General features: G+C 69.8%; 98 protein-coding genes and 6 pseudogenes (3 of these 104 cut by a window edge). 64 read left to right on the forward strand and 40 right to left on the reverse strand.

The features are described from left to right. The 5 genes from KK483_RS29840 to KK483_RS29860 form a co-directional block, all read right to left on the reverse strand. Nucleotides 1-440 carry the 5' end (the start) of an RNA polymerase subunit sigma-70 gene (locus KK483_RS29840; protein WP_262008320.1) on the reverse strand. It extends 559 nt beyond the left edge of the window, so only the first 440 of its 999 coding nucleotides appear in the window; the start codon lies at nucleotides 438-440; the stop codon falls past the left edge of the window. 781 nt (nucleotides 441-1,221) lie between these two features. Beyond that, nucleotides 1,222-4,512, reverse strand: a complete 3,291-nt coding sequence (locus tag KK483_RS29845; RefSeq protein ID WP_262008321.1) for an AAA domain-containing protein — start codon at nucleotides 4,510-4,512, stop codon at nucleotides 1,222-1,224. Nucleotides 4,513-5,214: 702 nt separating this feature from the next. Continuing rightward, nucleotides 5,215-6,189: a cytochrome P450 gene (locus KK483_RS29850; RefSeq protein WP_262008322.1), complete on the reverse strand. Its 975-nt coding sequence runs from the start codon at nucleotides 6,187-6,189 to the stop codon at nucleotides 5,215-5,217. A gap of 185 nt (nucleotides 6,190-6,374) precedes the next feature. Next, a complete protein-coding gene (locus KK483_RS29855) occupies nucleotides 6,375-7,334 on the reverse strand; it encodes a ketoacyl-ACP synthase III family protein (protein WP_262008323.1) in 960 nt (319 codons plus the stop codon). A 232-nt stretch (nucleotides 7,335-7,566) separates the two neighbouring features. Further along, on the reverse strand, nucleotides 7,567-7,815 hold the full coding sequence (locus KK483_RS29860; protein WP_262008324.1) for a hypothetical protein: 249 nt from the start codon (nucleotides 7,813-7,815) through the stop codon (nucleotides 7,567-7,569). A gap of 230 nt (nucleotides 7,816-8,045) precedes the next feature. Between KK483_RS29860 and KK483_RS29865 the strand changes: the two genes are divergently transcribed. Continuing rightward, entirely contained in the window at nucleotides 8,046-9,161 is a 1,116-nt protein-coding gene (locus KK483_RS29865; protein WP_262008325.1) for a terpene synthase family protein, read from the forward strand. A 399-nt stretch (nucleotides 9,162-9,560) separates the two neighbouring features. On the opposite strand, the gene KK483_RS29870 is transcribed toward KK483_RS29865, so the two are convergent. The 4 genes and pseudogenes from KK483_RS29870 to KK483_RS29885 form a co-directional block, all read right to left on the reverse strand. Beyond that, entirely contained in the window at nucleotides 9,561-10,046 is a 486-nt protein-coding gene (locus KK483_RS29870; RefSeq protein WP_262008326.1) for a phage major capsid protein, read from the reverse strand. Between the two features lie 660 nt (nucleotides 10,047-10,706). Next, a pseudogene (locus KK483_RS29875) lies at nucleotides 10,707-11,291 on the reverse strand (sensor histidine kinase); the annotation flags it as partial. A gap of 78 nt (nucleotides 11,292-11,369) precedes the next feature. Then, complete coding sequence (locus KK483_RS29880) at nucleotides 11,370-13,949, reverse strand: Pls/PosA family non-ribosomal peptide synthetase (RefSeq protein WP_262008327.1); 2,580 nt, start codon at nucleotides 13,947-13,949, stop codon at nucleotides 11,370-11,372. 567 nt (nucleotides 13,950-14,516) lie between these two features. After that, the gene (locus KK483_RS29885; RefSeq protein WP_262008328.1) at nucleotides 14,517-15,620 is read right to left on the reverse strand and encodes a sensor histidine kinase; all 1,104 of its coding nucleotides are present in this window, start codon (nucleotides 15,618-15,620) and stop codon (nucleotides 14,517-14,519) included. Between the two features lie 804 nt (nucleotides 15,621-16,424). Here KK483_RS29885 and KK483_RS29890 point away from each other — a divergent pair. The 3 genes from KK483_RS29890 to KK483_RS29900 all read left to right on the forward strand — a co-directional run bounded on the left by KK483_RS29890 (nucleotide 16,425) and on the right by KK483_RS29900 (nucleotide 18,046). Beyond that, on the forward strand, nucleotides 16,425-16,952 hold the full coding sequence (locus KK483_RS29890; protein ID WP_262008329.1) for an SgcJ/EcaC family oxidoreductase: 528 nt from the start codon (nucleotides 16,425-16,427) through the stop codon (nucleotides 16,950-16,952). A gap of 104 nt (nucleotides 16,953-17,056) precedes the next feature. Then, on the forward strand, nucleotides 17,057-17,713 hold the full coding sequence (locus KK483_RS29895; RefSeq protein WP_262008330.1) for a PadR family transcriptional regulator: 657 nt from the start codon (nucleotides 17,057-17,059) through the stop codon (nucleotides 17,711-17,713). Nucleotides 17,714-17,725: 12 nt separating this feature from the next. Then, nucleotides 17,726-18,046: a tyrosine-type recombinase/integrase gene (locus KK483_RS29900; protein WP_262009738.1), complete on the forward strand. Its 321-nt coding sequence runs from the start codon at nucleotides 17,726-17,728 to the stop codon at nucleotides 18,044-18,046. Nucleotides 18,047-18,138: 92 nt separating this feature from the next. On the opposite strand, the gene KK483_RS29905 is transcribed toward KK483_RS29900, so the two are convergent. The 4 genes from KK483_RS29905 to KK483_RS29920 are packed head-to-tail and all read right to left on the reverse strand — an operon-like array spanning nucleotide 18,139 to nucleotide 22,532. Then, entirely contained in the window at nucleotides 18,139-18,738 is a 600-nt protein-coding gene (locus tag KK483_RS29905; RefSeq protein ID WP_262008331.1) for an NADPH-dependent FMN reductase, read from the reverse strand. Then, nucleotides 18,735-20,237 carry a 4-hydroxyphenylacetate 3-hydroxylase family protein gene (locus KK483_RS29910; RefSeq protein WP_262008332.1) on the reverse strand — a complete coding sequence of 501 codons (1,503 nt, stop codon included), beginning with the start codon at nucleotides 20,235-20,237 and terminating at the stop codon, nucleotides 18,735-18,737. Before KK483_RS29910 ends, KK483_RS29905 begins: the two co-directional genes overlap by 4 nt. Further along, a complete protein-coding gene (locus KK483_RS29915) occupies nucleotides 20,234-21,310 on the reverse strand; it encodes a PLP-dependent cysteine synthase family protein (RefSeq protein ID WP_262008333.1) in 1,077 nt (358 codons plus the stop codon). Before KK483_RS29915 ends, KK483_RS29910 begins: the two co-directional genes overlap by 4 nt. A gap of 28 nt (nucleotides 21,311-21,338) precedes the next feature. After that, nucleotides 21,339-22,532, reverse strand: coding sequence for a Xaa-Pro peptidase family protein (locus tag KK483_RS29920; RefSeq protein WP_262008334.1), 1,194 nt, complete (start codon nucleotides 22,530-22,532; stop codon nucleotides 21,339-21,341). A 455-nt stretch (nucleotides 22,533-22,987) separates the two neighbouring features. Between KK483_RS29920 and KK483_RS29925 the strand changes: the two genes are divergently transcribed. The 3 genes from KK483_RS29925 to KK483_RS29935 all read left to right on the forward strand — a co-directional run bounded on the left by KK483_RS29925 (nucleotide 22,988) and on the right by KK483_RS29935 (nucleotide 27,154). Then, a complete protein-coding gene (locus tag KK483_RS29925; protein WP_262008335.1) occupies nucleotides 22,988-23,926 on the forward strand; it encodes an AraC family transcriptional regulator in 939 nt (312 codons plus the stop codon). Then, on the forward strand, nucleotides 23,902-25,782 hold the full coding sequence (gene asnB, locus KK483_RS29930; protein WP_262008336.1) for an asparagine synthase (glutamine-hydrolyzing): 1,881 nt from the start codon (nucleotides 23,902-23,904) through the stop codon (nucleotides 25,780-25,782). Before KK483_RS29925 ends, asnB begins: the two co-directional genes overlap by 25 nt. Nucleotides 25,783-26,017: 235 nt before the next feature. Continuing rightward, the gene (locus KK483_RS29935) at nucleotides 26,018-27,154 is read left to right on the forward strand and encodes an MFS transporter (protein ID WP_262008337.1); all 1,137 of its coding nucleotides are present in this window, start codon (nucleotides 26,018-26,020) and stop codon (nucleotides 27,152-27,154) included. A 172-nt stretch (nucleotides 27,155-27,326) separates the two neighbouring features. Here KK483_RS29935 and KK483_RS29940 read toward each other — a convergent pair whose 3' ends face one another. Then, nucleotides 27,327-28,457, reverse strand: a complete 1,131-nt coding sequence (locus KK483_RS29940) for a DUF1152 domain-containing protein (RefSeq protein WP_262008338.1) — start codon at nucleotides 28,455-28,457, stop codon at nucleotides 27,327-27,329. Nucleotides 28,458-28,630: 173 nt separating this feature from the next. Between KK483_RS29940 and KK483_RS29945 the strand changes: the two genes are divergently transcribed. The 7 genes from KK483_RS29945 (at nucleotide 28,631) to KK483_RS29975 (ending at nucleotide 35,030) form a co-directional block, all read left to right on the forward strand. Next, nucleotides 28,631-30,019, forward strand: coding sequence for an STM4012 family radical SAM protein (locus KK483_RS29945; RefSeq protein WP_262008339.1), 1,389 nt, complete (start codon nucleotides 28,631-28,633; stop codon nucleotides 30,017-30,019). A 238-nt stretch (nucleotides 30,020-30,257) separates the two neighbouring features. Further along, nucleotides 30,258-30,878 carry a GTP cyclohydrolase I gene (locus KK483_RS29950; protein ID WP_262008340.1) on the forward strand — a complete coding sequence of 207 codons (621 nt, stop codon included), beginning with the start codon at nucleotides 30,258-30,260 and terminating at the stop codon, nucleotides 30,876-30,878. Between the two features lie 36 nt (nucleotides 30,879-30,914). Beyond that, complete coding sequence (locus tag KK483_RS29955; protein ID WP_262008341.1) at nucleotides 30,915-31,223, forward strand: hypothetical protein; 309 nt, start codon at nucleotides 30,915-30,917, stop codon at nucleotides 31,221-31,223. A gap of 36 nt (nucleotides 31,224-31,259) precedes the next feature. Further along, nucleotides 31,260-31,733 (forward strand): hypothetical protein, encoded by a 474-nt coding sequence (locus tag KK483_RS29960; RefSeq protein WP_262008342.1) that lies wholly within the window; start codon nucleotides 31,260-31,262, stop codon nucleotides 31,731-31,733. 31 nt (nucleotides 31,734-31,764) lie between these two features. Continuing rightward, complete coding sequence (locus KK483_RS29965) at nucleotides 31,765-32,520, forward strand: NUDIX hydrolase (protein ID WP_313879490.1); 756 nt, start codon at nucleotides 31,765-31,767, stop codon at nucleotides 32,518-32,520. A 21-nt stretch (nucleotides 32,521-32,541) separates the two neighbouring features. Next, the gene (locus KK483_RS29970; protein ID WP_262008343.1) at nucleotides 32,542-33,759 is read left to right on the forward strand and encodes an MFS transporter; all 1,218 of its coding nucleotides are present in this window, start codon (nucleotides 32,542-32,544) and stop codon (nucleotides 33,757-33,759) included. A gap of 71 nt (nucleotides 33,760-33,830) precedes the next feature. Next, complete coding sequence (locus tag KK483_RS29975; protein WP_262009740.1) at nucleotides 33,831-35,030, forward strand: nitric oxide synthase oxygenase; 1,200 nt, start codon at nucleotides 33,831-33,833, stop codon at nucleotides 35,028-35,030. A gap of 138 nt (nucleotides 35,031-35,168) precedes the next feature. Here the strand turns inward: KK483_RS29975 and KK483_RS29980 are convergent, their stop codons facing one another. After that, nucleotides 35,169-36,158, reverse strand: a complete 990-nt coding sequence (locus KK483_RS29980; RefSeq protein WP_262008344.1) for a DMT family transporter — start codon at nucleotides 36,156-36,158, stop codon at nucleotides 35,169-35,171. Nucleotides 36,159-36,437: 279 nt separating this feature from the next. On the opposite strand from KK483_RS29980, the pseudogene KK483_RS29985 reads away from it, so the two are divergent. The 3 genes and pseudogenes from KK483_RS29985 to KK483_RS29995 all read left to right on the forward strand — a co-directional run. Then, nucleotides 36,438-36,551 (forward strand): annotated as a pseudogene (locus tag KK483_RS29985) (IS5/IS1182 family transposase); the annotation flags it as partial. Nucleotides 36,552-36,740: 189 nt separating this feature from the next. Next, nucleotides 36,741-36,984: pseudogene (locus KK483_RS29990) on the forward strand (transposase); the annotation flags it as partial. A gap of 75 nt (nucleotides 36,985-37,059) precedes the next feature. After that, a complete protein-coding gene (locus KK483_RS29995) occupies nucleotides 37,060-37,323 on the forward strand; it encodes a hypothetical protein (RefSeq protein ID WP_262009828.1) in 264 nt (87 codons plus the stop codon). A gap of 202 nt (nucleotides 37,324-37,525) precedes the next feature. On the opposite strand, the gene KK483_RS30000 is transcribed toward KK483_RS29995, so the two are convergent. Beyond that, nucleotides 37,526-37,723 carry a hypothetical protein gene (locus tag KK483_RS30000; RefSeq protein ID WP_262008345.1) on the reverse strand — a complete coding sequence of 66 codons (198 nt, stop codon included), beginning with the start codon at nucleotides 37,721-37,723 and terminating at the stop codon, nucleotides 37,526-37,528. A 371-nt stretch (nucleotides 37,724-38,094) separates the two neighbouring features. On the opposite strand from KK483_RS30000, the gene KK483_RS30005 reads away from it, so the two are divergent. Then, complete coding sequence (locus tag KK483_RS30005; protein WP_262008346.1) at nucleotides 38,095-38,667, forward strand: hypothetical protein; 573 nt, start codon at nucleotides 38,095-38,097, stop codon at nucleotides 38,665-38,667. Nucleotides 38,668-40,109: 1,442 nt separating this feature from the next. On the opposite strand, the gene KK483_RS30010 is transcribed toward KK483_RS30005, so the two are convergent. Continuing rightward, complete coding sequence (locus KK483_RS30010) at nucleotides 40,110-41,261, reverse strand: magnesium and cobalt transport protein CorA (protein WP_262008347.1); 1,152 nt, start codon at nucleotides 41,259-41,261, stop codon at nucleotides 40,110-40,112. A gap of 146 nt (nucleotides 41,262-41,407) precedes the next feature. Here KK483_RS30010 and KK483_RS30015 point away from each other — a divergent pair, with 146 nt between their 5' ends. Further along, nucleotides 41,408-42,541: a winged helix DNA-binding domain-containing protein gene (locus KK483_RS30015; protein ID WP_262008348.1), complete on the forward strand. Its 1,134-nt coding sequence runs from the start codon at nucleotides 41,408-41,410 to the stop codon at nucleotides 42,539-42,541. Here the strand turns inward: KK483_RS30015 and KK483_RS30020 are convergent, their stop codons facing one another. Both KK483_RS30020 and KK483_RS30025 read right to left on the reverse strand, forming a co-directional pair. Beyond that, entirely contained in the window at nucleotides 42,542-43,030 is a 489-nt protein-coding gene (locus KK483_RS30020; RefSeq protein WP_262008349.1) for an SAV_915 family protein, read from the reverse strand. 198 nt (nucleotides 43,031-43,228) lie between these two features. After that, the gene (locus KK483_RS30025; protein WP_262008350.1) at nucleotides 43,229-44,053 is read right to left on the reverse strand and encodes a helix-turn-helix transcriptional regulator; all 825 of its coding nucleotides are present in this window, start codon (nucleotides 44,051-44,053) and stop codon (nucleotides 43,229-43,231) included. A 105-nt stretch (nucleotides 44,054-44,158) separates the two neighbouring features. On the opposite strand from KK483_RS30025, the gene KK483_RS30030 reads away from it, so the two are divergent. The 3 genes and pseudogenes from KK483_RS30030 to KK483_RS30040 all read left to right on the forward strand — a co-directional run bounded on the left by KK483_RS30030 (nucleotide 44,159) and on the right by KK483_RS30040 (nucleotide 47,953). Continuing rightward, nucleotides 44,159-45,844, forward strand: a complete 1,686-nt coding sequence (locus KK483_RS30030; protein ID WP_262008352.1) for an AMP-binding protein — start codon at nucleotides 44,159-44,161, stop codon at nucleotides 45,842-45,844. After that, nucleotides 45,841-47,483, forward strand: a pseudogene (locus tag KK483_RS30035) (AMP-binding protein). Before KK483_RS30030 ends, KK483_RS30035 begins: the two are co-directional and overlap by 4 nt. 113 nt (nucleotides 47,484-47,596) lie before the next feature. After that, nucleotides 47,597-47,953, forward strand: a complete 357-nt coding sequence (locus KK483_RS30040; RefSeq protein ID WP_262008353.1) for a DUF805 domain-containing protein — start codon at nucleotides 47,597-47,599, stop codon at nucleotides 47,951-47,953. Between the two features lie 58 nt (nucleotides 47,954-48,011). Here the strand turns inward: KK483_RS30040 and KK483_RS30045 are convergent, their stop codons facing one another. Together KK483_RS30045 and KK483_RS30050 are read right to left on the reverse strand one after the other, a co-directional pair. Continuing rightward, nucleotides 48,012-49,013: a hypothetical protein gene (locus KK483_RS30045; protein ID WP_262008354.1), complete on the reverse strand. Its 1,002-nt coding sequence runs from the start codon at nucleotides 49,011-49,013 to the stop codon at nucleotides 48,012-48,014. Between the two features lie 8 nt (nucleotides 49,014-49,021). Beyond that, the gene (locus KK483_RS30050; RefSeq protein ID WP_262008355.1) at nucleotides 49,022-49,876 is read right to left on the reverse strand and encodes a hypothetical protein; all 855 of its coding nucleotides are present in this window, start codon (nucleotides 49,874-49,876) and stop codon (nucleotides 49,022-49,024) included. Between the two features lie 252 nt (nucleotides 49,877-50,128). Here KK483_RS30050 and gcl point away from each other — a divergent pair, with 252 nt between their 5' ends. After that, complete coding sequence (gene gcl, locus KK483_RS30055; RefSeq protein ID WP_262008356.1) at nucleotides 50,129-51,916, forward strand: glyoxylate carboligase; 1,788 nt, start codon at nucleotides 50,129-50,131, stop codon at nucleotides 51,914-51,916. Nucleotides 51,917-52,011: 95 nt separating this feature from the next. Next, entirely contained in the window at nucleotides 52,012-52,518 is a 507-nt protein-coding gene (locus KK483_RS30060) for a GNAT family N-acetyltransferase (protein WP_262008357.1), read from the forward strand. A 309-nt stretch (nucleotides 52,519-52,827) separates the two neighbouring features. On the opposite strand, the gene KK483_RS30065 is transcribed toward KK483_RS30060, so the two are convergent. From KK483_RS30065 to KK483_RS30075, 3 genes are all read right to left on the reverse strand, one after another. Beyond that, the gene (locus KK483_RS30065; protein WP_262008358.1) at nucleotides 52,828-53,280 is read right to left on the reverse strand and encodes a lamin tail domain-containing protein; all 453 of its coding nucleotides are present in this window, start codon (nucleotides 53,278-53,280) and stop codon (nucleotides 52,828-52,830) included. A gap of 112 nt (nucleotides 53,281-53,392) precedes the next feature. Beyond that, on the reverse strand, nucleotides 53,393-53,638 hold the full coding sequence (locus KK483_RS30070; RefSeq protein ID WP_262008359.1) for a hypothetical protein: 246 nt from the start codon (nucleotides 53,636-53,638) through the stop codon (nucleotides 53,393-53,395). Nucleotides 53,639-53,751: 113 nt separating this feature from the next. Then, nucleotides 53,752-54,153: a hypothetical protein gene (locus KK483_RS30075; RefSeq protein WP_262008360.1), complete on the reverse strand. Its 402-nt coding sequence runs from the start codon at nucleotides 54,151-54,153 to the stop codon at nucleotides 53,752-53,754. A gap of 108 nt (nucleotides 54,154-54,261) precedes the next feature. Here KK483_RS30075 and KK483_RS30080 point away from each other — a divergent pair, with 108 nt between their 5' ends. The 6 genes from KK483_RS30080 (at nucleotide 54,262) to KK483_RS30105 (ending at nucleotide 60,669) form a co-directional block, all read left to right on the forward strand. After that, on the forward strand, nucleotides 54,262-54,672 hold the full coding sequence (locus KK483_RS30080) for a hypothetical protein (protein WP_262008361.1): 411 nt from the start codon (nucleotides 54,262-54,264) through the stop codon (nucleotides 54,670-54,672). Between the two features lie 216 nt (nucleotides 54,673-54,888). Next, nucleotides 54,889-55,650 carry a DeoR/GlpR family DNA-binding transcription regulator gene (locus KK483_RS30085; protein WP_262008362.1) on the forward strand — a complete coding sequence of 254 codons (762 nt, stop codon included), beginning with the start codon at nucleotides 54,889-54,891 and terminating at the stop codon, nucleotides 55,648-55,650. Nucleotides 55,651-55,846: 196 nt separating this feature from the next. Further along, nucleotides 55,847-56,854: a sugar ABC transporter permease gene (locus tag KK483_RS30090; RefSeq protein ID WP_262008363.1), complete on the forward strand. Its 1,008-nt coding sequence runs from the start codon at nucleotides 55,847-55,849 to the stop codon at nucleotides 56,852-56,854. Continuing rightward, nucleotides 56,851-57,795, forward strand: coding sequence for a carbohydrate ABC transporter permease (locus KK483_RS30095; RefSeq protein WP_262008364.1), 945 nt, complete (start codon nucleotides 56,851-56,853; stop codon nucleotides 57,793-57,795). The genes KK483_RS30090 and KK483_RS30095 overlap by 4 nt, the downstream gene beginning before the upstream one ends. A 37-nt stretch (nucleotides 57,796-57,832) precedes the next feature. After that, nucleotides 57,833-59,491, forward strand: coding sequence for a hypothetical protein (locus KK483_RS30100; protein ID WP_262008365.1), 1,659 nt, complete (start codon nucleotides 57,833-57,835; stop codon nucleotides 59,489-59,491). Next, nucleotides 59,488-60,669, forward strand: coding sequence for a Gfo/Idh/MocA family protein (locus KK483_RS30105; protein WP_262008366.1), 1,182 nt, complete (start codon nucleotides 59,488-59,490; stop codon nucleotides 60,667-60,669). The genes KK483_RS30100 and KK483_RS30105 overlap by 4 nt, the downstream gene beginning before the upstream one ends. A gap of 66 nt (nucleotides 60,670-60,735) precedes the next feature. Here the strand turns inward: KK483_RS30105 and KK483_RS30110 are convergent, their stop codons facing one another. Beyond that, nucleotides 60,736-62,301 carry a multicopper oxidase family protein gene (locus KK483_RS30110; RefSeq protein WP_262008367.1) on the reverse strand — a complete coding sequence of 522 codons (1,566 nt, stop codon included), beginning with the start codon at nucleotides 62,299-62,301 and terminating at the stop codon, nucleotides 60,736-60,738. A gap of 129 nt (nucleotides 62,302-62,430) precedes the next feature. Here KK483_RS30110 and KK483_RS30115 point away from each other — a divergent pair, with 129 nt between their 5' ends. The 3 genes from KK483_RS30115 to KK483_RS30125 all read left to right on the forward strand — a co-directional run bounded on the left by KK483_RS30115 (nucleotide 62,431) and on the right by KK483_RS30125 (nucleotide 66,151). Continuing rightward, nucleotides 62,431-63,228 carry a nitrilase-related carbon-nitrogen hydrolase gene (locus tag KK483_RS30115; RefSeq protein WP_262008368.1) on the forward strand — a complete coding sequence of 266 codons (798 nt, stop codon included), beginning with the start codon at nucleotides 62,431-62,433 and terminating at the stop codon, nucleotides 63,226-63,228. A 19-nt stretch (nucleotides 63,229-63,247) separates the two neighbouring features. Beyond that, complete coding sequence (locus KK483_RS30120; RefSeq protein WP_399016216.1) at nucleotides 63,248-64,252, forward strand: glutathione S-transferase family protein; 1,005 nt, start codon at nucleotides 63,248-63,250, stop codon at nucleotides 64,250-64,252. A 129-nt stretch (nucleotides 64,253-64,381) separates the two neighbouring features. Further along, nucleotides 64,382-66,151 (forward strand): ABC transporter ATP-binding protein, encoded by a 1,770-nt coding sequence (locus KK483_RS30125; RefSeq protein WP_262008370.1) that lies wholly within the window; start codon nucleotides 64,382-64,384, stop codon nucleotides 66,149-66,151. A 159-nt stretch (nucleotides 66,152-66,310) separates the two neighbouring features. Here KK483_RS30125 and KK483_RS30130 read toward each other — a convergent pair whose 3' ends face one another. From KK483_RS30130 to KK483_RS30140, 3 genes are all read right to left on the reverse strand, one after another. Then, nucleotides 66,311-67,498: a hypothetical protein gene (locus tag KK483_RS30130; RefSeq protein ID WP_262008371.1), complete on the reverse strand. Its 1,188-nt coding sequence runs from the start codon at nucleotides 67,496-67,498 to the stop codon at nucleotides 66,311-66,313. A 150-nt stretch (nucleotides 67,499-67,648) separates the two neighbouring features. Further along, on the reverse strand, nucleotides 67,649-71,182 hold the full coding sequence (locus tag KK483_RS30135) for a discoidin domain-containing protein (RefSeq protein ID WP_262008372.1): 3,534 nt from the start codon (nucleotides 71,180-71,182) through the stop codon (nucleotides 67,649-67,651). Nucleotides 71,183-71,369: 187 nt separating this feature from the next. Then, nucleotides 71,370-72,461: a LacI family DNA-binding transcriptional regulator gene (locus KK483_RS30140; protein ID WP_262008373.1), complete on the reverse strand. Its 1,092-nt coding sequence runs from the start codon at nucleotides 72,459-72,461 to the stop codon at nucleotides 71,370-71,372. Nucleotides 72,462-72,997: 536 nt separating this feature from the next. On the opposite strand from KK483_RS30140, the gene KK483_RS30145 reads away from it, so the two are divergent. From KK483_RS30145 to KK483_RS30170, 6 genes are all read left to right on the forward strand, one after another. Then, nucleotides 72,998-73,855 carry an ABC transporter permease subunit gene (locus KK483_RS30145; protein ID WP_262009741.1) on the forward strand — a complete coding sequence of 286 codons (858 nt, stop codon included), beginning with the start codon at nucleotides 72,998-73,000 and terminating at the stop codon, nucleotides 73,853-73,855. Further along, nucleotides 73,855-74,784, forward strand: a complete 930-nt coding sequence (locus KK483_RS30150) for a carbohydrate ABC transporter permease (RefSeq protein ID WP_262008374.1) — start codon at nucleotides 73,855-73,857, stop codon at nucleotides 74,782-74,784. Before KK483_RS30145 ends, KK483_RS30150 begins: the two co-directional genes overlap by 1 nt. A gap of 66 nt (nucleotides 74,785-74,850) precedes the next feature. Then, nucleotides 74,851-76,518, forward strand: coding sequence for an extracellular solute-binding protein (locus KK483_RS30155; protein WP_262008375.1), 1,668 nt, complete (start codon nucleotides 74,851-74,853; stop codon nucleotides 76,516-76,518). Nucleotides 76,519-76,589: 71 nt separating this feature from the next. After that, nucleotides 76,590-77,936 carry an alpha-L-fucosidase gene (locus KK483_RS30160; protein ID WP_262009742.1) on the forward strand — a complete coding sequence of 449 codons (1,347 nt, stop codon included), beginning with the start codon at nucleotides 76,590-76,592 and terminating at the stop codon, nucleotides 77,934-77,936. Between the two features lie 89 nt (nucleotides 77,937-78,025). Next, nucleotides 78,026-79,000 carry a hydroxyacid dehydrogenase gene (locus tag KK483_RS30165; protein WP_399016219.1) on the forward strand — a complete coding sequence of 325 codons (975 nt, stop codon included), beginning with the start codon at nucleotides 78,026-78,028 and terminating at the stop codon, nucleotides 78,998-79,000. 91 nt (nucleotides 79,001-79,091) lie between these two features. Beyond that, complete coding sequence (locus KK483_RS30170) at nucleotides 79,092-80,153, forward strand: substrate-binding domain-containing protein (RefSeq protein WP_262008377.1); 1,062 nt, start codon at nucleotides 79,092-79,094, stop codon at nucleotides 80,151-80,153. A gap of 439 nt (nucleotides 80,154-80,592) precedes the next feature. Here the strand turns inward: KK483_RS30170 and KK483_RS30175 are convergent, their stop codons facing one another. From KK483_RS30175 to KK483_RS30185, 3 genes are all read right to left on the reverse strand, one after another. After that, on the reverse strand, nucleotides 80,593-82,059 hold the full coding sequence (locus KK483_RS30175; protein WP_262008378.1) for a catalase: 1,467 nt from the start codon (nucleotides 82,057-82,059) through the stop codon (nucleotides 80,593-80,595). A 216-nt stretch (nucleotides 82,060-82,275) separates the two neighbouring features. Further along, nucleotides 82,276-83,193 carry a 2-hydroxy-3-oxopropionate reductase gene (locus KK483_RS30180; RefSeq protein ID WP_262008379.1) on the reverse strand — a complete coding sequence of 306 codons (918 nt, stop codon included), beginning with the start codon at nucleotides 83,191-83,193 and terminating at the stop codon, nucleotides 82,276-82,278. A 42-nt stretch (nucleotides 83,194-83,235) separates the two neighbouring features. Beyond that, a complete protein-coding gene (locus tag KK483_RS30185; RefSeq protein WP_262008380.1) occupies nucleotides 83,236-84,096 on the reverse strand; it encodes a TIM barrel protein in 861 nt (286 codons plus the stop codon). 123 nt (nucleotides 84,097-84,219) lie between these two features. On the opposite strand from KK483_RS30185, the gene KK483_RS30190 reads away from it, so the two are divergent. The 7 genes from KK483_RS30190 (at nucleotide 84,220) to KK483_RS30220 (ending at nucleotide 90,303) form a co-directional block, all read left to right on the forward strand. Then, complete coding sequence (locus KK483_RS30190; protein WP_262008381.1) at nucleotides 84,220-84,489, forward strand: thiamine-binding protein; 270 nt, start codon at nucleotides 84,220-84,222, stop codon at nucleotides 84,487-84,489. After that, nucleotides 84,486-84,863: a helix-turn-helix domain-containing protein gene (locus tag KK483_RS30195; protein ID WP_262008382.1), complete on the forward strand. Its 378-nt coding sequence runs from the start codon at nucleotides 84,486-84,488 to the stop codon at nucleotides 84,861-84,863. Before KK483_RS30190 ends, KK483_RS30195 begins: the two co-directional genes overlap by 4 nt. 146 nt (nucleotides 84,864-85,009) lie before the next feature. Continuing rightward, nucleotides 85,010-85,525 (forward strand): 2-oxo-4-hydroxy-4-carboxy-5-ureidoimidazoline decarboxylase, encoded by a 516-nt coding sequence (gene uraD / locus KK483_RS30200; RefSeq protein WP_262008383.1) that lies wholly within the window; start codon nucleotides 85,010-85,012, stop codon nucleotides 85,523-85,525. After that, on the forward strand, nucleotides 85,522-85,923 hold the full coding sequence (gene uraH / locus KK483_RS30205) for a hydroxyisourate hydrolase (RefSeq protein WP_262008384.1): 402 nt from the start codon (nucleotides 85,522-85,524) through the stop codon (nucleotides 85,921-85,923). Before uraD ends, uraH begins: the two co-directional genes overlap by 4 nt. A 6-nt stretch (nucleotides 85,924-85,929) precedes the next feature. Continuing rightward, nucleotides 85,930-86,853 (forward strand): factor-independent urate hydroxylase, encoded by a 924-nt coding sequence (gene pucL / locus KK483_RS30210; protein WP_262008385.1) that lies wholly within the window; start codon nucleotides 85,930-85,932, stop codon nucleotides 86,851-86,853. 304 nt (nucleotides 86,854-87,157) lie between these two features. Next, nucleotides 87,158-88,549, forward strand: coding sequence for an 8-oxoguanine deaminase (locus KK483_RS30215; protein ID WP_262008386.1), 1,392 nt, complete (start codon nucleotides 87,158-87,160; stop codon nucleotides 88,547-88,549). Nucleotides 88,550-88,986: 437 nt separating this feature from the next. After that, nucleotides 88,987-90,303 (forward strand): nucleobase:cation symporter-2 family protein, encoded by a 1,317-nt coding sequence (locus KK483_RS30220; RefSeq protein ID WP_262009743.1) that lies wholly within the window; start codon nucleotides 88,987-88,989, stop codon nucleotides 90,301-90,303. Here the strand turns inward: KK483_RS30220 and KK483_RS30225 are convergent. Then, on the reverse strand, nucleotides 90,266-90,889 hold the full coding sequence (locus KK483_RS30225; RefSeq protein ID WP_262008387.1) for a 3'-5' exoribonuclease domain-containing protein: 624 nt from the start codon (nucleotides 90,887-90,889) through the stop codon (nucleotides 90,266-90,268). The genes KK483_RS30220 and KK483_RS30225 overlap by 38 nt on opposite strands. A 200-nt stretch (nucleotides 90,890-91,089) precedes the next feature. Between KK483_RS30225 and KK483_RS30230 the strand changes: the two are divergent. After that, nucleotides 91,090-92,262 (forward strand): annotated as a pseudogene (locus KK483_RS30230) (MFS transporter); the annotation flags it as partial. A 295-nt stretch (nucleotides 92,263-92,557) separates the two neighbouring features. Here KK483_RS30230 and KK483_RS30235 read toward each other — a convergent pair. Next, entirely contained in the window at nucleotides 92,558-93,217 is a 660-nt protein-coding gene (locus KK483_RS30235) for a trimeric intracellular cation channel family protein (protein WP_262009744.1), read from the reverse strand. Between the two features lie 114 nt (nucleotides 93,218-93,331). After that, nucleotides 93,332-93,955 (reverse strand): TIGR03086 family metal-binding protein, encoded by a 624-nt coding sequence (locus KK483_RS30240; RefSeq protein WP_262008388.1) that lies wholly within the window; start codon nucleotides 93,953-93,955, stop codon nucleotides 93,332-93,334. A gap of 141 nt (nucleotides 93,956-94,096) precedes the next feature. Here KK483_RS30240 and KK483_RS30245 point away from each other — a divergent pair, with 141 nt between their 5' ends. The 3 genes from KK483_RS30245 to KK483_RS30255 all read left to right on the forward strand — a co-directional run bounded on the left by KK483_RS30245 (nucleotide 94,097) and on the right by KK483_RS30255 (nucleotide 97,601). Then, complete coding sequence (locus tag KK483_RS30245) at nucleotides 94,097-96,217, forward strand: hypothetical protein (protein ID WP_262008389.1); 2,121 nt, start codon at nucleotides 94,097-94,099, stop codon at nucleotides 96,215-96,217. A 43-nt stretch (nucleotides 96,218-96,260) separates the two neighbouring features. Further along, nucleotides 96,261-96,521: a SelT/SelW/SelH family protein gene (locus KK483_RS30250; protein ID WP_262008390.1), complete on the forward strand. Its 261-nt coding sequence runs from the start codon at nucleotides 96,261-96,263 to the stop codon at nucleotides 96,519-96,521. Nucleotides 96,522-96,632: 111 nt separating this feature from the next. Further along, nucleotides 96,633-97,601: a fibronectin type III domain-containing protein gene (locus KK483_RS30255; protein WP_262008392.1), complete on the forward strand. Its 969-nt coding sequence runs from the start codon at nucleotides 96,633-96,635 to the stop codon at nucleotides 97,599-97,601. A gap of 74 nt (nucleotides 97,602-97,675) precedes the next feature. On the opposite strand, the gene aceB is transcribed toward KK483_RS30255, so the two are convergent. Further along, nucleotides 97,676-99,298 (reverse strand): malate synthase A, encoded by a 1,623-nt coding sequence (gene aceB / locus KK483_RS30260; RefSeq protein WP_262008393.1) that lies wholly within the window; start codon nucleotides 99,296-99,298, stop codon nucleotides 97,676-97,678. Nucleotides 99,299-99,529: 231 nt separating this feature from the next. Further along, on the reverse strand, nucleotides 99,530-100,147 hold the full coding sequence (locus KK483_RS30265) for an NTP transferase domain-containing protein (protein WP_262008394.1): 618 nt from the start codon (nucleotides 100,145-100,147) through the stop codon (nucleotides 99,530-99,532). 221 nt (nucleotides 100,148-100,368) lie between these two features. Here KK483_RS30265 and KK483_RS30270 point away from each other — a divergent pair, with 221 nt between their 5' ends. Continuing rightward, complete coding sequence (locus KK483_RS30270; RefSeq protein WP_262008395.1) at nucleotides 100,369-100,716, forward strand: DUF5955 family protein; 348 nt, start codon at nucleotides 100,369-100,371, stop codon at nucleotides 100,714-100,716. A gap of 18 nt (nucleotides 100,717-100,734) precedes the next feature. Then, nucleotides 100,735-101,478, forward strand: a complete 744-nt coding sequence (locus tag KK483_RS30275) for a class I SAM-dependent methyltransferase (RefSeq protein ID WP_262008396.1) — start codon at nucleotides 100,735-100,737, stop codon at nucleotides 101,476-101,478. Nucleotides 101,479-101,531: 53 nt separating this feature from the next. Here the strand turns inward: KK483_RS30275 and KK483_RS30280 are convergent, their stop codons facing one another. Beyond that, nucleotides 101,532-102,353, reverse strand: a complete 822-nt coding sequence (locus KK483_RS30280; protein ID WP_262008397.1) for an IclR family transcriptional regulator — start codon at nucleotides 102,351-102,353, stop codon at nucleotides 101,532-101,534. Between the two features lie 326 nt (nucleotides 102,354-102,679). Here KK483_RS30280 and allB point away from each other — a divergent pair, with 326 nt between their 5' ends. Further along, nucleotides 102,680-104,023: an allantoinase AllB gene (gene allB / locus KK483_RS30285; protein WP_262008398.1), complete on the forward strand. Its 1,344-nt coding sequence runs from the start codon at nucleotides 102,680-102,682 to the stop codon at nucleotides 104,021-104,023. A gap of 4 nt (nucleotides 104,024-104,027) precedes the next feature. Further along, nucleotides 104,028-105,149: an allantoicase gene (gene alc / locus KK483_RS30290; RefSeq protein ID WP_262008399.1), complete on the forward strand. Its 1,122-nt coding sequence runs from the start codon at nucleotides 104,028-104,030 to the stop codon at nucleotides 105,147-105,149. 251 nt (nucleotides 105,150-105,400) lie between these two features. On the opposite strand, the gene KK483_RS30295 is transcribed toward alc, so the two are convergent. Next, the gene (locus KK483_RS30295) at nucleotides 105,401-106,135 is read right to left on the reverse strand and encodes an SDR family oxidoreductase (RefSeq protein WP_262008400.1); all 735 of its coding nucleotides are present in this window, start codon (nucleotides 106,133-106,135) and stop codon (nucleotides 105,401-105,403) included. Nucleotides 106,136-106,303: 168 nt separating this feature from the next. On the opposite strand from KK483_RS30295, the gene KK483_RS30300 reads away from it, so the two are divergent. Together KK483_RS30300 and KK483_RS30305 are read left to right on the forward strand one after the other, a co-directional pair. Beyond that, the gene (locus KK483_RS30300) at nucleotides 106,304-106,885 is read left to right on the forward strand and encodes a dihydrofolate reductase family protein (protein ID WP_262008402.1); all 582 of its coding nucleotides are present in this window, start codon (nucleotides 106,304-106,306) and stop codon (nucleotides 106,883-106,885) included. 96 nt (nucleotides 106,886-106,981) lie between these two features. After that, nucleotides 106,982-107,371 (forward strand): hypothetical protein, encoded by a 390-nt coding sequence (locus KK483_RS30305; RefSeq protein WP_262008403.1) that lies wholly within the window; start codon nucleotides 106,982-106,984, stop codon nucleotides 107,369-107,371. A gap of 112 nt (nucleotides 107,372-107,483) precedes the next feature. Here KK483_RS30305 and KK483_RS30310 read toward each other — a convergent pair whose 3' ends face one another. Then, on the reverse strand, nucleotides 107,484-107,705 hold the full coding sequence (locus tag KK483_RS30310; protein ID WP_262008404.1) for a hypothetical protein: 222 nt from the start codon (nucleotides 107,703-107,705) through the stop codon (nucleotides 107,484-107,486). 145 nt (nucleotides 107,706-107,850) lie between these two features. Here KK483_RS30310 and KK483_RS30315 point away from each other — a divergent pair, with 145 nt between their 5' ends. The 3 genes and pseudogenes from KK483_RS30315 to KK483_RS30325 all read left to right on the forward strand — a co-directional run. After that, on the forward strand, nucleotides 107,851-109,083 hold the full coding sequence (locus tag KK483_RS30315) for a sensor histidine kinase (protein ID WP_262008405.1): 1,233 nt from the start codon (nucleotides 107,851-107,853) through the stop codon (nucleotides 109,081-109,083). After that, the gene (locus KK483_RS30320; RefSeq protein WP_262008406.1) at nucleotides 109,080-109,772 is read left to right on the forward strand and encodes a response regulator transcription factor; all 693 of its coding nucleotides are present in this window, start codon (nucleotides 109,080-109,082) and stop codon (nucleotides 109,770-109,772) included. The genes KK483_RS30315 and KK483_RS30320 overlap by 4 nt, the downstream gene beginning before the upstream one ends. Nucleotides 109,773-109,816: 44 nt before the next feature. Further along, a pseudogene (locus KK483_RS30325) lies at nucleotides 109,817-110,068 on the forward strand (cytochrome P450); the annotation flags it as partial. A gap of 7 nt (nucleotides 110,069-110,075) precedes the next feature. On the opposite strand, the gene KK483_RS30330 reads toward KK483_RS30325, so the two are convergent. Continuing rightward, nucleotides 110,076-111,080 carry a Gfo/Idh/MocA family oxidoreductase gene (locus KK483_RS30330; RefSeq protein WP_262008407.1) on the reverse strand — a complete coding sequence of 335 codons (1,005 nt, stop codon included), beginning with the start codon at nucleotides 111,078-111,080 and terminating at the stop codon, nucleotides 110,076-110,078. Nucleotides 111,081-111,229: 149 nt separating this feature from the next. On the opposite strand from KK483_RS30330, the gene KK483_RS30335 reads away from it, so the two are divergent. Next, nucleotides 111,230-111,967, forward strand: coding sequence for a GntR family transcriptional regulator (locus tag KK483_RS30335; RefSeq protein ID WP_262009745.1), 738 nt, complete (start codon nucleotides 111,230-111,232; stop codon nucleotides 111,965-111,967). 144 nt (nucleotides 111,968-112,111) lie between these two features. Next, the gene (locus KK483_RS30340) at nucleotides 112,112-113,173 is read left to right on the forward strand and encodes a sugar ABC transporter substrate-binding protein (protein ID WP_262008408.1); all 1,062 of its coding nucleotides are present in this window, start codon (nucleotides 112,112-112,114) and stop codon (nucleotides 113,171-113,173) included. A 107-nt stretch (nucleotides 113,174-113,280) separates the two neighbouring features. Next, the gene (locus tag KK483_RS30345) at nucleotides 113,281-114,294 is read left to right on the forward strand and encodes a sugar ABC transporter substrate-binding protein (protein ID WP_262008409.1); all 1,014 of its coding nucleotides are present in this window, start codon (nucleotides 113,281-113,283) and stop codon (nucleotides 114,292-114,294) included. Further along, nucleotides 114,291-115,343, forward strand: the 5' portion of a protein-coding gene (locus KK483_RS30350) for an ABC transporter permease (RefSeq protein WP_262008410.1). Its footprint extends 15 nt past the window's final position; the window shows 1,053 of its 1,068 coding nt (coding positions 1-1,053); the start codon lies at nucleotides 114,291-114,293; the stop codon falls past the right edge of the window. Before KK483_RS30345 ends, KK483_RS30350 begins: the two co-directional genes overlap by 4 nt. Continuing rightward, a protein-coding gene (locus tag KK483_RS30355) for an ATP-binding cassette domain-containing protein (protein WP_262008411.1) crosses the window boundary here: on the forward strand, nucleotides 115,325-115,343 show its beginning. 875 nt of this gene lie beyond the right edge of the window; the window shows 19 of its 894 coding nt (coding positions 1-19); the start codon lies at nucleotides 115,325-115,327; the stop codon falls past the right edge of the window. The genes KK483_RS30350 and KK483_RS30355 overlap by 34 nt, the downstream gene beginning before the upstream one ends.

Raw genomic sequence — 115,343 nt, forward strand, 5'->3', positions numbered from 1 at the left:
CGCGGCGCGAGGTGCTGGACTGCGACCAGGTACGCCAGCTCGATCGTCTCCCGCGCGACGGCGACGGTCTCCGGCTCGTCCGCGTCGCCCGCGGGCAGCTCGTCGAGCAGCCGGTCCGGGTAGGGCTGCAGCCACAGCACCTCGCCGCCGGTCGCAGGCTCCGGGCGGCACTTGGCGAGCAGGTCCAGGCAGGCGTTGGTGGCGATCCGGTACAGCCAGGCCCGGAACGTCGACCGCCCCTCGAAGGTCTCCCGCCGCCGCCAGGCACGGAGGAACGTCTCCTGCACGGTGTCCTCGGCGTCCTCGAACGACCCGAGCATCCGGTAGCAGTGCACGTGCAGCTCCCGCCGGTGCCGCTCCGCCAGCCCCGAGAACGCCGGCTCGTCGACCTCACCCAGCCCGCTCACGCCCAGCTCCTCCAGCCGCGTGTCCGCACTCATCACGTCATCCTTCCGCCTCGTCGTGTCCCGTCGCAGGTGTGACGGGTGCGGGCGCGAAAACTCATCACTGGGCTCGGTCGGCGTGGCTCAGCGTTCCTGATCCGTGGTAGTCCGGCCGGCCTGCACCATTGCTTCGATCCCAACCGTCCCAGCGGCCCGCCCGGCGCTACCTCCACCAACTCCCGACGGCAGCGACGGCCGGCCCGCCAACTCCGGTACGCACAGTCGACGAGCCCCGGAACTACTGGCTCGTTCGGCCCGGCCTCGAGCCGGACCAATGAACCGTCATGGTGAACGAGGCGCGCGGCGACCGATGGGAGCATTTCTCCGTATCCTGCACGCAATTCCTCGCGTCCGCCCTTGACGGAGAGCTGCAGTCGAGCATCCCCTCATCCTTGTTTCCCCGCGCCACACATGAATTCCGCCGGCTCGGTGCGGTTTGACGACGGGGCGCTCTGTCGGCCCCAAGGCTTCGGTGTGGTCGGATGCCGTCTGATTGGTGACGCTGCGTCGGGTGCGGCTGCCCATGCCCGGGAGTGCGCTGCGGGCGGCCTCTCGATCGGCTCCAGCGTGGCGAACGCGGCAGCGGTGTGCGGTAGCGGGTCACGCCGCTCGGCGCTGGCCAGCTGGCGGGTGCCGGTCCACCAGACGGGCGAGCCTCTCGTCGAGGACTGCGCGGTCGCGGTGTGCCCACATCGTGTCGACGTCGTGGCGCACGAGAAAACCGAGTGAACGGCATGGATGCGCGTTCATCGTGGTGACTGAGTACGGACCGGGGGCTTTAGCGGTTGCCCCCTAGACGTATGTCTTGGGTCCAGGCGTTGGAACGCCCTGAAGGGGTCGTCTTGCACGTGGTGGCGTAGCAGCGCCAGAACCAGTTGCCGTTCTTCCGTCGCCGGATCTCGATCTCCGTGCCCTGGCACCGGCCGCACTGCGGTGGGCGGGCGAAGGTCTCCGCGTGCTCGTGCGCGAGCAGCTTGCGGGCGAAGTACGCGCCGCGCATCGCGACCATCACTTCCCGCGTCCAGCTCTGGGACAGAGCGTTCAGGCTGCCGAGCAGCACAGTCTGCTCGTCGAAGACCGCGATCTTCTGATGCATGACATTCATCGGGATCACTGTGTGGGCCACGCCGCGAAGATCCGCTATCAGCGCCTGGCTCGCAGGCTTGCGCTGCAACTGGTCGGTGTCGTCGCGGATGAAGACGGTTATCCGTACGCCCCGGTCGGTGGCGGCCGCGAGGGCGGGCAACAGGGAGCGGAGCCGTTTTGCGACCCACGGCGCCCAGAGCCACAGAGAGCGCTCTGCTCGGTTGATCTCCTCGGCGAAAGTGTCGTAGAAGGTCGTCTCGTCGTGGACGTCGGTGACCTCCACGTGCCGACCCAGCACTTCCGCCAGAGCCGTGCCGAACTCGCCGCGGAGCGGGACCGGTGCCGTCGGCGGAGCGATGAGGTGCTTGGCTTTCAGGACCCGAACGCCCGGGGACCCGATCAGTGCGCCGAGCCGGGCCAGCGCAGTTCCGGGCTTGGCGTTTCTGACGCGGGCTCCGCCGGCGACGACGTACAGCCGGGTCTTCGTCCGCGTCACTGCCACGTTGAACAGGCGGATGCCGTTGCGGCGCCAGGCGTCGGCCCCCGGCTGCCGGTGGGCGAGAGCCATCCACAGCTCGCGGCTGTCGCCGCTGCCTTCCACTGTGTCGAAGACGACGACGTCGAACTCCCGGCCCTGGAACCGATGGGCCGTACCGACCTCCGCGAGCGGACGCCCCGCGCCTTCGACGTCGCGCAGTGCCTCCAGGGTGGCCTCGGCCTGGACGCCGTACGGCGTGACGATGCCGGCCTCCTCGCCCTGCTCGCGATGGAGTTCCACCAGAGCCCGCGCGATGAGCGACCCGGCGGGCCACCATCCTTTGCGGCTGCCAGTCAGGTGGGCGCGAGCCAGTCCGTCCAGGCCGTCGGTGTCGATGAGGACGATCTCGGGGTCGTTGTCCGGCCTCTCCCGCAGCACCTGGGGGCCGCCCGTGAGGACACCGCCGTACGCGAGATCGTTGGCCAGGCGCATGACGGCGGGGCCGAAACGGTGCTGTTCGGTGAGCGTGACGCACGACGGGTGCGCTTCGGCGTCCGACGGTTCGTGGATGCCGCAGTGCTGGAAGACGTCCGGGTGCAACCACCGTTTGATGTCGGGACGGTCGCTGTTGCCGAGGGCCGGCGGGATCACCGGCCCGAGCTGCATGAAGTCCCCGAGCAGGACGGCCACCCGGTCTGCTTTGCCAGTGGCGAGCAGGACCTCGGGGAGGGTTGCGGCACCCGCCTCGTCGATGAGGACGACGTCGTACGGCCCCTCGAGGACCGTCCGGTTGGTGCGAAACCGGGCCAGGGTCGTGGCGACCAGCTTGGCGGACTTGATGATCTCGCCCTGGGCGTTGCGGGCGAGTCGCTCGTATCCTTCCTGAGCCAGCTGGTACTGCTTCTCCAGCTCCGGGCGGCGGGTGCGGTCGGCGGACACGGCGGGACGTAGCCGTTCGGCCCGATCATGCTCGGCCGGCCAGCCTCGTTCGGCGGCCTGTTCGGCCAGGTCATGGGCCTGTTGGGCGCGGGCGGCGGTCTCGGAGGCCCGGATCGCCTCTTGCTCGAGGGCGAGCGCCTGCTGCTCAGCCTTTTTGCTCTCGGCCACGAGCGATATGACGTCGGCTTCGAGCCGGGAGATCTGGTCCCGGGTGAGCGGGATCGTCTCGACCAGTGCGTTGATGCGGGCACCGATACGGGCGATGTGCGCGGTCGCGGTGGCGCGGGCCTCCTGTGCTGCTGCACGGGCGTCGGTGGCTGCCCGCCGGGCGTTCGCCAGCTCGCCCTGAAGGCCTGTGATCGTGCCGCGCTGTCGCCACCTGCCGACGGCGCCCTTTGCCTCAAGTTCCTTCAGCCTCAGCTCCAGGGAACGGCGGTGGTCGTCCGCGAGCAGGGCGTCGGACTCGCTGTTCCCCGCCGCTTCTCGCACGCGGGTGATCTCCTCCGAGAGGTCGTCGACTTCGCGCCAGCGGTCCTTCACTGCCTCGGCGGCCCTCTGACGCGCTTGTGCTGTCCCGATGGCCTCCCCGAGGTGGTGCAGGCGTTGGACCGCTTGGCTGAGCCGCGCTTCCACCTTGATCACCCAGGCTTGCGTCGCCGCCACGTCCTGTCCGGGCGTCCGTACGAACTTCAGCGCCGCGAAGTACGACGGGGCGTCGAATCCCGAGAGGTTGCCTTCCAACACTGTCAACTGCTGGGCCCGGTCCCTGATGGCGACGAGTTCGGTCTCGATTTCCGCACGCCGGGCCGCTGCCTCCGTCAGCCGGGCCCGGATCATCAGGGGCAGGGACACGGAAGGGTCCTCGGCCACTTCGCGCAGGTGTGGCGGCCCCACCCGGACGATGTCACCGAACTCGTGGCGCTTCCCCCGCACCACACCCAGCAGGGCGTTGTCCACGGCGATGTTCGTCGCCGACACCAGCAGCACACGCCGACCCTGGGCGATCAGGTCGCCGATGGCCCGCTTGAGGACGGTGGTCTTCCCTGTGCCCGGTGGCCCCCACACCAGGTGGACGCCTTCGCCGAGGCACGCTCGGTAGGCGTCCGCCTGGGCACGATGGAAGCCCGGCGGGTCGACGGCGTGCACCGAGGGGCCGCCGATTGTCGCTGTCGCGAGTGCAGTGGCGAGGGGATGTTCACCCAGCCCCGCGATGCCGTCACGCAGGGCCTCGATCAGGAAGGTGGGCGGCTGCTTGAGCATCCACAGGTGAGGGTCGGCGATCTCGGCGAACTCCGGTACCAACAGTGTGAGCAGGGAGCCGTTCTGTACCACTTCGGAGACAGTGAAGCCCTTGGTCTCGATGCCGTCATTGTCCGGTCCGGCCAGCCTCAGGGAGTCCAGTTGTTCCGGTCCGATGTCGGAGCCCCGTAGATCGACCACATACCGGCCCGGATCACCGCTCCGGGCCGCCCGCCCGACGAGCTGCCAGCGTGGCTGCTTGCCCGCGCCTCCTTCCACGGCGATCCACTCGCCGAGTGCCGAGGCGATTTCCTCGCGCCATCCCACCTACCGTCCCCCGATCCGTCCGGTCGGCCGCCTGCCCGCTGCTGCGCCGCACCCTATCCACCTGGTGGTTGTCACATACAGTGAATGGCCGATGGTCGGCAGTCTCAACGTGGTCGTGAGCCGACCGTCCGGCGAGATCCGGCCAGCTTCAGCGGCGCGCAGCGTGGTCTGAGCAAGCCCCTCGACCGGCAGCGATGGCCTACACCGCCGACACGGTCGGTGAGAGCTTTCACGGGGGGACTCGATGACAGAGGGCATGGTCCGCCCGTCTCCAGCGGAGTTCTGCGCGCTGCCGCGTAGCACATTCGGGCTGATCCCGTGCTGCACACGGCATCAGGCGCGGTGGAGCTGCGCACCATCGATGTCAGACGGACCCGCTGTACGGACGGATGAGGCGGCACCGGAAGTGGGAGCAGTGGTGCCAGCGCGCGCCGCTTCCGGAGAGGCATTGCCTCCGTTCCGTGAGCCTGCACCGCAGCAGTGAGACCCGCAGGGGCAGGCTCGGTGCGGTCTGAAGGGTCACAAGGAGACGAGTACGACAGCGGACGCCCGACTGACGGACCGGCAAAGATCAAGGGGGTCGTCACCCCACCGTGCACGGCGAGCCCTCGACAGTCCAGAGCGACTATGACTGGGCCAAGGGCGCAAAAACCCAGTCCATCAAGGATCCAGGCGGCCTGGCTCTGACCACCGAGAAAAGGATCACGATGGGTTGAAGCGAAGGGGCACGGCCACCGGTCCTCGCACGACAGGGCGGCGTTGCCACCTGAGCTCGTCAGGCGGGCAGGCCAGTTGCAAGCCGGCCAGCCTCCGCAGCAGCGTGGTGATCGCGACCTCGGCTTCCATCCGGGCGAGCTGTGCGCCGAGGCAGTAGTGGATGCCCCGGCCGAATGCTACGTGTGGGTTGGGAGCACGCGTCAGGTCGAGTGCGTCCGGGTGGGTGAACGCCTCGGGGTCGCGGTTGGCCGAGCCGAGTAGCAGCGATACGACGTCTCCCGCCGGGATAATCATGCCGTCGATCGAAACGTCCTCACGCGCCACGCGTAGCGGGGCCGCCCAGACAGGGCCGTCGAACCTGAGCAGTTCCTCCACTGCGGTGTCCATCATCGAGGGGCACTCGCGCAACTGTGCGTTCTGCTCAGGATGGGTCAGCAGGGCCACGATCGCGTTATTGAGCATGTTGACGGTGGTTGCGTGGCCGGCCGACACGACGATCGCGGCCTGACCGACTTCTTCGGCAGCATCGATCTTGCCCGCTGCGCGCGCACGGGCAAGGGCATCGAGCAGGCTGCCAGGCGGTGCGTGATGGTGGGAGAGCTGCCGGCTAACCACTGCCGTGAGTTGGCGATGGGCGCGTGCCCCCGCCTCGCCGTGGCCGTAGCGCGCAGCAGCATCCACCGCCCGCTCCAGGTCCACCCGAAGCTCTGGTGCGAACCCGGCTATCTCGCAGACCACGTGGAAGGGCAGCCGCGCGGTGAGTGCCCCGACCAGTTCCACGGTGCCGCGCCCGGCGAACTCATCGATCAGCCGGTCGACCAGTTCCTGCACCCAAGGACGCAAGGCTGCTACACGCCCCGCGGGCAGCGGCACCGCGGCACGCAGCCGCGCGTGCGCGGGCGGGTCGGCATTCAGGAGATTGCACGCCCCGGCTTCCTGCCCTACTGGCAGCGCTGCCACTCGCGATCCGCCAAGCGTCAGATCGCTCGACAGTCTCCCGTGGTCCACGAGGAGCGTGTGCACATCACGTGAGCGCGATACCAACCACCGGCCACGCACAGGATAGGCGGGAGCATTCTCACGCAGCCACGCATACCACGGGTACGGGTTAGCGGTCACATGGCGGGCATTTCCTGGCGGCACCATCACTCGGTCCTCGTGGCATGTACGGATGCGGATGGTTCTGAATCGATATGGAGCACGACCGCAGTCCACGAGAAACCCGCGCCCATCCCCAGAAGCAGTCCGTACTGTCCCGGCCTGACTCGCCCCTGAGCAAGGAGCGCGCCCAGGCCGTGTAGTTGATCCGCCCCGCCTGCGTGACCCAAGGACCGTCCCGCCCACCATGTCGTACGCTCGGTGAGGATGCCCGACGGCTCGCAGAGCACAGCGCGAACCATCCGCTCACCGAGGTAGGGCACGGCCACCCAGGACAAAAGCCCTGCATCGATGTCTGCGTCGGCCAGCGCAGCGGCAACAGCCCGGCGCGTGTGCGCGGCCAGCAGCAGCCCGACGGCAGTAAGATCTACCCGCAGCCCCAACTGGCGCTTCGCCGCCAAGCCATCGATACGCCCTTCGTGCGCTTCCAGGACCGCGAGGCGGGTGCACTCCTCCAGCTCCGCGGCCGTCGAGTAACCCATCCCCGCCAACCGGGCAAACCCGCCACTGCGCGAGAGAAGCGCGCTCGCGCCCGCATCGCCCAGGACCATCCCAGTCACGGTCTTCCATCGGTCGAAACCCGGCCGAGCGAACCGCTCACCGACCGTCACCAGAGCCGTGTTTCGCCCGCTGCGTGCAGCCAGGTGATCGGCCGCCACCACCAGCGCGCTCATCCCGGAGTCGCTCCCGCGCCGCACCTCAAGGACCGCCGCCGGGTGCGCGCCCAGGAGCCGCTGCACTGCGCTCACCGGGGTGAGGTGATCCTGATCGTGCGAGCAGGCGTGCACCAGCAGATCGACCTCCCGCGGCCCGCACCCCGCCTGCTCAAGGGCATGCCGCCCTGCTGTCGCCGCCAACCTCCAGCCCGGTACGTCGGCCACGGCGACCGCGCTGAAGCCCGCGGCATGAGCTCCCGAACCGGCACGCACCTCGACGGCGTCCGGCACATGTAAGCCCACCCCTGCAAGGAACACCCCAGGCCAGCCACCCACGAGCCACACTCCGCACTGCGTCGCCGCCGAATCCGGACCTTCCCCGGCCCACAGCGAAGCCAATCCATTCAAGAATACGGCCGGTCGGGCAGAATGAGCTCTGAGAGGGCGGTTCGTGAGTCTTTAGAAGGTTCTGCCATCGCCTGATGGTGTGGGTGCAGGCGGAATCTGCCGGCCCCGCCCTCGATCACGAACTGCTGCCGAAGAACGCTGCCGAAGAAACATCGAAGGCACCCGCGCCAAGCTGAAACGCCTGGTCAAGCTCGATCTCCTGACTGAGGTCGACGCCGGCAGCTTCACCAGGCGGAAGCAGTAACCGGCCGGCGGCCGTGGTTGGTGGCGGGTGATTATTCATCAATGCACAAGCGTTCAACACGTTCACGCCTTTGCCGACACGTGGTTGTCCCCTTTGAGGGGCAACTCTGGTGAACTGCATGGAGGGCCCCGGGGTGCCGACCGGGCCCTCTCCTTGGCGCGGTTGCCAAAGAGCTTCATTGTGGCAGCCCCAGTTCAGGAACAGGGAGAGCCGAGGAAGGGCGCTCGCGGAGCAGGCGGCGTGGTTGCCTCCCAGCAACGTGCCCACCTGTGACTTGTCCAGGCGGCATGCCCGCTCCTGCACCCGCAGCGGTGTTGTGCCCCCCCATTAGCTCGCCCATGTACCCGTAGGTGGAGGACGCGGAGCTCGGAGCGATCTCCTGGATCGACAGCCTTTCCAAGGAAAGAGTCGAGATGGTCGACAACTATCCCTCACTCCAGCCCTTGCCCTTTTACTGCCCGGTACCTGAAATCCCTCCCCCATCCAGCAACGCAATCGACGCCCGTTCCGTGCAATGGATGCTCGATCTCGGGATGTGCGAGAGGACCTCCCCGATGACACGGAACAACGTCGGCTCCTACGCCGCCCTGATGTATCCGTTCACCCTCAACAAGGAATGCCTCCAGATCGCAACAGACCTCCTGTACTTCGGCTTCGCCTACGACGACACGCAAATTGCCAACCCGGAACTGTGCACCACGGCAACCTTGGCCCCCGCGATCGGGAAACTTCTCGCCGTTCTGGATGCGCCTGAGGCACCCACGACTGACCCCTACGAGAGAGGCTTGCTCGACATCATCACCCGGCTACAAGCGGCAGCTGGCTTGAACATGGCCCTTCAGGTCGCCGACGACATGCGCAAATACCTGCTGTGCTCCCTGTGGCAGCACAGCCTCTGGGAACGAGGGTTGACCCCCGCCCTCAGCGACTACATGAGCATGCGCATCCGCGACACAGGCGGAACCTGGGTTGCCACCCTCACCGCAGCATGCGGTGGCTACGATCTGCCGGCCTCGATCCAGCAGCACCCACGGGCACGCGCCGCAGCACAAGCCGTCATCCTCACAGCCACTCTCGACAACGACATCTTCTCGTTCCACCGTGAAGACGCCGAGGGCCAGAAGAACGCCGTGCACATCCTGCTCCCCGACTGTGACAACGACCTCGCCCGCGCCCTTGCAGCCTCCGTCACCCTGCGCAACCGCCTCATGCTGCTCTACACGCGGCTGCGCGACGAACCTGAAGACACTGAAACACGGCCCGTTCTGTACCGCTACATCCATGACCTCGGACACATCGTGCGCGGCAACCTCCAGTGGCACCAGTCCGTGACCCACCGATACGACACCGGCAAGCCACCCCTCTGCTCCCCGGTCTGGACCGACGACGGTTCCGACATCGACGCCTCCCCACTCCCTCTGACCTCCATCGCCTGGTGGTGGGACCTCCTATGCGATGCGGCATGAGCACAACCACATCGCTGAACAGCTCTTGGGGCGCCTGCTGAGGCCGGAGGAGGAAATTCATCACGTCGACGGCCGCAGGGATCACAACGTAACCGAAGGGCCCTTCTTGATGGATGAGCGGGGGAGGCTTCGGTCGGGAATCCTTGTGGTCCGGTCCTCGTCCCAGCCGCGAGGCCAAGAAGTCGGCCCGAAGCTGGACTACGCACTCGAAATACTTGAGCTCTACGTGTCCCACCTGGGGGTCGACCGGACGAGGCGACTGCGCCCTCGCAGACGATGCTGAGAGGGCGCGCACGGCCGACCCGGCTGACTAGGCAGTCGGTTGGGTCCACGCGCCAATGACAAAGCTTTCGGGGCGCGGAACCTGAAGCGCTACGCGCTCATCAGCTCGGAACGTGATCAGGCCTTCTCGAAGTTGTCCGCGTTCTCTGAGCTGACGGTGACGCTGACGTTCTCCCTGTCGTGGAGCTGGGCGCCGAGCCCGAAGGCACCGACCAGGAAGTTGTCATCCGCCATCGCCGTGGTTTCGACGACGTTCAGGCGCCAGACCTGCTTCTTCGCGCCGACGGCGATCTGCAAGGCGACACGGAACGCTCCGGTCTTATCCTCTTCGACCTTGACGTGCTCCCACATTGTCGGCGACAGGACGATGCCGGTCGGGTCGTACTCGGCCAGCGCCTCCGTGATCGAGCGGCGGATCTGGACGCTGTACTGGTCGGTGGCGAGACCGGTGTACTGCTGAACGCCGGGGTGTTGAAGATGCCGGTGAGGCTCTGGCCGTCGCCGACGGAGTGCAGGAGGTCCCAGCCTTCTTGGTACTTCACGCCTTCGATCATGCGGGTGTTGATGAAGGTCTTCAGGCGCGTCCGACAGGATGACATCCACACCGACCGGCAATCCGACAAGCAGATACGGGACTTCTGGACCCCGCCCGATTGAAGGCAGCCGCCCGGCACCCGCTCGAGGCGCCGGGCGCGAAGCTGTACCGCGCCCGCCGTACCGTCACCAGCCCAGCCCAGCCCAGCCCAGCCCAGGAGCAGGGTCTGACGGCTGGGGGAAGCGGTCCAGTATTCGCGAGGCCCGGCCGGTGTGCCGGGCCTTTGCGCTGGTCGGGTCCGGGGATCAGACGTCGACGCACCGGTCCGGCGGCCCGTACGCCGGCCAGGCCGGCCCGGACACACCCGAACGCCGCCTTGTGACGGCGTGTTGAGCCAGGCGCCGTACGATCCGGCCGCCGCCTCTCGGGCTGGGGCGTTGCCTGCCCGACCAGCCGGCACACCGTTGGGGTCCACCGAGGCCCGGAGAACACCTTGCGCCGCTGGTCAGTGATGGCTCGGACATGGACGACGTGTGCGAATGGCACCGGAGTAACTGGGGTGTCTACGACAGCAAGATCGCCACCGCGGACGGAGTCGACTGGATCAACGACCTGAGGCTGGGGATGACGAGGGCCGACGTCGACTCAGGCCCCAGCACCGGGCTGCGTTTCGAGCCCCACCCGCTCCCCTTCGATGGTGCTCGGCGACCTCGTTGTCCTTCCTCTCGTCACCTCTCCAATGGGTCCAGCGGCAGTTCCAGCCGAAGCTCATAGCCTCCGGCTGCGGTCGGACCCGAGGTGACAGCGCCGCCAAGCAGTTCGGCGCGCTGGCGGATACCGACCAGGCCGTAGCCCCCGCCCGGGAGGGGGAGTCCGGGCCGCGTCGGCGGGCAGTTGGTCACCGTGACGTGGACTGCGCTGCCAACACCGCGGACACGGACTGTTGCTGTCGCACCGGGTGCGTGCTTGCGTACGTTGGTGAGCGCCTCCTGGACCGTGCGGTAGACGGCGCGGTGGACCGTCGGCGGCAGATCCTCCGGCGGATCGGCCACCCCGTCCGGGGGATGGTCCGGCTGCCCGTCGGCCCGTGCGGCGGCCGCCCGCGCCCCGGTCCACAGATCCGTGTGCAGTTCGGCCTCGATACCGCTGTCCTTCACCAGCTGCCGCAAGTCGCCCACCGATGGTTGTGCGGTCAACTCCATCGGACGGTCACCCGAGCCACGAAGCACGTTGACCATCTGCCGGAGCTCCTCGAGCGTCTGGGTGCTCAGCCGCCGGATCGTGGCGGCCGTCTCCTGATCCCCAGGGTCCCGGGTGCGTCCCACCCGGCTTCGTCGACGGACTGGTGACCACCGTCATGGAGGGCATCGCGCCGAAGGGGCAGGGATCGGTCAGCCCGTAACACGGGCAGGATCACCGGCTCCGTCCCGTACGGCGGGCAGGTCCGGCACAGGGCGTTCGCTTCCGTGCCCGTCGACGACCTCGGCCTCCTGGGCCGGGTTGCCGCTCCAGTGCGCACGGGCGGGTACCTTCTCGCCCTTCATCAGGAAGGAATCGGCGGCGAGTTGAGCCCGGTCGCCCACGACGGTCCCGTAGTGGACGAACGCGCCGACGCCGAGGGTCACGCCCGAGCGGATGGTGATCCGGTCGGACTTGAAGGCGCCGTCCTCCTGCGAGTGGCACTGGACGACCGTCCCGGCGTTGAGGGTGCAGCCGTCGCCGATACTGACGAGGGTCCGCTCGATCAGCGAACAGCCGTCGTCGAAGACCCGGCGGCCGATCCTGACGCCCAGCAGCCGCCAGAGCAGGGCCTTGAACGGGGTGCCGTTGAAGACCTGCATGTACCGGTGCGTCGTCAGCTTCCCAAAGCGCTCGTGCCGCCAGAACGACGGGTCGTAGATCGAGCAGTACAGCGGCTTCAGCGGCTGCCGGGCGGTGATGACCCGCTCCACCAGGGCGAAGAAGCCGACGGTGAACGACAGGCTGACCAGGCCGGCCACGGCGAACACCACCGCACCGAAGCGGTGGTAGAGGTCCACCGCGGCCGTCGCGACGAGCGCGAGCACAAAGAAGTGGAACCAGTGCATCAGCAGGAATAGGCAGGCCGTCAGCGCGTTGTGCCGGTTCTTGGCCGCGAGCCGGCGGCGCAGCTCGTCACCGGTGGCCAGGTGGTCGAACCGGCTGTCGCGGAGCACGGTCCGCGGTATCTCGAAGCTGGGCGACCCCAGCAGGCCGACGCCCTCGCGGACGGGCCCGTCGACGGGGACCATGACCTTCGTCGCGAGCAGGCAGTTGTCGCCGATCCGGGCGCGTGCGGGATAGGCGATGTTGTTCCCGAGGAAGCTGTTCGTCCCGATCTCGGCCCGGGAGTAGCGGAAGGACGTGCTGGAGAAGTCGGCGTTGATGACGGACAGGCCGTCGGCCACCATCGTGCCGGCGCCCACATGGCTCAGGTACGGGGTGTCGTGTTTGACCAGCGAGCCGAAGTTCGACCCCGTCTGCTGCACCCGGCGCAGGTCGTATCCGACCGACCGCAGGTAGTGCACGATCGCTGAGCTGTCGCCGAACAGCAGGACGAGGAACCTGATGTTGGTCATCCTCATGACCGCCCGCTGGATGCTGTGGTGGAAGCCGTACAGGCGGTAGACCCTGCCCGGCTTGATCACCAAGGTGAGCAGGCGAGGCACCGTGCTCACGACCACGAGGAGCGCGAGCAGGCCCCCGAGGAACGCCACCAGGGAAGCGATCAGCGCCTCGACGAAGAACTCCCAGCTCGTGAAGGCCAGCGGTCCGGCAGTCACCACCGCGTTCAGCTGCGGCACGACGGTCAGCACCATGGTGACGCCGGCCAGCGTCAGCGGGAGGTACACCAGCAGCACGGCCAGCAGTTCCCACAGACCGTAGAAGAACCGCCGCACGGTGCCGCACGGCACGGGCTCGACGGCCCGGAAATCGGTGCTCGCCGGCCGAGCCGGCGTCCCGTGCCAGGACTCACCGGGGGGCACCGACTGCCCGGAATGCAGCGAGGATGCGTGCCCCAGCTGGGCACCGTCGCCCATTGACGTCCCGATGTCGACGACCGTCTGCTCGCAGACCGTCACGTCGGCGCCGAGCGTGACCGGGCCCATCTCGATCCAGCCGTCATGCGCCCGGTAGCCGGACATGAACACGTCCTTGCGGACGACCGTGCCCTCGCCGATGGAGTTCAGATCGGCGCAGACCGGGACGTTGCGCGTAAGGATCGTGACCCCTCTGCCGATGCGCGCGCCGAGGGCCCTCAGATACACCACGTACAGCGGTGATCCCATGAAAAGGCGCACCGGACTGATGCGTATGCAGGTCTTGACGCACCAGAAGCGCAGATACCCGAGGCCCCACACGGGGACCCGGCGGGCGGTGAAGCGGCCGATGAGTATCCACTTGGCCACGACGGGCAGCGCACAGAGCACCAGGAACACCGCCGCCCCGAAGAGAACGGCCCGCAGATACACGCCGGCCGTCCCGGAGGCGGCCTCGATCCACTCGTAGCCACGGATGGCGGCCACCGCACCGGCGCAGGAGAAGCCGAGGAACACCAGCAACTGCATCGCGCCGCACAGCACGTGGTGCCAGGCACCGATCGGCGCTGTTTCCGATTCACAGGCCGCAGCGTCTCCCTGGGCCGGGACCGTCGGGGATGTGTTCGCCGTCTCCCTCGAAGGGGTGTCGGTGAGAGAGGCCGCCAGGCTCTGGATCATGGAGTGACGGTAGATGTCCTTCATCGACACCGCCGGCAGATCGTCCCGCTTCCGCACCCGCGCACAGAACTGCGCCATCACCAGGGAATCCGCACCCAGATCCGTGAAGAAGTGACCATCGACCGGCACCCGCTCCACACGCAGGACGCCTGCCAGCACCTCCGCCAGCTGCGCCTCGATACCGGCCGTTGCCGAATTGGAGTCGCTGGTGTCCTCAACACTGTCGTCGATCATGCTGAGCTCCCTCTCCGGGACATCCCGGCTTCCACCGGATTACGCAGCCCGCGTTCGTACCGAAAGCGACAGTCAGGGGCAGAAACTCATCGGCCACGAACGGCCACAGAAATCGAAATAGCGCGCCGGACGCCGCCCCCTCCAGTAGGCACGAAAGGGCAGATTTTGTTCTGCCGTTGCAATTCCTCGCTTAATTCAAGGACGCTGTTCCGTTGGTCACGAGAACCCAGCCTGAACGGCGTCGATCACCGAGAGCTACGCCAGCCTGAAGCGTATTTCAGCTTCAATCTACCGCCATAAGACAGAGGCATTCTCTGCCGAATGGCGGGGACTTCCCCCGCCGATCGGCGGGGCCTATTCGAATTAGCCGAAAAAGGCTTGTCGGAAATCCCTGATCGCGCGTCCGTCGCCCACGTCGAACACAAAGAGGAACGGGACGCCGGGCACCTGACGCCCGCGCATGCCTCAGCAGCAGAGGGGCACTGGGAGACCGCTTGCTCCGTCATCCAGACGCGGCCGACCCGGCTCAGCCCCGAGAGAAGACCAGACCGTGAGTCGGCACGGCGCTCAGGCCGTATCAGGCACCGGAAGCTCAAGGCGGAGTTCGTAGCCGCCGTCGGCCGTCGGGCCGTGGGTCACGCTGCCACCGAGGAGCGCAGCGCGCTGGTGCAGGCTGACCAGTCCGTACTGCGAGCCGGGGAGTGACAGCGCGGGTCGGCTCGGTGCGCTGTTGGTGACAGTGACGCGCACAAGGCCCCTCTCGTGACTGAGGAGGACCCTGGCGCTGGCGCCCGGGGCGTGCTTACGCGCATTGGTCAGGGCTTCCTGAACCGTGCGATAGATGGCGCGCTCCACCGGCGGCGGCAGCCCCTCGGGCAGGTCCGACCTGAACTCCATGTCGATACCGCTGGTTCTGACGAGCTGCTCGACATCGCTGAGCGACGGCTGGGGGGTCAGTTCCGTGCGGTGCCCGCCGGAGGCGCGCAGGACGCTGACCATATGACGAAGCTCGTCCAGGGTCCGGACGCTCAACTGGCGAATCGTCGTCGCCTCGTCCTTCCCGACAGCGTCGTTCGTACCGACCTGGAGGGCACCGGCGCGTACCGCGATCAGGCTCACCTTGTGCGAGACGACGTCGTGCATCTCTCGGGCGAGCTGCGCCCGTTCCTTTGCCAGCGCGGCCTCGGCGGTCAGCAGCGCCTCGTGGTCACGTGCCTTCGAGATCTCCACCAGACGCATGGACAGATCCTGCCGGGTCTGTACGAGCTGCCCAAGGAAGACGGCAGCAGCAGCCGAGGCCGCCGTGTAGCCGAGCGTGATCAGCGTCTCGCCCCCAGCCAGCACGACAGTCGGCGACGGCAGGGAGGTCATGTCGCAGATCGTGAAAGCCAGAGCGCAACAAACCAGAAGGAGACGCCGACGGCTCCGGGAGCCGAGCGTGTACAGAGCGGCCAGCCCGGCGAAGATCGCGTCCGACAGCAGGACCGCCGGCAGGGTGAGGACAAAGGTGAGGAGCGGGTGGTGCCGGCGTAGCAGCAGGGCGAAGGCCCCGCCCAGGCCAAAGGCCGTGCGGAGCACTTCCGCACCGTCCCAATGCACCCAGACGTCCACAAGCGCGAGGGCGACAAGGGCGGCGTCCACGACCAGCGGGGGCGGGCGGCGGGCAGTCATGCCGGCCCCGTCCCGCCGACCCCCGCGGCATTTCGGGAGCCCGAACGGACCAAGGCGTCACCATCGGCCACCAGGACCCGCATCACGCGTGCTCCACTCGCTGTCGGGTACCCACTGTTCGATTCGTACCACGCAATGCGGCGGCCCGCAGCAGCTCACCGCCAGGATCCCTGACCTGCGGCGCACCGCACCCGGCGCACCGCACCAGCCTCTGCGCCATACAGAGGTCTCGCCAGGTGCCACGAGTGCTCCGCATCGTTCTCGCGCCGTTGGACCGCGCGACCAGAGGCGACTAACGCTGCTCGCGCAACCGTGCGCCCAGAGCGATGCCCAGCCTTATGGCGGCCGGGGCAGATGTGGCCCTGATCCCGGATGACCAGCGCCCCGACACCGGCGACTGCGGCGGTGACCGGCCGGCGCGCGGACTCTGTCGACATAGATAGACGTACGCGGCGGGCGCGAAGAAGGAGCGGTGCTGATCCCCGCAGGGCGGACTTCTCCCTGAGCAGCGCGGACCTCAGGGGGTTCCCTGAGGCGGACCAGGGGCCGTTCCCCCGCGCCCTCGTCCCTGAGAACGATATGCGCCAGCACTCTCCTACAGGGTGACCGCTATACACCGTTTCGAAGGTTTTGCCGCTCCGTCTGGCCTGTATAGTCGTAGACAGCTAATCGTGAGCGGCTAATGCTCCCCCCGCGCACTCGCACGGGGTCAACACGGCTTGCTCTGCACCGTCACGGCACTGGAGGGAAGCCCTGCTGCGGCAGGGCCTTCCCGGGCCCGTCAACAGGAAGAAGTACATGCACATGAAGACCAGCCGTCCCGCCCGCCGCGGACTGCTTCTTGCGACACCTGTCGCCGTCGCCCTCGCCGTAACAGGGTGCAGCTCGTCCGGCGGCACTGACCCCGATACGACGCAGAAGACGACCTCAGCCGCCCGTGCCGACGGCACGCTGTCCGCCCCCGACGAGACGTCGATTCGCCGACTCTTCGACCAGATGAACAAGGCGTGGGAGAGGGGGGATGCCAAGGCATACGCGGCAACGCACACCGCGGACGCCGACCTCGTCGACTTCCGCGGCACCCACGCCGTCGGCCGAGAGGGGATCATGGATCTCCTCCAACCCGCCTTCGACGGGCCGCTGAAGGGAACCCGAGTCGAAGCGACGATCAAGGACCTCCGCCTCCTGTCGCCCACCGTGGCGGTCATGCACACCGAGGGGAAGATCGTCCCCACCGGCGGCGAGTCCCTTCAGACCTTCGTCGTGGAGAAGGAAGCCGGAGGGTGGAAGTTCGCCGCCTTCCAGAACACACGGATCCAGGGTCAGCCGTAGCGCGGGATGCACCTCCGTTGCGGCAGGCCAGGCCCCTCCCTGCCTCCAGGGCGTTATGGATAGCCTGTGGTCGTTCGTGGCTGTTCGAGAGTGGGGTGTCGTCGATGGCGAAGCGGCGCAAGGTGAGCAACATGCTGGCTCTGCCCGTCCTGGCGTTCCTGATCGAGCGCCCGATGCATCCCTATGAGCTGGTCTCGCTGCTCAAGTCCCGCCGCAAGGACCGCAGCATCAAGATCAACTACAGCTCGCTCTACACGGTCGTGGCCAACCTGGAGAAGCACGGGTTCATCGAGGCCCTCGCGACTCACCGCGAGGGCCGCCGCCCCGAGCGCACGGTCTACCGCATCACCGAGTCCGGTCGGGAGGAGCTCACGGACTGGATGCGCGAGCTGGTCAGCTCCCCGGAGAAGGAGTACTCCAAGTTCGAGGGGGCACTGTCACTGCTCGTGGTCCTCCCGCCGAATGAGGTGATCGGACTTCTCCACGAGCGGATGCGCACTCTGGAATCCCAAGCAGCTGCCCAAAAGGCCGAGTTGGAATACGAGAGCAAGCTCCCTCGCCTGTTCCACATCGAGTCCGAGTACGCCTTGGCCCTCACCCAGCTCGACCTGGAGTGGACACGCTCCCTGCTCGAGGAGTTGGAGACGGAATCCCTGCCGGGTATGGCACCGTGGCGCACACTCCACCAGACCGGTGGGATGCCCGAGGAATGGTCGGGTCTGAACCCGGAGCAATCAGAGACCGAAGAAACCAACAGCTGAGGGCGACCCCGCATCCACGACTTGCGTCACTCGCACGCGTCCTGGCTCATAGCCGCCAAGGTTCCGCTGCCCGCGATCCAGGCCCGTCCAGGTCACGAGTCGATCACCACAACAGTTGATCGGTACGGCCACCTTCTCGCCGCCTTGGATGACGAGATCATTGCGGCAGTCGAGTGGGGCATGAACCCGGCGCTGTCGTTCCCTGAGACGCGTATGCGCATTGGCTCTCCTCGGCTATGCCAGAGAGGGCCGACACACGAGACGCCCGCAAATCGGCCCGTGGCCGTACATGGGCACGAAAATACCCTCCGGAACCGCGTTTCCGCAGAGTGAAGGGGTCGGTTGAGTCAGGTCGGTTGAGTCGGCGGGCTCAGGGCCCCCGCGTTCCCTCACGCGTTGTATCGCACTGCCAGGTGTACTTCACTTCACGCCGAAGGCCCGCGGTCGACCGACGGCAGGGCGTCTGCCATGGCGGCGCACTGCCGGAGTAGAGCGGTCGCGCCGGCAAGCACGTACAGCTCGGCGATCATACGTGTGATCCGGTTGTGTGCTCCCAGGTCCATGTCTCTGCCCCGCGGAGAACTCCCGCCCGCCACCACGGCTTGGGTTGGTGCGGTGACGCAGCCCAGGGCGCGTGCGACTGCGCGCAGATGCTCACTCGCCTGAACGGCCGTCAGCGATGCGCCGACCGCAACCACGCCGACGGGTTTGCCGCGCAGCGCCTCCGTGTGCAGATGGTCGAGACAGTTCTTGATCAGGCCCGAGTAGCTACCGTGGTAGCAAGGCGTGACCCAGACCATGCCGTCCGCCTGCTCTGCCTGGGTCCGCAGGTCGTCCAGGGCGGACGAGCCGCCGGGGTCGGTGTGCAGCAGCGGCAGCGTACTTTCGGCGAGGTCACGCAGGACGGTCGTGCTGCCGGTCCTGGCTGTCTCACGGCAGACGACTTCCGCGACGGAACGGGCGCGGGAGAAAGGGGCGGCAGCCCCGGCCAGGACAAGAATGCGGCAGGGGCCGGCGAGGATCACGAGGCCGTCTCGCCCGGCGAGCAGACATCCCCGAAGTCCGTTCTCGGGGCGCTTGCCTGCAGCTGCATCGGGTCCATGGCCCGCTGCACGGTCTCCAGGAGCGGGGCCGTGTCGTACCCCGTGTACTGGGCAGCGGCCAAGCGTACGGGGTCGCCCGAGTGGTAGCGCTCGTACTGCAACTGGCGTTGGCCGAAGGCGCTGCCGGTGGCATCCCAGGCGAGTTTGAGGAGGCGGACGCGCTTCTCGGCGGGAACTCCGTCGGCGCCCCGGAAGTAGCGTTCGATTCCGGGCCACAGCTCACTGCGCAGATCCTCTTCGGCAGGAGTGCTCAGCAGGCTGCCACCGCCCAGGAGCTGGATCACCTCGATCATCCGGCTGGTCATCCTGGGAAAGTGGTAACGCAGAGCCAGCACCGGGGCGATGGCCGGGGTGAGGGTGCCCCACTCGCTGATCTTGGCGTCGGCCTCGGCGGCCATGGCGCCTGCCCGGGCCAGCTCCAGGGAGCCCAAGATCTCGCCGAGCATCTCCTTGACGTGCAGAAAGGTGTCGGTGCCGGACATCTCGGCCAGCGCAACGGCGATCCCGGTGAGAAGTTCGGCCTTGACCGCGCCTCGGATGACGCCGTGCTGACCGGTATGGTGCCGGGCGGTCGTCGCGTCGTACAGGCGGTTGGCGGCATCAACGTCCCCGTGGAAGAACACCCTGTCCCGGGGGACGAGCACGTCGTCGAATACGCAGGTGGCGTCGATCTCCTCGTACGGCGCGAGGGGCGTGCTGAGCAACCGGGAGGGGTCGGCCACCAGGGGCTCGCGGCAGACGATCCGCAGCCCCGGCGTGGCCACCGGGATCGCGAAGGCGACCGTGTACGCCTCGTCGCCGGGCCGGTAGCCGGGCAGCGGAAAGACGACGATCTCGTCGGCAACGGGCACCAGGGTGCCGATGAGCTTGGCGCCGCGCACGGTGACACCCTCGCTCGTCTCGCGGACAATCCTCAGGTGGACGTCGGGATCGTCCTGCTCGTGGGAGGAACGGGCGCGGCTGAGCGGCGGGTTGATCGTGGCGTGCGACAGGAACGGGTCGCCGGCCAGACAGGCGGCGTGATAGGCGGTGGCGTTGCGGCCGAAGCGCGGGTCGGCTTTGTCGAAGAACGGAGCGGCCGAGGCGAAGGCGGTGACTGCAGTGTTCACGAAGTCGGGCGACCTGCCGACCAGTCCGAAGGTGGCTTCGGCGGTAGCCCGGAACGCCGCTCCGCGCCGTTGCAAGGCCCGGGTGCCGCGTGGTGCGGCCAGCGACCGGGGGTGGCGCTCGTCGCCGTCCTGGAAGGTGAGCACATCGCGCAGCTCCGGGTCGTGCTGCAGGTCGTACAGGCGGGCGACGGTGTGTGCGGCTGCGGCCAGGGCGGGTTCGGCAAGCACGTCATCGACGCGCCGTCCGGCGAGCCAGACCTCGCGTCCGTCGCGCAGGCCGGCCAGATACTCGGCTCCGGTACGGATGGTCATGCCTGTCCTCCTGTCGTGATCTGGCCGGTTCCGCTCGCGGGGACCGGGCCGGCGTCCACAGGGGCCGGAGGATGGACCGGATGGCGGGCATGGCGCAGCAGGTCCTCGCCGTTCCGGCACAGAGTGTCCGGCGAGATGCCGTGATCACGCAGCCACTGGTCGTCGTATGTCTCGTACAGGTAATTGGTGCCGGTGTCGGGGGCGATGGCCAGGACCGGACCGCCCGGGTTCGCGGCGGCGTAACCGAGCGCCGAGAAGACCGCCGCGCCGCCGGACTCGCCGAGCAGGAGGCCCTCCTCAGCCGCCAGCACCCGGCACGCTGACAGAGCCTCGGTGTCGGTGACCCGGTGCAGGGCGTCGATGGGCCCGGGGTGGAGGTTGCCCGGGCGCCAGCTCAGGCCGATGCCGCGCAGCCGGTATGGCTTGGAGGGGTAGCCGAAGGCGGCGGAGCCGACCGCGTCGACGGCCTGGACATGCAGGGCGGGGAAGCGTTCCTTCAACGCGCTGCCCAGACCGCTGAGGTGGCCACCGGTACTGACCGTGGCGACCAGCGCGGAGAGTCGGTCGAAGTCCTTGACGATCTCCTGGGCGATGTGCAGCCGGTACGCCTCCGGATTGCGGGGGTTGTCGTACTGGTTCAGGGTGTGCGCGCCCGGGATCTCCTGGACCAGCCGATGGACCCGATGGAGGCGGGCGGTCTGGTAGCTGCCATTCGCGTCGGGCTTGATCACCATGTCGAGTTCGGCGCCGAGACTGGTTGCGTAGGCGAGGACGGAGCGGGGTGTCTTGGGGTCGACGACAAGGATCACCCGGTAGCCCTTGATGGCCCCGATCAGAGCCAGGGACTTGCCGAGATTGCCGGAGGTCGATTCCACAAGCGTCGCTCCCGGCCTCAGCAGGCCCGCTTGCTCAGCCTGTTCGACCATGTGCAGGGCAGCGCGGTCCTTGATGCTGCCGGATGGATTCGCGCCCTCCAGCTTCACGTAGATCCGGTCCTGCGGGTGGGGCAGGAGCTTGCGCAGCCGCACGACGGGGGTCATGCCGAGGGTCTCCAGCAGGTTCTCGTGAATCACGGTCTCTCCATGCGTCGGGCGCGGCCGGTCAGCGGATGACGATGAGTTCCCGGGGCAGTGCGGTGAGCAGACGGTTGCCGTCCGGGCCGACGACGAACGGGTCCTCCACGTGCACGCAGCCGAATCCGAACTCGTAGTACGGCGTCTCGATGTTGACCACGGTGCCCGTCTGCAGAGCGTCGGTGCTGTCCGGGCGGATCAGTACGGGGTCATAGATCTCGACGCCGATGCCGTGGCCGACGTGGTTGCGCTGGTAGTGCGGGATCCCCGCTTCCCGGACCGCGTCGACGGTGAGCGCGAAGAGTTCCTGTCCGGTCATGCCGGGACGGGCCTGGTCCAGTGCGGCCTGCTCGCCGGCCAGTACGGCGTCGTACAGGCGGGCCAGCCGCGGGGCGGGGTCGCCGAGGGTGGCCACCCGGGCAATGTCGCACCAGTAGCCGTCGACGACGGCCCCGACGTCGAACCACACGGCCTGACCCAGCCGTAGTGCCGTTGTCGTGGGCTGACGCTGGCCGGCTACCGCGTTTGCGCCGATCCGGATCAGGGTGAAACGAGGGGTGCCCCCTTGGGCTGCGACAGAGCGGTTGAACTCGCGGACCAGTTCGCGTTCGGTGACGCCCTCGCGCATGACAGCGACTGCGGCGCGGATCGCGTTCTCCGCGACGCCCGCGGCAGCCGCCACGAGTTCCGTCTCCCGCTCGGTCTTCACCTGGCGGACGTGCCGCAGGTGCCCAGCGCCTGGCACAAGCTGCCAGCCGGACAGCCGTTTGCCGAGTTCGTCGAGGAAATCAGCCGGCACCCCGTCCTCGTCGACAGCGACCCGGCCACCGCCGGGGCAGGCCTGTCCGACAGCGTGGGCCAGGGCGGGCAGGGCGGTGTCGAAGCGCCGGTCGTCCGAGACGTCCCGCAGGAGGGAGTCCTCGTGGTCCAGCGCCACTCCCTCGGGCAGTTCCCGGTAGAAGGGGCCGTAGGCGATCGCCTCGACGATGTGCTCGTCGGCGTCGAGGAACTGGTCGACCTCACAGCGCCCGCAGATGAAGAAGGCGCCCGCCCGGGTGTCCTGGGACAACACGGCGAAGGCCCGGCCCGTGTGCGGGAACATATCCAGGTGCACACTGCTGACGCCGGTCAGATACGTCAGGTTCTCCGCGGTGGTGCTTACCACCGCGTCCAAGCCGAACTCGCTCATTCGCCGCTGTAGGCGGTCGTGGTTGACACGCATTGGATCGGTTCACCTCAACACTCTGGATAAAGACTCATCGGCGCGATGGATTCGATACGAGCGATTGCCGGAAAGTGGGTGTCCGCGATGCTCGGCACGATCTGACGCAGGTCTGCACAACGGAAGCGATCCCTCAGGAGAAATCTCTCATCTCGCATCAGCATCGCGGCAGCCCGCCAATTCGGTCTTGCACAAACGCGACTCCCATGGCCGGCCCGGCTCATCGAGCCGCGATAACACGCCATATCGAGACGACCGAACTGGAACAGTATGTGACATATTTACCGTGTCCAAGGTCACGGTTTCAGCCTGTCAAGTAGGGGGCCGACGACGCCATGAGCACCATTTGGCGAAATCCACACCTCGATCAAAAGAGGCGAAAAGCTTTCCGCCTGAGCGGTCGATGCACCTAGCATGAATTGTGCTCCAGTCATTCCTCATTTTGGAGGAAAGGCATGCCCAAGAGTCGGCCGCCGGCGACCAACACAAGGGAGGTGGTCTGGAAATCCTCCGAACTCGAGCCCCCTGGTCACATCCTCGGATACCGGGGTTTCCACGCGGGAGCAGGGCGGGCAGGAAGACATCTTGTGACGCCTGACGGAATGGTCAGGCTTATGTTCGGCTTCAGCGGCCCTCTGCGTGTCACCAACGTGCTGGACCCGGCGCGCTCGGTCGCAGCCGCCTCCATGGCCATCGGCGTCCACGCCACCGCGACCCTGAGTGAGTACACCGGGCCCGTGCACGGCGTCACCGTGGTTCTGACACCGCTCGCCGCATACCGACTGGCCACGGTTCCGATGGCGAGTTTCGCGTGCCGCACCGTGGATCTGGCCGAACTCCTGGGAGCGCGGCTGCGGACCTTCGTCCGCAGGCTGGCCGAATGCCCCGACTGGCACTCGCGCTTCGCCATGCTCGACCGGCTGCTCGCCGTTCGGCTGTTCAGCGGCCCGGCCTTGTCGCCTCAGATCGACTGGGCGTGGCGAACCCTGCTCCGTACCGCGGGACGATATCCGGTCCGTCAACTGGCCGACGAGGCCGGCTGGAGCCACCGCCAGTTGGAACGCCGGTTCCTTCAACAAGTGGGCCTGCCACCGAAGTCGCTGGCCCAGGTGATCCGTCTGCAGGCAGCGCTGCGCCATCACAGGCTCGGACTGACCTGGGCGGACGCGGCCGGGGCAGCCGGCTACCACGACCAGGCGCACTTCACCCGCAGCTTCAAGGCCCTGATCGGCTGCACCCCCGGACGGTTCTCCGCCATCACGGCTGAAGCCAAGGAGCACGGCCCACTCGACGCCCCTCCCGACGACGCCGTTCCCGCATCGCTGTACGCCACAACCGGACCGTTCCAAACAAGAAGGGCAGGAGACACATGTGCGGCATCACCGGGTGGGTAGCCTTCGACCGCGACCTGCGCACCGAGTTGCCCACCATGGACGCCATGACGGAGACGATGGCCTGCCGCGGGCCTGACGGCCGAGGCACCCATGTCGACGAGCACGTCGCCCTGGGACACCGCCGACTGGCCGTCATCGACCTGCCCGGTGGCGGACAACCGATGAGCGTGCCCACCCCCCACGGCACCGTCAGCATCGTGTACGCCGGGGAAACGTACAACTTCCCCGAGCTGCGCACCGAACTCGCGACCCGCGGGCACTCCTTCACCACCCGCTCCGACACCGAGGTGGTGCTGCGCGGATATCTGGAGTGGGGTGAGGCCGTCGCCGAGCGCCTCAACGGCATGTACGCCTTCGCCGTCTGGGACGCCCGCGAGGACAAGCTGGTGATGATCCGCGACCGGGCGGGCATCAAGCCCTTCTACTACTACCCCACACCCGATGGGGTGCTGTTCGGCTCGGAGCCCAAGGCCATCCTCGCCAACCCGATCGCCGAACCCGTCGTGACCGCCGACGGATTCCGTGAGCTGTTCGCGTTCATCAAGACCCCTGGCCACGCGGTGTGGGACGGCATGCGCGAAATCGAGCCGGGTACCGTGGTCGCGGTCGGCCCCACCGGCATCCGCACCATGCGCTACTGGAGCCTGGAGACCAGGGAACATACCGACGACCGGGACACCTCAGTGGCACGGGTGCGTGAGCTCCTGCACGACACCATGCGACGCCAGCTCGTCTGCGACGTTCCCAGCTGCACCCTGCTCTCCGGCGGGCTGGACTCCTCGTCCATGACCGCGATCGCCGCGGCACGGCTCGCGGGGCGGGGAGAGACGTTACGCAGCTTCGCGGTGGACTTCGTCGGACTGACCGAGAACTTCGTCGCCGACGAACTGCGTCCGGACCCGGACACCCCTTTTGTGCACGACGTTGCCATGAAGTCCGGCACCTTGCACCAGGACATCGTGCTCAGCTCGGCCGAGATGACCGATCCCGAAGTCCGCCGCAAGGTGATCCGCGCCCGCGACCTCCCCTCGGGGCTCGGCGACCTCGACGCCTCGTTGTTTCTGCTCTTCAAGGCGATCCGCGAACACGCGACCATGGCGCTGTCCGGAGAGTCCGCCGACGAACTGTTCGGCGGCTACCGGCAGTTCTTCGCTCCCGAGGCACGGGAGAGCACCACCTTCCCGTGGTTGGCCGGCCACCAGCAGTTCTTCGGTCAGGGCCGCAGGGGCCAGGACGGCGGCTCATCTGCGCCTGCCCGGCAAGACCTGTTGACCGACCAGCTGAGCGCGGCGCTCGACCTCGACCACTACGTCCTGGACTCGTACCACGACGCTGTCTCCGGCATCGAGCGCCTCGACGGGGAGAGCGAGCTGGAGTGGCGGATGCGCAAGATCAGCCATCTGCACCTCACCCGGTTCGTGCGTATCTGGCTCGACCGGAAGGACCGGATGAGCATGGCCTCCGGCCTGGAGGTGCGGGTGCCCTTCTCCGACCATCGACTGGTGGAATACGTGTACAACACACCCTGGGTGCTGAAGTCCTTCGACGGGAAGGAGAAGTCACTGCTTCGTGCCGCGGCCGCCGATGTCCTGCCCCGCTCCGTGGTGGAACGCCGCAAGGCCCCCTACCCCTCCACACAAGACCCCATGTATGCCGCCGCTCTGCGTGAGCAGTGCAGGGATCTGCTGGCCGCACCGGGCCACTCGGTGTTCGACCTGATCGACAAGGCAAAGCTTCGCCAGGCGGTGGCGAACGAGACCTCGCAGATCGACCAGGCATCCCGGCGCGATCTGGAACGGACACTGGATCTGGCCGTGTGGATGGACATGTACGCCCCGACCATCAAGCTGCCCTGACCCCTCCGCCCAGCAACAGACGTGAGAGGCCGGACGCCCACCGGTTCAGACCCCTGTGCCAGGTCATCGAGTCGATCAACGAGACGTTCAAGGGACAGCTCGACCTCGACCTCCAGTCCCCCCCTCCCCTCCCCGGAGCGCGACGTTGGCACCTTCAGGTCAGCAACACACGTCACAGTCCACCGGAGCGGCACCTGCCGTTCCACCACCCGCGCCCGCTCGGGGATGGCTCGCGGTGATCGCCGTCGCCCTCGGCGTCTTCACCGTGACCGCGACCGAGACGATGCCCATCGGGCTGCTGCCCGACATGGCAACCGATCTGAAGGTCTCGGAAGGCACGGTCGGATTGACGGTCACCCTCTATGGCCTGTTCGCCGGCTTACTCGCTCCCGTCCTCACCGCAGCCAGCCGCGGCCTCGACCGCAGGCACCTCCTGCTCGTCATCCTGACGGTGTTCGTCCTGGGCAACGTCCTCACCGCGATGGCAGTGAGCCACGTGTGGCTGATGGTCGTCAGGCTGCTGATCGGATTCATCCACGGAGTGCTGTGGGCCATCGTCGCAAGCATCGCCGTAGGGCTGGTTCCACCTGCTCTCTCCGTGCGGGCCACGGCCGTCGTGTTCTCCGGCATATCCCTGGCAACCGTCGTCGGAGTCCCCCTCGGCACCATCGTCGGCCAGTGGCTGGACTGGCGCGCCGCCTTCTGGGCCCTGGCCGCGTGCAGCGCCGTCGCCCTCACCGCCACCGCCGTACTGATGCCCTCGATGCCGCCGCACGGCGGCGTCCACCTCTCCGAACTGCCCCGTTTGCTGAAGGCGGGCAACTTGCGCACAGCGGTGAGCGTGACCGCCATCGTCGTGATCGGCCACTACGCCGCTTACACCTACATCACCCCCTTTCTCCTGCGAGACGTCGGCGTGCCATCGAACCGGATCGGGGTACTGCTGCTCTGCTTCGGCGCCGCCGGCGTGGTGGGCAACTTCATCGCGGGAGCAGTCATCGGACGCGGCCCGGCACTGCGCTCCGTCGTCCTCGCTTTCGTTGCCGGCACCGGAGGTTCGATGGCCCTGCTGCTCGCGGTCGGGGACTGGAAGCCCGCGGCGATCGTGCTCCTTCTCAGTTGGGGACTCACCTACTCGGCATTGCCGGTCGCCTTGCAGACCCTGGTCCTCCGCAGCGTGCCGCATGCGCGAGAAGCGGCGACCTCTCTCTACGTCCTTTCCTTCAACGTTTCGATCTCCCTTGGGGCGCTCTGCGGCTCGCTCGCCCTGGACCGCTCCGGCCCGTCGCTGGTGATGATCACAGGCATGGTGTTCTGTGCCGCCGCCCTCGTCGTCGCCACCTTTCTGCGCCCGGAGCCGACGGCGCCATGACGCACGTACAGCCGACACCGTGCGCGGGGCGGCAGCCACAGGCGCTCGTCTGCTGTGTGGATGGACCGCGGGCAGCGGTGGCGACAGGAGCGCCGCCTGCGCCGAGACGGCGTGGGCAGGGGGAGACGACGGGCGAGGACCGTTGGCCGCGGGCATGGTGGGGGTGCACGTTCTACCTCTCCTCCCGGGTGGGTTGTCCGTCGGCGCGCAACCGCCACAGTGGTGGTACGGAACGCGTAGGAGCGGTGTTCTCCAGATGGCTGCGAAGGGCCCTCAGCTCGCTCTTGGAGAGGCCCAGCTCCTCGGAGAACCGGCGGGTGGTGACGTACTCGATGCCGGCGGCCGCAGTGTGCTGCTCCCATTCGAGGAACTGCCGGTAGGAGGAGGCGGCGTCCGGTGCACCGCCCTCTTGCTGCGTACTGCTGAGCGCCGCACGCTGCTGACGCGCTCGCTCGCGCTCGCGGGCGACTTCGGAGAAACCGCACACCGACCGGCTGACTTCTTCTGCTTCTGCCAGATCGGCGGTGCCGTCGAGCGCCTGGGCCAGCCGGTTGATTTCCAGCACGCGGGCCAAGGAGAGCCTGTAGACGTGTGCGCTGGCGGGGCCGAGCACGACCGGGTCCGGCGCGTCGCGGGTACCGCAGACCCCTTGCACTCCGCGGGCCGCGGCCACCAGGAGGGCGCTCGCCTCGGAGGGGTGCCAGTCGAAGACGTCGCTGACGCAGTCGGTGTGTGCGGCGGTGAGCGTGAACTCCGGGGCTTGCAGGCGGGGCAGCAGGACGGCTTCGGGCACTTCGGAGTCGAGTCCGGGGCCGGCGAGGTGAACCGCGGCCGGTATGCCGGTGCGCAGGCACGCCGCCACGACGAGCGCATCGCCCAGGGGGCTGCGCAGGGTGGGTTCGCGGCCGTCGGCCGCCACGTCCCCGCCGACGTCGACGATGTCGATGCGGTCGGCCCCGCAGTATTCAGCGGCTTGGGCGATCTGGACGGCCAGGCCGACCGCGCCCTCGTACGGGTCGATGAGGCCGAGTGCGGGCCGCAGGTCGGCAGCGAGCCGAGGCAGCAGCGAGCCCGCGGGAGGGATGGGCGCCGACCAGGGCGTGATCACGTGTACCTGGTCACCGATGCGTTCGGTGCCGGTGAAATCCGCGCGGCGCCTGGGTCCGGGTACCGGATCGACCACCAGGCGTTCCCAGGCATAGGTCAGGATCAGGGCGGGAGCGTCATCACCGTGCAAAGCCGTGTGGACCATCGCGGTGGTGATCGCGTCCCCGCCGCCTCCGGCAGCAATGAGAAGTTTCACAGTCAAATACCGTTCCCCCTCGGTCATTTCAGGTGTCCGTGCCGCTGACCCGCGTTTCCGGGCCATTCCAAGAGACGGCGCTTTTCATGCCTATGTACCGGTGTACCAGGCAGCTACCGTGTTTGCATCAGTCGCACTTCAGTTCCCTTGTCGAGAGAGGGAAGGTGTTGTCCATGACCGCTTCTGCTGCCGTCCAACCGGCTTCGGGCAGATCGGTTTCCCTTCAGACGCCCTACCAGCAGTACGTCTATGCCTACCCCCACCAAAAAGCCTACCGGCGGTTGGAGAACGGGCCGTTACTGAGCGAGTTATGGAGGAACGAGCAGCTTGGATCCCTCTCGCTCTACGTGCACATACCGTTCTGCGAGATGCGCTGCGGCTTCTGCAATCTCTTCACCCGCACCGGCGCCCCGGAAGACATCACGAGCGCGTTCTTGGACACGCTGGGACGTCAGGCGCGGGTGACCCGAGAAGCGATAGGCGCCGGCGGACAGCCCGTACGCTTCCTGATGTCCGCCTTCGGCGGCGGCACCCCCACCTATCTCGCCCCCGCAGAGCTCACCCGGCTCTGCGACATCTGCGAGAACGTGATGGGGGCAGACCTCAAGGCCGTCCCCTGGTCGGTGGAGACCTCCCCGGCCACCGCAACTGCCGACCGGCTCGCGGTGCTCGCCGAGCGCGGCGCCACCCGGCTCAGCATCGGCGTGCAGAGCTTCATCGACGAGGAGGCCCGCGCCGCCGCACGGCCGCAGAAACGCGCGGAGGTGGAGACGGCCCTGGCCCGGCTGCGCGAGGCCGGTTTCCCCGTCTTGAACATCGATCTCATCTACGGTATCGGCGGCCAGACGGAGAACTCCTTCCGCGTCTCCCTCGACGCCGCGCTGGCCTGGGAGCCGGAGGAGATCTACCTGTACCCCCTCTACGTACGCCCCTTGACCGGCTTGAGCGCCCGGCGCGACAAGGACGGCAGGCAGTGGGATGAGCAACGCCTGCGTCTGTACCGGTACGGCCGTGACTACCTGCTGGCCGCCGGCTATGAGCAGACCTCGATGCGGGTCTTCCGGCGGCTGGTGACACCCGCCGGCGCACCAGGGGAAGACGCGAGCATCGACGAGTACAACCAGCAGGCCGGCATGGTGGGACTCGGCGTCGGCGCCCGTTCGTTCACCACGTCCCTGCACTACACCACCGACTACGCGGTGGCCGTGCCGGAGGTGCGGCGCATCATCGACGACTACATCGCCACGCCCTCCGGGGAGTTCCGCCGGGCCCAGTGGGCCTTCCGGATGGACGAGGAGGAACGGCGCCGGATGTTCGTCCTGCAGCGGCTGCTGGAGAGTGCCGGCCTGCCAGTCACCGCCTACCGGAAGCTGTTCGGTACGGCGCCCGTGGACGACTTCGCGACAGAGTTCTCCCTGCTCCGTGAGAAGGGGTGGCTCGCGGCAGGCGAGAACACGGCGCTGAAACTCAGCCGGGAGGGGATGGCCTGGGCAGACACCATCGGCCCGCTCTTCTTCTCCCCCCGGGTCAACGAAGCCATGGCGAGCTACCAGGACAAGTAGCGCGGCGAGACCCGGTGCCCGTGCACGCATGAAGCCATGAAATGGCGCGATGCCGTCGGGGTGTTGCCGTGCACGGGCACCATACGAGCACATGGCGTGTTTTCGTTGCCCGCTATTTGACTCGCTCCCGATCCGATTCCTAGCCTCTACCGGAAGATTGTTCCGTGTAGCGCTCTAAACGATGCGTCCTGGGGACTTCCGCCCACGAAGCGGACCCAAGGACCTGGAGGGTGACACCATGCCGGAATCCCAGCAGCCGCATTTACCGCTTCCCCCCAAGCCGGTGGACTTGGACGTGATCGAGAACGCTGTCAGCGAACTGCTGCGCGGTCTCGGCCAGGGCGACAAGAACGAGGTGATGTCACAGACTCCGCGCCGGGTGGCGGAGCTGTACGCCCAGTCGCTCAATCCGGGCGACATCGACATCGAGGAAGACTTCAAGGTCTTCGACAATCCCGGAATGCAGGACCTGATCCTGGTCAACGACGTGCACTATGTCTCGCTGTGCGAACACCATCTGGCGCCCGCCTTCGGGGTTGCCCATATCGGATATGTGCCCGGCCGCAAAGTAGCCGGCTACTCCAAACTCAAGAAGGGGCTGAACTACCTCGCGCGCCAGCCTCAGCTCAACGAGCGCCTGGTCGTCGAAGCGGTGAACTTCCTTCAGGCGCGGCTGCAGCCGAAGGGAATCGCCATGGTCCTGCGCAGCGCGCACTGCTGTATGGCGCTGCGTACCAACGCCCCGAGCCAGGAAGTCGTCACGGTGATCGATCGGCGCGGCGCACTGTGCGAGGAGCGCTACTGGTCGCCACTGTGGGCCAGTGCCTTCGCGGAGAAACCGGCCTTCCTGGGGAGGTAGGTGATCCACATGGACCGAGGAGCGCAGTCGGCGTCCGTGTCCGACGAAAACGTGGGCCGGCTTGCCGACCAGATGCGTCAGGCGCTGCACACCTGTTCCGTCCACACCGGGGGCCCCCTGGCAGCGTACGAGAGATGCACTGCCGCCCTTGACCAAGGACGCATCGACTCCCAGCAGTTCCAGGAGATCGGCCACAGGCTGGTCGCCATCTCCGAAGAACGCATGCACGCGTACGCGTCGCAGGGAGAGCACCCCGACAACTCGCCGAAGATCAGGCGGGAGGAGCGGCTGATCGGCTTCGTCGACGCGCTCTTCGCCCTCGATCTACGCAAAAAGAAGAGCTGAGACACCGTGGAGAAATGGCCGGATATCCTCATCGCCGTGGTCGGCAAGGGACGCAACTGCCCACCGCCGGTCTACCAGCTGGCCCATGAGGTGGGAGCGATCGTCGCACGACTGCCCGACTGCCTTCTGGTGACCGGCGGGCTCGGAGGAGCGATGGAGGCAGCGGCGCGCGGCGCGAAAGAGAACGCAGGCCGCGTGCTGAGCCTGCTCCCAGGCGTCTCCCACCGCACGACCGAGCCGTACGCCGAGGTGGATATCCGGCTGGACACCGGCCTGACCGCCAACGGCCGCAACATCGTCCTGGCCAACGTCGTCAACGCCATGATCGCTGTCCCGGGCTCGCACGGAGCCCTCCAGGAGATGATCGTGGCCGTCGACGCCGGCAAGACCGTGTGGGCAGTGGGCGAGCACACCACCCGCCTCCCGGGAGTGGAGTACCTCGCATCCTCGGACGAGCTCTCCGCGCGCCTGCACGCCTTCACCAGCGCCTCCACCCCTGATCACGGGTAGTGGGCGTGCGGAGGACCGCGAGCAGCGCCCGGTGAGCGCCGTCATCCTGACCGTCGACCTGGTAGTGCTGGCCCACGGCGGCGGCAGCTGGCACATCCTGCTGGTCCGCAGGGGCAAGGAACCGTTCCAGGGCCGGTGGGCGCTTCCCGGCGGGAAGGTCGGTCCCGGCGAAGACGCGACAACTGCCGCCCGCCGCGAACTGCTGGAAGAAACCGGGCTGCACGCCGCCGACACCGAACTCATCCCGCAGTCCTGGCATACCTCACCGAACCGCGACCCCAGAGGACGCTATGTCAGCCTGGTCTACGCGGCGCTGCTGCCGCAGCCGCAGCGTGTGCGCGGCGGCCAGGACGCCGCTGAAGCGTGGTGGCAGCCGCTGCCCGCCCCACCGAAGCGCTTCCCGGCCCCCGAAGCGGAGCACCACTTCGCCTTCGACCATGCCGCCATCCTCCGGGAGCTGCTTCCCGCCGCACCGCACGGCCCCTCGGCCGTGCCGCATGTCCGGGAGGCGACCGAGGCGGACAGCCGGGAGATCCAGCGCCTGCTGACGTCACACGCCCTGGCCGACGGCACCGCCGACGGCGCCGCCGACGACACGGCGGCCGGGCAGCGCAGCCCCCGGACGCACGTAGCGGCGCTGGGCAGCTTCCTCGTCGGCTGTGCGGGCCGCCTGCCCAACGGCGACCCGGCGGCAAAGGACCGGATCCTGGTCCACCCCCGCTGGCAGGGGCGTGGGATCGAGCAGGAACTAGCCGCCGTACAGGCCGAGGAGAACCGTCCACGGTGACCCGCAAAAAGGAAAGCAGCAATGACCACACCGCTCACACCACAACCCACGCGACAAGGCCCGGCGCCCGTTCTGGGACGCGGCGTGGTCCTGCTGCTCACCGTGGGCACCGGGCTGTCCGTGGCCAACAACTACTACGTGCAGCCGCTGCTGGGCGACATCGGCCGCGACCTCGGCCTGCCGGAAGGGCAGGCCGGCCTGCTGGTCACGGTGGCGCAGAGCGCCTACGCGGTGGCGCTGCTCCTCATCCTTCCCCTCGGTGACCTGCTCGAACGACGCCGGCTGATCGTCGTCCTGTCCTCGGCCTGCGCCGTGAGCCTGGTGCTCATGGCGACCGCCCGATCAGAGCCGGCCCTCCTCCTGGGAGCAGGACTGGTGGGGCTGTGCTCCGTCACCACCCAGGTGATGGTGCCCTATGCCGCGTCCCTGTCCACTCCTGACCAGCGCGGACGCGTCGTGGGCACGGTCATGGCGGGGCTGCTGTGCGGCATCCTGTTCGCCCGTACCGTGGCCGGTGCACTGGCGCAGTGGGCCGGGTGGCACGCCGTCTACTGGTGCGCCGCGGTCATGATGGCCTGCCTGGCAGCAACGGCAGCGGTCTTCCTACCCCGGTATCAGGAGACGGGCGCTCCCGGCTACCGCCATCTGGTGGCCTCGGTGTTCCGCCTGTTCGCCCGGGAGCCGGTGCTGCGGCTGCGAGCGCTGTACGGGGCGCTGTCGTTCGGTGCCTTCAGCGTGCTGTGGACGGCCCTGACCTTCCTGCTCTCCGCCCCGCCGTACGGCTACTCGCCCGGCGGCATCGGGCTGTTCGGCTTGCTCGGCCTGGTCGGGGCACTGGCCGCGGCACGCGCCGGACGGCTCGCGGACCGGGGACTGGCGCACAAGGTGACGGGTATCTCCTCCGTACTGCTGCTCACGGTGTGGATCCCCCTCGGACTCGGCAGCGCACTGCTGCCGCTGCTGGCCCTGGGCATCGTGGTATTCGACCTTGCCGCCCAAGCCCTCCACATCACCAACCAGAGCGAGATCTACCGCCTGGCACCAGAGATCAGATCCCGTCTCACCGCGGCCTACATGACAACGTATTTCCTCGCGGGAGCCGGGGGATCAGCGCTCGCCTCCCTGGCCTACGCCCGGCACGGCTGGACCGGCGTCTCACTGCTCGGCACGGCGCTCGGGGCGGCGACGACCTCACTGTGGGCGATCTCGACGCTGCGCCACCGCTCTCGGCACAGGTGAACACCGTGAGACCGGGGGAGCGTCGCTGCCACTCCGACACCGCCTGCGCAGGACCGGAAGCAGTCCGTGCGCTGGCGGAGGAGTTCGTGACCTTGCATCACCGCGAGCATCCCGAGGCCGGCTCCGCCGACCGGAGGCTGGCGGAGGTGGCCGCGGAGATCTCGCGCACCGGGACGTACACGCACACGGCGCGGGAACTGGACTTCGGGGCCAAGGTCGCCTGGCGCAACAGCGTGCGCTGCATCGGCCGTCTGTACTGGCAGTCGCTGATCGTGCGCGATCGGCGGAAGGTGGACAGCGCCGACGAGATCGCTCAAGAACTCGTCCGGCATCTGCGCCAGGCCACCAACGGCGGACGGATACGTCCGTGCGTCACCGTCTTCGCCCCGGAGCTTCCCCGGCAGCCGGCCCCCCGCGTATGGAACGACCAAGTCGTGCGCTACGCGGGCTACACACGCTCCGACGGCTCGGTCCTCGGCGACCCGGTGAGCGTCGAGATCACGGCCGCCGCACGGAATCTGGGCTGGCCCGGTGGTCCGGGCACCCCTTTCGACGTACTGCCTCTCATCGTGCACGGACGCGAAGACAAGCCACGGTGGTTCGAACTGCCGGACTCCGCCGTGCTCCAGGTGCCGATCGAACACCCCGAGTACGGGTGGTTCGCCAGGCTGGGGGCGCGCTGGTACGCGGTGCCGGTCGTCTCCGGGATGCGACTGGAGATCGGCGGCGTACGCTACCCGCTCGCCCCTTTCAACGGCTGGTACATGGGCACCGAGATCGGTGCCCGCAACCTGGCTGACACCGACCGCTACAACCTGCTGCCCGGTATCGCCCGCCGACTGGGCCTGGACACTTCCCACGACCGCTCGTTGTGGAAGGACCGCGCACTGGTGGAGCTGAACATCGCCGTGCTCCACTCCTTTGAGAAGGCAGGGGTCACCATCAGCGATCACCACACCGAATCGCGCCACTTCCTGACGCACATCGCTCGCGAGGAACGGGCCGGGCGAGGTGTCGGCGCCGACTGGTCGTGGATCGTGCCGCCCGTCTCCAGCGCCGCCACCCCCGTGTTCCACCGCTACTACGACACTGAACAGCGCTACCCGGCATTTGTCGGCCAACCGAAGGCACCGACCGACAACGCCTGCTTCTCCCCGCACCCTGCCCGAGAGGACACCACCGACGGGACGGGCAGGACAGGCGGTTCAGGCGGTTCAGGCGGTCCCGACGACGCCTTGCTCGACGACACCGGAAACACCCACGACGGCTGACCGCCACTGGTCGAGCGGCGCGATGGGTGCCTCCGTCGCGTGTTCGGACTGCGGCCCATGGCAGTGGCATCACGGGCAGTGGACGGCGGAGCCGACCACACCGCATCAACGGGAAGACCGGCACGTGGCACGGCCGACTCAGAACCTGCCGCGCTCGTTCCTGGGCGCGGCCTTCGGCGTGCCGCCCCGGGAACCGGCCTCGTCCGCCCTGGTCCCTCCGCCGGCGGCGACGGTAGGCTCCTTCCCGCCCGGCGCCGTCCGGCCGCGTGATGGCAGGGAGACCGCGATCAGACCGCCGAGTAGCAGCGCTGCCCCGCAGGCTGCCACAGCGCCCGGCCGCTCACCCAGCAACGCGACGCCCAGCACTGCTGCGACCAGCGGTTCGCCGAGACTCAGTGTGCCCGCGGTGGCAGCGCTGATCCGGGTGACACCGCGGGCGAAAAGGAGATAGCCCAGCGCGGTCGTGCCCAGTGCCAGCCAGCCGATCAGCAGCACCGCACGCGGCGCCCCCAGACCGCCGGGCCTCGCAACCAGCCACGGTGACAGAAGAACCCCGGCACACAGCACGCTCATCGGCGCCGCAGCCGTGGTATCAGCACCGCGCCGGGCGAGTTGCTTGGTGGCCGCGATGTAGGTACCGAAGCTGCCGCCTGACGCGATGCCGAGCAGCACGCCGGTCACATCCACCTGAGCGGCCGCGTCCGGCACCAGCAGCAACCCGATGCCCGCAAGCGAACAGGCGGTGCCGCACCACCCGGCCGCGGAGGCACGCTCACGCTCGAACCACCACGCCCAGAGCCCAGTGATCACTGGCACGGTCCCGAAGGTCACCGCCGTGGCCAGTGCGGCCCCCGTACGTTCCACCGCCTCCAAGAAGCAGACCTGGAAGGCAGCGGTCACCAGTACGCCGGCCAGCATCCACCACCGGGCCGCAGGCCGCCACAGCGTACGCAGCCCCGCGGCCCGCACGGTGAACAGGCCCAGCACCGCCCCGCCCAGCAGCATTCGGCACGCCCCCAGGCTCACGAGAGAGACCTCGGCATCGGCGACGAGCTGTGCGGGCCCCACGGTGCCCCACAGAACCGCCGCCGCCAGGACATGCACGATGCCGCTGAACCGGGCGTCCACGCCGGCCGTACCCTTCGTCTCCACATGCCGGGCAGGAACCACAGGACGGTCCGCGGTCCGGCTGCCGCCCGAGCTCCGAGGACTCCTGCCGTTCACGCGTTCACGCTGACGAGTGGTCGCATCGTGCGCTCATAGCGGGAGGCTCCCCAATACCAGGCAGTGTCAAGCAGGTTCAGTTGTCACCTTTGCCCACATCACCACCGTGGCGCAGGTCCGCACGGTCAACGGTGGTCTTCCAGCAGAAATAGGAGCCGTTGTCCGCCCGAGGTCTCACGGCGGGGCTACGACGGCGGTAAGAAGATCAACGGCAAGTGCCGGCACGTCATCACGGACTGCCTCGGCCTGCTCCTGATGGTGCTGGTGACAGCCGCCAACGTCACCGACCGGCGCGGCGATGCGTTCACCGGTACGCACGGTGGCTCGGCTGTACGGGCTTGAGCCGGTCAGCCGCCAGGACACGCAGCGAGGGCGCGAGAATGCGGCCACGCTGGTGTCTGGCTTCGATGTACAGCCCGGTGAAGATGGCGTCGCCCTCATACGACGGGACCAGGCAGGTGTGATGGACGACGACGGTCTCGTCGCAGTATCGCCGCGTCCAGCAAGAACGACCGGTACTCGACCAACCTGCAGGTCGTGATCGACGCCAACAGCCGCCTGGTCGTGGCGATCGGCCGGCCGCTGCCCGGCAGCCGCAACGACTGCCGGGCCTTCACGGAGTCCGGGATCGACCGGGCCTGCCGCGGAAACCCCGACCATCGCCGATGGTGGCTATCAGGGCACCGGCCTACTCATCCCGCACCGCAAACGACGCGGTCCAGACACACTTCAGCCCTCGGCAGGAGGTGAAGACTCCTTACGACCCTCGAGGGTGCTCCGGTGGCCGCGTACCGTGGCCGCCGCTATGGGACTCACCCTCCTCACGGGGCTGCTCCAAGTAATCCTTCTGCCCGCAACGCCCGCAGCCGCGGCGCCACCCGTCAACAAGATGGCCACCTGGAACACCTGGGACGGCAAGGTCGACACCCTCGAAGAGGTTCCTGGCCTGATCAAGGACCACAACCTTGACCTGGTGGCTCTCCAGGAAGTAGCCGATGGGAACTCCTTGGCAAGGAGCCCGCAGTTGAATTCGACGTCGCCAGCCGCAGCCCGAGCGGACTTCGCGTAGGAAACTGGCGCATCGAGGAGTTCCACTGGGACGACGACATCACCGTCTACCGCATCCGCACGGGCTCGAACCGCCGAAGTATCGCCATCGCCACCCGTCATGGCGCCGAGTTCCACGATGACCTGCACGTGGTTCAGGTACGCGACGACGAATCCGGAAAGTCTTTCCCCGCGCTCGGGATCAAGCTCGGCGGAAACTGGTACTACTCCATCCACGCCTCCAGCGCGCCGAAGCGGGCGGATAACAACGCAGACGTGCTCGTCGAGGACATCTCCCTGCTCTCGTCCGTCATCGTGACGAACAGCGGCAGCATCGCGGTGAGGACGCAGAGGGCGAACGCGATTCGCGCGTAGCGGCTGGCCTTCAGCACCTCGTGGTTGTACGACCTGTCGACGAGCATGAGCTGAAGGCTGCCGCACCAGAGCACGGCGCTCGGGTCTGCCGCAACCTCTTTCTCCGCGAGAGCCGGAGAAAGAGGTCTTGATAAGGGATTGGGTTGACTGTGCAACGGAAGGCGCGGTTTACCTTCCGCGTGCCGGCGGAATTCAACACGTTCACGGGGTAGCCGTTGGACGGCTATTGCCAACCGGTCTTTCTGGCCTGACTGTTGGAAAGTGCCGACTGAACAGAGTCTGGCGCGCACATTTCGCGAGTCCTGCACGCAGGCTGCTGCCCCGCCGCACCCCGCAGGGGGGAAAGGCCGTACACATCCACCGCACCACGACGTCCCCCGGCCCGCTGGTGTCCCTGGTAGGAGTAGGCGGACCGGAGGTGAAGGGAATCATCATGCACTTCACCCGCCCCCGATCGGTCCGTGGACCGGCCGCAGCACTGGCCGTCCTCACCCTCGGCGCCGCGCTGGTCGCCGCGCCGCCGGCCTCCGCCCAGCCCCAGGCCCTCGTCTGCAACCTGAACGAATTCGAGATGCACATTGCCGGCAACGGCAACGCCACCGGCAGCGCTTCGGGGTCGTGCCAGTCGCCGCTGCAGCCCGACATCAGCCGCGTCGATATCGCGATGGAGGGCACCGGCTCCTTCAACAACTTCACCGCCACCAGCGACACCCGCGATGTGTTGACCTTCAGGGACGACGGCAACAACATCGTGGCCAGCGTCGAGGCCACCGAGCGACGCACGTACGTCGGACCCACCGGCCCGATCGTCGAAGCCGGCCAAGCCGGCGCCCTGAGCGGCGAACCGTTCACCGGCTGCACCGCAGTGGAAGCCGGCACTGCCACCCGCAGCGCAGCCGACAACGCGATCGCCATCGTGGAGGGAGTCGACGACGATATCCCTGACCTCGATATGGGATTCAACGCCTGCCCGGAGGAGGGGGCGGAGTGATGTGGAACGGGATCCGGCGTTAGCCTCGCGTTTTCCCTTGGGGTGAGGGCGGTCGCCGTGCCGTGAACGCGAAAGTGTCTCCTGATCGGGGACGATGAGACTTGTCGAGGGTCTCTGCTGTCTCGGTTGGAAGGCACTTTCTGCGTGGATGTGGCGGTGTTCGTGGAGCGGACGGCTCGCGACCACGAGGTCTGGTTGATCACGAACGGGGCCTCTCGCCTGCAACGACTCAAGCCGAGTCTCAGCGGCCTGGAACGGCACTTCGCGAGGGTGTGACGCCTGATCTGCGACGCACTAGCCACTCTGTGATCTGGGTCTCTCTTTCGCCGCAAGGGCGACGGCGCTCTGATCTCTTTAGGTCCTCACTGCATCCGGCTGCATCCTTCTCGATACAGCTCGATCCCGCTGTGTCCTGCTGCGGCGTTCCCAATTCAGAGTTCATACGGTTGCACTCTCCTCGTTGCGGCTTCTAGGTTCTTCTCTGTAAGTCGATTTGATTCTTCCGCAGAGAGGGAGGCGACGCCTCATGGTGAAGACGGGATCGTTTGGTGACCTCGAATACTCTACTGACGAGTGAGTGCCAACTCGACTCGTTGCCTCTCCGGTGGGGGAGTGGGGAGTGGGGAGTGGGAATCCCTGGGAGGGATTGTCGATGCTGAATTCTCCCTTCCGCGGGCTACTGCTTCCAGATCGGTGTAAGTCTCCGCAGTTTCGGGATCCTATTCCCTTCTCTCCGGTACTCCCCGGACAGTCATTTTCTGGCTATAGCCCGGCGCCTCGTCTTGTGCCTGTGAATCCATCTAGAACTGCGCGCGCTCGCGGCGGAGTGCCTTCACTTCCTTTTCGAGCTTCGGCGCCAGCGGTAGAACATTCCGCTACTGATGGTGTGGGCGTCCCACTGCTGCTCCAACTCGGCTAGCGTGTCGGCCTTCTGGGCGGGCTGGGCTTCCTTGGGTCAGGTGTTCGTGGCCGGGATAAACGTCGCCTGAACTTGTCTTTCCGTGCGGGCTGCTTGGGTCGATCATTCTCGAAGCGGGCGGGTCCGTCGTCACGCTGGCCCGATGGCTCGACCACTACGCCCACTTCATGCCCGAGGCCGGCGGCAAGGGGCGGACAGTCATCGACACCCTGCTCGGCACAAGTCCCAAGAGCGTCACGGCAGCCTGAGATCTCCGCCGCCTCATGAGCGGGTGGCACGGCATTGCGCTGTGTCACCCGCTTTCGCATGCTCGCCCCACTCGACAACACGCTGAGTGACGATTTGGCTGTGAGATTCGGGTGCAGTGGACGGACGTGGGACATGAGTAGCGGCGGTTGCTGAAGGCGGTGCCTCGCTCCCCAACGCCGCGTATTCTGCCCAGATTCTCGCCAGCAGGTGGAGAGGACTCCAGGTGATCATTTGTAAATGGGAAGGTGATCGACTGCCACTTGCTCGCCGGTCGCTACAGCCAGTCCTTGCGCTTGAAGACCACGTACAGGCTCGCGCACACCACCGCCATCAGCACCACCGCGAACGGATACCCGCCCGCCCAGTGCAGCTCCGGCATGTTGTCGAAGTTCATGCCGTAGATCGTTCCCACCAGTGTGGGTGCGAAGAGAATGGCCGCCCAGGACGAGATCTTCTTGATCTCCTCGTTCTGCTCGAAGCCCGCCTCCGCCAGCGCCCGCATCTCCGCGTTCTGCTGTTGCGTCACCAGGGTCGAGTTGACCGTGAGGATGTCCGCGAGGGCCTGGCGGAAGCCGTCGACGCGCTCGCTGGTGTGGGTGACGTGGTCGGCGACGTCGCGGAGGTAGCGCTGGAGTTCCTCGTCCGTGCCGTATTTGGCGAAGCCCGCCATCAAGGCGTGGAGCATGCCGACCAGGGGGCGGGTGGCGCGCTGGAACTCGACCATTTCGCGGGCGAGTTCGTAGATGCGGCGGGAGACGGCGGGGTCGCCGCCGAAGACCTCGGTCTCGATCTCGTCGATGTCGATCTGGACGCCCGCCACGACGGGGGCGTAGCCGTCGACGACCGCGTCGAGGATGGCGTACAGGACCGCTTCGGGGCCGAGGGCGAGGAGCTCCGGGGTGGACTCCATGCGGCGGCGGACCGCCGAGAGGTCGGGGGCCGCTCCGTGGCGGACCGTGATGACGAAGTCGCGGCCGACGAAGACGTGGAGCTCGCCGAAGTCGACCTCCTCCTGGGCGTCGAGGTAGCGCGCGGCGCGCAGGACGACGAAGAGGGTGTCGCCGTAGCGTTCCAGCTTGGGGCGCTGGTGGGCCTCCATCGCGTCCTCGACGGCCAGTTCGTGGAGATCGAACTCCTCGGCCAGCGACAGCAGTTCGGCCTCGGTCGGGCGGTGCAACCCGATCCACGCCATTCCGCAGGGCTGCTCGCGCAGCTCCCGGAACGTCTCGGCGAGCGAGTCGGGGGTCGAGACACGGCGGCCGTCGCGGTAGAGGGCGGCCTGGGCGATGCTGCCCTGGTCCTTCTGCACGGGAGCGGCGGGCGGCGCCTCGGCCGGGGCGGGGCGGGCCGGCGGGGCGGGGGCCGGGCGGCGGCGCCAGGCGTGTTTCTTCGCGCGCGAAGCGGTTCTCATGCGGCGGTCGGACATCCTGGTCACCTCCCGGGCGGTCGGCCTCGGAGCAGGATATCCGCGACTGCTCGCTCCGGCATGGTGTAGCGGCATGCCCAGGAGAAGGGCTGGAGGATTTCCCTTGCGGACAGTTCCTGTCCGCAAGGGCGAGTAGCGTGCCCGGCATGGCCTCCCCGACCCGCCGGACGCACCCCCTGCTCGGCCCCCGCGCCCTCAACCGCGCCACCCTGGCCCGCCAGCTCCTGCTGCACCGGGGCCCGGACGGGCGGATGTCCGCCGAGGCCGCGGTCGGGCACCTCGTCGGCCTCCAGGCGCAGAACGTCCGGCCGCCGTACTACGCGCTCGCTGCCCGGCTGCACGCCTTCCGCCCGCAGGAACTCTCCGCGCTGATGGAGTCGCGCGAGGCCGCACGCATGGTCACGCTCCGCTCCACCATCCACACGCACACCGCGGCCGACTGTCTCGCCCTGCGCCCGTTCGCCCAGCCGGGAGGGCCGGACCGGGAGCTGAGGATGTTCCTGAAGCGGCTCGACGGCGTCGACCTCGACCGGCTCACCGCCGTCGCCCGCGAACTGCTCACCGATCGGCCCCGGCCGGTCGGTGAGCTGCGGCAGGCCCTGCTTGCCCACTGGCCCGAAGCGGACCCGCTCGCCCTGACCACCGCCGCGCGCTGCCTGCTGCCGCTCGTGCAGGCCACCCCGCGCGGACTGTGGGGCGCGAGCGGCCAGGTCGTGCTGGTCCCCGCAGAGCAGTGGTTCGGCCGGCCGCCGGCTCCCGCCCCCGCGCCGGAGACCGTCGTACGCCGCTACCTCGCCGCCTTCGGGCCCGCCTCGGTGAAGGACATGCAGACCTGGTCCGGGCTGACCGGGCTGCGTGCCGCCTTGGAGCGGCTGCGCCCCGAGCTGCTCACCTTCCAGGACGAGAACGGCGCCGAGCTCTTCGACCTCCCGGACGCGCCCCGCCCCGACCCGGCGGCTCCGGCTCCGCCGCGCTTCCTCGCCGAGTACGACAACCTCCTCCTCTCGCACGCCGACCGCTCGCGCGTGGTGCCCGAGGAGTTCAGGCGGCGCACCTGGAAGGGCAACCAGCCCTCCTCCGTGTTCCTCACCGACGGCCTCGTCGCCGGGATCTGGAAGCTCGCGGAGTCCGAGCACACCGCGACGCTGACCGTCCAGCCGTTCGTCAGGCTCGACCGCGCGCAGCGCACGGAGCTGGCCGAGGAGGGCGAGCGGCTGCTCACCACCATGACGGGGGCCTCGGCGCGGGATGTGCGGTTCGGCGTCGTCGCGGACCCGTAGTCACTCCTCCGGGCTTCGGCGGTGCGGGCCCCCGTCGCGCAGTGCGTGCACCACGCCGGACTCGGGGGAGGGGGCGAAGCGGCGCGCACACATACCCGCCTGCCGGGGAATCCGAGCGGCAGCAGGAGCAGGAGCAGGAGCAGGCCCGGGCACGCGCGCGGGCCCGGGTGCGGGAGCAGGCGCGGGCCCGGGCACACGCGAGGGAGCGTGTGCGGTCAGCTGCGGGTCCACGGTCACCACGGTCACGCCCAGCGGTTCCGACAGCGCCCGCAGCGCCGGCTCGGCGAGCCTGGTCCACGCCTGGCCCGCGCCGAGCACAGCGGTCAGCCGTCGCGCACTGGTGAAACCGACGGCGGTGCGCACGCCGAGCGGCGTGCGCATGAAGCGCAGCTGGTGTCCCCCGGCGGAGCCGAGCCGTACGGGTACGAACAGCGGCGCTGCCGGGCGGGGTTCGTCGGGGTCCGTGTCCTCGGCGAGGAGTTCGTCCATGGTTTCCTCCGGGTGAAGCGACCTGAGCGACCTGAGCGACCTGGAGGAAAGCGTTGCCCCGCCACCCCCGCGTCGGCGCGCGGAGCGGCGGAATCATGACGCGTCGCTGATCCGCGCCGGCCAAGTCCTGACGCCGCCCTTACGTCGCCCTGACGTCACGCTGACGCGACGGACGCCGCTGCCGGCCACCCCTACGGCTCAGGGCAGCAGCCCCGCACGCCGGGCCGCCACCACCGCCTCCACGCGCGAGTGCGCGCCCAGCTTGCGCATCGCGGTCCGCAGATAGCCCTTGACCGTCTCCGGGCGCAGTCCCAGCCGGTCTGCCGTGGCGGCGTTGGTCGAACCCGTCGCCACGCAGGCGAGCACATCGAGTTCGCGGGGCGCCAGTGCGGGGCCCGCGGTCCGCAGCGGGGTCCCGGCCGAGGCGAGGCGGTCGCACGCGGACGCCAGCTCCGCGCGCAGCGCGGGGTCCGCGATCCGCGGCGCCAGCGCGCGCAGCTCGGCATGGGCCTCGCGGACGTCCTCCCACAGGCGTGTGTGCCCGCCGGCCTCCGGCGCACGCGCTTGCGCCACCAGCCGCTGGACCTCGTCCCGTACGACCAGGCGCTGCTCGACGTCACGGGCCGCCGCCACCGCCTCGTCCAGCACCCGCTCGCCCAGCGCCAGCGGTTGGCGCAGGGCTCCGTACAGCACGCCGCGCACCTTGCGGCGTACGACCACCGGCACCGCCAGGACCGACCGCAGCCCCTCGGCCGCGACGGCCGCGTCGTACTCGTGGCTGATGTGGCGGGCCGCGCGGTAGTCGGTCACCGCGCACGGTCTGGCCAGCGCGATCGCCTTGCCGCCGAGACCGCTGCCGGAGCAGATCGCCAGCCCGCGCAGCGCGCCGGTCGCGGCTCCGTTCAGTTCGGCGATGCGCATACGGCGCGGTTCGGGCAGCAGACCGCCGAAGGCGACCTGCAGACCGGTGGTGCGGCGCAGCCGCAGCAGCGCCGCCCGTATCTCCACCGACTCCGAACTCATGGTTTCCGGGTCCCTCCGTCGGCACAGCACCCCCGTACGGGGGTAGTGAGACCTGCGTCACTGATTACACGATGCTCGGGAGCGGTCCCGCAATGAGGAGGACACATGGCGGCAACCGGCGGCACGGACGCGACGGAGAGGTTCCGGGCGGCCCGGGACTTCCTGCTCCAACACCGGGAGGACTACGCGGCGGCGTATGAAGGGTTCACCTGGCCCCGTTTCGAGCGGTTCAACTGGGCGCTTGACTGGTTCGACGCGATCGCCGAGGGCAACGACCGGCCCGCGCTGCACATCGTCGAGGAGGACGGCGCGGCCACGCGGCTCACCTTCGACGAGCTGAGGACCGGCTCGAACCGGGCCGCCAACTGGCTCCGGCAGCAGGGCGTCCGGGCCGGCGACCGCATCCTCGTGATGCTCGGCAACCAGGCCGAGCTGTGGGAGACCGCCCTCGCCGCCATGAAGCTCCGGGCCGTCGTCATCCCGGCCACCCCGCTGCTCGGTCCGGTCGACCTGCGGGACCGGATCGAGCGGGGCCGGGTCCGGCACGTGATCGTACGGACCGACGACACCGCCAAGTTCGACGAGGTGCCGGGCGACTACACCCGGATCGCCGTCGGCGGCGGGGCCACCGGCTGGCACCCGTACGAGCACGCCTCCGCGGCCCCCGACGCCTTCGAGCCCGACGGGCCCACCCGCGCCGACGACCCTCTCATGCTCTACTTCACCTCCGGCACGACCGCCCGGCCCAAGCTCGTCGAGCACACCCATGTGTCGTACCCGGTCGGCCACTTGGCCACCCTGTACTGGATCGGGCTCCGTCCCGGCGACGTCCATCTCAACATCTCCTCGCCCGGCTGGGCCAAGCACGCCTGGTCCAATCTCTTCGCGCCGTGGAACGCCGAGGCGACCGTCTTCATCCACAACTACACCCGCTTCGACGCCGGACGGCTCATGGCCGAGATGGACCGGGCCGGTGTCACCAGCTTCTGCGCCCCGCCCACCGTGTGGCGGATGCTGATCCAGGCCGACCTCACCCAGCTGCGCACCCCGCCGCGCGAGGTCGTCGCCGCCGGCGAACCGCTCAACCCCGAGGTGATCGAGGCCGTACGGCGGGCCTGGGGCGTGACGATCCGCGACGGCTTCGGGCAGACCGAGACCGCCGTCCAGGTCTCCAACTCCCCGGGCCAGCTCCTGAAGGCAGGCTCCATGGGCCGGCCGAGCCCCGGCTTCCGCGTCGAGCTCCTCGACCCCGTCAGCGGCAAGCCGGGCGCCGACGAGGGCGAGATCGCGCTCGACCTGTCCGCCGCACCGGTCGGCCTGATGACCGGCTACCACGGCGACCCGGAGCGCACCGCCGAGGCCATGGCGGACGGCTACTACCGCACCGGCGACATCGGCACGCGCGACACCGACGGCTACATCACCTACGTCGGCCGCGCCGACGACGTCTTCAAGGCGTCCGACTACAAGATCTCGCCGTTCGAGCTGGAGAGCGCGCTCCTGGAGCACGAGGCGGTCGCGGAGGCCGCGGTCGTCCCCGCGCCCGATCCGGTGCGCCTCGCCGTCCCCAAGGCATACGTCGTCCTCGCGGCCGGCTGGGAGCCGAACACCGAGACCGCGCGGCAGCTCTTCGCGCACTCGCGCGCAGTCCTCGCCCCGTACAAACGCATCCGCAGGCTCGAATTCGGCGAGCTGCCCAAGACCGTGTCGGGAAAGATCCGCCGGATCGAGCTGCGCGAGGCCACCGCCGCGGGTTCGACGGCCGAGTACGACGAGGGGGAGCTGCGATGACGGTCCTGTCCTACACGCACGGCACGGGCACGGTGCCACTGCTCGGCGACACCGTCGGCCGCAGTCTGGACCGCGCGGTCGAGGCGTACCCCGACTGTGAGGCGCTCGTCGACGTACCGTCCGGACGCCGCTGGACGTACGCGGAGTTCGGCGCCGACGTCGACGAGCTGGGGCGGGCGCTGCTCGCCCGCGGCGTCGCCAAGGGCGACCGGGTCGGCATCTGGGCGGTGAACTGCCCGGTGGGGGTACCTCCCATGCGAAGCCATGGGGGAGGGTGCTCGTGCAGTACGCCACCGCACGCATCGGCGCGATCATGGTCAACATCAATCCGGCGTACCGGGCGCACGAGCTGGAGTACGTGCTCAACCAGGCCGGAGTCTCCCTGCTGATCGCCTCGCTCGCGCACAGGACGAGCGACTACCGCGCACTCGTCGAGCAGGTCGCCCACAACTGCCCGGAGCTGCGGGCGGTGCACTACATCGGGGACGCGAGCTGGACGGAGCTGCTGTCGGCGGCCGCCGGCGCCCCCGAGAACGAACCTGTGCTTCGCGAGGCCGAGTTGTCCTGCGACGACCCGGTCAACATCCAGTACACCTCCGGCACCACCGGCTTCCCCAAGGGCGCCACCCTCTCCCACCACAGCATCCTCAACAACGGCTATTTCGTGGGGGAGATGATCGGCTACACCGAGCAGGACCGGGTCTGCCTGCCCGTGCCCTTCTACCACTGCTTCGGCATGGTGATGGGCAACCTCGGCGCCACCTCGCACGGTGCCTGCATCGTCATCCCCGCCCCGTCCTTCGATCCGGCCGCCACCCTGCGCGCCGTCCAGCAGGAGCGCTGCACCTCGCTCTACGGCGTGCCGACCATGTTCATCGCCGAGCTGAACCTCCCGGACTTCGCGGCGTACGACCTCTCCTCGCTGCGCACCGGCATCATGGCGGGCTCGCCGTGCCCGGTGGAGGTGATGAAGCGGGTCGTGGCCGAGATGAACATGGCGGAGGTGTCGATCTGCTACGGAATGACGGATACCTCCCCTGTCTCCACCCAGACCCGTCGGGACGACGACCTGGAGCGGCGTACCGGCACCGTGGGGCGGGTGCTCCCGCACATCGAGGTCAAGGTCGTCGACCCGGTAACCGGTGTGACCCTCCCGCGCGGCGAGGCGGGCGAACTGTGCACCCGCGGATACAGCGTGATGCTCGGCTACTGGAACGAACCGGAGCGGACCGCCGAGGCGATAGACGAGGGCCGCTGGATGCACACGGGCGACCTCGCCGTCATCCGCGAGGACGACTACGTCGAGATCGTCGGCCGTATCAAGGACATGATCATCCGTGGTGGCGAGAACGTGTATCCGCGCGAGATCGAGGAGTTCCTCCACGGCCACCCGAAGGTCGCAGACGTGCAGGTCGTGGGCGTACCCGACGAGAAGTACGGCGAGGAGATCCTGGCCTGCGTCATTCCTCGCGACCCGGCCGATCCGCCGACACTGGAGGAGATCGCCGGTCACTGCCGGGGGCAGCTGGCCCACTACAAGGTCCCGCGCCGGCTGGAGATCATGGAGGGATTCCCGATGACCGTGAGCGGCAAGGTGAAAAAGGTTGATATCCGGCGTCGATTCGGCGGTGACAGGTAACGGTTTGACCAGTGCATATCAGGGGCTCTAGTTTCAGCCACCGGCCGACCGTTCCGGCCGGTGGCCCGCTCCACAAGGACGCGGCCTGTCAGCGATCCTTTGGGGGGACGCAAATGAACTGGTACCTGGAAGTTCTGAAGAAGTACGCGGTGTTCAGCGGGCGTGCGCGCCGCAAGGAATACTGGATGTTCGTCCTCTTCCACGCCATCGCCATCGTCGTGCTGGCGGTCGTCGACTTCGCCGTCGGCACCTTCCCGCTGATCTACGGCCTGTACGGCCTCGCCACGTTCCTGCCGGCCCTCGGTGTGACCATCCGCCGCCTGCACGACACCGACCGTTCGGGCTGGTTCATCTTCATCGGCGCGATCCCGCTGGTGGGCTTCATCATCCTGCTCGTCTTCCTGGCCGGCGAAGGCAAGCCGGAGGAGAACAAGCACGGTGTGAACCCGAAGTTCGTCGCGGCTGCCTGACCCAGCAGCACGGCGGGCTCGCGGCCCGTGGCGCCGTGACCGACAGCATTCCTGTCGGTCACGGCGCTTTGTCGTGCGGCACCGCCTTGTAGGCGCGGGCCACGGCGTGGAACGCCTCCTTCGTCTCCCATTCCCCGGGAGCGTCGGGCGAGACGCGGACGACTCCGAAGCCCGCCAAGTCGAGGTCGTAGCGCGGATCCGTGCTGTGCGGAAAGCCGGGTGTGGCGAAGGTGAAGACGAAGCAGCCGCGGATGCCCGCTTCCGCGTACAGCCCGATCAGTTCGCTGAGATACGCGGCCTGTGTGTACTCGTCGCGGACATACCCCTCCCTTATCCGCGGACGGGCCGAGAGCCACCGGACGATGCGGAAGCTCCCGGGGCACGCCTTGCCGGCCCCCGCGTACGCGCCGCAGCCGAACTCCGTGACGACGACCGGCTTTCCGCCGGCCCGGAGCGTCAGGGCGCGGAGCAGCTCGGGATAGCGCTCCTCGTTGGCGGCGAAGCGGTAGAGGTTCACGCCGACCATGTCGTACCCGGACCAGTCGACGTCCTCCCAGAAGCCGGCGGCATACGTGACGGGGCCCCGGAAGGCCGCCCGTGCGGTCCCCAGGGCCTCGGCGAGCATCCTATGGAGTCGTCTCGTGACGAGCCGGTGCAGCGGGCCGCCGGAGCCGCCGTCCAGGCGGAGGAGGGGGAGCAGCCGCAGCCGGACGAGGAGGTGCGGGCCGGGCATGATGCCGCGCGTGAGGAGCGAGTACGCGCAGCCCGCGACGAGCGTGACCCGGCCGGGGTGGGCGGCACGCAGCCGCTCGGCCGCCTCGGCGGCGCGGGCGAGGTGCGCGAGGATCTCGCGGCGCGGCAGGCCGGTGCCGGGCTCCGGCAGGATCCAGACGTCGAGGCCCGTGTCCAGCGCGTACGCGGCGGCCTCCGTGAGCCGCTCGACGTCCGCGCCGCGCAGCTGGACGGCCGTGCAGTACAGCTCCTCGCGGATCGCCCGCAGATCGCGGCGCACGGCCGCACGGTCCCAGCCGCCGTCCGTGTCGTACGAGATGCCCCGCACGTCCACGGTCAGGCGCCGGCCGACAGCAGCTCGTCCGCGGGGCCGTTCACCGGCTGCGGGGTGCCGGTGAGGTCCATGACGAACAGCGGGACGCCGAGGTCGTCGGCGCGGGCCCTGGCGTCGGCCGCGTACCCGGCGAGGGAGAAGAAGACGCTCACGGACGACGAACTCAGCCCGTTCAGCCAGAGGCACTCGACGGCGCGCAGGGTCGCCGGGCGGGTGGTGGGGTCGACCTGGGCGACCAGCCCGGGGCCGCGCAGATCGATCCCGGACGCGGGCCGCTCCTCCGGCTGCACGACCTCCGGGAAGCCCAGCCACCGCAGATAGAGCGCGGCAGCGGTCACCGCGTCCCGCTCGGTGCGGATGACGACCGGCTGGAAGGCGGGCCTGGGCAGTGGCGCGATGCGGGGGAGCGGGATGCGGACGGGGTGCTCGGAGTCCGGGGTCCCGGCGGCTCCCGGGGCTCCCGGCGCGGGCGGGAGGGCTCCGCCTGACCCGGCCGAGCCCGCCGACGCCGATGCCGTACGCGACGCCGAAGAGGCGGAGGCCGAGGAGGCGGAGGAAGCCGAGGAGGCCGACGCGGACGGCCGCGGAGCCGCCGACACGGGCCGGACCGGTATGCGCAGGACCGTGCCGCAGGGGCAGCCGAGCTCGGGCTGCGGCCACTGGTCCTGCCGTCCGCACGCCTGGCAGCGGACCGTGACCCAGTCGTCCGTCCAGGTGCGGTGGCGGATCGGCTCCGCGGGCGCGCCCCGCAGCAGCGGAGGGGCGAGCGGCGCCCCGCACGCGCACGGGAAGACGGGTGCGGCATAGGTGTGCGTACGGCGGCAGACCGGGCAGCGGACCGGCACCTGATCGCCCATGTCTGACCCCCTTCGGCGCTCTCGCGCACGCCTCGTGGTCCCCATCGTCCACCAAGCGCGAGCCCTTGGGGAGGGACTTCGGCCATCCCTCCGTGCGGCGAATGACCGTTCTCCCTTGACGCCGACGACCCCGCATCCTAGATTGATTCCGGATAGTAGAAATATACTTCCGCATGACGGAATAGATTCGGAATCGACGCTCTCAGGTGGCGCGACAGAGCCCGATCCGCCAGGCCGAAGCAGGAGCACCCCATGCCTCGTATGACCGCCGCCCGAGCGGCAGTTGAGATCCTCAAGCGCGAAGGTGTCAGCCACGCGTTCGGTGTGCCGGGCGCGGCGATCAACCCCTTCTACAAGGCCCTCAAGGAGGGTGGCGGCATCGACCACACCCTCGCCCGCCATGTCGAGGGCGCCTCGCACATGGCCGAGGGGTACACCCGCACCCACCCCGGCAACATCGGCGTCTGCATCGGTACGTCGGGCCCCGCCGGAACGGACATGATCACCGGCCTCTACTCGGCGATCGGTGACTCGATTCCGATCCTGTGCATCACCGGCCAGGCGCCGACCCACGTGATCCACAAAGAGGACTTCCAGGCCGTCGACATCGCCTCGATCGCCAAGCCCGTCACCAAGGCCGCGACGACCGTCCTGGAGGCCGCGCAGGTCCCCGGCGTCTTCCAGCAGGCATTCCACCTGATGCGCTCCGGCCGGCCCGGCCCCGTGCTCATCGACCTGCCGATCGACGTCCAGCTCACCGAGATCGAGTTCGACCCGGAGACGTACGAGCCGCTGCCGGTCTACAAGCCCGCCGCGAGCCGCGCCCAGATCGAGAAGGCGATCTCCTTCCTCCTCGCCTCCGAGCGCCCCGTGATCGTCGCGGGCGGCGGCATCATCAGCGCCGACGCCTCCGATCTGCTGGTCGAGTTCGCCGAGCTCACCGGCACGCCCGTCATCCCGACCCTGATGGGCTGGGGTGCCATCGCCGACGACCACGAGCTCAACGCCGGCATGGTCGGCGTGCAGACCTCGCACCGCTACGGCAACGCCAACTTCCTCGACTCGGACTTCGTCCTCGGCATCGGCAACCGCTGGGCCAACCGCCACACCGGCTACAAGCTCGACGTCTACACGAAGGGCCGCAAGTTCGTCCACGTCGACATCGAGCCCACCCAGATCGGCAAGATCTTCGCGCCGGACTACGGCATCGCCTCGGACGCCAGGGCCGCGCTGGAGCTCTTCGTCGAGATCGCCAAGGAGCTGAAGGCCGAGGGCCGGCTGCCCGACCGTGGCGCGTGGGTCGGCGCCACGCAGGAGCGCAAGGCCACGATGCTGCGGCGCACGCACTTCGACGATGTGCCGCTCAAGCCGCAGCGCGTGTACGAGGAGATGAACAGGGCGTTCGGTCCGGAGACGCGCTACGTCACCACGATCGGCCTCTCCCAGATCGCCGGCGCGCAGATGCTGCACGTCTACAGGCCGCGCCACTGGATCAACTGCGGCCAGGCCGGCCCGCTCGGCTGGACCATTCCCGCCGCGATCGGTGTCGCCAAGGCGGACCCGGAGGCCCAGGTCGTCGCCCTCTCCGGCGACTACGACTTCCAGTTCATGATCGAGGAACTGGCGGTCGGCGCCCAGCACCGGATCCCGTACGTCCACGTCCTCGTGAACAACTCCTACCTGGGCCTGATCCGTCAGGCGCAGCTCGGCCTCGACCTCAACTTCCAGGTCAACCTGGAGTTCGAGAACATCAACTCCCCGGAGCTCGGCGTCTACGGCGTCGACCACGTCAAGGTCGCCGAGGGGCTCGGCTGCAAGGCGATCCGCGTCACCGAGCCGGACCAGCTGCTGCCCGCGTTCGAAGAGGCGAAGAAGCTGGCTCAGGAGTACCGGGTCCCGGTCGTCGTCGAGGCGATCCTGGAGCGGATCACCAACATCTCGATGAGCCGCACCATGGACATCAGCGACATCTCCGAGTTCGAGGAGCTCGCCACCGCACCGGACCACGCGCCTACGGCGATCCGCCCGCTGTCCGTCTGAGGCCCGAGGACCGCGTCCTGCGCTCCGGACGTCCCGGAGCGCAGGACGCGGAAACCCGCGCGACGCTGTCGTACCCATGCGGCACACTGCCCGGCATGGACATCGTCATCAGGCGCGCCGAACCCGTGGAGTTCGAGCAGCTCGGGGAGATCACCGCGCAGGCGTATCTCGGGGACGGGCTGCTCGGCTTCGGCGAGGACGACGCCTATCTGCACGTGCTGCGCGACGTCGCCGCCCGCGCCCAGGACGGCGCCGCCGACGTGCTCGTCGCCGTGGACCAGGACGCGCGGCTGCTGGGCGGAGTGACGTTCGTGGGGGCCGGGGGCCCGTTCGCCGACATCGCACGGGACGGCGAGGCCGAGTTCCGCATGCTCGCCGTGTCCCCGCACGCCCGTGGCCGTGGTGCCGGAGAGGCCCTCGTCCGTGCATGCATCGCGCAGGCCCGCGCCACCGACGGCTGCCGACGGCTCATGCTCTCCACTCAGCGCAGCATGCACACCGCCCACCGCATCTACGAGCGCCTGGGGTTCGTCCGCACCCCCGACCGTGACTGGGAGCCGCTGCCCGGCTTCACCCTGCTCACCTACGGCCTTGAGCTGTGAACGGAACCGGCGGGTAGAACCGCCATGCGGCCGCCCGACTGCCCGACCGGCCGGGGCGGCGGCTCCGGTCGGGTTCCGGGCAGGCCCCGGCCCTCCCGTGGGGAGGGTCGGGAGGGACGGCTGGCCCCCGCCCGGGAGTCGCAACCACCGCGGGCGGGGTGCGCACAGCATGCACCCCGGCGGCCCACCGCGGTAGGGGTGTGCCGGAACGAATGTGCGGGCCGGGCAGGGGCGCCGCCGCCCGGCACCGCCGGGTCACGCGCGAGCGCCCGCCCCGGTGAGGGGCGGGCGCCGTCCACGACGAGTGCCTCAGCAGTTCTTGTAGTCGTACCTGGTCGAGTTGTACGAGCAGGTGTCGACGCGGCTGCCGTTCGACCGCTTCAGCGTCGCGGTGTCCTTGTCGTTGTTCCACACGTACCAGGAGCGGCCCTGGTAGCGGGTCGTGCTGGAGTTGGTCCCCTTGCCGGTCCGCACCGTCACCGTCTTGCCCTTGCCGAGCGTGAACGACGCGAAGACGTACTTGTGGTTCGAGGCGTCGGTGAGCGTCCACCCCTTCAGGTTCACGGCGGCGCCGGTGGTGTTGCGGATCTGCACGTACTCGGCGTTGAGGCTGGAGTTCGCGCCGCGGTCCGAGCCGGGGCTGTCGTAGTAGATCCGGTAGAGGTGGACGGAGCCGGCGGCCTGCGCGGGCGCGGGCAGTGCGAGGAGTCCGGCGAAGGCCGCCGCCGTGACGGCGGCGGCAGCCGTGCGGGTACGAAGCATGAACGTCCCTAGGATGTGGCCGGGCACCCCCCAAATCGGGCCCGGCGGGACGCTCACACTATGACGGAGCCAATCGCCCTCAACCGCGCGTTATCGAATCGCGATAGAGCGGTCAAATGTGCGAGCGGTTGCCGCGCGGGCGCGCCGTGGACCCCTTGCCGGCCCGGGTCCGGGTGGTGCGGGCGGCCCGGGCGGTGCGGGCGTACACCAAGGCGACCACGACCGCGGCGGCGACCGCGGTTCCGACGACGGCCAGCCACTCCCAGAGCGACGCGGGCCGAAGGGCGACGGTGACGGCGGCGGCCGCCGCGATCGGCACGGTGAGGCCGACGATGAACATGCGGTCGGTACGGTCCACGGCTACCTCCGGTGCATCCCGCCCGTTGGGTGCGGTCCCCGGAGGGGGCGAGGGCAGGCGCCGACAACGGTACGCCAGTCGACGGGAGGTGGCGCCGGGCCGGAGGATGTCCGTCAGGGCCAGGTGACGTCCGTCGGGTCGGCCGGCTCGTTCGTGGCCTGGACCACCGGGCCGCCCGTGCTGCTCTGGACGACCGTGTTGCCGTCCCCGTCCACACCGGCCGGGTAGCGGCCTTCCCAGCCGAACTTGGGCTCACCGCCGCTGTGCTGGTCGGGCCCCGGCCCGGGGTCCGCCGTGGCGGCGGCCACACCGCCCGCCATGCCGACCGGGTCGAGCAGCACGGCGGAGACCGCCGCCGAGGCGAGCGCGCCGAGCACCGCCCCGCACGCCGTCCGGGCATGACCGCGGCCCTTGGCCGAGAGCGACAGCGAATCGGCGAGCCGGTCGCCCAGACTGCGCCCGAGCGCGGCCGCCGCGCGCCCGGCCGCCATGCTCGGAATCAACGACCATGCCATCGACGGCCCCCTTGTGTAGAGACGGTGTGAAGATGGTATGGCTATACCCGGTTGTTCGGTGTGGCACGTTGTGCGGCATCAAGTCCTTTTGGGCAAGGGGTGGTTGGGATGGCGGCAGCAGCACGACAGGGAGCGGCCGGCGGCGGGGGCAAGGCCGCGGGCAACGCGGTCATCGGCATCGTGGTCACCGCTCTGGTGACCCCCGTGATCGGGAAGGTGAGATCCGGCTCCCGTGGCGGCGTCCGCGCGGCCGGTGAGGGGCTGGTCGCGGCCCTCCGGGACTACGCGCTCTCGGGCGAGCAGGGGGCCGCCCGCCACCACACGGCGCTCCTGGTGTTCAACCAGGCGTGCCGTGACGCGCAGTTCATCCGCTTCGGCAAACGCCGTGTGCCCTACCGGGACCTGGCCGATCTGGCGGAGGCCACCGTACGTGCCGTGGACGAGGTCAAGAGCGCTGCGAACGGGGGAGACGTGCTGAAGCTCGTGACCGAGTTCGAGACCGCGGTCAAGGCGATCTGACGCGAGTCCGCGGCGGGGAGCCCTCCGAGACGAGCCCGCAGGCGGGAGCCCGCAGGCAGGAGCGCGCAGGCGGGAGCGCGCAGGGTGTGAGTGCGCAGGCGGGAGCCCGGGGGCCTGACCCCGCCGGGTGATCGTGCATGCTGGGCGCACTCGTCGAGCACGGGGACGATTCGCCGATCCCACCACTTCACACTCGAACGGCATGAAGGAGGTGCGGTGAACCGCCACGAACGCCACAACGCGCTCGTCGGGCTGCTCGGCGAACGCCAACAGGTCGAGGTCGAGGCCGTGGCCATCGAGTTGCGCGTGTCCGTGGCGACGATCCGCCGCGACCTCGACCACCTCGCGGAGCAGCAGCTGCTGACCCGCACACGGGGCGGAGCGGTGGCCCGGACCGTCGCGTACGACCTGCCGCAGCGCTACAGATCGGTGCGGCGCCTGGCGCAGAAGCAGCGCATCGCCGAGGCGGCGGCCGCCATGGTCGGACCGAGCATGGTGATCGGACTGAACGGCGGGACCACGACCACCGAGGTTGCGAGGGCCATCGGCGAGCCCGGCGGCTGCACGGTGACGATCGTGACCAATGCGCTGAACATCGCCGGCGAGCTGGCCGCGCGCCCGCACATCAAGGTCGTGACCACGGGTGGGGTGGTCATGCCCCAGTCCTACGAGCTCGTCGGGCCGCTGGCCGGTCGTGTGCTGCGCGAGGTCAGCCTGGACATCGCCTTCATCGGCGTCGACGCCGTCGACCCGGCGCTGGGCGCGAGCGCGCACAGCGAGCACGAGGCGAGCACCAACGCCCTGCTGGCCCAGCGTGCCCGCAGGCTCGTGGTGGTGGCGGACAGCCGGAAACTCGGCACACGTGCCTTCGCCCGTATCTGCGCCCCTGCGGAGATCGATCTCCTGGTGACGGACTCCGAAGCTCCTGAGCAGGCCGCGGAGTTCACACGGCGCGGGGTGAGAGTCCTCCAGGTCTGACGGCGAGACGCTGCGCGAACCGTGCGCGGTCGCTGCTCATTTGTGAGCGGTTCCACGAGATTTCAATCACCTCTTGTCTCCCGCGCGCACGGCGGTGCAAGATTCAGGGGCTCCGCGGCTGGCATCCACCCCATGGTGCCCCGTTGTGCGCTCGCTGCGCTCCCCCTGCCCGACCACCTTGCCGGAGGTGAAAGTGATGGCCTCTGTGCCCGCGTCACCCCGCCTGGCCTCCGCACCACCAGAAGCGACACCCGACGCCACCGCGCCCCCCACCGGAGGGAACCGGACCGGGTCGAAACGGAAACCGCTGCGCCACCGGCTGCGGCGTGACCGGATGCTTCTTCTGCTGTGCGTGCCCGGCATCCTCTACTTCGCGGTCTTCTTCTATCTGCCGCTGGCGGGCAACATCATCGCCTTCCAGGACTACCAGCCCTATCTGGGCTTCCGGCAGAGCCCGTTCGTCGGCTGGACCAACTTCACCGCACTCCTCGCGGAGCCCGAGTTCTGGTCGGCCGTCTGGAACACCCTGGAGATCAGCACCGTCCAGCTGATCCTCTACTTCCCCGCGCCCATCGCCCTCGCACTCTTCCTCAACTCGCTGATCAGCAACAGGACCCGGCGGCTGATGCAGACCGTGGTCTATCTGCCGCACTTCCTGTCCTGGGTCGTGGTCGTCGGCATGTTCCGGCAGGTGTTCGGCGGAGCCGGCACGGTCAGCAGCTATCTGAACGACCACGGCGTCCACGTCGGCAACCTCATGAACAACCCTGACACGTTCATCCTGCTGATCACCTCCCAGGCCATCTGGAAGGACGCCGGCTGGGGCGCGATCATCTTCCTCGCGGCCATGGCCTCCATCGACAACTCGCTCTACGAGTCGGCGGCCATGGACGGCGCCGGATGGCTGCGCCGCATGTGGCACATCACCCTGCCCGGCATCCGCCCCGTGATGATCATGCTGCTGATCCTGCGACTCGGCGACATCCTGTCCGTCGGCTTCGAGCAACTGCTCCTCCAGCGCGACGCGGTGGGCACGGGCGCGGCGGAAGTCCTCGACACCTACGTCTACTTCCACGGCGTCGTCGACGGCGACTGGGGCATGTCCACCGCGGCCGGGCTGATGAAGGGCGTCATCGGCTTCATCCTGATCGTCCTCGCCAACAAGCTCGCGCACCGCCTCGGCGAGCAGGGGGTCTACCGATGAGCAGCACGCCGATGTCCGCATCCCTCGGCAGATTCCTCGGCAGGCGCCGCCGCCGGCCGGCCGAACGCCCGGTGTGGATGGAACGGCCGACCTGGGCAGGACAGGGTTTCAAGTTCCTGGTCATCGTCGCGATGACGGTGGCCGTCGGCTACCCGTTCCTGCTCGCCCTCGGCACCAGCCTCGCCACCAAGGCGGAACTCGCCGCCAACGGCGGCTATGTGCTGCTGCCCGCGCGTCCCACCCTGGAGGCATACCAGGTGGTCCTCGCCGGCGGCGTGGTGACCCGGGCCGCGCTGGTCAGCGTCGGCGTCACCCTCGTCGGTACCGCGCTGAGCCTGCTCTGCACGGTCTGCCTCGCCTACGGGCTGTCGCGGCCCGGCACGTACGCCGGCAAGCCGCTGCTCCTCGTCGTGGTCGGCACCTTCCTCTTCACCCCCGGCATCATCCCCAACTACCTGGTGGCGCAGGAGCTGGGCCTGCTCGACACCTACGGCGCCATGGTCGTCCCGATCATGCTCAACGCCTTCAACGTCATCGTGGTGCGGGCCTTCTTCCAGAGCATCCCGGAGGAACTCCACGAAGCCGCGCGGCTCGACGGTGCCGGAGACCTCGCAGTCATGCTGCGGATCGTGCTGCCGCTGTCGAAGGCGGTGATCGCGGTCGTCGGCATGTACTACGCGGTCACGTACTGGAACAACTTCTTCAACGCGGTCCTCTACATCAACGACCAGGACAAACTGCCGCTCCAGGTCGTCCTGCGCTCCTACGTCCTCCAGGGCGACACCTTCAACGCCAAGGCGATGGGCGTCAGCGCGCTGCCGGCCAGCACCTCGCTGTCGATGGCCGTGCTGATCCTCGCGGTGATTCCGATCGTCGCCGTCTACCCCTTCCTCCAGAAGTACTTCGCCAAGGGCGTTCTCACCGGCGCCATCAAGGCATGAGCCGTTCCGTCACGCCTCACTGTCCCCAAGGAGAGCCATGTCCTCCAGCAAGCTCGACCGCCGCGGCTTCCTCGGCGCCGCGGGCGCCGCGGGCCTCGCCGCCGCAGGCGCCGGCAGCCTCACCGCATGCAGCAACGGCGGAGCAGCCGCCGGCGGCGGTGCGGAGGCGTCGGCCAGGCTCAAGTTGCCGGCGTACGTGCCGGCGAAGGTCCCCGTACCCGACCTGCCCGGCAACGCCGACGGCCTGGACCCGGCGTATCTGCGCTACCCGAAGGACCTCGTCCGGGCCGTCGCCAAGCTGCCCGGCGACGGAGAGCCGGTCACCTGCCTGACCGAGACGTTCACCACCCCGCCGCCGGCGATGAACCGCAACGCCTACTGGCAGGAGCTCAACAAGCGGCTCGGCTCCGAGCTGCGGATGACGATCGTCAACGGCCTCGGCTCCGACGACGTGTACCGCGCGAAGTTCAACGCCATCATCGCCGGAGGCGAGCTGCCCGACCTGATGTGGTTCCCGCCGAACCAGGGCCTGAAGAACGTCCCGGCCCTCCTGGAGGCGAAGTTCCACGACCTTACCCCGTATCTGTCGGGCGACGCGGTCAAGAAGTACCCGAACCTGGCGAACATCCCCGACTTCGCCTGGCAGACCGCCGTCCTCAACGGGAAGATCTGGGGACTCGCCGTCCCCTACGGCCGGATGGGCCAGGTCTACGTGGCCAACGAGGACTTCTGGAAGCCGGTCGGCGGCGTGCGGTTCGACAGCGCGCAGGACTTCTTCGAGAAGTCCAAGGACCTGCTGGACACCAAGCGCAAGAAATACGTGCTGGAGCCCGCGTACACCAACCACATCCTGCAGTTCGCCATGTGGCACGGCATGCAGAACAAGTGGAGCGCCGACGACGGCAAGCTCACCTACATGTTCGAGACGGACGAGTACTTCGCCGGTATCGAGTTCGCCCTCAAGTGCCAGGCGGCGCAGCTCTTCTGGCCTGACCCGAACCTGCCCACCACACTGGAGAAGATGGAGGGCGGCTTCCTCGGTGTCCACGTCCAGTCCTTCCCCGGCTTCCTCAACGACAGCAACATGTACGACTGGCCGGCGAAGGTCGTCGTCCCTTTCGCCGCCGAGCCGGGCCTGACGCCGAGCTGGCACTTCGGATACGGCTCCGTCGGCTTCACCGCCATCAGCAACAAGGTGGGCAAGGACCGCATCGAGACGCTGCTCAAGGTCATGGACTACCTCAGCGCCCCCTTCGGCAGCGAGGAGCGCCTCTTCCTCGACAACGGCCTGGAGGGTGTCCACCACACCCGCTCCAAGGACGGCGACGTCGTGCTGAACACGAAGGGCAACGCCGAGGTGCTCACCACCCGGCAGGCCATCAACTTCTTCGGCAACGCCCCGCAGACCCTCTACCTGCCCGGCAAGCCGGACACCACCCGGGGGATCCACGCGACCGAGGTCGAGCTCATGAAGATCGCCAAGGCCGACGCGAGCACGGGCTACTTCTCCGACACCTACGCGAACAAGGGCGCGTCCTCCAGCGACGAGTTCTACCTCGCCGTCAAGGACATCGTGGCCGGCCGCAAGCCCCTCTCCTCGTTCAAGAAGGAGATCCTGCCCAAGTGGCGGCGGACCGCGGGCGACGCCATGCGCCGCGAGTACGAGAAGGCCATCGCGAAGGGAGCCGGCAAATGACCCAGGACCTCCGGATCGGAGTCGTCGGCCTCGGGCTGCGCGGCGCCCTCGCGGACCACGCGCACCGCCCGGGAGCCGGGTCCGTGGTCACCGCCGTCGCCGACACCGACGCCGGGGTACGGGAGGCGGTGCCCGGGCGCTTCGCCGGGGCCGTCGCCGTCGCCGACCACCGGCGTCTGCTGGACGACGACACGGTCGACGCGATCATCGTCGCGACCCCCGACGACACGCACGAGGCCATCGCCTGCGACGTGCTCAGGGCGGGCAAGCCGGTCTACGTGGAGAAGCCGCTCGGTATCACCGTCGAGCAGTGCGACACGATCCTGCGCACCGCGCACGAGACCGGCAGCCGCCTCTACGTCGGCCACAACATGCGGCACATGGGCGTCGTCCGGCTGATGCGCGACATCATCGCCCGCGGCGACATCGGCGAGCCGAAGACCGTCTGGGTACGCCACTTCGTCTCCTACGGCGGCGACTACTACTTCAAGGACTGGCACGCCGACCGGAGCCGCACCACCGGCCTGCTGCTCCAGAAGGCCGCCCATGACATCGACGTCGTGCACTGGCTGGCCGGCGGCTACACCACCCGCGTCAACGCCCTGGGCGATCTGATGGTCCACGGCGACCTGCCCCGCCGCGCACCGGACACACCGCGCCCGGACGGCTGGCTGCGCGACTTCGAGTGGCCGCCGACCGCCCGCCGCGACCTCCACCACATCGTCGACGTCGAGGACGTGTCCGTGATGAACATGCGGCTGGACAACGGCGTCATCGCCGCCTACCAGCAGTGCCACTTCAGCCCCGACTACTTCCGCAACTACACCGTCATCGGCACCGAGGGGCGCCTGGAGAACTTCGGCGACCGGCCGGGTGACGAGGTCCGCGTCTGGAACACCGGCCCCAGCGCGTACCGCGCCGACGCCGACGCCGTCCACCGCGTACCGGAGGCGACGGGCTCGCACGGCGGCGCGGACTCCTCGATCATGGCGGAGTTCTGCCGCTTCGCCCGCGAAGGCGGCGCCACCGACACGTCGCCGGTGGCCGCCCGCATGAGCGTCGCCGCCGGTGTCATGGCCACCCGCTCCCTGCGCGAGAACGGCGCGGCGTACGACGTGCCGCCGCTGGACCCGTACCTGACCGCGTACTTCGAGAAGGGCCAGCCGGCCGGGGGCTGACCCCGCCGAGGGACCGCAGGCGTTCCCCTTGCTCGTCTCCTACTCGGCTTGCTTGTCCTACTCGTCCTACTCGTCGATCTGGAGCACCGCCATCATGCCCGCGTCCTCGTGGTTGAGGATGTGGCAGTGGAGGACCGTCCTGCCCGGGTAGTCGAGGAAGCGGGTCCTGATGACGATGTTCCCGCGCGGGGGCACGTCCACGGTGTCCTGGAAGCCGCGGTTGACCTGCGGCTTGCCGTTGACGCTCATCACCTGGAAGTCGTTGGTGTGCACGTGGAAGGAGTGCACCTCGTCGCTGTCGTTCCTGATCGTCCACTCCTGCACCGTGTTGAGCCTGGCCCGGAAGTCGACGCGGTTGTGGTCGAACTGCTTGCCGTTGATGTAGAAGAGCGTGCCGTCCGCGTTCTCCGTGAAGGCGATCGTCCTGCGGCCCGCGACGGGCTCCTTCGCCAGGTCGTCCACCGGCGCGAAGGCGGTGGGCAGGGCCGCGGGCCGCATGGGCGCGCCCTCGGACCGGACCGTGGCGAGCGTGGCCCGGGGGAACTGGTTGCCGGCCTTGCCGGTGTTGTACGGCAGGGTCTGGAGCTCCGTCACCCCCGCCTCCGGGCCCTGCACGAGCACGTCGTAGCGGGCGCCGGCCGGGATGACGAGGGCGTCGGCCGCGTAGACCTCGTTCACGGGGTAGCCGTCGCGGGCGACGACATGGAACGTGGTGCCCGGCAGGGCCACCTTGTAGAAGATGTTCGCCCCGATGTTCGCGAGCCGCCACAGCTGGGTCTCGCCGGGCCGGATCCGGATGCGCGGGTTGAGCTGGCCGTTGACGGTGCGCGTGGTCGGCGCCCCCATCTTGAGGTCCTGCGTCTTGATCCGGTCGCCGACGAGCTGGAAGTCCTTGAGCGCGATGACGTGTTCGGTGATGCCGCGCAGGGAGGCGGGCATGTACTGGTCGAGCCCGTCGACCACGATGATGCCCGACATTCCGCCGGCCGTCTGGGCGGCCGAGAGTGTGTGCGGATGCGGGTGGTACCAGTACGTCCCCGGCTCCAGGCTGTCCGGGAAGGCGTAGGAGTACCGGTACGTCTTCCCCGGCTCGATCGCGAGGAAGACGTTGTCGGAATTGCCGGCGGGGGAGACGTGCATGCCGTGGACGTGCAGGTTCGTCTGGTTGTCCAGCTTGTTCACGAACGTGATCTCCATGTGGTCGCCCGGCCGCAAGCGCAGCGTCGGCGGCATGTAGCGGCCGTTGTAGGTCAGCGCCCACACGTCGCGTCCCGCCAGCGGAACCTTCTTCCGCTCGACGACGATCGTCGTTCTGAGCAGGCCGCCCCTGCTGACGGCCTCTGCCGGATCGCGCAGGTCGGAGGTCGTCTGCGCGGTGATGGCCGGTGACGGCGACACGCTCGACGGCGGCGCCGACGACGGGGTGGAGTGGGCGTGCGGGCCCCGTCGGGACTCCGTTGCGCACCCCGACGCGAGGGCCAGGGCCAGGGCGAGGGGGACGAGTGCGGCTGCGACGACGGTCGCAGGCCGGTGGGCGTGCGGATTCAAGCTGAACTCCCAACGAGAACTGCCGAGCACTTCGGGAACGGACGGTTGGTGGACGGTGGGCGGACGGTTGGTCCGGTTCGTCATGATGCATCCTGAATATGGGGAAACAGTCGAAGGCTCGAAGGGGGTGCGCTCCTGCTTGAACGCCCACCACCGGATCCACCCGTGTGTCAGCGGGTGCGTACCCGCAGTGACCTTCGAACGGAGAGAACCATGCGTGCCTCACTTCTCCAGCTGTCCGTCGACTCCTCCGAAACCGCCGGGGACCGCCGCCTCCGGGCCGCCGCGAAGGTCCGCGAGCGGGCCGGTGACGACCTCGTCGTGCTGCCGGAGCTCTGGACGGCCGGAGCGTGGGCCTACGACGCCTGGGAACGCGACGCCGAGGCACTGGACGGCCCCACCGCCGAGGCGATGTCCGCCGCCGCGCGTGCCGCCGGCGCCTGGGTCCATGCCGGGTCGATCGTCGAGCGGGACGAGGACGGGACGACGTACAACACCGCGCTCCTCTTCGACCGGGACGGAAGCCTGCGCGGTCACTACCGGAAGATCCATCGGTACGGATTCGACAGCGGCGAGGCCGTCGCCATGGGCGGCGGCAGCGACATCGTCACCGTCCCCACCGAATTCGGCGGGCTGGGCCTCGCCATCTGCTACGACCTGCGCTTCCCTGAACTCTTCAGAGGGCTGCTCGACGCCGGGGCGGAGCTGATCGTGGTGCCGGCCGCATGGCCGGCGGCCCGTCTCGCGCATCTGGAGCTCCTGGTCCGCGCGCGTGCGGTGGAGGAGCAGGTCTTCGTGCTGGCCTGTGTCGCCGCCGGAGCCCACGGCGGAGTCCAGCAGGCCGGTCACAGCATGGTCGTCGACCCCTGGGGAAGCGTGCTGGCCGAGGCGGGCGACCACGAGGCGACCGTGACGGCGGACGTCGACATGGCGGAGGTCGCCCGGATCCGCTCCGAACTGCCCGTCCTGCGCGACCGGGTGCTCGGCATCCCCGCCCCTGTGCCCGGGTAGGGGGTGTGATGTGAGCTATGTGAAACCCGGCAGCGCGTATGCGCGGGACAGCCGGTACATCACCACCCGGATCACCGCCGATGGGCGTGACGGCTTCCCTGTGGAGCCCGGCCGCTACCGTCTGGTGGTCAGCCGCGCCTGTCCGTGGGCGAGCAGGGCGGTGATCGTACGGCGGCTCCTCGGGCTGGAGCGGGCCCTGCCGATGGCCATCGCCGGGCCCACGCACGACGAGCGCAGCTGGACCTTCGACCTGGACCCGGGCGGCCGTGACCCGGTGCTCGGCATCGAGCGGCTCCGGGAGGCGTATCTCGCCCGCGATCCCGGCTACGACCGCGGCGTCACGGTGCCGGCGATCGTCGACGTACCGACCGGCCAGGTGGTGACCAACGACTACGCGCAGATCACGATCGACATGTCACTGGAGTGGACGGCATACCACCGCGACGGGGCCCCGGCGCTCTACCCGCCCGCGCTGCGACCGGGGATCGACGCGGTGAACGAGGTGGTCTACAGGGAGGTGAACAACGGGGTCTACCGGGCCGGGTTCGCCGGATCGCAGGACGCGTACACCCAGGCGTACGAGCGCCTGTTCGCCGAGCTCGACCGGCTGTCGCGGCAGCTCGAAGGAGCCCGCTACCTCGTCGGGGACACGATCACCGAGGCGGATGTGCGGCTGTTCACCACGCTGGTGCGTTTCGACGCCGTCTATCACGGCCACTTCAAGTGCAACCGGCAGAAGCTGTCCGAGATGCCGGTGCTGTGGGCGTACGCGCGGGACCTGTTCCAGACCCCCGGGTTCGGCGACACGGTCGACTTCGACCACATCAAGCGGCATTACTACATGGTGCATCGCGACATCAATCCGACCGGGATCGTGCCGGTGGGGCCGGACCTGTCGGACTGGCTTGAGCCGCACGACCGTGCGGCGCTGGGCGGGCGGCCGTTCGGCGCCGGCAGCCCACCCGAGGCGGTCGCCCCCGACGAGGCGGTGCCGGCAGGCCACACGCCTCCGGGGGCCGCCTGACCGGGCGTCGGCTGGGCATGTCCGCCGGACACACCGTCGATCGTCGGACGGTGTGGTTGGTGTATTCGCCGTCCCTGTGGGAAGGCAGGGCTTGCGATTCACCCGGCCCCTGGAGAAGGACCACCGCCAATGGCGTCGTCCATGGAGAGACCACTCGACCACCGCTACCGGGACGAACACCCGGTGCGCACGCTCGCCTACCTGTTCCGCGCCGACCGCGACCGCCTCGTCGCAGCGGTCGGCGTCTTCACGGTCAAGCACAGTCCGGTCTGGCTGCTGCCGCTGATCACCGCGTCCATCATCGACACCGTCGTACAGCACCAGCCCGTCGGCAGGCTCTGGTTGAGCACCGGAGCCATCCTGCTGATCCTGCTGCTCAACTACCCGCTGCACGTCCTGTACGTACGCCTGCTGTACGGCAGTGTGCGCCGCATGGGCACCACACTGCGGTCCGCGCTGTGCACCCGCATGCAACAGCTCTCCATCGGCTACCACTCACGCGTCAGTGCCGCGGTCCTGCAGGCCAAGGTCGTACGTGACGTGGAGGCCACGGAGCAGATGGTGCAGCAGACCGCGGAGGTCGGGCTCGGCGCGACCACCGTGCTCGTCGGCGGCCTCGTCGTCATCGCCGTACGCACACCGGAGTTCGTGCCCGTCTTCCTCGTCGTCGTACCCGCCGCCGCGTTCGTCGTCGCCCGTCTCAGGAGCCGCCTGCGCACCCACAACGAGCACTTCCGCCACGAGGTCGAGACCCTGTCCTCCCGGGTGTCGGAGATGACGCGCCTCATTCCCGTCACCCGCGCCCACGGTCTGGAGGGCAAGGCGCTGCGCCGCATGGACGGGACCCTGCACCGGCTGCTGGCCTCCGGCATGCGCCTCGACCTGGTCAACGGCCGGTTCGGATCGCTGGCATGGGTGGTCCTCAACGTCATCGGCGTGCTGGTCCTGGCCGCCGCGGCCATGGTCTCGTACTACGGCGTATGGGGCGTCACCGCCGGCGACGTCGTCATGCTCAGCGCCTTCCTCACCACGCTCACCACCTCCACGACCACGCTGGTGGGCCTGGCCCCGGTCATCACCAAAGGGCTCGAGTCCGTCCGCTCCGTGGGCGAGGTGCTGCAGGCGCCCGAGTTGGAGGACAACGAAGGCAAGGCCGAGCTCACCTCACTGCGCGGCTCCGTCACCTTCCGCAATGTCGACTACGGGTACGAGGACGCCGGCCGACCCGCCGTGCGCGACTTCAGCCTCTGCGTCGCACCGGGCGAGACGATCGCCCTCGTCGGCGCGTCCGGCGCGGGCAAATCCACCGTCCTCAACCTCGTCATCGGCTTCATCCGGCCGACATCGGGCCGACTGCTGCTCGACGGAACGGACATGAGCACCCTCGACCTGCGCACCTATCGGCGCTTCGTCTCGGTGGTGCCGCAGGAGTCGATCCTCTTCGACGGCACCATCCGCGAGAACGTCGCCTACGGCATGGACGACGCCGACGAGGACACGGTGCGCACGGCGTTGAGCGACGCCAACGCGGCCGAGTTCGTGGACCGGCTTCCCCTCGGCCTCGACACCGTGGTCGGCGAGCACGGGGCACGGCTGTCCGGCGGACAGCGGCAGCGGCTCGCCATCGCCCGCGCCCTGATCAGGGACCCGAAGGTGCTGATCCTGGACGAGGCGACCTCGGCGCTGGACACCCGGTCGGAGGCCCTCGTCCAGCAGGCCCTCGCCCGGCTGCTGCGCGGACGCACCACGTTCGTGGTGGCGCACCGGCTCTCCACCGTGCGCGACGCGGACAGGATCGTCGTGATGGAGGAGGGCCGGATCCAGGAGATCGGCACCCACGAGGACCTCCTGCGTCGAGGCGGGGCGTACACGGCCCTCCACAGCGGGCAGGTCGCCTGACGCCCGGCGTGCGCCCGTGCTCGTGCTCCTGACGGAGCACGGGCACGGTCCACCGGCCGCGTCCGGAGGGCAGCGCGGCTCCCGGGAGTGCGGCGCACCCGGTGGAGGGCGCCCCGGTCGCGGTACGCGGGCCAGGGCGCCCCACTCATCGGAGGACTGTCACTGGACGATGACGGCCCACCGTGTGTCGCTGATCCCCGTCCTGATGCGCAGGAGCGCGGTGCTGAAGGTCTGGGATGAGGCGACGTTCAGGTACAGCGTCGTGTTGAAGCTCGCGCCGGGGGCGAGGGCGGGGACGTTGTAGTACTGCCAGGTGCCGGAGATGCCGCCGCTGGAGAATGTCTGCATCTGGGTGGCAGCGGTCGTCGACCCCGAGGTGTTGGTGACGGTGACCGGGATGTTCGTCGTGGTCCCGCGGGGCACGGTGCAGTTGCCGCTGGGCAGTGCCCCGGCGGCGGTCAGCGGGCCGCTGCTGGGTGTCCCGGTGAGGACGCCCATCTCGTAGGAGTTCTGCGCGACCCAGTTGCAGGCGTTGGCGGTGGTCGCCGACGGCTCCCAGACGACCAGGCCCTCCGTCTTCGCCTTGAGCTGGCCGAAGATGAAGGCCCACGTGTTGCCGGGCAGGTAGTCGCCGTTGATGGTCTTGGGATGGATGTACGGGTAGATCGGCTGACCGGGGGCCAGAGCGTGGTCGTTGGCTATGGCCCGGTCGAGCTCGCTCTGCCAGCTCGACTGGGTCTCGCCGCTGTCCCAGTACATCCTGGGGGCGAAGAAGTCGAACAGGCCGTTCTGGTGCAGCTGCTGGGTGAGGCTGTTGTTCTGGGTCGACCAGTCGTAGCCGTACATCCCGACCGGGTGGCCGGGGGCGGCGTTCTTCGTCCAGCCGATCAGGGTCTTCCAGAGGTTGAACGCGTTGGTGGCGGCCTGGCCGGACAGCGCGGTGAGCACGATGTCCTCGAAGTCCAGTACCACCGGCGAGCCCGCCGCGGCGCCGAACTGGCCCGAGCCCATGTACTCCTTGACCTTGGCCTCGTACGTGGCCTGGGAGGGCAGCGCACCGCCGTTGGAGGTGCAGCCGGCGTCGGTGCACCGGAATGCGAAGACGTCGTAGACGACGGTGGACCGGATCGCCCCGTACTGCTCTAGGCCAGGACGGTTGGCGCCGCGCTCGTTGACGTAGACGGTGAAGCCCGCGGCCTCGGCGTGCGCCGCGGCGGGGGAGGCGACGGCAGGGAGCGCGACGGCCACGACGGCCAGCGCGGCGAGGGCCGTCGTGCGCGTGCGCCGTGCGATGGACAGCTTGCTGCGCAGGGCGCGCAGCACGGATGGGACTCTGCGTCGTTGCAAGGTTCCTCCTTGGGGTGGGGGGAAAGCGGGCCGGTGACCGTCACGGGCCCGCGGTCTCGGTGACGGGGTGTTCGGACGGGTGGCGCGGCGTGCCGCGTCACCCGCCCGGATGCGCTGTCGCGCGGACGACGCCACTTTGCAGACACGCCCCTAGCGGAGCAGGCGCACCTCGGTCAGGCTCAGCGAGGCCGGCGCCGTGGATGCCAGCTGGATCCGGACGTACCGGGCGCCCTTGCCCACGTTGATCGTTGTGGGACGGGCCGCGGTGCCGGTCTGCTTGTAGGCGGTGACGCCGGGCTGGGCCAGGACGTCGCTGAGCCTGCCGGAGGCGAACGGGACGTCGGAGACGAGGACGTAGTACTCGCCGGGCTGACCGGCATCGGCGCCGGTCCAGAGTTCGAGCCGGCCGAGGGCCACCGACTCGCCGAGGTCGGTCTGCCACCAGGGCTGAACCTCGATGGCGGTGGCGCTGGCCGCGCCTTCGGTCGCGCCGTCCACGGCCTGTGCGGCGGCTCCGCCGTCCGCGGTGGTGGACTGCGTCGCCGGCTGCCCCTGAGCCAGGTGACGTGTCTCCGCCGGGGAGATCTGGACCTCGGCCAGGATGAGGTAGCTGGGCGCCGCGTCGTCGATCTGGATACGGACGTAACGCCCGGCGGCGCCGACGGGGATGGTGGTGGTGCGTCCTGCCACGCCCGCGCGCTTGTGGCTCCAGACGTCACCCCGACTCAGCAGCTCGGGCAGGCTCGCCCGGCCGAAGGGCTGGTCGGAGACCAGGACGTAGAAGTCGTGCAACCGTTCGGCGCAGCAGTCGACGCGATTCCACACGGTGACGCTGCCGAGCTCCTGGGTGTTACCGAGGTCGACCTGCCACCACGGCTGCTGTTCCTGGAGGGTGTGGGAGACCGACCCATGGCCCCAGATGCCGTCGACGTTCCCGTCGTTGGCCCGTTCGGCGCCGCCCTGGGTGCTGGACTGCTCGGCCGGCCTGCCCAGCGCCAGATTGGGGCGGATCAGTGAGGCCGGCGCGGAGTCGCTGATCGGGGTCGTGCCGGAGGCCGAACCGGTTGCGGCCAGCTCGGTGTCACCGAAGGCCGCCACGCCGGTGGGGGCGGTCACGTCGAAGGTGACGACGGCCCGCTGTCCGGTGCGCAGCGTGGCCGGTGCCGGGGACGACGTCCGCTCGGCGGTCCAGCCGTCGGGTACGTCGAGTGTCAACTCGACCTGTCCGGCGGGACGGTCGGCCCACCAGGTGTACTGCGCCGTGACACTGCGGGTGTCACCGGGTGTGAAAGGAGCCTTCGGCTGCGACAGATGGATGGTCGGGCGTTCGCTGTCGCCGGCCGGAGCCGGTCCGTCGGGCGTGAACGAGGCCAGGCCGGAGGTGTCGTACGAAGTCTTGCCGAGCGTGAGGGTGCTGCCGTCGGCGGTCCCGGTCCTGGTCGCGGTCGGTATCCGGCCGCGACCGACGGCCAGCACCACCTGGAATGCGGCCGATGGGCCGGTGCGGGTGATCCGGAAGGCGCCGTTGGAGGTGCCCATGGCCGCGCCCTCCGGGTGGAGCAGCCAGCCCTTGAGCCAGGCGTCCTCGCGCCGGAAGAGGAAGGTCGTGGCCCCGGCTTCGTCCTCGCCGTGGCTGATCCGCACACCCGGCTCGGGGGAGAGCTGCCAGTCGATGCGGTGCGAGGCGTCGTCGGCGAAGCGGTCGTGGAGCGCGATGACCGCGTCCGCGCCGCCGGTGGGCCGCAAGTCGGTCACCACCTCGCGGGACGCGGTGTCGATCCCGTAGTCCTTGGCCGCGTCGAGGGAGACGAAGCCGCCGCCCTGGCCCGGGTAGGTCCGCGATTCCTTCGTGGTCCCGTTGCCCGGAGTGATGCCCGCCGGGATGGCCTTGCCGTCGATCAACGGCTTGGAGAACAGGCCGTACGTGGTGTTCTCCTTCGCCGGCTGGCGTGCCCATGTCGTGCCCTGGCCGATCAGGCCGAGGGCGAGGGACTCGGGCTGTGACCAGCCGAAGTGGTGTTCGTTGCGGTTGTTCACGCCCACCAGGACGTCGTCGTCGCCCTGGGTCCGGTTGCGGAAGAGATAGCTGCCCGACCGGTCGTCGAAGAGTGCCCTGCGGATCTCGGGGAAGGCGTCAGGGTCCTTGGCCGGGATCCTCTCGGGCCAGTTGAGCAGGAGGAACGGGTTGGCCGACGGCCCTGAGGTGTGCTCGTACATCCAGCGAAAGGCCGACTGCGCGCTCCTGGACCCGGTGGACAGCAGGTGGGGGCTGAGGCCACCGGTGCGTTCCCCGACCCCGAACTGGACCTTGTCGCCGGTCGGGCGCAGGGACTGGGTGTGCAGCGCGAGTTCGGCGATGGTCGGGCGCTCCCAGGCCGCGGTGAGCGCGTTGATGCCCGCTCGCTGGGTGGCCTGGACGGCCGGGGCGGTGGTGTCGATGGAGTAGTTGATGTAGTCCCAGCCCTCCTGGTTCCACCCGGAGTCGCCGTAGGCGGCGTCGATGTGGCGGCGGTTCTCGTCGACGAGGACGGGAATGCGCTCCTCCTGCAGCCCGAAGTCACCGTCGCCACGCACTGCCAGGTCCATGATCAGCTCACCGCCGCGGATGATCGTGACCCAGTTGCTGGCCTTGTCGGCGTCGTTGTCGATGTTCCCGTGGTGGGTGGTTCCGAGCATCGCGGAGGCCCGCTTGAAGGTCTCGACGGCCTCGGTGCGCTGGGCCGGGGTCCAGCCGTCGTAGGCGAGGTCGTAGGTGTGGGCGAGCCGCATCGCGTTGCCGCTGAACTCCAGCGCGCCCGTCTGTGTGGTGAGGATCTGCGCGCCCTGCCGGAAGCCGGTGAACGCCTGCTCGGCATAGGAGGCTTCGCCGGTGACCGCGTAGGCGAACGCGGCGACCCGGCCGAGTTCGGAGCCGGTGAGCGTCCCCTTGGCGAGGGTGTCCACGATCGCCAGCCATGAGTCCTTCGGCAGGCCCGGCTTCTCGATGATCCGGCGGACCTTCTCCAGCTCCGCGGGGCCGACCAGGCGCGGGTGCTCGCCGCGGGCCGAGACCGCGGTCGCCAGCACCTTCCCTTCGGCGTCGACCAGGGCGAAGCCCTTGGCCCGGTTGCCCCCGGGCCTGAAGGTGAGGGCCGATGCGGTGGTGTCCGAAACGGCAGCCTTCTTGCTGCCGGCCAGCTTGCCCTCCGCCACGTGCGCCGGGCCCGCGTACACCGTCAGCGGGGTCGCGGCTCCGGCCGCTGCCCGCCAGGACAGCCGTAGGCCGTCCTCCACCGGGAACGCGGAGAGCACACTGGTGCGCTGCCTGTCCACGGGCGAGGCGGGCACGGCGGCCTGGACGGGCGCTGACGTGGCCAGCGCGCGGCCGTCGCTGCCGAGTGCGACGATCCGGTACCACGGTGATGTGCCGGGCACGGCCGTGTTGTCGAGAACGAAGGTGACGGCCGGCAGACGGTGGAGTCGGGTGGCCGGGCTCGGCTCGAAGTCCCGGGTGGCTGCGGAGCGGTGGACCTCGTACCCGGTGATGCCCTCGGCCGGCGAGGAGGTCCACGCCAGCTCGACCGTGCCCTCAGGCATCGGCTTGGCGGTCACCGTGATGACCGGGGCGCCGACCGCCATGGCGGCCGCGGGCGCGAAACCGAGGAGGACCGCGACGACCAGGAGCAGTCGCAGTGATCCGCTCACCGCTCTCAGGCGGCGGCGTACGCGTTGTCGGGGGAGCATTCTGGTTCTCCGTCTCCACGCAGGAATGGACAGACGGAGCCGGAACGTTGCGCGTCGGTGACCAGGGGGGTACGGGCGGCCGGTGAACCGACGGGCGGCACGCTAGCGCAGCCGGTCCGTCCCCGCCATGGCTTGAACACGATCCGTTCTACGGAGCGGTCGAGGACCGGATGTTCAACCGGGGGACCAGGAGGGTGCGTTGAGGGACGTGGTCCCTGCCCTCGCGCAGCCGCTGTGCCAGCGCCGCCACGGCGGCTCGCCCTACGGCGCGGCGAGCCGGGGCCACTGCGGTGAGCGGGATGTCCGCAAGCGCGGCGAGTTCGTCGTCGTAGGCGACGATCGCGAGATCGTCGGGGACGGCCATGCCCCGTGTCAGCGCCTGCTGCAGCAAGCGTGCCGCCTGCTCGTCGGGGTGTGCCAGGACGGCGGTGGTGCCCGACGCGGTGACGGCGTCGAGGAAGGCGTCGAGCTCCTCGGCACTGTCGTAGAGGTGATCGGCGACGCGAGGCGTGTCGGCCACCAGGCCGAGCATCCCGACAGCCCGGTCGAAGCCGCTGCGGATCCATGGGCTGGTGGGCGTGGGACAGGTCAGCAGTGCGATATGGCGGTGGCCGAGCCCGGCCAGATGATCCAGGGCTCGGACGGCCCCGAGCTCATGGTCGGAGGAAACGGAGTCCAGCAGGTACGGCCCGGTGCCCGGCGTGTAGTGCCGCTCCACGATGACCGTGGGGACGGGGAGCTCGCTGATCCAGGTGAGGGCGGACGGTTCCGGCGAGAGCGCGGGCCGGCTGGGCGTCAGCAGCAGCCCGTCGGGCCGGCTCTCCAGCAGCCGCTCGACCTGTGCGCGGTCTTCGGCGGGGTCGTAGCAGGATACGCCGAGCGTGAGGCGTATGCCCAAGGGCTCCGCGGCGGCCTGTGCTCCCTGGATGACCTGCCGGTAGTAGTGCGAAGCAGCCGGTACCAGCATGCCCACCGACAGCTGCTGTCTCTTTGTGTGCGACTGATACGACTGAGTGGACAAGGGTGCGGACACCGGGGACAGGGCTGTCGCGGGCCGGGCACGCGGGAGGGTCGCGCCGCCGTGAACGCGGGCGATCGCGCCCCGGTCCGCGAGCGCGGTGATGTCACGCCGCACGGTCATGGTGGACACACCCAGCTCGGCGGCGATGTCGTTCACCCGGACCGAGCCATTCCGGCGGACGGCACGCAGGATCGCGTCCTGCCGCAACGACTGCGTCACGGATACCTCTCCCCAGTTCGTCGTGGTCGATCGCTCAGGCTAGACGTGACAGCTCCTGATGGCGAGAGCGCGCAACGCGCTGCCGCTGTCTGATCGTAGAGCGAATGTTCATTTGTGTTTGAGTGTCCCATCACTGGTTGACCGCGCATCCTCCGGTCCGCACCATCGGGACCGGAGCCGGAACGATCCGTCATCGGACCCCCCTTCGCAACCGCTGGGCGGCGTGCTGCGAGGCCAGGGTGCGGTGCCACCGCCTCATCATCTGCAGCTCGTGTTCGACGTGAACTACCGCGTAACGGTGGTGCGGCGTCAAGTGGAGGGCGTGACCCATGAACAAGGTCGATCGCCGGCCGCTGGTGGAGGTATCCAGCGGTGCGGCAGTCGGAACGGACGATCCGCCGAGAGGCCCGGCCGAGACCGTGGACGGCTCGGCCGGATCCGGCAAAGCACTCGGCGAGGCACCCGGCAGGAAGCAGCGGCGCCACGGTCAGGGATTCCTCGCCCGCGTCCGCCGGGACAGGGCGCTGCTGCTCCTGATGCTCCCGGGTCTCGTCTATTTCCTGGTGTTCCACTACGGGGCGCTGTTCGGGAACGTCATCGCGTTCAAGGAGTACATCCCGTTCGTCGGCGTCGTCGACAGCCCGTCGGTGGGGTTCGCCAACTACGAGGCGCTGTTCGACGAGCCGGCTTTCTGGACGGCGGCCTTCAACACCGTGTCGCTGTCGGTCCTCCAGATCATCTTCTTCTTCCCCATGCCGCTGGCCCTGGCTCTGCTGTTGCACAGTGTGAACCGGGGGAAGGTGCGCAAGTTCGTCCAGAGTGTGGTGTACATGCCGCACTTCATCTCGTGGGTGATCGTGGTCGCCCTGTTCACCCAAGTGCTGGGCACGGACGGTCTGCTCAACGGTCTGCTCGGCGGACCGGACGGCGAGCACCTGATCGATGTCTTCGGCAACCCCACGGCCTTCCAGCCGTTGATGGTGGCCGAGCTGGTCTGGAAGGACTGCGGCTGGGGAACGATCATCTTCCTCGCCGCCCTGCACAACGTCGACGAGGGCCAGTACGAGGCGGCCGCGATCGACGGCGCGGGCCCGTGGCGGCGGTTCTGGCACGTGACGCTGCCGTCGATCCGGCCGGTGGTGATCCTGCTGCTGATCCTGCGGCTGGGGGAGATCCTCACGGTCGGGTTCGAGCAGATCCTGCTGCAACGCGACGCGTTCGGACCGGCGACGGCCGAGGTGATCGACACCTTCGTCTACTACAACGCCGTGCTCGACGGCCACTGGGGCGTCTCGGCCGCCGCCGCGTTGTTCAAGGGCGTCATCGGAGCGGTCCTGATCTTCACCGCGAACAAGATCGCCCACCGCATGGGCGAGCAGGGGGTGTACCGCTGATGAGCCTCGTGGCCGAAGAGAAGAAGTCCACAGCCGAGTACCGCAGTGAACGGCCGGCCTGGATGGAGAAGCCGCGGACCGTCACCCGGGTGGCCAAGGCGCTGGCGCTGGCGCTGACCGTCGCCGTGGTCGTCGTCCCCTTCTGGGTGGTGATCGCCACCAGCTTCGCCCCCGGGCAGCAGCTCATCGACAACGGCGGCTGGGCACTGTGGCCCCAGGAGTGGAAGCTCGACGCCTACACGAGCGCGCTGTCCAACGGCACCACCACGCGCGCGCTGTTCGTCTCGCTCGGTGTGACGGTCGTGGGCACCGCGTTCAGCCTGGTGTCCACCGTGTTCCTCGCCTATGCCCTGGCCCGCCCGGGAGTGGTGGGCGGCAAACCGGTCATGCTGCTGATCCTGTTCACCTTCCTCTTCCCGCCCGGCATGATCCCCAGCTACCTCGTCGTGTACAGCCTGGGCATGGTCGACACGTACTGGTCGCTGTTCCTGCCCGTGATGGTCAACGTCTTCAACCTGGTGGTGGTCCGCGGCTTCTTCCAGGGCATCCCCGACGAGCTGTACGAGGCGGCCCGGCTGGACGGCGCGGGCGAGCTGCGGACCCTGTTCACGATCGTGCTGCCGCTGTCGAAGGCGGTCATCGCGGTGGTCGGGCTGTTCTACGCGGTCGGCTACTGGAACGACTTCTTCCGCGGCGTGATGTATCTGACCGACACCTCGATGTATCCCCTGCAGACGGTACTGCGCGGCTACGTCTCCCAGGGTGACGGGCTCAACCAGGGGCTGACCGACGAGGGGACCCTGGCCCAGGCACCGCAGGCCATGAAGATGGCCATCGTGGTCATCGCCACCGTGCCCATCCTGTGCGCCTACCCCTTCATCCAGCGGTACTTCACCAAGGGCGTCCTCACCGGCGCCGTCAAGAGCTGATCACCCAAGGGGAAACCGACGTCCCCGTCCTCCGTCTCGTAGGCCCTCGCGTAAGGAATGCACTCCATGAGTTCTGGAATCTCCCGTAGAGCCGTGCTGCAGACGGCCGCCGTCTCCACCGCCGTCGCCGCCACCGGGGTGTCCCTGTCCGCCTGTTCGTCCTCCGGCACGACCGGCGGGGACATCGGCAGCGCCGGGAAGGACCTGGCGCCCTTCCCTGCCCACGTCCCTACGGACAAGGCGCCCGTCGCGGACCTTCCCGCGACCGACTCCGGCGTGCAGGCCGGCTACCTGAAGTACCCGGGCGAGCTCACGGAGTCGGTTCCCGAGAAGCCGGGAGACGGATCGAAGATCAGCGCCTGGATCACGTCCTGGGGCGCCACGCCCCTGCCGAAGGACGGGAACAAGTACTGGCAGGCGATCGAGGCAGCCCTCGGAGTCGAGCTCGACATCACCGTGGTCCCAGCCGCGGAGTACAGCAAGAAGCTGACGGCCCTGATGGCCAGCGGCCAGATGCCGGACATCCTGCAGATGGTGCCCACCCCGAACGAGGCCCAGTTCGTGGCGGCCAAGTGCCAGGACATGACGGAGTTCATCTCGGGCGATGCGATCAAGAAGTACCCGAACCTGGCGAACATCCCCCCCTACGCGTGGAAGGCAGCGGGCCGGTTCGCGGGCAAGCTGTACGGCATCCCGGTCGAGCGTCCGGTCGCGGGCCACGGGCACATCGTGAACCAGGAGAAGTGCAAGGAGGCCGGCCTGCTGGTCCCCGAGGTCGGAGGCATGGGCGTCGAGGAGTTCACCAAGGGCCTCCAGCAGATCTCCGGCCGGGGCAAGTGGGCGCTGGGCGCGGAGAAGGCCGGCGCCTTCGGCTTCAACGCCTGGATCGCCAACTTCGGTTCGCCCAACGTCTGGTCCGTCAAGGACGGCGCCTTCCTCAACTACATCGAGACCGACGAGTTCCAGGCCGGCCTCGAGCAGATGACCAAGTGGTACAAGTCCGGCGTGACCCGGGTCAATCCCCTGACCCTCGACGGGGCCACCGCCAAGACGGAGTTCTTCGGCAAGAAGGTGTTCTCCGTGGTGAACAGCACCATCGGATTCCGTGGTGCGGTCATCGAGAACAAGGGCGCGTTCACGGTCGACTACACCCTGCCGTTCAAGCCCTCCAACGGTGCGACCCCCAAGCACTGGCTCGGCTCCGGCATGTACGGCTACACCGTGCTGAAGCAGGCCCCCAAGGCGCGCATCGAACTGATCCTGCGGGTGATGAACTACCTTGCCGCGCCCTTCGGCACCAAGGAGTGGGAGCTCGTCAACTACGGCCAGGAAGGCACCCACTTCACCCGCGGCAAGGACGGCGGCCCGGTCAAGACCGACCTGGCGCTCTCCGGCAGCGGCGGCGCCGACCAACTGCCGGTCTACTACATCGCCGCGGCCCCGCAGCCCCTCTACATACCCGACCACCCCGACGCCACCCGGCGCCAGTACGCCTGGCAGCAGAAGGTCGTGCCCATCGGTGAGGCCAGTGCCCACTACGGGTTGCGCGCCAACGCCTGGGCGCAGGCCGAAGAGGCCCTGATGCAACAGCGCGAGGACGCCATCAAGGACGTCGTCACCGGCCGCAAGTCCCTCTCCGACTGGGCAGACGTGGTGAAGGAGTTCAAGCGCAAGGGCGGCGACAAGGCAGCCGACGCACTCGCCAAGGAACACGAAGCCGCCGGCAAGGTCTGATCGGATTCCCCGATCGGCTCCCCCGGCGCCACCGGGCCCGGAAGGACGGACACGTCCGGGGCCCGGCCCGCATCCGACCCTGCTCTGCGGCTTCCCGCGGGAAACCGCAGAGCCCTCACCCACCGACAGACTCGGGAACGTCATCTATGACCATGCAGCCGTGGTTCGCCGATGCCAAACTCGGCATCTTCCTCCACTGGGGCATCTACGCCGTGGACGGTGTCGCCGAATCGTGGTCGTTCTATGCGGACGAGGTCTCGTACGACGCGTACATGGCCCAGCTCGACGGCTTCACCGCGGCCGCCTTCGACAGCGACGCCTGGGCCGGACTGTTCGCCCGGGCCGGCGCCCGCTACACCGTCCTGACCGCGAAGCACCACGACGGAGTCGCCCTGTGGGACACGGCGCAGTCGGACCTCTCCGTCGTCAAGCGCACCCCCGCAGGACGGGACCTGCTCGCCGAGTACGTCGGAGCGATGCGCCGCCACGGTCTGCGGACCGGCCTGTACTTCTCCCACCTGGACTGGTCGCACCCCGACTACGCGACCCTGCGCCACACCGATCCGACCCGTCCCTGGATCACCGACAACCCGTACACCATGCCGCCGGAGGGGCAGGAGGACCCGGAACGCTGGGAGCGCTATCTGGTCTTCCACCGTGCCCAGCTGCGCGAGCTCGTCACCGGATACGAGCCCGACCTCCTGTGGTTCGACGGCCACTGGGAACGCAGCGAGAGCCAGTGGCGGATGAGCGAACTCCGCCAGGAGCTCCTCGCGATGAAGGCCGACGTCGTCCTCAACGCGCGGATGCTCGGTCACGGCGACTACGCGACCCCGGAGCAGGGCGTGCCGATCAGCCCGTCCGAGGGCCCGTGGGAACTCTGCCTGACGATCAACGACTCCTGGGGCCACCGTGCCGGCGACACCAACCACAAGTCGGTCGGTCAGATCATCCGCACCTTCGCCGAGACCATCGGCGCCGGAGGCAATCTGCTGCTCGCCGTCGGCCCCACCGAGGACGGCACGATCACCCCGGAGCAGACCGCCCGCCTCGAAGGACTGGGGAGCTGGATCGAGCGCAACCGCGAGGCGGTCCACGGGACCGAGCGCGGGGTGCCGTTCGGTCACCACTACGGCCCGACGACGCTCTCCAAGGACCGGCGCACCCTGTATCTGCACTGCCTCGACGCGCCGCGCGAGTTCGTCGCCCTGCGTGGTCTCGTCACCCCTGTCAAGCGGGTGTCCGTGCTGGGCACCGGCGCCGGGCTCGCCCACCGTACGGTCGGCGGGTTCGCAGGACACGGCGTTCCCGGCGTGCTGTACATCGACCCGCCGGCCGAGCTCGACCCGCACATCACGGTCATCGCCGTGGAACTCGACGGGGAGTTGGAGCTCTACCGCGGTGCGGGCCACGGGTAACGGCCCTGCCTTCCCACACCCTCGTACCGTTCCGTACCGCAAAGGAGAAGCGACCTGTGCCGGCACCGACCACCGCCGCGCTCGCCTGTATGCCCGAAGTGACGGAGGGCGTGTTCCCCGCGGACGTCATCGCCAGACTCGAGCGCAGCGTGACCCTCGTCGACCGCGTGCCGCTCGACGACTTCGACGACCCTCGCGCGAAGCAAACCCTGGCCGAGACGGAGATCCTGGTCACCGCCTGGGGCTGCCCGCCCATCGACGCCGCCGTCCTGGACGCGGCCCCGCGTCTGCGGGCGGTCGTCCACGCTGCCGGAAGCATCAAGCGGCATGTGGGCGATGAGGTCTTCATCCGGGGCATCGCGGTCTCCTCCGCGGCCGAGGCGAACGCCCGCCCGGTGGCCGAGTACACCGTGGCCATGTGCGTCCTGGCCGCGAAACGGGCGTTCTCGCTGGCCCGGTCCTATGCCCGCGGCGAGCGGACGCACGACTACTCCGCGGAGAAGGCCCCCAGCCTGGACGGTGCCACGACCGGCGTCATCGGCGCCTCCCGCACCGGAAGGCAGGTGATCGGCATGCTCGCCGCCCACCGGACCCGCGTCCTCGTCCATGACCCGTTCCTCAGCGCCGACGATGCCCGGGAACTCGGCGTGGAGAGCGTCGGTCTCGACGAGCTGTGCCGAAGGAGCGACGTCATCACCGTCCACGCCCCGGAGACCCCGGAGACCCGGCACATGATCGACGACCGCCGTATGTCCCTCATGGCCGACGGCGCCGTGCTCATCAACACCGCGCGTGGGTCGCTGGTCGACACCGAGGCCCTCATCAGGCACTGCGGCGCGGGACGCATCGACGCCGTACTGGATGTCACGGACCCCGAGCCGCTGCCCTCCGGCCATCCCCTGCTGACGTTGCCCAACGTGCTGGTCACCCCGCACCTGGCCGGCGCCCATGGACGCGAGGTGCGACGCCTGGGGGAGTACGCCGTGGCGGAGGTGGAACGCTTCCTCGGCGGACTCCCGCTGCGCGGCCTCGTCACCGCGGACCAGTTGACCCGCATCGCCTGAGTGCGGATCGCCTGACTACGGATCGCCTGAGTACGGATCTGCATAGAGTGCGACGACCGTACTGACATCACACCAGCGGGGAGAGAACGACGTGCGGCCCACCGTGGAGCAGCGCCACCAACACGTGCTGGAGATGCTGCGACAGCACGGCAGCCTGAAAGTCGCCGAGGTCGCCGCCGAGCTGGGGATCTCGGTCGCCACCGTGCGCCGGGACGCGGAGGCGCTCGAGGCCGACGGCAAGCTGCGCAGAGTACCCGAATCGGTCGCACGGCCGGAGCGGCCCCCGGCACCCGCACCGCTCCCCGACGAGGGCGGGCGTCACCTGGGTCTGGTGGTGCCGAGCGGTGACTACTTCTTCACGGAGATAGTCAACGGTGCCCGCGAGGCGGCGGAAGCCCGGGGCGCACACGTGACCGTCGCCCTCTCCCACTGGCAGTGGCAGCAGGACGTGGCCCACGCCGATCGCCTGCTCGCGCAGGGCGTCGACGGTCTGATCCTCATGCCGAGCTGGAGCAGCACCGGGCCCCGGCCGGGAGAGGGGGAATGGATCGTGGAGCGGGACGTGCCGACGGTCCTGCTCGAACGACGGATCCCCGTACGGGACCCGCTCTCCCGCATCGACCGCGTGTGCACCGATCACCGGCACGGCATGGGCCTGGCCATCGGGCACCTCACGACTCTCGGCCATCAGCGGATCATGCTGGCCGTGCAGGACACCCTGTACGCGAAGTGGTACGAGGAGGCGTACTTCGTCACGATGGAGGAGTTCGGTCTCGGCCGGCTGGCGGCCTCCGTCCTGAAGACCTCGCAGGCCCAGTCGGAGACCGCGCGGCGTGACACCCTCCTGGACGGCCTGTACTCGACGGTCGTCGAGGACGGCGTCACCGCCGCCCTTGTGCACACGAGCCTCGATGCCCTCGTGATGATTCCCCGCCTCGCCGAACGCGGCATCCGCGTGCCCGAGGACCTGGCGCTGATCGCATGCGACGACGACATGGCACAGCTCGCGAACGTGCCGCTGACAGCGATCGTCTCGCCCAAGCGAGCCCTGGGAGAGGCGGCGGTGGACATGCTGCTGAGCGGTCGGTCGACACGTCGGCGCATCGAGCTGCTCCCCGAGCTGACGGTACGGGAGTCCTGCGGAGGCTCGTGAACAGGCGGGCCGTACCCGCAACGGCCGGTACGCGAGCGGCCCGTGACCCGGATGTGCGGGGCACGGGCCGCTCACTCGGGCGCGCTGCGCGGGACCGTAAACCGCACAGTGCGCCCTGGTATGCCGGGCCTTGGGGCCTTGGAGACGTTGCCGCCCGACGGTGCGAGGCCGACGCGGCCGAGGCCGGCGCGGCGGGACGTTCGCGCCGCCGGGCGGAGTTCGAGGGGGGACTGCGGGACCGCGGCGGGGCGATGGGCCGGCCGGTGTCCCCTTCCTTCAGGTCTGGAAGAGGGCCGGGCGGCCCGTACCACCGCACTGGCTCGCTTGCCGCCGCGGTCCGCGTGCTGTCCGTACCTCCGGCCACCCCTCATCCGGGCCGGTGGTTCGGACGGCGTACGGGAGGAAGACCTCCCAGTCGGCTCCCGTACGCGGTCTGGTGTCAGTCCTCGCGCAGGGCGCGGACCGCCTCCTCGACGCGCTTGCCGTAGTCCGGGTCCGCGGCGTGGAAGTGGGCGAGGTTCTTCTCGATCACGTCGTCGCGGGAGACCTGGGACAGCCCGCCGGCGATGTTCGCCACGAGGCGCTGCTTCTCCTCCTCCGACATCAGCCGGTAGAGCTCACCGGCCTGGAAGAAGTCGTCGTCCTTGGTGTGGGCAGGCGCGGCGTGCGTGCCCGTCCAGCCGTGGACGGCCAGCGGGGCCGAAAGGGCCGCGCCGGTCTGGGCGGGGCCCGCGTACGAGTTGGGCTCGTAGTTCTTGTCGTGGCGCGAGCCGTTGCGCGTCGCCATGAGGCCGTCGCGGCCGTAGTTGTCCGCGCACCCCCCAGTAACAGCCTTGGGGGCGTTCACCGGCAGCTGGGTGTGGTTGACGCCGAGACGGTAGCGGTGGGCGTCCGCGTAGGCGAACAGCCGGCCCTGGAGCATCTTGTCCGGCGAAGGGCCGATGCCGGGAACGAAGTTGTTCGGCGAGAACGCGGCCTGCTCGACCTCGGCGAAGACGTTGTCCGGGTTGCGGTCGAGGACGAGCCGGCCCACGCGCTGGAGCGGGTAGTCCGCGTGCGGCCACACCTTCGTGAGATCGAAGGGGTTGAAGCGGTACTCCGCCGCCTCGGCCGCGGGCATGATCTGCACGTACAGCGTCCAGGACGGGTTCACCCCGCGCTCGATGGCCTGGAGCAGATCGGTCTGGTGGCTGTTGGCGTCCTTGCCGACGACCTCGGCCGCCTGCTCGGACGACAGGCAGCGGATGCCCTGGTTGGTCTTGAAGTGGTACTTGACGAAGAACGCCTCGCCCTCGGCGTTGGTCCACTGGTAGGTGTGGGAGCCGTAGCCGTTCATGTGGCGGTACGACGCGGGGATGCCGCGGTCTCCCATCAGCCAGGTGATCTGGTGGGTGGCCTCGGGGGCGTGGGCCCAGAAGTCCCAGACGTTGTCCGGCTCCTGCTTGCCCGTGAACGGGTCGCGCTTCTGGGAGTGGATGAAGTCGGGGAACTTGACCGGGTCCTTGATGAAGAACACCGGGGTGTTGTTGCCGACGAGGTCGTAGTTGCCCTCCTCGGTGTAGAACTTCAGCGCGAAGCCGCGCGGGTCACGGACCGCGTCCGCGCCGCCGAGCGAGTCGGCGACGGTCGAGAAGCGGATGAAGGTCTCGGTCCGCTTGCCGGTCCCGGCGAGGAACGCGGCCTTGGTGAAGCGGGTGACGTCGTCGGTCACCTCGAAGTAGCCGTAGGCGCCGGAGCCGCGGGCGTGCACGACACGCTCCGGGATGCGCTCACGGTTGAAGCGGGCGAGCTTCTCCAGCAGGTGCTGGTCCTGGAGGAGGAGCGGGCCACCGACGCCGGCGGTGGCGGAGTTCTGGTTGTCGGCGACCGGAGCGCCGGACTCGGTCGTAAGCACGCGCTGCGTCATGGGTGGCGGGGATGACCTTCCGTGCGGGGTTGCTGAGCGTGCCTGGAGCGTAGATTTGCCCCCGTGACAGCGTCAACAGTTTGTTGAAGTTCTGGATGTGAATCCGGGCCGCGGCTGCACTTGGGCGCGACAGGACAGGTGTCAGCGCAGCCACGGCCCGGATGCCGGGGGAGAGCCGTCGGGCCCTCGGGGAAAGCCGCTGGGGTGCGGCCCGGTTCAGGCGGCCGGCTGGCCCGAGAGGCGCTCGACGGCGCGCAGCAGGGCCGAGTGGTCGAGGCCGCCGTCGCCCTGCGCACGCAGGGAGGCGACCAGTTGGGCGACCACGGCGCCGACCGGCAGCGCGGCGCCGACGTTGCGGGCGGCGTCGGTGACGATGCCCATGTCCTTGTGGTGCAGGTCGATCCGGAAGCCGGGCTTGAAGTCCCGGTTCAGGAAGTTGTCCTTCTTGCGGGTCAGGACCGTGGAGCCGGCCAGGCCGCCGCCCAGCACGTCCAGGGCGGCCTGGAGGTTCACGCCGGACTTCTCCAGGAAGACGACGGCCTCGGCGCATGCCTGGATGTTGACCGCGACGATCAGCTGGTTGGCGGCCTTCACCGTCTGGCCGGAGCCGTGCGGACCGCACAGCACGATGGTCTTGCCCAGCGCCTCCAGGATCGGAAGGGCCTCGTCGAAGACCTCCTGCTCGCCGCCGACCATGATGGACAGGACCGCCTCGATGGCGCCCGCCTCGCCGCCGGAGACCGGGGCGTCCAGCACCCGGACGCCCTTGTCCGCGGCCGCCGCGGCGAGGTCGACGGAGGTCTGCGGGGTGATCGAGGACATGTCGATCAGCAGGGCGCCCTGCCGCGCGTTCTCCAGGATGCCCTCCGGGCCGTAGGCGATCGCCTCGACCTGCGGCGACGCCGGCACCATCGTGATGATGACGTCCGCGTCCGCGACGGCCTCGGCGATGGAGCCCGCCGCGGTGCCGCCGGCGGCGGCCAGCCGGTCCAGCTTGTCCTGCTCCAGGGTGTAGCCGGTGACGGAGTAGCCCGCCTTGATCAGGTTCTCGGACATGGGGGAGCCCATGATGCCGAGGCCGATCCACGCGATCGCGGGGCGGGAAGCGTGGGCGGAAGCTGCGAGGGTGGTCATGGTGAGGGTGCCTCTCGGAACTGGTGGTACGGGGGGAGGGGGTCAGCGGGCCGCGCGGGCCTCGGCGGGAAGCCAGCCGAAGGCGTCGGCGCTCGGGCGGTCGCCCGGCTTGTACTCCAGGCCGACCCAGCCGTCGTAACCGGCCTTCCGCAGCTCGTCGAGGAGCTGCTCCAGCGGGAGCGAGCCGGTGCCCGGCGCGCCGCGGCCCGGGTTGTCGGCGATCTGGACGTGGCCGGTCCGGTCGGCGTACGCCTCGATGATCCGGCTGACGTCCTCGCCGTTCATCGACAGGTGGTAGATGTCGAGCAGGAACTTCGCGTTCCCTAGCCCGGTCGCCGCGTTGACCTTGTCCACGACCTCGATCGCGGACGGGGCGCTCACCAGCGGGTAGCGCGGGGACTCCGGCTCGTTGAGGGTCTCGATCAGCAGGATCGCCCCGACCCGGTCGGCCGCGCGGGCCGCCGTGACCAGGTTCTCCAGGGCGAGTGCGTCCTGGACGGCCGGGTCGACGCCGTCCACGCGGTTGCCGTACAGCGCGTTGAGCGCCTTGCAGCCCACCGAGGCGGCGAAGTCCGCGGCCACGTCGATGTTGGCGCGGAAGCGGTCCGACTCCTCCCCGGGCACGGAGAGGGCGCCGCGGTCCGGTCCCGGCAGCTGTCCCGCGTAGAAGTTCAGGCCGACCAGCCGGGTGCCGGCCTGCTCCAGCGCCTGCTTCAGGGCTTCCAGCTCGCTCGGGTCGGGCGTGGGGGTGTCGATCCAGGGCCACCACAGCTCGACCGCGGTGAAGCCGGCCGCGGCGGCGGCCGCGGGGCGCTCCAGGAGCGGGAGTTCCGTGAAGAGGATCGACAGGTTCACATCGAAGCGCTGGTCCGTGCCGCGCTTGTTCGTGAGGAGAGGGGCCATGAGGGAATGCGCTCCTTCCGTATTGCGGAAGTTCGTTTCTGCTTAACGGAAGACTGCAAGCTGGGTGTCGCCCTTGTCAAGGGGGCATGTCCGATTCCGCGGCCCGGGCAGTAGGTTGACCCCGTGCGACTGAGAGTGGAGTTCACGACAGAGCCCTTCGACCTCGACGAGGCGCCGGCCCACGCCGTGGTCGCCCGCGAGGTCATCCAGGCGGCCGAGCTCGACGCGGTGGACGTCGGGCCCTTCGGCAACACGGCGGAGGGTGGGGCGGACGCGGTGCTCTCCGCGGTCGACTCGCTGCTGCGGCAGGCTCTGGGCGCCGGCGCCACTCGGGTGTCGTTGCAGGTCAACGTGATCGGCGAGAGTGAAGCCCGTGAGGAGGGTGCGCGGTGACCGGCCCCGTCGACCACCCGCTCGTCACCGCGGTGAAGCCGCTGGTGGATGCCATGGGCGCGCAGATCCTGCTGCCCGAGCAGGCCCGGCCCGACGATGTCGTGCTCACCTGGGAGGGCGAGGACGTGCTCGCCGTACGGCTCCCGCAGCTCTCCGACTCGCTCGACCACATCCTGGCGGCGATGGAGCGAGGCTACGGAATGCCGCTCTCCGAGCTCGACCGCAAGGTGAAGCAGTCGGTCGTACGGACCCTGGAGGCCCGCGGCGCCTTCTCCGTTCGGCACGGCGTGGAGACCGTCGCGAGCGCGCTCGGCGTCAGCCGTTTCACCGTCTACAACTACCTGAACAGGGAAAACGCCGCCAAGGGTGAATGAGCTGCCACTCTCCGTGCGAAGCCGCCGTCCGGATGTCGGGACGGCGGCTTCCGCGTCAACGAAGTTTCAACAAAGTGTTGACGAGGTGTCGGGGTTAGGCGTTAGCTATCCGCAGCCCGTCCAGCAACAAGGCCACGGAGGCTCCCGTGACTTCGAGTTCTTCGACACCGGGCCTCGCCCGGTTCAACGCCCTGGAGGAGCACGCGGCCGCCGCCGCCCTCCACGAGGCGTGTGCCAGCTCGGCATGGGGGAGCAAACTGCTCGCCCAGCGCCCGTACGCCACCGCGGAAGCCCTCTTCGCCGCCAGTGACGCCGCCATGGCCGAGCTGACCGCCGGCGATCTGGCCGAGGCGATGGCGGGCCACCCGCCGATCGGCCGGCCGAAGTCCGGGGACCCGACCTCCGCCCGCGAGCAGAGCGGCATGGCCGGTGCCACCGACGCGCTCAAGGCCGAGATGCTGGAGCTCAACCTGGCCTACCAGGAGAGGTTCGGGCACGTCTTCCTGATCTGCGCCACCGGCAGGACCGGCGAGCAGATGCGGGACGCCGTCCGCGAGCGCATCGGCAACACGCCCGAGCGGGAGCGCGAGATCGTCCGCACCGAACTGGGCAAGATCAACCGTATCCGGCTGAGCCGACTGCTCGAAGAGGAAACCGCATGAGCACCGACACCACCGCCTCCGTGTCCACCCACATCCTGGACACCAGCATCGGCCGCCCCGCCGGGGGCGTCGCCGTCTCCCTGTCGGCCCGCGGCGGGTCCGGCGCGCAGTGGGCGGTGCTCGGCGGATCCGCGACCGATGCGGACGGGCGCTGCAAGGACCTGCCGGCACTGCCGGAGGGAACGACCCACGTACGTCTCGACTTCGCGACCGAGGCGTACTTCACCGCAGACAAGCAAGCCGATGCGCAGCAGGACGCCCCCGCGAATCGGGACAGCGGTGCGGCCGGAGCGTTCTTCCCGGAGGTGGCGATCACATTCGCCGTCGTACCGGGGGAGCACTACCACGTACCGCTGCTGCTCAACCCGTTCGGCTACTCCGTTTACCGAGGGAGCTAGCAGAAGATGCCCACGATTCTGGGACAGAACCAGTACGGCAAGGCCGAGAACCGAGTCGTCAAGATCACGCGGGACGGCGCCACCCACCACATCAAGGACCTCAATGTGTCGGTGTCGCTGAGCGGCGACATGGAAGAGGTCCACTACTCGGGCTCCAACGCGAACGTCCTGCCGACGGACACCACCAAGAACACGGTGTACGCCTTCGCCAAGGAGTACGGCATCGAGTCCGCCGAGCAGTTCGGCATCCACCTCGCCCGTCACTTCGTGACCTCCCAGGAGCCGATCCACCAGGCGCGCATCCGTATCGAGGAGTACACCTGGGAGCGCATCGAGACCTCCGACGCCAACTCCCGCTTCATCGGCGCGGACGAGGTCAAGCACTCCTTCGTCCGCAAGGGCCAGGAGACCCGGGTCACCCAGATCACCTACGACGGTGAGCGGTGGGAGGTCATCTCCGGACTCAAGGACCTGATCGTGATGAACTCGACCAACTCCGAGTTCTGGGGCTACGTCAAGGACAGGTACACGACCCTCCAGGAGGCGTACGACCGCATCCTGGCCACCCAGGTCTCCGGCCGCTGGCGGTTCAACTGGACCGACGACGAGCAGCGGATGCCGAACTGGGAGAAGTCCTACGCGCAGGTCAGGAAGCACATGCTGCAGGCCTTCGCGGAGACCTACTCGCTCTCGCTCCAGCAGACGCTGTACCAGATGGGCTCGCGCATCATCAACAACCGGTCGGAGATCGACGAGGTCCGCTTCTCCCTCCCGAACAAGCACCACTTCCTCGTCGACCTGGAGCCCTTCGGGCTCAAGAACGACAACGAGGTCTACTTCGCGGCCGATCGGCCCTACGGCCTGATCGAGGCCACGATCCTGCGGGACGGCGTCGAACCGCGCATCCCGGTCGACATGACCAACCTCTGACACGGGACCGGCCCACGGCCCCGCCCCATCGCGCCCGCCCCGACCGGGGCGGGGCCGTACCGGACCGGAGGGAACGGTGGTTTTCTTGACACGTGTACGCAGCCGCCCGAAGCGCCTGTCGCGCGAGCACCTGTTCCTCCCCGCCCTCCCCACCACCTTCGGCACCCACAGCCGCCGCGGCACCCGCGGTCGCGCCGCTGTGGCACTCAAATCCTTCTAGGGCCCTGCCGTGCCCTCCCCCGGGACGTCGACATCCGCCTCCCGAGGGAATCCCCAGCCCCTGAACGACAAAGGACGCACCGCCATGGCAGCACCGGCAGCAGCCCCGCGCATCGTCATCGAGAACTGTGCGATCGCGACCGTGGACGCCACGGACACCGAGTACGCATCCGGTCATGTCGTCGTCGCCGGCAACCGGATCGAGTCCGTCGGCGCGGGCAAGGCCCCCGAGAACCTGGAGAACGTGGTCCGCCGCATCGACGGCACCGGCCACCTGGCCACCCCGGGCCTGGTCAACACGCACCACCACTTCTACCAGTGGATCACCCGCGGTCTCGCCACCGACCACAACCTCTTCGACTGGCTGGTCGCGCTCTACCCGACCTGGGCCCGCATCGACGAGACGATGGCGTACTCCGCCGCCCAGGGCTCGCTCGCCATGATGGCCCGCGGCGGCGTCACCACCGCGATGGACCACCACTACGTCTACCCGAAGGGCTCCGGCGACCTCTCCGGCGCGATCATCCGCGCCGCCGCCGAGATGGGTGTCCGCTTCACCCTCGCCCGCGGCTCCATGGACCGCAGCGAGAAGGACGGCGGACTGCCGCCGGACTTCGCCGTCGAGACCCTCGAAGGCGCCCTCGCCGCCACCGAGGAGACCATCGACAAGCACCACGACGCCTCCTTCGACGCGATGACCCAGATCGCCGTCGCCCCCTGCTCCCCCTTCTCCGTCTCCACCGACCTGCTGAAGCAGGGCGCCCAGCTCGCCCGCCGCAAGGGCGTACGGCTGCACACCCACGGCAGCGAGACCGTGGAGGAGGAGAAGTTCTGCCACGAGCTGTTCGGCATGGGCCCGACCGCCTACTTCGAGTCGACCGGATGGCTCGGCGAGGACGTGTGGATGGCCCACTGCGTCCACATGAACGACTCCGACATCGAGGCGTTCGCCCGGACGCGGACCGGCGTCGCCCACTGCCCGTCGTCCAACGCCCGCCTCGCCGCGGGCATCGCCCGCGTCCCCGACATGCTCGCCGCAGGCGTGCCGGTCGGCCTCGGCGTCGACGGCACCGCGTCCAACGAGTCGGGCGAGCTCCACACCGAGCTGCGCAACGCCCTGCTGATCAACCGGCTCAACCCGGCCCACCGCGAGGCCGCACTCAACGCCCGCCAGGCACTGCGCCTCGGCACCTACGGCGGTGCCCAAGTGCTGGGCCGCGCCGGGCAGATCGGTTCGCTGGAGCCCGGCAAGCTCGCCGACCTGGTGCTCTGGAAGCTGGACACCCTGGCCCACGCCTCCATCGCCGACCCGGTGACCGCCCTCGTCCTCGGCGCGGCGGCCCCGGTCACGCTCTCCCTCGTCAACGGCAAACCGGTCGTCGAGAACAGCCGGCTGCTCCACGCCGACGAGGACGCCATCGCCCGCTCGACGCGGGACGAGGCCCAGCGCCTCGCGCGGATCGCCGCGCAGGGCTGACCCCCCGGAACTCCGGTCGAGGGGGACGGCCCTCGGCCGGCGGCCGTGAACCCGAGCGGGGTCCACGGCAGCCGTCACCGGGGGGTGCGTACGCCACACGTACGCACCCCCCGGGGATGGTGACACGCATCCACTGGGCGCACATCACTCGCACCACCTCCCTGACACCCACGTCACCCCCGACGTGTTAACCGACCGGAGGAACTGCCGTGGCAGCCAAGCCGACGACCCACAACGACCTCGATGCCGCGCCCGAGAACGACCGTGACGAGGCCGACCCGAAACCTTCCGTCGACCGGGAGCATCCGGTCGACCCGATACACCCGGTCGACCCGAAGAACCCGGTCGGCTCGAAGAACCCGGTCGACCCGAAGAACCCGGTAGAGCCGAAGAACCCGGTCGGCTCGAAGCACCCCGTCGACGAGACGCTCCCACCCCTGCGGACGGTCACCAGCGGCCTCCAGCACGTGGCCGCCATGTACGCCGGCGTCGTCGCCCCGCCGATGATCGTGGGGCCCGCGGTCGGCCTCGGAGCCAGGGACACCGCGTTCCTGATGGGCGCCAGCCTCTTCACCGCGGGCATCGCCACCCTGCTCCAGACACTGGGCTTCTGGCGGGTCGGGGCACGCCTCCCCTTCGTCAACGGCGTCTCCTTCGCCGGAGTGACGCCCATGATCGCCATCGGCAAGGACCGGGGCTACGACGGCATCGCCGTCATCTTCGGAGCGATCATCGTCGCCAGCCTGCTGGGCTTCCTGGTCACCCCGTACTTCTGCAAACTCGTGCGGTTCTTCCCGCCCGTCGTCACCGGCACCGTCATCACGCTCATCGGCGTCTCGCTGCTCCCGGTGGCCTTCACCTGGTCACAGGGCGGCAACTCGGGGGCCGCCGACTACGGTTCGGCGAAGAACATCGGCATGGCCGCTCTCACCTTCGCCATCGTGCTGGCGCTGCGCAAACTGCTCCGCGGCTTCCTCCAGCAGATCGCCATCCTGCTCGGCCTCGTCGCCGGCACCCTCATCGCGATCCCGCTCGGCATGGCGAACTTCGACGCCGTCAAGGACGCGGACCTCATGGGCTTCCCCGCTCCGTTCCACTTCGGCGCCCCGCAGTTCGAGATCGCCGCGATCATCTCCATGTGCATCGTGATGCTCGTCTGCATGACCGAGTCCACGGCCGACATGCTCGCCCTCGGCAGGATCGTCGACCGGCCCGCCGACGAGCGGACCATCGAGGGCGGACTGCGCGCCGACACCCTCGGCAGCGCCGTCAGCCCGCTCTTCAACGGCTTCATGTGCAGCGCCTTCGCCCAGAACATCGGCCTCGTCGCCATGACCAAGGTGCGCAGCCGCTACGTCGTCGCGGCCGGCGGCGGCATCCTCATCCTGCTCGGCCTCTGCCCGGTCGCCGCCTCCGTCATCGCGCTCGTCCCGCTGCCGGTGCTCGGCGGCGCGGGCATCGTCCTCTTCGGCTCGGTCGCCGCGAGCGGCATCCAGACACTGGCCACCGCCGCACTGGAGAAGGGGGAGAACGCGCTGATCGTGGCGGCCGCCCTCGGGGTCGGACTGATCCCGATCGCGGCGCCGGAGTTCTACCACGCCTTTCCGAAGGAGCTTCTGGTGGTGCTCGACTCGGGCATCTCCACGGGATGTGTGGTGGCGATCGTGCTCAACCTCGCCTTCAACCACCTGGGGAGGAAGCGGAGCCCCGACGCCGTCACACCTCCGGCTCCGGCTCCGGCTCCCACCGCATGAGGTTGCCGAACAGCTCCGCCTGCTCGATCGCGTCGTCCAGCGCGTGATGGGTGTGCCGTCGCCGGGACAGCAGCTCACGCGGCATCGTTCCCTTGGCGACGGCCCTCAGCGGAAGGCGCGCCTTCGTCGCGTACAGCGTCTTCATGTCGAGGCAGCCCGAGTGCCCGAACGGGCTCTCACCGGTGAACCGGATCAGATACCAGTAGAGGAAGGTCCAGTCGTACGAGGCCGGATAGCCGCACATCACCGGCTGCGCGCCGGCCTCGGCCGCCTCGTCCCGTACCCACGCCGCGAACTCGGCCATCGCGGCGGCCGGTTCGCTGCCGTCGCGGACCAGATGCGCACGGTCGAGGCCGCTCACCGCGAGCGCCTCCGGCACGAACTCCTCGCTGATGGGGCGCAGCTCGCGGTAGAAGGTGCGGGCCGCGGGGTCCCCGGCCGGCACGAACCCCTGCGCGTCCTGCCGCCCCGCCACCGCCGCGCCGAGGCTGAGCATCGAGTACGGGCCCGGGATCGGCCCGTCGGCCTCGATGTCGACGGAGACGTAGAGGCTGGGTTTCACACGGTGTGGTGGACGCGAGGACATGCGTGCAGCCTGCCAGGCCGGCGCCATCCGGAGCACCGGCTTTTCGCGCGGCGACGCGGAGCGGGCGTCGCCGGGCGGCGCTGGGTGTCACCGGGCGTCACCCGGGCGGACCGCGGTCGGCTGCGGACCGCCCCGGAGGGCGGAAGACTCGCTGCGTCATGGGCACTCTCGGAGAACTGACGGCACGGCAGCGCGCGGCCATGGTCGCCACCGTGACCGCCGGCGCCCTGCTGTTCTCCAGCCTCACCGGCCTGATCGTCGCGCTTCCCGCGATCCAGCGCGACTTCGGCATCGACAGCTCCACACTGCACTGGGTGATCGTGGCCGCACTGCTGCCGCTGTGCTCCGTGGCCGTCGTGAGCGGCCGGCTGGGTGATGTCGCCGGGCGGCGGCGGGTGTTCCTGCTGGGCATGGTCTGCTACGGGGTGGGGTCGGCGCTGTGTGCGCTCGCCCCGGACGGGGTCTTCCTGGTGGCGGCCCGCGCCGTACAGGGCCTCGGCGTCGCGCTGGCCGTGCCGCTGGCCTTGGCGAACCTGACGGCCGCGCTCCCCGAGGAGCGGCGCGGCTGGGCGATCGGCGTGCAGACCGCGGCCACCACCTTCTTCGGCATCGTGGTGCCGTTCGCGGTCGCAGTGCTGGTGGAGTTCGCGAGCTGGCGGTGGGCCTTCGCGGCCAACGCCCTGGCTGCCGTGGGGGTCGTCGTCCTGGCAGTGCGCCATCTCGACGAGACCCGGGGACCGGCCGGGGCGTCGATGGACGTCAAGGGCGCCGTCCTCATCGGCTGCGGGCTCACGCTCGTCGTCTTCGCCTGCGAGCGGGCGACGGACTGGGGCTTCGCGGCGCCGCGGACCCTGCTTCCGATGGCCACGGGGCTCGCCCTGCTCACCGCTTTCGTACGGGTGGAGCTCAGGGCCCCGGATCCGCTGCTCGACCTGCGGCCACTGCGCAGCCCCGCCGCGTCAGGACCGATGGGCGCCCTCGCCCTGGTCCAGTGCGCCGCGCTCGTCCTCTCCGTACAACTGGCGCTGTATCTGCAGCACGTGCTCGACCTGGACGCGCTGCGTACGGGCCTGCTGCTCATGGTCACGTGCCTGGGCACCGTCGTGCTCTCGCCCTTCGTCGGGCGGCTGACCGACCGCGGTCACGGGGGCCGGCTGGTCCTCGGCGGACTGGCGCTGCTGGGCGCCTGCCTGATCTGGCTCACGTACGGCGTGGCGCACCGGCACGGCGCGCTGCTCGTCCCCGCCCTGCTGGCCGTCGGCTTCGCGCCGCCGCTCGTCTACACCCCGGCGACGACGCTCCTCCTGTCCGCCGTGCCCGGCACCGCGCGGGGAGTGGCGGCGAGCCTGTCGGTCCAGAGCCGGCAGATCGGCGGGACGCTGGGCCTTGCCCTGATGAACCTGCTCTTCACGACGGTCGAGTGGAGGGAGCGCAACGGACTGCTGGAGGAGTCGGACGCCCCCCTCACGGCGGAGGAGCAGAGCGCCCTCGACGACGCGCTGTCGCAGGAGCACGAGCGGGACGAGGTGCTCGCCCGGCTGCCCGAAACGTCACGGGGCCGGGTCGGCGACGCTGCGGACGACGCCTTCGTCACGGCGCTCTCGGTCGGCTTCCTGGTCCTGGGCGGCCTGCTCCTCCTCGCGGCGCTGACCGCGGCTGCGGTCCGGCTCAGCCGGTCCGGGGGCGGGGTCCGGGCTCGCGGCCACCGGCCGTTTCGGCGGCCTCCTCGCCCTTCCAGGCGAGCGGACCGCGCCAGCCGTAGCGGAGCGCCAGCAGCCGCAGGGCGAAGGCGGCCAGCATGGCCGCGCCGCTGCTGACCGGACCGAGCAGCCCGGACCGGAGCAGCACCGCCACGATGCCCGCCGCGAGGACGGACGGCAGCGCGTACATCTCGCGGTCGCGCCGCAGCAAGGAGGGGATCTCGCCCGCGAGGAGATCCCGCAGCACCCCGCCGCCCACGGCGGTCGCGACCCCGATCGCGGCCGCGTGGAACGGCTCGATGCCCCACACGGCGGCCTTCACCGTGCCCGAGACGGAGAACAGCGCGAGCCCCGCCGCGTCCACGACCTGCACCGCGCCGCCGATGCGCCTGACTGCCGGATGGAGGAAGTAGACGAGGGCGGCCGCGACGAGCGGAGTGATGAAGTAGCCCATGTCCCGGAAGGCCGCGGGTGGCACGTCCCCGATGACGAGGTCACGGAAGATCCCGCCCCCCAGCGCCGTGATCTCGGCGAGTGCGGCGATGCCGAACACGTCGAACCGCTTCCGGACGGCGACCAGCGCCCCGGTGACGGCGAAGATGAAGATGCCCGTGAGGTCCGCCACCATGTGCACCGGATAGTCGAGGATCTCGTACGTGGGCGACACTCCGGATGTCTTCCTGCCACGGTCCCCCGGGAAGCTCCCCCGTTGGGGCGACACCGGGTCCCGGGGGCGGGCCCGCTACGCCCCGCTCCCCGGGGACCAGTCCGGGCGGCGGCCGCTCAGGCCGATGACCCGGTCGAGCAGGGGCGCGCCGTCGGGGACGGGAACCACGGTGCCGAAGAGGCCCTCGCGGGCCGGGTCGTCCCCGGCGGGTGCCAGCAGGGCGTAGGAGGCCGCCAGGCTCGCCTCGTCCGGGCCGTGCTCGGAGCCGTACTCCCGGCCCGTGGCGCGGGCCAGGTCCCAGCCGTGGACGAGCAGTTCGTTCAGCGCGACCCGGCCCGCGACCGCGCCCGGCAGCCTGACGCCCCCGGCCCGGGTCCCGCCCTCCCAGGCGGACGGATCGCGCCACGCCGCCACCAGCTCGTCGAGGGTGCCGGGGAGCGCCGTACGCCAGTCGTCCGGCAGGACCGGGGTGAACGTGTCCGGGTCGGTGTCCGTCGTCGGACCCAGGTCCTTGCGCGCGGCGTCGCGGAAGGCCCTCGACAGCACGACGACATGGGCGAGGAGATCCCGTACGGCGTAGGCGGGGCAGGGCGTCGGATCCCCGAGGCGGGCGTCGTCGACCCCCTTCGCCAGCCGCGCCATCTCGGCGGCGACGGGCCCGAGGTCCAGGATGCCGGCGGATGTGTTCGTCAGGTTCATGGGGTTCGCCTCCATGAACGGTCAGACCGTCCCGGAGCCGGAAACTCATCGCCCGCGGCGGCGGCCGGACCGTTCGCCCGATCGGCGTACCCGCACGTGGCAGGGCGGGCGGGCCCCGGCGGACACCCATACGCTCCCGTGGTGACCCGTACCACCCGTACCCCTGCCCCGGACACCGGCCTCGACGCGTTCCTCGCGTGGGCCGCGGCGGAGCGGGGCGCCGCCCTGCCCGTACGCCCCGCCGACGCCGTCCTGACGCTGCTGGCCCTGCGCGGCGCGGACCGCAGGTCGGGCGTGCCCGAGCCGACGCCGGAGCTGCTGCGGCGCGTCCTGCTCGATGACCTGCCGGGGCTGCTGTGGGCGACACCGGAGGAGCGCGCCGCCATGCCGGCCCTCGTCACGGCGCTCGCGGACCACGTACGGGCCGCCCGCCGGCTCAACGCCAAGCGCCACGAACGGGTGCTCGCCGTCGTCCTGGAGTCCATGCCCGCGTTCGAGCGGGCGATGACCGACCCGCGGAACCTGACCTGGCCCCGCTGGTACGCATCGCTGCTGCGCGCGGACGGCACCGACGCGGACGATCCCGAGGCCGTACGGGGCTGGCTCGCCGCCCATGCCCGCCGACCGCACGCGGACCGCCCGCAGCTCCCGTCGCCGGTGCACCGCTCCGATCTCACGGCCCGCACCTTCGCCGCCCGCACACTGCTCATCGAGGCGCTGCTCGCCGATGACCCGGCCGCGGGCCCGGACCGGCTGGAGAGCCTCGCGACCGAGCTGACGGACCGCTGGACCGCCGTGGGCCTCGGCGAGGCGCTCACGGGCCCGCACGCCGATCTCGCCCCCGGCCCCGAGGACCTGCCGCACCTCGCCCTCGCGGACCGCATGCTCGACGAGCACCTCGACTACTTCGCCGACTCCGCCGTCCCGCTCCCGCCGCCGCCCGCGCTTCCCGCACCCGAGGAGATCCGCGCCCTGCTGCACGCGGCCCCGCTGCCCGTGGCCCTGGCCACCGGAACGGCCGGCGAGGACCTGCGCGAGCTCGCCGAACGCTGCGGGTTCCCGGGCCCGGCGACCGTCGTCTGGACGCAGGGCACCGCGCAGGAACTCACCGAACTCGGCGCCGACATCCTCGCCGGGCTCGTCGAGCGCATCCCGTCGGCCGCCGCCCCGGACGAGGAGTACGCCCTCGACGCGGCGCACATCCTCTACACCCTCTACGAGCGCGGCAGCACCCCGGAGTCGGTGGCGCGCAAGGCGTCCGACCTCGCCGGCTGGAAGGTGGCCCCCGAGTTCGAGGAGCTCCCCGTTCCCGTACCGGACTCGGCCCCCGCCGCCTACTCGACCCCCGCGGCGCCCGAGCTGGCCACGCTCCTCGCCCTTCCCGACCTGACCGACACCGACCGCACGGAACTCGACGGCCACGCCCACGCCCTCGCGGACCTCGTCGACCGGCTCGCCCAGACCGGCTGCGTCTTCCGCACCGGCGACGCCTACGGACTGACCCCGCTCGGCAGCGCCGTCATGCGCCACATCCTGGCCGGCGCCGGGATCGCCGCCCCCGACCACGAGACCGCGGCGGACTGGAACGCCGCCGAAACCGCCGCCGCCGTCCAGCACTGGCCCCCGGCCATCGCCGCCGCGACCCTGACCGCCTGGACCACGGCCCGCGGCGGCACCGACGAGGCCTGGAGCGAGCTGCTGAACGCCGTGTCCGCCGCCAAGTCCGCGGACTTCCCGCACACCGCGACCCCGGCGCTCTTCGCCCGCCTCTCCCTCGCCGCCGTCCCCGCGGCCGCCCTGCGCGCCGCCCTCACCGACCCGGTCATCGGTGCGTACGCCCATCGCCTCCTGCACGACCGGGGCGAGCCCGCCGGCGAGGAGCTCGTCCTCCTCACCGCCCGCGCCACCCGCCTCCTGGAGGACCTGGACGCGCACTGGACGGAGGACATGCGCGCCTTCGTCACCGCCGCGGCCGAGAACCGCGACCCCGACCCCGTGCCGACGGCCCTCATCGACGCCTTCGACACCGCCGCGGCCGGCTGGCCGGGCGGCCCCGCGGCCCTCCTGGAGGCCCTGGCCGAGGCCCATCCGCCGACCTCCCTGCGCGTTTTGCAGGACCTGCACGACCGCCACCCGGACAACGGGGTGGCGAACGCGGCTGCTCATGCGGTGAAGTGGGCCAGGACGACGAAGGCGGCGAACACGCCGAAGACGGCGAGGACGACGAAGACGGCGAGGGCGGCACGTGCGGGCAGAAGGTGACGGATCCGGGTCCGGGGAGGACCGGGTAGCGACGGGACACCGTGTGCAGATCGAGTACTGCACCCAGTGCCGCTGGCTGCCCCGCGCCGCCTGGCTCGCCCAGGAACTCCTCGGCACCTTCGACCGGTCCGAGCTCACCGAGGTCGGGCTGAAGCCGGGCATCGGCGGCGTCTTCGTCGTACGGGTCGACGGCGACGTCGTCTGGGACCGCCGGGAGCAGGGCTTTCCGGAGCCGACCGCGGTGAAACGGACCGTCAGGGACCGGGTGGCGCCCGGGAAGAGCCTGGGGCACGCCGACCGATAGGTGCTCCGCGCGGCGTCCCCGCGAAGTCCGTACGGTCACGGCCTCTTGCAGGCGTGGCCCGGCTGTGCCATACAGGTCTGGACCATTGCTCCGGCGGACGGAGGCACTCCGGTGCAACGCCCCCTGCTCTTGCCCGTGTTGCTGTGCACCACCGCACTCCTGCTCACCGCCTGCGGTGGCGATGCCGCGGCCAAGGACACCCACAGCCCTTCCGCTCCGCGCGGCGTCACCGCGCAGGCGAGCAGCGCCACCTCCGTGCACGTCATGTGGGAGCCGGCCACGGACGACACGGGCGTCAGCGCCTACGAGGTCTTCCGCGCCGGCACGAAGGTGAAGTCGGTCCCCGCCCCCAAGCACATGATCGACGTCGACGGCCTCGCGCCCTCGTCCCCGTACACCTTCACCGTCCGCGCCCTCGACGCCGCCGGCAACGCCTCGCCGCACAGCGCCTCGATCCCCGTGACGACGCTCGTCCCGACCGTCGAGGACCGCCGCCCGCCGAGCACGCCCGGTGCCCCGAAGGGCAGCGTCGAGGGGACCCGGGCGGTCACCCTCACCTGGGGACGCTCGACCGACGACGAGGCCGTCACCTCGTACGACATCTACCAGGCCGACTCCCGCATCCACACCGCGCCGGGCACCACGACCACCGCCCGCATCACCGGCCTGCGCCCCGGCACCGTCTACACCTTCACGGTCCGCGCCCGCGACGCCGCGGACAACTCCTCACCCGACAGCGCCCCGCTCGACCTCACCACCGCCCCCGCCGAGGGAGCGGGTCCGAGCACGGCCCCGACGTCCCTGACCGCCACCGCCCGCGCCGACGGCGCCGCCCACACGATCGACCTGGCCTGGACCCCGCCGAAGACGGGCGCCCCGGTCAAGGAGCACCAGCTCTATCTCAACGGCGCGTTCGCCACGACGATCGTCTGGGGCACCGAACCCCCGCCCGGCCGGGCGACCTACAGCTTCACCGTCACCGACAAGCCCGGCACCCGCTACTCGGTCAAACTCCGCGCGAAGCTCCCGGACGGGAACTGGGGGGACTTCTCGGCCCAGCGCACGGTCGTCATCGGCTAGGGCGGCGGACACACCGCCGCCCCCGGTGCTGTGCGGTACCGGGGGCGGCGGCGGGATGCGGAGCGAACGGGACGTCAGCCGGTCAGCTGCTCGTACGCCGGCAGCGTCAGGAAGTCCGCGTAGTCGGCGTCCAGGGCGACGTGCAGCAGCAGGTCGTGGGCCTGCTGCCACTTGCCGGCCGCGAAGGCGTCCTCGCCGATCTCCTCACGGATCGCGGTGAGTTCCTCCGCCGCGACCTCGCGGGCCAGTTCGGGCGTCGCGGTCCTGCCGTTCTCGAAGACGACGCCCGCGTTGATCCACTGCCAGATCTGGGAGCGGGAGATCTCGGCGGTGGCGGCGTCCTCCATCAGGTTGAAGATGGCGACGGCTCCGAGACCGCGGAGCCACGCCTCGATGTAGCGGATGCCGACCTGGACCGCGTTGCGCAGGCCCTCGTAGGTGGGGTGGGCGTCCAGGGAGGCGATGTCGATGAGGTCGGCGGCCGTGACGTGGACGTCCTCACGGAGGCGGTCCTTCTGGTTGGGCCTGTCGCCGAGGACCGCGTCGAAGGAGGCCAAGGCGATCGGGACCAGGTCAGGGTGGGCGACCCAGGAGCCGTCGAAGCCGTCGGCCGCCTCGCGGTCCTTGTCGGCCTTGACCTTCTCGAAGGCCACCCGGTTGACCTCGGGGTCCTTGCGGGAGGGGATGAACGCCGCCATGCCGCCGATCGCGTGGGCCCCGCGCTTGTGGCAGGTGCGGACGAGGAGTTCGGTGTAAGCGCGCATGAACGGGGCCGTCATCGTCACCGCGTTGCGGTCCGGGAGGACGAACTTGGCGCCGCCGTCACGGAAGTTCTTGACGATGGAGAAGAGGTAGTCCCAGCGTCCGGCGTTGAGTCCGGAGGCGTGGTCGCGCAGCTCGTAGAGGATCTCCTCCATCTCGTACGCGGCCGTGATCGTCTCGATCAGCACGGTGGCGCGGACGGTGCCCTGCGGAACGCCCACGTAGTCCTGGGCGAAGACGAAGATGTCGTTCCAGAGGCGGGCCTCCAGGTGCGACTCCGTCTTCGGCAGATAGAAGTACGGTCCCTTGCCGAGCTCGATGAGCCGCTTGGCGTTGTGGAAGAAGTACAGCCCGAAGTCGACCAGGGCGCCCGGCACCGGACGGCCGTCGAAGCGCAGGTGGCGCTCCTCCAGGTGCCAGCCGCGGGGGCGCATGACGACCGTGGCGAGCTCCTCCGCCGGGCGCAGGGCGTACGACTTGCCGGAGCGGGGGTCGGTGAAGTCGATGCGGCGCTCATAGGCGTCGACCATGTTGAGCTGGCCGAGGACCACGTTCTCCCAGGTGGGGGCGGAGGCGTCCTCGAAGTCCGCGAGCCAGACCCGCGCGCCCGAGTTGAGGGCGTTGATGGTCATCTTGCGGTCGGTCGGGCCGGTGATCTCGACGCGCCGGTCGTCGAGCGCGGCCGGTGCCGGGGCGACCTTCCAGGACTCGTCCTCGCGGATCCGCGCGGTGTCCGGGAGGAAGTCGAGGGCGCTGGTGCGGGCGATCTCGGCGCGGCGCTCCGCCCGGCGGGCGAGGAGCTCGTCGCGCCGGGGCGTGAACCGCCGGTGCAGCTCGGCGACGAAGGCGAGTGCCGCGTCGGTCAGCACCTCCTCCTGCCGGGGCAGTGGCTGGGCTTCGACGATGGCCAGCGGCGACGGCGCTGGTGCGGACATGAGCTGTCACTTCCTTCAGTGAACTCGGCCGGCTTCACGGGCGGTGCCGGGCGACCGCCGGCACCTCGGCCGGCACGCAGTGCCAGGGCTGCGGGCGCGGCCGTCGGCGCCGTTCTGTCGTACAGGCGCTTCTGATCTGTGGATAGTAGTTATCGCATGGTGGAAGTTCAATGGTTTGTTGATGTCGAGATTCTCCGGGTCGACATACCGTGGCGCTCGGTGCCACGCCACTCACTCAAGGTGCGCCAGATCCCCGGGGGTGTCGATGTCGTACGCCTCCGCCACGTCTCCGCACTCGACCAGCGTGATCTCCTTCTCGTGTTCCCTGAGGTAGTCCCGGGCGCCCCGGTCGCCCGAAGCGCGCTCCGCGACGGTCGCCCACCGGCTCGCCCCGAACAGCACCGGATGGCCCCGGCGCCCGTCGTACGCAGCCGCCACCAGCGCCGACGCCGACTCGCAGGCGGCCACCACCCGGGCCACCGCGGCCGCGCCGATCCCCGGCTGGTCCACCAGGGAGACGAGGACCGCGTCCGGGCGCTCGCCCTCGCCCGCGGCCGTCAGGGACGCCAGGCCGGTACGGAGCGAGGAGCCCATGCCCTCCTCCCAGTCCGCGTTCACCGAGACGACGCAGCCCGCGAGATCGGCCTTCCCCAGCACCCGCTGCGCTTCCGCGCCCAGGACCACGTGCACCGAACGGCAGCCGCCGGCCCGCAGCACCCGTACCGCGTTCTCGACCAGAGGGCGGCCGCGGTACTCCAGCAGCGCCTTCGGGCGGCCGCCCAGTCGCCGCCCGCCGCCCGCCGCCAGAACCAGCCCCGCAACCTGCGGTCTGTCCGAAGTGTGAGCCATGCCCCCTGCATACCTCATCGCGTGGCGCTGTGCCTCGACACCCGCCCCGGTGGCGCCGCCGATCTCCTCGGCGCCCGGAAGCGGACACGTCGAGCTGAATTTCGTACCGCGGAGTGGCGCCCTCCGCACGGAATGGCGTTAACTTGCCCGCGACCCCAGGCGTTTGACCACCGTTCGGAGGGTCGGACACCGGGCAGCACAACGACGTGCAAGGGGGAGCTTTGTTGCGGAGCGTGGGGCAGACGCGGGTGACAGGGAGCGGCGAGGACCCGAGGGTGGCGGCGCTGCGCTCCGCCGTCTCCCGGCTCCGCCGCGAACTGGCCGGGCATCCGGCCGAGTTCGCCGACCGGGGCATCGCGGAGGACGAGCTGGCGGCGATGGACGCGATGGCGGTCGGCGGTGTGCCGGAGATCCGGCGCCTGCGCCGCTCGCTCCTGCTGATCGCCGGTTCGATCGGCTCGGTGAGCGCACTCGCGCCCGGGCTGACGAGCGTGCGGAACGCCGTGGAGCTCTTCGGCGAGCCGAACACCGGACCGGCCCTGGACCACCGCACCGAACCGCACAGCTGATCACTACGCTGGGCGGTGATGACCACGAACCACGGCGCGCGGCGGGGGCCGACACTCCGCGAGCTCACCGTCCAGGCGCTCTCCTCCGTCGAGCGCGGCTACGACCTGCTCGCGCCGAAGTTCGACGCGACCCCGTTCCGCACGCCGGAGCGGATCCTCGACGAGACGGTCAGCGCCCTGCGTCCGCTCGGGCCGTTCCGCGCTGGGCTGGACATCTGCTGCGGTACGGGCGCGGGCGTCCGCGTCCTGGACCAGGTCTGCCGGGAGCGCGTCGTCGGCGTGGACTTCAGCGCGGGGATGCTCGACGTGGCCCGGGAGGCGGTCGGCGCCGCCGAGTCGAAGGTGCAGTGGGTACGGGCCGATGTGCGGGCCCTGCCGTTCGCGCCCGCCTTCGATCTTGCCGTGAGCTTCGGCGCGTTCGGGCACTTCCTGCCGAAGGAGCGGCCCGGGCTGTTCGCGCAGGTCCACTCGGTGCTGCGGCCGGGCGGTGTCTTCGCCTTCCCGATCGGGGCCCCGCCGCGGCCCGGCTCGTGGCCGTACTGGGCGATGCTCGGCTTCGACGCGGCGATGCGGGTGCGGAACGCGGTGTGGTGGCCGCGGTTCGTCATGTACTACCGCACGTTTCCGCTCGCGGAGGTGTGGCGCGAGCTGGAGCGGGCGGGGTTCGAGGTCGAACTCCGCGCCATGTCCGGGCTGGGCCGCCGACCGGACGGCACGCCTCGCGCGGCGCTGGTGGTGGCCAGGTCGGATCCGGAGGGCTGATGCGGCCGCCGGGTCAGTGGCGTGGTCGCACGCGGTCGCACGTGGCCGCCGGATCAGCTCTGCGGGGCTGACGTGGTCGCCAGGGCCTCGGAGAGTTCCTTCGCGACGGTCTGGAGGATCGGCACGATCTTCTCCGTCGCCGCTTCCGTCACGCGGCCCGCCGGGCCCGAGATCGAGATCGCCGCGGCCGTGGGGGAGTCGGGCACCGAGACCGCGAGGCAGCGGACCCCGATCTCCTGCTCGTTGTCGTCCACCGCGTAACCCGCGCGGCGCACCTGCTCCAGGGCGGCCAGGAAGCCCTCCGGCGTGGTGATCGTCTTCTCCGTCGCGGCCGGCATGCCGGTGCGGGCGAGCAGGGCCCGCACCTCCTCCGGCGGGGTGTTCGCGAGGAGCGCCTTGCCGACGCCCGTCGAGTGCGGCAGGACACGCCGCCCGACCTCCGTGAACATGCGCATCGAGTGCTTCGACGGCACCTGCGCCACGTACACGATCTCGTCGCCGTCGAGCAGCGCCATGTTCGCCGTCTCGCCGGTCTCCTCGACCAGCCGGGCCAGATAGGGGCGGGCCCAGGTGCCGAGCAGCCGGGACGCGGACTCGCCGAGGCGGATCAGGCGGGGGCCCAGTGCGTACCGCCGGTTCGGCTGCTGACGCACGTAACCGCAGGCCACGAGCGTGCGCATCAGACGGTGGATGGTGGGCAGAGGCAGCCCGCTGCTCGCCGAGAGCTCGCTCAGCCCGACCTCGCCCCCGGCGTCGGCCATCCGCTCCAGCAGATCGAAGGCGCGCTCAAGGGACTGGACGCCACCGCTGGTCGCGGCGGGCTTGGCGGCGGCGTCGGTGTTCACCGGGGCGCTGCTGGCGTTGGACGTCGGCACGTCAACGGTCCTTTCAGGCGGGCGGGCAAGTTGCCAGCCTACCGGGCGGCTGTGCGCGGCACATCGGCATCGACGAGGCGTCCTTGCCGGTCAGGACATGTTTGTCCGGGTGCGGACCGCGCCTTCCCATGATCTCTTGACGCTGCTTCTGTGTATAGCTACGTTCTGTCCAGTGGAATTTACTTTCCACTTTGTGGATACATCCAACCGGGATCCGCCCCGGTATCCGCGACCCTCGGGTTGCTCTTGACGGGTCGCGACGCGAGGTGAAGACTTCTTCAACAGTTCGTTGAATTCCGCTGTGCGGAAGGGAAGTGAGGGCACGGGTGTCCGAACCGGACGTGAAGTTGGTACTGCGCTCGACACGCGTCATCACCCCCGAGGGGACACGGCCCGCGACCGTCGCCGTCGCCGGGGGGAGGATCGCGGCAGTGCTGCCGCACGACGCCGAGGTGCCCGCCGGCGCCCGGGTCGAGGACGTCGGGGACGACGTCGTACTCCCCGGACTCGTCGACACCCACGTCCATGTGAACGACCCCGGCCGTACCGCCTGGGAGGGCTTCTGGACCGCCACCCGCGCCGCCGCGGCCGGCGGGATCACCACGCTCCTTGACATGCCCCTCAACTCCCTCCCGCCGACGACCACCGTCGACCACCTGCGGGTCAAGCAGGACGTGGCCCGCCCCAAGGCACACGTGGACACCGGCTTCTGGGGCGGCGCGATCCCCGGCAACATCAAGGAGCTGCGTCCGCTCCACGACGCCGGTGTCTTCGGCTTCAAGTGCTTCCTGTCGCCGTCGGGTGTCGAGGAGTTCCCCGAGCTCGACCAGGAGCAGCTCGCCCGCTCGCTGGCGGAGATCGCGGGCTTCGGCGGACTGCTGATCGTCCACGCCGAGGACCCCCACGAGCTGGCCGCCGCACCGCAGCGGCCGGGCCCCCGGTACGCCGACTTCCTCGCCTCGCGCCCGCGCGACGCCGAGAACACGGCGATCGGGAACCTGATCGCCCAGGCCAGGCGGCTCGACGCGCGCGTCCACGTCCTCCACCTGTCGTCCGGCGACGCGCTGCCGCTGATCGCCGCCGCGAAGGCGGAGGGCGTACGCATCACGGTCGAGTCCTGCCCGCACTTCCTCACCCTCACCGCCGAGGAAGTCCCCGACGGGGCGACCGAGTTCAAGTGCTGCCCGCCGATCCGCGAGGCCGCGAACCAGGACGCCCTGTGGCAGGGCCTGGCCGACGGGACGATCGACTGCATCGTCTCCGACCACTCACCGTGCACCACCGACCTCAAGACCCCCGACTTCGCCTCCGCCTGGGGCGGCATCTCCTCCCTCCAGCTCGGCCTCCCGGCCATCTGGACCGAGGCCCGCCGGCGCGGCCGCACCCTGGAGGACGTCGCCCGCTGGATGGCGTCCGCGCCGGCGGAGCTCGCGGGGCTCAGCGGGAAGGGGGCGATCGAGGCCGGCCGGGACGCCGACTTCGTCGTACTCGCCCCCGACGAGACCTTCACCGTGGACCCGGCCGGACTCCACCACCGCAACCAGGTCACCGCCTACGCCGGCAGGACGCTGCACGGCGTCGTGAGGTCGACATGGCTGCGCGGCACGCGGATCGTGGAGAACGGCACCCTCGCCGAGCCGATCGGCCGGCTGCTCGAAAGGAACGACTGACACCGTGGCGATACCGTCCTTCACCGGAGACGCGAGCCCGTACGGCGGCGGCGACCCGTACGCCGACTACCGCACCGCCGACTTCCCGTTCACACACCACGCCGACCTCGCCGATCGGCGCCTCGGCGCGGGCGTCATCGCCGCCAACGACGAGTTCTTCGCCGAGCGCGAGAACCTGCTGAAGCCCGAGGCGGCCGAGTTCGACCCCGAACACTTCGGCCACAAGGGCAAGATCATGGACGGCTGGGAGACCCGGCGCCGCCGCGGCGTCTCCACCGGGCAGCCGCACCCGACCGAGGACGACCACGACTGGGCGCTGGTCCGGCTGGGCGCGCCCGGCGTCGTACGCGGCATCGTCGTCGACACCGCCCACTTCCGCGGCAACTACCCGCAGGCCGTCTCGATCGAGGCCACCGCGGTGCCCGGCTCCCCGTCGCCGGAGGACCTGCTCGGCGCCGACGTGAAGTGGACGACGCTCGTGCCGCGCACCGCGATCGGCGGCCACGCGGCCAACGGCTTCACCGTCGACGTCGAACAGCGCTTCACGCACCTGCGCGTCAACCAGCACCCCGACGGCGGCATCGCCCGCCTGCGGGTCCACGGAGAGGTCGTCCCCGACCCGCAGTGGCTGGGCGTCCTCGGGACGTTCGACCTCGTCGCGCTGGAGAACGGCGGCCAGGTCGAGGACGCGTCCGACCGCTTCTACTCCCCGGCCACCAACACGATCCAGCCGGGCCGGTCGCGGAAGATGGACGACGGGTGGGAGACGCGCCGCCGCCGCGACAAGGGCAACGACTGGATCCGCTACCGGCTGGTGGAGCAGTCCGAGATCCGCGCCGTCGAGATCGACACGGCGTATCTGAAGGGCAACTCGGCCGGGTGGGCGGCGCTGTCCGTGCGGGACGGAGAGTCCGGCGAGTCCGGCGAGTGGACCGAGGTCCTGCCGCGGACCCGGCTCCAGCCCGACACGAACCACCGCTTCGTGCTGGACGCGCCGGTGATCGGCACGCACGTCCGCATCGACATCTACCCCGACGGCGGGATCTCGCGCCTGCGGCTCTTCGGCTCGCTGACGGACCGGGGCGCGACGCGGCTGGCGGCGCGCCACCAGGAACTGGGCGGCTGACGCCACCTGGGTCCCGGGGGCTCTGCCCCCGGACCCCCGCGCCTCAAACTCCCCCTACGTCCTGCGGCGTGGGGGGACCCCCAGCGAGGCTGGAAATGCGGGGCGCAGCCCGCATTTCCAGCCCGTCCGGCGATTGAGGACACGGCCGAAGGCCGTACGGGGTCTGGGGGCTTGCCCCCCCCCACGCGGCGGAGCCGCAATTCGATGCTGCGGGAAGGGGCGGGGTGGGGAAAAGGCCCCAGACCCCCGAACTACGCCGCGTGGCCGCCGTCCACCGACAGCTCCGCGCCCGTGACGTACGAGCCCCCGTCCCCCGCCAGATACGCCACCATCGACGCCACCTCGTCCACCACCCCGAACCGCCCCAGCGCGGTCAGCGCGCTCTGGGCCTGCGCGTACGGGCCGTCCGCCGGGTTCATGGCGGTGTCCACCGGGCCGGGGTGGACGATGTTCGCGGTGATCCCGCGTGCGCCGAGTTCGCGGGCGAGCGCCTTCGTCAGGCCGATCAGCGCCGACTTGCTCATCGCGTAGAGCGTTCCACCCGGACCCGGCACACGCTGCGTCATACACGTACCGATCGTGATGATCCTGCCGCCGCGCTCCATACGGGCGGCCGCCGCCTGGGAGGCGAGGAAGACGCCGCGCACATTGGTGGCGAGCACGCGGTCGACGTCCGCGGGCGTCAGACTCTCCAGCGGGCCGAGCAGGCCCACGCCGACGTTGTTGACCAGCACGTCGAGCCGGCTGAGCGCGGCGACCGCGCGCCCGACGGCCTCCGCCGCCTCGGCGGCGTCCGAGGAGTCGGCCCGCAGGGCGACTCCGCGCCGCCCGGCCGCCTCGATCCTCCGCACGACCTCGTCCGCGGCCTCCTTCTCCCGTACGTAGGTGATGGCCACATCCGCCCCCTCCCGGGCCAGCCGCACCGCCGTCGCCGCGCCGATCCCGCGGCTGCCTCCGGTCACCAGGGCCGCCTTGCCGTCCGTCATCGAAGCCTCCAGATCCATAAGGGGTTCCGCCGTCCATCACAGCGGGCCGCGCGGCCCGGCACCGGCGGGGATCGGACGCCACGATGAGTTCCGGGCGGCAGTGGAGTCAGAGAGGGCAACAGGACCGTGGGAAGCACGGACGGCAGGACGGCAAGGAAGGCAATCGCCATGGCCAAGCTCAGCCTCACCCAGTTCGTGACGCTGGACGGCGTCTACCAGGCCCCCGGTGGGCCGAAGGAGGACACCCGCGGTGGCTTCACCCACGGCGGATGGAGTTTCCCCTACGCCGACGACGACTTCGGCGCCTTCATCACCGGGGTCTTCGACCGCGTCGGGGCGTTCCTCCTCGGCCGTCGCACGTACGACATCTTCGCCGGCGCCTGGCCGAGGGTGACCGACGAGAGCGACCCGGTCGCCTCCCGCCTCAACTCCCTGCCCAAGTACGTGGTTTCCACCACCCTGGACAAGGCGGAGTGGCACAACTCCACGATCGTCTCCGGCGATGTCGCGGCGGAGGTGGCCCGGCTGAAGCGGGAGCTTCCCGACGGCGAACTCCAGATCCACGGCAGCGGCGCCCTCGCGCGTTCCCTCATGGCCCACGACCTGATCGACGAGATGCATCTGCTGGTCTATCCCGTGGTGCTCGGCTCGGGGCTGCGGCTGTTCGCGGACGGCGTCCCGCCCACGCGCTTCGACACGTACCGGACCGCGGGCCGCCCCGAGTACGGCGCGTTCGAGCTCGCCGAGTGATCGCCGAGTGATCGCCGGGTGATGGCCGAGTGATCGTCGAGTGATCGTCGGGGGCAACGGGCCGTGCGCCGGGGCCTGTTGCTAGGTTCGTACGCCATGCCGCATCTGCATCTGCTGTACGACCGGGACTTCCGCGAACAGGGCCTGCGCACCAGGCACTGGGGGATTCTGCTGCTCATCGTGGCCGGACTCCTGTGGGCCTGGTTCGCCGCCCTGCTGTTCACCCCTTACCAACTCGACGACGGCTGGTCCGACGAGCCCACCGAGTGCGAGTCGCGCTTCTTCACCGACCGCGCGGAGGCGAACGAGACGGCAGCGGAGGGCGGCCAGTGCGCCGCGGAGCGCGACTGGCCGAAGCTGCTGGCGGTGCTCGGCGGCTCCGTGCCCTTCGCCGTCGGCGGCGCGGTGCTCTACGCGGTCGGTACCGTCACCTGTCGGATCAGCTTCCACGGCGCCGAGATGGCCCGCCTGAGGGAGGACGACTGAGGGAGGACGACTGAGGGAGGACGACTGAGGGAGGCCGCAGGAGGGCCGGTGCTGAGGGAGGTCGAAGGAGGGGCGACGCCTCTCGCGCGACCCCGGGCGCCGAGGACGCGACCTAAGCCTTCCCGTACCGGTCGCCCAGGCCGAGCACCGCGAGTCCGAGCACCGAGACGACGATGTGGGCATAGAGCTCCCTGCCGTCCAGGAAGCCGATCGGCTCGATGATCCACCGGGTGAAGCCCATGAAGGGGAACCAGCCGTCGGTGAGCTCGCGCAGCACCCCGCAGACGCCGACCACGAGGAGCGCCGCTCCGATGAACTCCAGCAACTTCTTCATGCCGTGATCATCGTGCGCGGCGGCCGGGCGGCGCGTCGGCCGTCGGCATGCGCTGCCCGGTCCGAAAGTCTGAGACCGTGCGACTTTGGTAGCGGCCTGCCGGTGAGGGCGGTACCGGCGCCCCCGCCTGCGTAGATTTGTCGATATGACGCGCACGGAGTACCTCTGGCTGCTGCCCTCGGCCATGGCCGATCCCCTGGACCAGGAGCTGCCGGGTGACCGGGGCCGGATGCGGCCCCGCAGAACCGTGCGCGACTGGGCCGTGGACACCGTCGCGTTCCTGTTCGCCGCCGGCATCGGGCTGCTCGCGGCCCAGGCCGCCGAGCAGGCCGGCAACCCCGAGGCCGTCCTCCTCGCCGACCAGCTGATCGGTGCGGCGGCCTGCTGCTCGGTGTGGCTGCGGCGACGCTGGCCCGTCGCCCTGGCCGCCGTCCTCGCCGTGGTCTCGATGCTGGTCCCGATCGCGGGCGGGGCGCTGCTGGTCAGCCTGTTCAGCCTGGCCGTCCACCGGCCGTTCCGCCCTGTCGCCGCCATGGGCGCGCTGGCGCTGGTCTGCGGTGTCGCCTCGCCCTTTCTGCGCCCCGAGCCGGACCTCACCCCGCTCGCGTCGGCCGTCGCCGGGGTCGTCCTGGTGCTGCTCGCGACCGGCTGGGGCATGCTCGTACGCTCCCGCCGCCAGCTCGTCGTCGCCCTGCGGGAGCGGGCCCACCGCGCCGAGACCGAGGCCGGACTGAGGGCCCAGCAGGCGCAGCGGCTCGCCCGCGAGGCCATCGCCCGCGAGATGCACGACGTGCTCGCCCACCGGCTGACCCTGCTCTCGGTCCACGCGGGGGCGCTCGAGTTCCGCCCCGACGCGCCGCCGGCCGAGGTCGCCCGCGCCGCCGGGGTGATCCGCGACAGCGCGCACGACGCACTCCAGGACCTGCGCGAGATCATCGGCGTCCTGCGCGCGCCCGGTGAGGAACGGGACGAGGGTGAGCGGCCGCAGCCCACCCTGGCGACGCTCGGGGCGCTCGTGGACGAGTCCCGGCAGGCCGGAATACGGATCACGCTCGACAGCGCCGTCCCCGACCCCGCCACCGTGCCGGCCGCCACCGGCCGCACCGTCTACCGCATCGTGCAGGAGGCCCTCACCAATGCCCGCAAGCACGCCCCGGGTGCCGAGGTCACCGTGACGGTGGGTGGCGGCCCCGGCTCCGGGCTCACCGTCGAGGTGCGCAACCCCGCACCGGCCGGTCCGGTGACCGACGTGCCCGGCTCCGGCCAGGGCCTGATCGGGCTCACCGAACGCGCCACGCTCGCGGGCGGCAGCCTGGAGCACGGGAGGACGGCCGGCGGAGGGTTCATGGTCCGGTCCTGGCTACCGTGGCCCTCATGACCGCCCCCACCGCCATCCGGCTGCTCATCGTCGACGACGACCCCCTCGTCCGCGCGGGACTCACCTTCATGCTCGGCGGCGCCGACGACATCGAGATCGTGGGGGAGGCCGCCGACGGCGCCGAGGCCGTCGAGCTCACCGGCCGGCTGCGGCCCGATGTGGTCCTGATGGACATCCGGATGCCCACGATGGACGGGCTCACCGCCACCGAGCGGCTCCGGGCCCGCGACGCCGACGCCCCCGAGGTCGTCGTCCTCACCACCTTCCACGCCGACGAGCAGGTGCTGCGGGCGCTGCGGGCCGGGGCCGCCGGCTTCGTCCTGAAGGACACCCCGCCCGCCGAGATCGTCGCCGCCGTGCGGCGCGTGGCGGCCGGGGACCCGGTGCTCTCCCCGGCGGTGACGCGCCAGTTGATGAGCCGGGTGGCGTCCGCCGCGGCGCCCCCCGACGACCGCGCCGGGCGGGCGCGCGCCCGCCTCGGGACGCTCGGCGAACGTGAACGGGAGGTCGCCGTCTCGGTCGGCCGCGGCCACTCCAACGCCGAGATCGCGGCGTCCCTCTACATGAGCCTGCCGACGGTGAAGACCCACGTCTCGCGCATCCTGGCCAAGCTCGGCCTCAACAACCGCGTCCAGATCGCCCTACTGGTCCACGACGCGGGCCTCCTGGACGAGGACACGACCCCGTAGCCCGCCCGCGGCGCCCTTACCGACCCGCCCGCGGCGCCCGTAGAGACCGCGATCCCGCCCGGTTCCCCGAGCCGGACCGCTTCGACATTCGCCGCGAAGCACGGGGGCATCTGGCCTTCGGGCACGGTGTCCACCACTGCCTGGGCGCTCCGCTGGCCCACCTCGAAGGCGCGACCGCGGTCCGGACGCTGCTGGAGCGCTGCCCCGGGCTCGCCCTCGACCCCGACGGCGGGCCGCCGGACTGGTTGCCGGGACTGCTCATGCGCGGAGCGCGGCGGCTGCCCGTCGTCTGGTGACCGGACGTCAGAGCCCCGGGATCTCCTCGATCCGCACCGGCCGCCGCTCCCGGCGGGACAGTTCGCACGCCTCGGCCACCCGCAGCGCCTCCAGGGCCTCGCCGCCGTCGCAGGGGTTGGGGAGTTCGCCGGCGGCGACCTGGATGAAGGCGTCGAGCTCGGCCTCGTACGCGGGGGCGAAGCGCTCCAGGAAGCCGGGCCAGGGCTTGTCGGCGGGCGGGGGGCCCTGGGGTTCGGTGGAGGTGATCGGTGTGCGGTCGTCGAGGCCGACCGCGACGGTGTCGAGCTCGCCGGAGAGCTCCATGCGGACGTCGTAGCCCGCGCCGTTGCAGCGCGTGGCCGTGGCGGTGGCGAGGGTGCCGTCGTCGAGGGTGAGCAGGGCCGCGGCGGTGTCGACGTCGCCCGCGTCGCGGAAGATGGCGGGACCGGCGTCCGAGCCCGCGGCGTACACATCGGTGATCTCGCGGCCGGTGATCCAGCGCAGGATGTCGAAGTCGTGGACCAGGCAGTCCCGGTAGAGGCCGCCGGAGAGCGGCAGGTACGCGGCGGGCGGCGGGGCCGGGTCCGCGGTGACGGCCCGTACGGTGTGCAGCCGGCCGAGCCGCCCGGAGCGCACCAGCTCACGTGCCGCGCCGTACCCCGCGTCGAAGCGGCGCATGAAGCCGAGCTGGAGGACGGTGCCGGCGTCCGCCACCTCGCGGAGTGCGCGCAGTGTGCCGGGCAGGTCGAGGGCGATCGGCTTCTCGCAGAAGGCGGGCAGCCCGGTGCGGGCGGCGCGGGCGATCAGGTCGGCGTGGGCGGCGGTGGCAGAGGCGATGACGACGGCGTCGACGCCCCAGGTGAAGACCTCGTTCACCGAAGGGGCGGCGGTCGATCCCGTGCGGTCGGCGACCTCGCGCGCCCGTGCGGCGTCGGTGTCCGCGACCACCAGGGAGCCGACCTCGCGGTGACGGCTGAGGACGCCCGCGTGAAAGGCGCCGATACGTCCGGTTCCGATGAGTCCGATGCGCATGGCCCCAAGGTGGAGGGCGCGCCTCGACCCTGTCAAGCATTTGTCCTGACAATCGAACGACACAACTTCCGGTCAACAAACCCTGCGACTACGCTCGCAGCGTGCCCAAGCAGCCCAGAGACACGCCCAGAGACTCGACGGACGTCACCCTGTCGCTCCAGCTCGGCGTCGACCGCACCAGCCCGATCCCGCTGTACTACCAGCTCTCCCAGCAGCTGGAGGCGGCCATCGAGCACGGCACGCTCACGCCCGGCAGCCTGCTCGGCAACGAGATCGACCTCGCGGGCCGGCTCGGGCTCTCCCGCCCCACCGTGCGCCAGGCCATCCAGTCGCTCGTGGACAAGGGGCTGCTCGTGCGCCGCCGCGGTGTCGGCACCCAGGTCGTGCACAGCCAGGTCAAGCGGTCGCTGGAGCTGAGCAGTCTCTACGACGACCTGGAGGCGGCCGGCCAGCGCCCGGCCACCCGGGTGCTGACGAACGCCGTCGAACCCGCGACCGCCGAAATCGCGGCCGCGCTCGGGGTGGCGCAGGGCAGCGACGTCCATCTGATCGAGCGGCTGCGGTACGCGCACGGTGAGCCGATGGCCCAGCTGCGCAACCATCTGCCCGCCGGGCTGCTGCCCCTCGACGACGAGCGGCTCGAATCCACCGGGCTCTACCGGATGATGCGGGCCGCGGGGATCACCCTGCACAGCGCCCGCCAGTCGGTCGGCGCGCGCGCGGCCACCGCCGACGAGGCCGCCCTGCTCGGGGAGGAGGGCGGCGCGCCGCTGCTCACCATGGAGCGCACCACGTTCGATGACACCGGGCGGGCCGTCGAGTTCGGCTCGCACGTCTACCGGGCCTCGCGGTACGCCTTCGAGTTCCAGCTCCTCGTGCGGTCGTAGACCCGCTCGGGGACCGGCCGGCGGAGCGCGACCGGCCGTCGTGTTCGGGTAAGAATGTTCGGACAAAGTATTGACGGGCCCGCGCCGCCATCGTAGAAACTCACCCAGCCGCAATCGGCGGCCGGGAGAGAAGGCGGACCCCCCATGCGCACACCTCGCACGGCACGCACACCCCGCATACCACGCACAGCACGCACGGCACGCACACCTCGCACGGCACGCACGGCAGCAGTCCTGCTCACCGCACTCGCACTCACCGCCGCCGCTGGATGCAGCAGCTCCGGCGGCAAGGACTCCGAGGAGCAGCCCTCGGGCGGGGGAGGCGGCGGAAAGCCCGCCACGACCGAGCGGCTGAAGATCGCCATGGTGACCCACTCCGGCGAGGGCGACACCTTCTGGGACATCGTCCGCCGCGGCGCCGAGGCCGCCGCGACCAAGGACAACGTCGAGTTCCTGTACGCCGCCGACAAGGAGGGCAAGGAGCAGGCGCAGCTCGTCCAGACCTATATCGACCAGGACGTGGACGGCATCGTTGTCACCCTCGCCAAGCCGGAGGCCGTCAGGGAGGTCGTCAAGAAGGCGGTCGCGGCCGGCATCCCGGTCGTCACGATCAACTCCGGCGGCCAGTTCTCCCAGGAGGTCGGCGCGCTCAGCCACATCGGCCAGGACGAGTCCGTCGCGGGTGAGGCCGTGGGCGAGGAGCTCAACAAGCGCGGCAGGAAGAAGGCGGTCTGCGTCATCCACGAGCAGGGCAACGTCTCGCTGGAGGACCGCTGCGCCGGGGTGAAGAAGACCTTCGAGGGCACGGTCGAGAACCTCAACGTGGACGGCACCAACATGCCGGCCGCCACCTCCTCCATCGAGGCGAAGCTCCAGAGCGGCAAGGACATCGACACCGTCGTCACGCTCGGCGCGCCGTTCGCCGCCGCGTCCGTGCAGGCGAAGGACGGCGCCGGCTCCGACGCCGAGATCGACACCTTCGACCTCAACGCCGAGGTCGTCAAGCGGCTCAAGGCCAAGGAGATCGGCTTCGCCGTCGACCAGCAGCCCTACCTCCAGGGTTATCTCGCCGTCGACGAACTCTGGCTCAACAAGACCAACCTCAACGTCATCGGCGGCGGCAAGCCCGTGCTCACCGGACCGGCCCTGGTGACCGAGAAGGACGTGCCCGCGCTGGAGAAGCTCACGGCCGACGGCACCCGGTGACGCAGCCGGTGACGCACACGGTGACGTACCCGGTGGTGTATGCGGCAGGAGTGCTCAGGGATACTTACCGCGGAGTACTACAAGCGGAGCAAGAGGGGCACGGCGTCGTGGCAAGGGTTCGGACAGGGGTACGCGCGGTCGGAGCGCTGCTGGCGGCGGTGCTCGGAGCCTCCCTGGCGGGGTGCAGCGCGACCGGCGGCAAGCGTGCCGAGGACGCGCGCAAGGCGGCCGCGGCCGAGGGCAGGGCCGCCGTCACCACCCCGCGCTGGACGTTCGCGATGGTCACGCACTCGGGCGACGGCGACACCTTCTGGGACATCGTCCAGAACGGTGCGAAGCAGGCCGCCGTGAAGGACAACATCAACTTCCTCTACGCGCACAGCGACGAGGGACAGCAGCAGGCGCAGCTCGTCGACTCGTACATCGACAAGAAGGTCGACGGGCTCATCGTCACCCTCGCCAAGCCCGACGCCATGAAGGACGCCGTCGCCAAGGCCACCAGGGCCGGCATCCCGGTGATCACCGTGAACTCGGGCTCCGAGGAGTCCAAGAGCTTCGGCGCGCTCACCCATATCGGCCAGGACGAGACCATCGCCGGCGAGGCCGTCGGCGACGAGCTCGACAAACGCGGCCGCAAGAAGGCCCTGTGCGTCCTGCACGAGCAGGGAAACGTCGGCCATGAGCAGCGCTGCGCCGGGACGGGGAAGACCTTCGACGGACAGCTGCAGAACCTGTACGTCGACGGCACCAACATGCCTGACGTCCAGGCGTCCATCGAGGCCAAGCTCCAGTCCGACCCGTCCATCGACGCCGTCGTCACGCTCGGCGCGCCCTTCGCCGACGCCGCGGTGCAGGCCAAGCGGAGCGCACAGAGCAAGGCCGAGATCGACACCTTCGACCTCAACGCCAAGGTCGCCACCGCGCTCAAGGCCGGTGACCTCGGCTTCGCGGTCGACCAGCAGCCCTACCTCCAGGGCTACGAGGCCGTCGACCTGCTGTGGCTGTACCGCTACAACGCCGATGTGCTCGGCGGCGGCCGGCCGGTCCTGACCGGACCGCAGATCATCACCGGCGAGGACGCCGCCGAACTGCAGGACTACACGGAGCGGGGGACCCGATGACCGCGACCGCACCGGCCGAGCACCACCGGCCCGACAAGCCCGCGGCCGCCGACGAGAGGCTGCTGCACACCTCCCCGTGGAAGAAGCTGCTCGGCCGGCCCGAGCTCGGCTCGGTCGTCGGCGCCGCGGCGGTGTTCGTCTTCTTCTCGCTGACCGCCGACAGCTTCCTGAAGGCATCGAGCCTCGGCACGGTCCTGTACGCCGCCTCCACCATCGGCATCATGGCCGTCCCCGTCGCCCTGCTGATGATCGGCGGCGAGTTCGACCTCTCCGCCGGTGTGCTGGTGACCAGCTCCGCGCTGATCTCCTCGATGTTCAGCTACCGGATGACCGCGAACGTCTGGGTCGGCATCCTGGTGTCCCTGCTGGTCACGCTCGCCGTCGGGGTCTTCAACGGCTGGATGCTGACCCGCACGAAGCTGCCGAGCTTCATCATCACGCTCGGCACCTTCCTGATGCTCACCGGGCTCAATCTGGGCTTCACCAAGCTGATCAGCGGCACGGTGTCGACCAAGACCATCGCCGACATGGAGGGCTTCTCCTCCGCCAAGGCGCTCTTCGCCTCCCAGCTCACCATCGGCGATGTCGGTTTCAAGGTCACCATCCTCTGGTGGGCCGCGCTCGTCGCCCTGGCCACCTGGATCCTGCTGCGCACCCGGTTCGGCAACTGGATCTTCGCCGTCGGCGGCGGCGCCGACGCGGCCCGCGCCGTCGGTGTCCCGGTGGTCAGGACCAAGATCGGCCTCTATATGGGCGTGGCGTTCTGCGCCTGGGTCTCGGGGCAGCATCTGCTCTTCTCGTTCGACGTCGTCCAGTCCGGCGAGGGCGTCGGCAACGAGCTGATCTACATCATCGCGGCCGTGATCGGCGGCTGCCTGATCACCGGCGGCTACGGCTCCGCGATCGGCTCCGCGGTCGGTGCCTTCATCTTCGGCATGACCAGCAAGGGCATCGTGTACGCGGAGTGGAACCCGGACTGGTTCAAGTTCTTCCTGGGAGCCATGCTCCTCCTGGCCACCCTGTTGAACGCATGGGTCCGCAAGCGTGCG

The sequence above is a fragment of the Streptomyces sp. FIT100 genome, from assembly GCF_024584805.1.
In the GTDB taxonomy this organism is placed as follows: Bacteria; Actinomycetota; Actinomycetes; order Streptomycetales; family Streptomycetaceae; genus Streptomyces.

Excerpts from the sequence above, each read along its gene's own strand:
- KK483_RS29860 (WP_262008324.1), bottom strand. The coding sequence starts at position 7,815 with ATGCAGTTCACCAGAGTTGCCCCTCAAAGGGGACAACCACGTGTCGGC.
- KK483_RS29880 (WP_262008327.1), bottom strand. The coding sequence starts at position 13,949 with ATGATCGACGACAGTGTTGAGGACACCAGCGACTCCAATTCGGCAACG.
- KK483_RS29885 (WP_262008328.1), bottom strand. The coding sequence starts at position 15,620 with ATGACTGCCCGCCGCCCGCCCCCGCTGGTCGTGGACGCCGCCCTTGTC.
- KK483_RS29890 (WP_262008329.1), top strand. The coding sequence starts at position 16,425 with ATGAAGACCAGCCGTCCCGCCCGCCGCGGACTGCTTCTTGCGACACCT.
- KK483_RS29895 (WP_262008330.1), top strand. The coding sequence starts at position 17,057 with ATGGCGAAGCGGCGCAAGGTGAGCAACATGCTGGCTCTGCCCGTCCTG.
- KK483_RS29910 (WP_262008332.1), bottom strand. The coding sequence starts at position 20,237 with ATGACCATCCGTACCGGAGCCGAGTATCTGGCCGGCCTGCGCGACGGA.
- KK483_RS29920 (WP_262008334.1), bottom strand. The coding sequence starts at position 22,532 with ATGCGTGTCAACCACGACCGCCTACAGCGGCGAATGAGCGAGTTCGGC.
- KK483_RS29925 (WP_262008335.1), top strand. The coding sequence starts at position 22,988 with ATGCCCAAGAGTCGGCCGCCGGCGACCAACACAAGGGAGGTGGTCTGG.
- asnB (WP_262008336.1), top strand. The coding sequence starts at position 23,902 with ATGTGCGGCATCACCGGGTGGGTAGCCTTCGACCGCGACCTGCGCACC.
- KK483_RS29945 (WP_262008339.1), top strand. The coding sequence starts at position 28,631 with ATGACCGCTTCTGCTGCCGTCCAACCGGCTTCGGGCAGATCGGTTTCC.
- KK483_RS29950 (WP_262008340.1), top strand. The coding sequence starts at position 30,258 with ATGCCGGAATCCCAGCAGCCGCATTTACCGCTTCCCCCCAAGCCGGTG.
- KK483_RS29970 (WP_262008343.1), top strand. The coding sequence starts at position 32,542 with ATGACCACACCGCTCACACCACAACCCACGCGACAAGGCCCGGCGCCC.
- KK483_RS29995 (WP_262009828.1), top strand. The coding sequence starts at position 37,060 with ATGGGACTCACCCTCCTCACGGGGCTGCTCCAAGTAATCCTTCTGCCC.
- KK483_RS30000 (WP_262008345.1), bottom strand. The coding sequence starts at position 37,723 with ATGCTCGTCGACAGGTCGTACAACCACGAGGTGCTGAAGGCCAGCCGC.
- KK483_RS30010 (WP_262008347.1), bottom strand. The coding sequence starts at position 41,261 with ATGTCCGACCGCCGCATGAGAACCGCTTCGCGCGCGAAGAAACACGCC.
- KK483_RS30015 (WP_262008348.1), top strand. The coding sequence starts at position 41,408 with ATGGCCTCCCCGACCCGCCGGACGCACCCCCTGCTCGGCCCCCGCGCC.
- KK483_RS30020 (WP_262008349.1), bottom strand. The coding sequence starts at position 43,030 with ATGGACGAACTCCTCGCCGAGGACACGGACCCCGACGAACCCCGCCCG.
- KK483_RS30025 (WP_262008350.1), bottom strand. The coding sequence starts at position 44,053 with ATGAGTTCGGAGTCGGTGGAGATACGGGCGGCGCTGCTGCGGCTGCGC.
- KK483_RS30030 (WP_262008352.1), top strand. The coding sequence starts at position 44,159 with ATGGCGGCAACCGGCGGCACGGACGCGACGGAGAGGTTCCGGGCGGCC.
- KK483_RS30040 (WP_262008353.1), top strand. The coding sequence starts at position 47,597 with ATGAACTGGTACCTGGAAGTTCTGAAGAAGTACGCGGTGTTCAGCGGG.
- KK483_RS30050 (WP_262008355.1), bottom strand. The coding sequence starts at position 49,876 with ATGGGCGATCAGGTGCCGGTCCGCTGCCCGGTCTGCCGCCGTACGCAC.
- gcl (WP_262008356.1), top strand. The coding sequence starts at position 50,129 with ATGCCTCGTATGACCGCCGCCCGAGCGGCAGTTGAGATCCTCAAGCGC.
- KK483_RS30060 (WP_262008357.1), top strand. The coding sequence starts at position 52,012 with ATGGACATCGTCATCAGGCGCGCCGAACCCGTGGAGTTCGAGCAGCTC.
- KK483_RS30065 (WP_262008358.1), bottom strand. The coding sequence starts at position 53,280 with ATGCTTCGTACCCGCACGGCTGCCGCCGCCGTCACGGCGGCGGCCTTC.
- KK483_RS30075 (WP_262008360.1), bottom strand. The coding sequence starts at position 54,153 with ATGGCATGGTCGTTGATTCCGAGCATGGCGGCCGGGCGCGCGGCGGCC.
- KK483_RS30080 (WP_262008361.1), top strand. The coding sequence starts at position 54,262 with ATGGCGGCAGCAGCACGACAGGGAGCGGCCGGCGGCGGGGGCAAGGCC.
- KK483_RS30090 (WP_262008363.1), top strand. The coding sequence starts at position 55,847 with ATGGCCTCTGTGCCCGCGTCACCCCGCCTGGCCTCCGCACCACCAGAA.
- KK483_RS30095 (WP_262008364.1), top strand. The coding sequence starts at position 56,851 with ATGAGCAGCACGCCGATGTCCGCATCCCTCGGCAGATTCCTCGGCAGG.
- KK483_RS30100 (WP_262008365.1), top strand. The coding sequence starts at position 57,833 with ATGTCCTCCAGCAAGCTCGACCGCCGCGGCTTCCTCGGCGCCGCGGGC.
- KK483_RS30105 (WP_262008366.1), top strand. The coding sequence starts at position 59,488 with ATGACCCAGGACCTCCGGATCGGAGTCGTCGGCCTCGGGCTGCGCGGC.
- KK483_RS30110 (WP_262008367.1), bottom strand. The coding sequence starts at position 62,301 with ATGACGAACCGGACCAACCGTCCGCCCACCGTCCACCAACCGTCCGTT.
- KK483_RS30115 (WP_262008368.1), top strand. The coding sequence starts at position 62,431 with ATGCGTGCCTCACTTCTCCAGCTGTCCGTCGACTCCTCCGAAACCGCC.
- KK483_RS30125 (WP_262008370.1), top strand. The coding sequence starts at position 64,382 with ATGGCGTCGTCCATGGAGAGACCACTCGACCACCGCTACCGGGACGAA.
- KK483_RS30145 (WP_262009741.1), top strand. The coding sequence starts at position 72,998 with ATGCTCCCGGGTCTCGTCTATTTCCTGGTGTTCCACTACGGGGCGCTG.
- KK483_RS30150 (WP_262008374.1), top strand. The coding sequence starts at position 73,855 with ATGAGCCTCGTGGCCGAAGAGAAGAAGTCCACAGCCGAGTACCGCAGT.
- KK483_RS30155 (WP_262008375.1), top strand. The coding sequence starts at position 74,851 with ATGAGTTCTGGAATCTCCCGTAGAGCCGTGCTGCAGACGGCCGCCGTC.
- KK483_RS30165 (WP_399016219.1), top strand. The coding sequence starts at position 78,026 with ATGCCCGAAGTGACGGAGGGCGTGTTCCCCGCGGACGTCATCGCCAGA.
- KK483_RS30175 (WP_262008378.1), bottom strand. The coding sequence starts at position 82,059 with ATGACGCAGCGCGTGCTTACGACCGAGTCCGGCGCTCCGGTCGCCGAC.
- KK483_RS30180 (WP_262008379.1), bottom strand. The coding sequence starts at position 83,193 with ATGACCACCCTCGCAGCTTCCGCCCACGCTTCCCGCCCCGCGATCGCG.
- KK483_RS30185 (WP_262008380.1), bottom strand. The coding sequence starts at position 84,096 with ATGGCCCCTCTCCTCACGAACAAGCGCGGCACGGACCAGCGCTTCGAT.
- uraH (WP_262008384.1), top strand. The coding sequence starts at position 85,522 with ATGAGCACCGACACCACCGCCTCCGTGTCCACCCACATCCTGGACACC.
- pucL (WP_262008385.1), top strand. The coding sequence starts at position 85,930 with ATGCCCACGATTCTGGGACAGAACCAGTACGGCAAGGCCGAGAACCGA.
- KK483_RS30215 (WP_262008386.1), top strand. The coding sequence starts at position 87,158 with ATGGCAGCACCGGCAGCAGCCCCGCGCATCGTCATCGAGAACTGTGCG.
- KK483_RS30225 (WP_262008387.1), bottom strand. The coding sequence starts at position 90,889 with ATGTCCTCGCGTCCACCACACCGTGTGAAACCCAGCCTCTACGTCTCC.
- KK483_RS30235 (WP_262009744.1), bottom strand. The coding sequence starts at position 93,217 with ATGGTGGCGGACCTCACGGGCATCTTCATCTTCGCCGTCACCGGGGCG.
- KK483_RS30240 (WP_262008388.1), bottom strand. The coding sequence starts at position 93,955 with ATGAACCTGACGAACACATCCGCCGGCATCCTGGACCTCGGGCCCGTC.
- aceB (WP_262008393.1), bottom strand. The coding sequence starts at position 99,298 with ATGTCCGCACCAGCGCCGTCGCCGCTGGCCATCGTCGAAGCCCAGCCA.
- KK483_RS30265 (WP_262008394.1), bottom strand. The coding sequence starts at position 100,147 with ATGGCTCACACTTCGGACAGACCGCAGGTTGCGGGGCTGGTTCTGGCG.
- KK483_RS30275 (WP_262008396.1), top strand. The coding sequence starts at position 100,735 with ATGACCACGAACCACGGCGCGCGGCGGGGGCCGACACTCCGCGAGCTC.
- KK483_RS30295 (WP_262008400.1), bottom strand. The coding sequence starts at position 106,135 with ATGACGGACGGCAAGGCGGCCCTGGTGACCGGAGGCAGCCGCGGGATC.
- KK483_RS30300 (WP_262008402.1), top strand. The coding sequence starts at position 106,304 with ATGGCCAAGCTCAGCCTCACCCAGTTCGTGACGCTGGACGGCGTCTAC.
- KK483_RS30305 (WP_262008403.1), top strand. The coding sequence starts at position 106,982 with ATGCCGCATCTGCATCTGCTGTACGACCGGGACTTCCGCGAACAGGGC.
- KK483_RS30310 (WP_262008404.1), bottom strand. The coding sequence starts at position 107,705 with ATGAAGAAGTTGCTGGAGTTCATCGGAGCGGCGCTCCTCGTGGTCGGC.
- KK483_RS30315 (WP_262008405.1), top strand. The coding sequence starts at position 107,851 with ATGACGCGCACGGAGTACCTCTGGCTGCTGCCCTCGGCCATGGCCGAT.
- KK483_RS30320 (WP_262008406.1), top strand. The coding sequence starts at position 109,080 with ATGACCGCCCCCACCGCCATCCGGCTGCTCATCGTCGACGACGACCCC.
- KK483_RS30330 (WP_262008407.1), bottom strand. The coding sequence starts at position 111,080 with ATGCGCATCGGACTCATCGGAACCGGACGTATCGGCGCCTTTCACGCG.
- KK483_RS30340 (WP_262008408.1), top strand. The coding sequence starts at position 112,112 with ATGCGCACACCTCGCACGGCACGCACACCCCGCATACCACGCACAGCA.